This is a genomic window from Allobosea sp. GW821-FHT12C12 (assembly GCF_058807355.1).
This window is the reverse complement of the sequence record NZ_JBXAQP010000003.1, coordinates 169,337-279,849: the sequence shown is the minus strand read 5'-3', so window position 1 is coordinate 279,849 and position 110,513 is coordinate 169,337. Positions and strand designations below refer to the sequence as shown.

Here is a 110,513-nt window from a genome sequence, read left to right as displayed (position 1 = left end):
CGGCCTGCGCCCGGTCGCGCCGACGCGCTGGCTGAGCGAGGGGGACACGGTCTCGGTCGGCAATGTGGTTTTCGACGTGCGCCACGTGCCCGGCCACAGCCCCGGCCATGTCACCTTCTTCCAGAAGGATGTGCGTTTCCTGCTGGCGGGCGACACCGTCTTCGCCGGCTCCGTCGGCCGAACCGACCTGCCCGGCGGCGACCACGCCCTGCTGATCTCAGGCATCAAGACCAAGCTCCTGCCGCTCGGCGACGACGTCCAGTTCCTGCCGGGTCATGGCCCTGCGAGCACGTTGGGCGCGGAACGCGTAGGCAACCCGTTCCTGCAGGATTGAGCTCGAGAAACGAAAAGACCCGCAGCGGATGTCCGCTACGGGCCTCGGAATGAACCAACGGCCATGTCCTGAACGGGTGCGCGTACATCCGGCGTCAAACGTTCGGCCCATGGCCGTCTTCAACGGCGCCGGAGGACCTTGAACCGTCCTCGACATCGCCGTGATCCTCATATGGACATGGCGTGTGTCCGTTTCAAGGCCGTTCCTCAGCTATCGAGCACGCCGTGCAGGAAATCGCTCTTGCCGATCTGGATGCCGTTCTCGCGCAGGATCGCGTAGGCGGTCGCGGCGTGGAAATAGAAGTTCGGAACGGCGAAGAGGGTGAGGTATTTTTCGCCCTTCATCGTCACGGTGGCGGACGGGCCACGCGGGAAGGTGACGTCCTTGGCGAGGCCCGCGTCGAGCGCGGCATCGTCCGCGCCTTCGACGAAGCCCAGCGTCCTGGCAATGCGCGCCTTCAGTTCCTCGAAGCTCTTCTCCTCGTCCGGCATCTTCGGGTTCTCGGCCCCGGAGATGCGGAAAACCGCATTTTTGGCGAAGTCGCAGGTCAACTGGATCTGGCGCGTGAAGGGCAGCATGTCCGGCGCGATGCGTGCGTTCAGCAGCACTTTGGGGGCGATCTTGCGGGCGGTCGCCTGTTCGAGCGCCTTGTCGAGAATGGCGTCGAGCGCCTTCAGCGTCTGGACGAAGCCTGAAAGCGCGGCGGAGCGGGGGGTGATTGGCATGGGAGCGTTCCTCGGAAACGAAAACGGGTCCGGCCGGGCCCGTCGTGTCGTCGATATAGCAACTCCGGAGCGCTTTGCAGCAGACTCCGCTCAGTCCTTGGCGCGCTCGACATAGGCGCCGGTCTCGGTCATCACGACGATGCGCGTGCCGGGGCCGATATGCGGCGGCACGGCGGTGCGCACGCCGTTGACCAGGATCGCCGGCTTGTAGGAGGACGAGGCCGTCTGGCCCTTGGTCACCGGCTCGGTCTCGGCGACCTCGACCGTGACGCGCTGCGGCAGTTCGATCGCGACCGCCTTGTCCTCGAACACCGAGAGCGTGACCTTCATGCCCTCCTGCAGGTAGGGCGCCATGTCGCCGACCACGTCGCCATCGACATTGATCTGGTCGAACGTCTCGGGGTTCATGAAGACGTATTGCTCGCCGTCCTGGTAGAGATAGGTGAAGTCGCGATCCTCGACATAGGCGCGCTCGACCTGTTCGGTCGTCTTGTAGCGCTGCGTCATCTTGGTGCCGTCGGAGATGCGGCGCATGTCGATCTGCGTCGTCGGCGTGCCCTTGCCGGGGAAGAAGCTCTCGGCCGAGAGCACCGAGCAGAGATGCCCGTCGAGCTCGAGCACATTGCCCTTGCGGACGGATGAGGCGATGACCTTGACCACGTTGAGACGTCCCTGGCTTATGCGCGGCATGCGCGCGAGAATTCGTTGCCGCGCAACTACTCCATCGCGACCGAAAACGGAAGCCGCCGCGCCGAGGCGTCGAGAGCCGGCGCTTGACTTTAATGGCGTGTAGATACAATTAAAGCGCGAGGCTCGATTTCGATCCTGCCAAGAACGAGCGGAACATCCGCGAGCGCGGCTTGTCGTTCGATCGTGTCTATCAGTTCGATTTCGACACGGCGCTGATCCAGCCGGATTTTCGCTTCGACTATCCGGAGCCACGGTTCATCGCGACAGGGTTCATCGGTGATCGCCTGCATGTCGTCTGTTACACGCCTGCCGGTGATGCAATCAGAGTGATCAGCTTTCGCAAGGCGAACGATAGGGAGGCGAGGAAGTATGTCTTGGAGCGCGAAGGATCGTGAGGCGGCTCTGACCTTGCCGCCGCTGACCGATGAGGACGGCGAGGTTCGCGAACTGACCGACGCCGATTTCGCGCTGATGCGACCGGCGCACGAGGTTTTGCCGAAGGCGTTCATGGACGCCATGCGCGAGCATCGCCGCCGCCAGGGCGAGCGCGGGGCGCAGAAGGCGCCGACCAAGAAGCTGGTCTCGCTCAGGCTCGATCAGGAGGTGCTGGAGCGGGCCAAGGCCGGTGGGCCGGGCTGGCAGACGCGGATCAACGATATCCTGCGCGACGCGCTGCTGAAGCGGACGGGCTGACCGGCCGATCATGTCCGATCCCGATCCGCCCTTCTGGCGGCCCGACATCCATGCCGACCGACGCCCGGCGCTGCTGGCGCGCGGGCGGATCAAGGCGGCGCTGCGGCGCTGGTTCGAGGCGCGCGATTTCATCGAGGTCGAGGCGGCGATCCTGCAGGTCTCGCCCGGCAACGAGACGCATCTGCACGGCTTCGCGACGACGCTGATCGACGATGCCGGCGCGGGCCATCCCTACTATCTGCACACCTCGCCGGAATTTGCCGCCAAGAAGCTGCTCGCGGCGGGCGAGACGAAAATCTTCGACTTCGCCCGCGTCTTCCGCAATCGCGAGCGCACGGCGCTTCACCATCCCGAATTCACGATGCTGGAGTGGTATCGGGCCGGCGAGACCTACGACGTGCTGATGGCCGACTGCGCGGCGCTGCTGGCGGAGGCCGCCCGGGCCGCGGGCGCGACGACTTTGCGCTGGCGCGAGGTGGAGGCCGATCCCTTCGCCGCGCCGGAGCGGATGACCGTGCAGGACGCCTTCCTGCGCCATGCCGGCATCGACCTGTTGCGGACGGTCACCGCCGATCACGACGTCGACCGGGGCGGGCTCGCCGCCGATGCGGCCGAGGCCGGCATCCGCGTCGCTGCCGACGACACATGGTCGGACATCTTCAGCCGCATCCTGTCGGAGCGGGTCGAGCCGCATCTCGGCCGGGGCCGCGCCACCATCCTGTGCGAGTATCCGATTTCGGAGGCGGCGCTGGCCCGACCCGAGCCGGGCGATCCGCGCGTCGCCGAGCGCTTCGAGCTCTATGCCTGCGGCGTCGAGCTCGCCAACGCCTTCGGCGAGTTGACCGATCCGGCCGAGCAGAGGCGGCGCTTCGAGGCCGACATGGACGAAAAGCAGCGCATCCATGGCGAGCGCTATCCGATCGACGAGGATTTCCTCGCCGCGCTGGCGCGGATGCCGCAGGCGTCGGGCATCGCGCTCGGCTTCGACCGGCTGGCGATGCTCTGCACCCATGCGCGCGCGATCGAGGACGTGCTCTGGACGCCGGTCGCGCAACCGGGCAGGGGAGGGCGATGACGATCCATCGGCCTCTTTCCGACTCGCCGCTCCGCGGCATCGACGCGCTGATCGCGCGGGGCCTCGTCGCGCCCGCTCGGCGCGCTGCCTTGCAGGAGGTCGCGTCGCGCTATGCCGTCTCGGTGACGCCGGCCATGGCCGCGCTGATCGACGCCGGCGACGCCGCCGACCCGATCGCGCGGCAGTTCGTGCCCGACGCCGCCGAACTGGTGACGCTGCCGCAGGAGCTCGCCGACCCGATCGGCGACGACGTCCATTCCCCGGTCGCGGGCGTGGTCCATCGCTATCCCGACCGCGCGCTGCTCAAGCTCGTCCATGCCTGCCCGGTCTATTGCCGCTTCTGCTTCCGACGCGAGATGGTCGGGCCCGGCGGCGATGCCCTGACGGGCGAGACGCTGGACGCCGCGCTGGCCTATCTCGCCGCGCGGCCCGCGATCTGGGAGGTCGTCATGACCGGCGGCGACCCGCTGATCCTGTCGGGCCGCCGCATCCGCGAGGTCGCGCGCCGGCTGGCGGCGATCCCGCACATCAGGGTGGCGCGCTGGCACACGCGCGTTCCCATGGTCCAGCCCGAACGCGTCACCGCCGATTATGCCCGCGCCCTGCGCGTGCCCGGCAAGGCGAGCTATGTCGCGATCCACGCCAACCATCCGCGCGAGTTCACGGCTGAGGCCTGCGCCGCGCTGGCCCGGCTGGCCGACGCCGGCCATGTCCTGATCAGCCAGAGCGTGCTGCTCAAGGGCGTCAACGCCGATGTCGGGACGCTGGGCGCGCTGATGCGCGCCTTCGTCGAGAACCGCGTCAAGCCCTATTACCTGCACCATCCCGACCTCGCGCCGGGCACCTCGCATTTTCGGCTCTCGCTGGCGGAGGGTCAGGCCCTCGTCAAGCGCCTGCGCGGCCATCTTTCGGGACTGTGCCAGCCGACCTATATCCTCGACATCCCCGGCGGGGCGGGAAAGGCGCCGGTCGCGGCCTCGTCGCTCGGATGCGGGCCGGCGGAAGGCGCAGGAGCCACCGTCGAGGACCGGCACGGCGTTCGGCACGCCTACCCGCCCGCCTGAGCAGCCATCATCACGAAGGAGCGATCATGCAGGACAAGATGCCAATCGCGATCGTCTCCGACATCGTCTGCCCCTGGTGCTTCATCGGCAAGGCGCGCCTGGAGACGGCGCTTTCCCAGCACGGCCTGACCGACAAGGTCGCCATCACCTGGCTGCCCTATGAACTCAACCCCGACATGCCGGCCGAGGGTATGGACCGGACGCAATATCTCGACGCCAAGTTCGGTCCCGGCAAGCGCAGGGAGATCGAGATCAGGCTCTCGGAGGCCGCGCTGGAAAGCGGCGTCACCTTCAACTGGGCCAAGGTGACGAAGAGCGTCAACACGCGCATGGCGCATATGCTGGTCGCGGCGGCGTCGACCGTGCAGCGCGGCGGCGATATGAAGGCCGCGCTGTTCAAGGCCTATTTCCAGGAGGGCCGCGACATCGGCGATCTGGAGACGCTGGTCGCGATCGCCGTCGAGCAGGGTTTCGACGAGCAGGCGGCGCGCGACGAGCTGAGCAACGACGAGTTGCGCGAGACCGTGATCGGGCTGGAGGCGCATGCGCGGCAGGTCGGCGTCACCGGCGTGCCCTTCTTCGTCGTCGACGGCAAGCTCGCGGTCTCCGGTGCGCAGACGGCCGATGTCTGGGCTCAGGTCTTCGCGCAGGTGATGCGGGACGCGGCCTAGGCGCTTGCATCCTCGCTCGAATCATGGCCCATCCCGCGAGCGGCGGAGGGCCAGATGACGACCAACGACATCCGCGACCGGCTGATCGTGGCGCTCGACGTGCCGACGATCTGGGATGCCTACCGGCTCATTGGCCAGCTCGGCGACGAGGCGAGCTTCTACAAGATCGGCTATCGCCTCGCCTTCGCCGGCGGCCTCGATCTCGCCCGCCAACTCATCGGCGAAGGCAAGAAGGTCTTCCTCGACCTGAAGCTGCACGACATCGGCAATACGGTGACGGAGGGCGTCGACTCGCTGACCAGCCTCGGCGTCACCTTCCTCACCGTGCACGCCTACCCGCAGACCATGCGCGGCGCGGTCGAGGGACGCGGCGACGCTCCCCTCAGGCTGCTCGCGGTGACGGCGCTGACCTCCTATGACGACGGCGACCTGCGCGATGCGGGTTATGCCATGGCCGTGCGCGACCTCGTGCGCCTGCGCGCCGAGCAGGCCCGCGCCACCGGCATCGACGGCATCGTCTGCTCGGCCGCCGAGGCCGAGATCGTCCGCGACGCGATCGGCGCCGACATGCTGATCGTGACGCCGGGCATCCGCCCCACTGGGGGCGCCGCCGGCGACCAGAAGCGCACGCTGACGCCGGGCGAGGCGATCGCCGCGGGCGTCGACCATCTCGTCGTCGGGCGTCCCATCATCCGCGCGGCCGATCCGCGCGGGGCCACGGCCGCGATCATGGACGAGATCGCGGCGGCCTCCTAAGCTCCCGTTCCCGAATCCGAGAGACGGACTAGCGATCATGCCCAAGGGATATGTCGTGGCGCGCGCCAAGGTCACCAACGCCACGCAATGGGCGGCCTATGCCGCCAAGGCCGGCGAGGCGATGAAGATCTATGGCGGCACGCCGATCGTGCGCGGCGGCCAGATGACGGTCGCCGAAGGCGAGGGCCGGGCCCGCAACATCGTCATCGAGTTCGCCGACTTCGCCTCGGCCAGGGCCTATGTCAACTCGCCGGAATATGCCGAGGCGCGCAAGCTGCGCGAGGGCGCGGGCGAGATCGATATCGTCGCTGTCGAGGGGGTCTGACCATGGCGAAGGGCTATTGGATCGCCAGGCTCGATGTCCAGAACCAGGCCGAATACGACGCCTATCGCGCGCTGAACGCGGTCGCCTTCGCCAAATATGGCGGGCGCTTCGTCGTGCGCGGCGGCGAGTACAAGCTCGCGCGCGGCGAGAGCCGCAAGCACAACGTCGTCATCGAGTTCAAGGACGTCGAGACGGCGCGCGCCTGCTATGATTCGCCGGAATACCAGGCGGCGGTGAAGCACCTCGCCAATGTCGGTCCGGTCGATCTCGTCATCATCGCCGGCCATGACGGCCCGCAGCCGGGCGAATAGGTTGCGCGACCTCGATCGCGACACGCTGACCGCCATCGGCGTGATCAGCGGCACCTCGATGGACGGCGTCGACGTCTCGCTCGTCACCAGCGACGGGCGCGACGCGGTCTCGTTCGGGGCCGGCGCGTCCTATTCCTATCGACCTGAAACGAAAGCGGCTTTGCAGGCGCTGATCGCCGAGGCCGGGCGCGCCCTGACCGAGCCGCTCACGGAGCTGGAGGCGGTCGTCACCGCCGACCATCTCGCGGCGATCCAGAGCTTCCTCGCGGAGCAGGACCTCGATCCGGCCGGGATCGACCTCGTCGGCCTGCATGGCCAGACGGTCTATCACCGGCCCGACCTCCGCTTCACCCGACAGCTCATCGACGGGCCGGCGGTGGCGAATGCGCTCGGCATTCCGACCGTCGACCGCTTCCGCCATGCCGATGTCGCGGCCGGCGGCGAGGGCGCGCCCTTCGCGCCGCTCTATCATCGCGCGCTGGCGCAAGGCCTGGCCCAGCCGGTGATGGTGCTGAACCTCGGCGGCGTCGGCAATGTGACGTATATCGACGGCGAGAGCGTGATCGCCTTCGACACCGGTCCCGCCAGCGCGATCCTCGACGATTTCGTGCTGCGCCGGCGCGGCCTTGGCTTTGACGCGGACGGCGCGCTCGCCGCCAGCGGCCGCGCCCATGACGATCTCGTCGCCGGCTTCATGGACAATCCCTATTTCGACCGTCCGGCGCCGAAATCGCTCGACCGGAACGATTTCCATCGCCGGGCGCAGGTCGTCGAGCCGCTCTCGGACGCGGACGGCGCGGCGACGCTCGCGGCCTTCACCATCGAGAGCCTGGTCGCGGCCTTGCGCCATGTCCCGCTCGCGCCGTCGCGCTGGCTCGTCGGCGGCGGCGGCCGGCTGAACCGGCACTTCATGGCAGGGCTGGCGCAGCGCCTCGGCGTTCCCGTCGAACCGGTCGAGGCGGTCGGCTGGGACGGCGACGCGCTGGAGGCCCAGACCTTCGCCTATCTCGCGATCCGCTCGGTGAAAGGGCTGCCGCTCAGCCTGCCGTCGACGACGGGCGTGCCACAGGCTATGATGGGTGGGCGGTTGAACAGACCCATCGAGCGCCATCTCCAGGATGAGGGCTGAATGGTTGACGAGGCCTACCCCCGAAACGCCCCGCCGCCATCGACATCCAGCACCGTGCCGCTGACATAGCCGCAGGCCGGCGAGGCCAGGAAGGCGGCGGCGCTGGCGATCTCGTCGGGCTCGATCAGCCGGTCGAGCGGCAGGTTGGTCAGCATCTCCTCCCAGCGCGCTTCGTCGCCGAGTGCGGCGGCCGCGCGCTTCCTGCTCAGCGCGACGATGCGGTCGGTGCGGGTCTGCGACGGGTTGATGCCCATCACGCGCACGCCCCAGTCGACCGACTTTCCGCCGACGGCGTGAGTGAACGCCATCAGCGCGGCGTTGCCCGTGCCGCCGCAGACATAGTCGTAGCGCGGGCTGCGCCCGGCCCCGCCGATGATGTTGACGACGATGCCGGCCCGCCGCTCCTTCATCCGCGCGAGATAGAGCTTGGTCAGGTGGACATAGCCCATCACCTTGAGCGCCCAGGCGGCCTCCCAGGTCTCCATCGAGAGGTCGAGCAGGCCGCCGCCGGGGATCGCGCCGGCATTGTTCACCAGGATGTCGATGTCGGGATAGGCGGCCGCCACCCGCTCCCGTTCGGCCGCTTGCGAGAGGTCGGCGGCGCAGGTCGCGACGCGATTGGCCTCGCCGAGCCCGTCCGCGGTGGCCGAAAGCCGCTCGGCATCGCGCGCGACGAGCACGACCGAGCAGCCCTCTGCGAGGAAGACGCGGGCGCAGGCCTCGCCGATGCCCTTCGAGCCGCCGGTGATCAGGACGCGGCGGCCGGCGAGTTTCAGGTCCATCTCATGTCCTCGACGGTTCGGCGGCGGCATACCAGTCGCAGATCTGGCTGCCGGTGACGAAGGCGACTTCGTCCGAAGCCTGCAGCAGTTCGACCATCTCGACCAATTCGTGGAAGCGGTGCGGCGCCGAGATCAGGTGCGGGTGCAGGCCGACCGCGAGCACGCGCGGGTTCCCGGTCGCCTCTTCCTCGAACAGCCGCAGCGTATGGGCGAGGCGCTTGGCCATCTCGCCGGTGGCGTGCTTCTCGACGGCATAGACGATCGAGTCGTTGATCTCGAGATTGTAGGGCATCGCCACGAGCGGGCCGTGCGTCGTCGCCATCCAGCTCGGCAGATCGTCGACGCACCAGTCGCAGAGATAGTCGATGCCGTTCCCGCGCAGCAGCTCCGGCGTCTCGACGGTCTCGCGCAGTCCGGGCGAAAGCCAGCCGCGCGGCCGCTTGCCGGTGAAGCGCTCGATACGGTCGAGCGCGCCCTGTATCAGCGCCTCCTCGCCGCCCTCGGCATGGTTCATCGCCTTCTGATGGATGCCGTGCCCGATGAACTCCCAGCCGGCCTCCAGCATCGCATGGGCCGCGGCAGGATAGGCCTCGATCACGCCGGCGTTGAAGCTGGTCGAGGCCGGCAGCTTGCGGTCGGCGAACAGCTTCAGGATGCGCGGCAGCCCGGCGCGCATGCCGTAATCGGCCCAGGAGAAATTCGGCACGTCCGGCACCGTCTCGCGGCCATGCGGCGGCGTGATGATCGTGCGCGGCATCGGCTGGTCGAACTGCCAGTGCTCCACGTTGACGACGAGGTGGACGAGGATGCGCCTGCCGTTCAGCGGCGGCAGGACTGGACGCTGCGACGACAGCCGGTAGGGAATGCGGGGGTTGGCCATATCCTCAATGCGCTCCGGCGCGCATCTCGGCCATGATCATGGCCTTGAAGCGGGTGAAGTCCGGGCTGGTCAGGTCGTCGAGCGAGCGCGGGCGCGGCAGCGTGATCGGGATGTCGCGGGTGATGCGGCCGGGCCTGGCCGTCATCACGCAGACCCGGTCGGCGAGCAGGATCGCCTCGTCGATGTCGTGGGTGACGAAGAGCACGGTGGTCTTCAGCCGCTGCCAGACCTCCAGCAGCAATTGCTGCATCGAGAGCCGCGTCTGCGCGTCGAGCGCGCCGAACGGCTCGTCCATCAGCAGCGCGCGCGGCTCCATCACCAGCACGCGGGCGATGCCGACGCGCTGGCGCATGCCGCCCGAGAGCTGCACCGGCAGCGCCTCGTGGAATGTCTCCAGCCCGACGATCTGCAGGATCTCGCGCGCCCTGGCCTCGTATTCCGCCTTCGGAGCGCCCTGCACCTTGGGGCCGAAGACGACGTTCTCCCAGACGCTGAGCCAGGGCAGCAGCGCCGCCTCCTGGAAGACGACGCCCCGGTCGGGGCCGGGTCTGCTGATGGGGGCGCCGTCGAAGGTCAGGACGCCCTCGCTCAGCGGCTCGAAGCCGGCGAGCAGGTTGAGCAGGGTCGACTTGCCGCAGCCGGAGGGGCCGAGCAGCGCGACGAATTCGCCCTCGCCGATCCGGAAGTCGACATTGTCGAGCGCGCGTACGCCGCCCGGACCGCCATAGGTTTTCGAGACCGCGTCGAAGGTGATCGTGCCCATCGTGTTCCTCGTCATGGCGAGCGCGGCGAAGCAATCCGGAGGTTGGCGCGAAGCCTCCGGATTGCTTCGTCGGCTTCGCCTCCTCGCAATGACGGAATTGCGCCCGTCATGCGTTGAAGCTCTGGAGGCGGCGCCATTTCAGCACCCACAGCTCCAGCCGGACGATCAGCCAGTCCGACAGGAAGCCGACGAGGCCGATCGAGACCATGTCGGCGATGACGATGTCCATGCGCCCGACATAATAGGCGTCCCACAGGACGTAGCCGAGGCCGGACTTCACCGCGACCATCTCGGAGACGATCACGGCCGTCCAGCCGATGCCGAGCCCGATGCGAAGCCCGGTGAAGATCGAGGGCAGGGCGGCCGGCAGCACGATGCGGCGCAGGATGTCGAGGCGGCCCGCGCCCATCATCTGCGCGGCCCTGATCCAGTTCTTCTCGACGTCGCGGGCGCCCTGCGTGGTGTTGATCACGATCGGGTAGAACGCGCCGATGGTGATCAGGAAGACCGCGCCGAAATCGGCGATGCCGAAGATCGCGATCGAGATCGGCAGCCAGGCCGTGATAGGCACCGGCCTGAGCCACTGGATCGTCGGGTCGACCATGGCCTGCGCCAGCTTCGACCAGCCGATCAGGATGCCGAGCGGCACGCCGATGACGATGGCGAGCGCGAAGCCCTTGGCGACGCGCACGCCTGAGAACAGCACGCTTTCCGCCCAGGTGCCGACATAGGGCGACAGGCTCATCCCCGTCGGCGTGCCGAAGGCCCAGATCTTCCACGCCGCCCAGACCCGGTCCGGCGTCGGCAGCGCCCCGCCGGCCAGCGAGCCGTCCTTGCCGGCGAGCTGCCAGAGGATGACGGCGGTGAGCGGAAGCAGGATCGCGGCGGCGTATGAGCGCAGACGCGCGCCGAGGTGGCGCGCGGTGTCGCCGGCGGGCGCGGCCGCGGCGGAGGGTCTGGCTTCGGCCGTGGTGACGGTCATGGGTTCTTCCAGGCTATTGGGCCGATCCTAGCCACGATGTGGGGTGGGAGGGCTCAGCTCTTCGCCGCCGTCTCGAGGAAGCTCGCATCCCAGTACTGCTCGATCTCGCCCGACACGTCCTTCGGAATGACGCCCAACTCGTTGAAGGCCTTGGCCTGCGCCTTGATCTGCGCCGGAGTGATGACCGGGCCGAGATTGATCACTTTGGCGATCTCGGCCGAGACGGTCTCGTCGAGCCCGGTCAGCTTGGCGATGGCCGTCCCGAAGGCGACGCGCGAGCCCTCGAGCTCCTTCATCTTCCTGACATAGGCGGTGACGACGCGCTGCACCGCCTCGCGCTTGCCAGTGGCAGCGGCCTTGGAGGCGGCGAGCATGCCGAGTTCCGCGCCGACCGACTTCGAGGTCGAGTAGTCGAGGTTCTTGGCGAAGCTGCCATAGCCCTTCATCACCGGGATCGATTCGAACGGCTCCCAGGTCACGATCGCGTCGACCTCGCCCTTTTCCAGCGCCTGGTTGAAGTTGGCGCCGCCGCCCTGGATGTTGATGGCGCTGAACGAGTTGTAGGGGATGCCCTTCTCGATCAGCGTCGCGGCGAACTGGAACCAGACCGCCGAGCCCGGCGCGATCGCGATCTTCTTGCCCTTGATGTCGTTCCACGACTCGAAGGTCTTGCCCTTGCCGGCGATGACGTATTTCGGCGAGGAGCCGACGCCCATGATGCCGACCATCCCGGTCGAGCCGTTGGCGAGCGCGATGGCGAGATCGGCCGGACCGACCGAGGCGACGTCGAGCGAGCCGGCGAGCAGCGCCGTGCGGGCATCGGCATAACGGGCGAACTCGACCAGCTTGATCTCGACGCCCTGCTTCTTCAGATCCTCCTCGATCAGCGTGATCGGAGCGAGATGGCCGACCTTCTGGTAGCCGACGGTGAGCTGCACGGGCGGGGTGAGCGGGGCCTGCGCGAAAGCGGGAGCCGCCGTCTCGATGGTGAAGGCAGCGAGTCCCGAAGAGACGAGGCCCGCGCAAAAAGTCCGACGCTTCATATCCAGTCCTCCACGATGGCGGGATGAGCCCCGCGAGATCGATGCCTGTTCCCGTCTCGGGCTACTCGCCGGTGAAGGCGGGCTCCCGCTTGTCCCGGAAGGCTCTCTGGCCCTCCTTGTAGTCCGAGCTCGAGAAGCAGGCGGCGACCGCCGCATCCGCCCGAGCCGTGTTCCGCGTCGCTTCCGGCTGGGCGAGCGCGACCAGCGCCTGCTTGACCGCGCGCAGCGTCAGCGGCGCGTTGGTCGCGATGCTGCGCAGATAATCGGCCGCCTCCCGCTCGAAATCGTCCTGGCCGCGGAGCATGTTGACCACGCCGATGCGCAGCGCTTCCGGCGCATCGACGATGCGGGCGCTGAACAGGAGGTCGGCCGTCGCGCCGAAGCCGAGCCGCTGCACCAGCGCGGCGACGCCGTCATAGGCGTAGCCGAGCCCGAGCCGCGCGGCCGGCACGCGGAAGCGTGCGTCGGCGCGCGCCAGCCTGATGTCGCAGGCCATGGCGAGGCCGACGCCGCCGCCGAAGCAGATGCCGCGAATGACCGCGATGCTCGGCTTGGAGGCCTGGGCGAGCGCGGCGCAGCCGCTGAGATAGGCCTCGTCATAGGCGCGCGTCGCGGCCTCGCCGTCGCGGATCTCGCCGAACTGCGAGATGTCGGCCCCGGCGCAGAAGGCCCGGCCGCCTTCTCCCGTCACGACGATGGCGCGCACGTCGCGGTCGGCCTCGGCGCGCGCGACATGGCCGGCAAGGCTCGCCCACATCCCGTAGGTCATCGCGTTCATCTTCTCCGGCTGGTCCACGACCAGCCGGGCGATGCCGTTCTCCGCCTCGTATCGAACCTGCGCCATCGTCCGCCTCAGATCACGTTAAGCGCCCGCAGGCGCGCGATGTCGGCGGCAGAATAGCCGGTTTCCTCCAGGATGGCGTCGGAATGGGCGCCCTTCTCGGGCAAGGACGAGACCAGCGCGGCAGGCGTCCGCGACAGCGTCACCGGCTGGCCGACGAGGCTGACGCTGCCGCGCGCGGGATGGGACACGTCCTGCGCGATGGCGAGATGCCGCACCTGGGGATCGGCGAAGACCTCATCCATGCGGTAGATCGGCCCGGCCGGCACGCCATGCGCCTCCAGCAAGGCGAGCCATTCGGCCGAGGCGGCGGAGGCGAAAACCTGTGCGAGCAGGCCCATCAGCGCCGGCCGGTGGCGCAGGCGCTCGTCCTGCGTCGCGTAGTCTGGATTGGCCGCGAGATCCGGCCGGCCGAGCGCCTCGCAGAGCTTGAGCCACTGGCCCTGCCCGCCCACGCCGATATTGATGTAGCCGTCCGAGGTCGCGAGAACGCCCATCGGCGTCGAATAGGGGTGGTCGTTGCCGGCCTGCTCCGGCGCGACGCCGTCGACCAGCCAGCGCGCCGCCTGGAAATCGCAGAGCGCGATCTGCGCCTCCAGCAGCGAGGTGTGGACCCACTGTCCCTCGCCGGAGCGCTCGCGCTCGGCCAGCGCCACCAGGATGCCGGTCGCGGCATACAGGCCCGCCGTCGAATCGGCGACCGCCGCGCCGGCGCGCACCGGCCCCTGGCCGGGCAGGCCGGTGACGCTCATCAGCCCGCCCATCCCTTGCGCGATCTGGTCGAAGCCGGCGCGGTCGCGATAGGGGCCGTCCTGGCCGAAACCCGAGACCGAGGCGAGGATGATGCGCGGATTGGCCTCGCGCAGGTCGTCATAGGCGATGCCAAGCCGATCCTTCACGTCGGGACGAAAATTCTCGACGACGACATCGGCGCTCTCGACCAGCCGCATGAAGACGCACAGCCCCTGCGGCGTCTTCAGGTTCAGCGTCAGCGAGCGCTTGTTGCGGTGCAGGTTGAGCATGTCGTAGCCGTCGCGCGCGCCCGACATGCCCTCGTTCGGATCGACGCCGTCCGGCGGCTCGATCTTGATCACGTCCGCGCCGAAATCGGCCAGCACGCGGCAGCAGGTCGGCCCGGCGCGCACGCGCGTCAGATCGAGCACGCGCAGATGCGAGAGCGCGGCGGAGGGGGCTTTCGCGCTGCCTCGGGCGTTCATGGGCCCGTCTCCACTAGGCCGCCGAGCGCCGTCGGCGTGAGCGCTTGCCAATCGCTGTCGCGCTGGATGTCCGCTGCCAACGCCAGAAGCGAGAGGTCGCTTCCGGGCGTGCCGACCAATTGCGCGGCAACCGGGATGCCGTTCTCGTCGAAGCCGCGGGGCAGGGCGACGGCGGCCAGGCCGAGGCCGTTGACGAAGCGCGTATAGGCCGAGAGCGCGTAGAGGGTGCGCGCCGAGAAATCCGGCGAGCCGGGCTCGCAGGCCGCGACTTCGGGCGTGACGATCGGCATGACCGGGAGAAGGATCGCATCATGCTGGCGGAACAGGCTGAGCGCGCCTGCGACCGCCTTGAGCCGGGCGCGGGCCTCGTCGGCCCGCTCGGCCGGGATGGAGAGGCCCTTGCGCAGGCGCGCGGCGAGCGTCGGCTCGAGCGTTCCGGTCGCGAGCCGCCAGCCATGTTCGGCCGCGCTCTCGGCCTGCAGCAGGTCGAGCACCGGACCGTCGCAAGCCTTGAGCAGGGGCGCGAGCGGCTCGGGTTCGAGACGGCGGCCGCTGGCCTCGAGCCGCGTGGCAAGTCCATCGAGAACCCGAGAGATGGCCGGGTCGGACTGCGCGATCAGGTCGGTAGCGACGGCGATCGTCGCGATGCGGCGCGGCTTCGCCTGCGCGCAGAAGACCATGGCGACGCGCTCCAGCGTGACCGCATCCCGCGCCAGAAAGCCGAGCACGTCGAGCGAGGGCGCCAGCGCCATCGCGCCGCCGAGCGGGACGAGGCCCGGCGTCGGCTTCCAGGCCGTGACTCCGCAGCATTGCGCCGGGATGCGCAGCGAGCCGGCGGTATCCGAGCCGATGGCGAAATCCGCGAGCCCGGCCGAGATCGCGACGGCCGAGCCCGAGGACGAGCCGCCGCAGATGCGCTCCGGCTTCCACGGGTTGAGCGGCCGGCCGCGCGCCGCGTTCGATCCCGAGGGCTCGAAGGCGAGCGGGGTCATCTCGGCATAGCCGCGCCGCGCCGCGCCGGCTTCGTCGAGCGCGACCAGCACGGCGGCGTCTCGCATCGGCGCATCGGCAAGGGCGCCGGTCAGGCCATAGCCCGGCTTGCGTCCCGCGACGTCGAGCAGATCTTTCGCGACATAGCTCAGCCCGGCCAGCGCTCCGTCGCCGCCCGGCGCATTGCAGCGCTCGACGAGGCAGCGCAACGCCGCGGCGCGGTCGCCGGGCGCGAGGCTCGACTCCTGGACGGCGCGGGCTGGCATTGCGAGCATGGCGGTGCGGACCTCCTGAAAGCGAGACTGTGACAGTTCCCGTCTTTTAGGAATGAGAAATGCAGCAAGTCTGATTTCCCGGTTTGCGAAATCAGCCAGGATCGGCGGCGCTTGCCTGCAGCGCCGCCAGCAGCCGGGCCGTCGGCGGGTCGAGCGCCTCGACGTGAGGCACGCAGATGTCGATGTCGCGCCGGGCCCAGTCCTCGTCGAGCCCGATCAGGCGCAGGCCGAGCGCCTCGGCCAGGGGTCGCAGCGCGGCTTCCGGCAGGATGCCGATGCCGAGCCCCTGCCGCACCATCTGGCACATCACCTCGAAGGAACGGACCTGCACGCGCACGCGCAGCACCGAGCCCCGCTCGCGCGCCTTCTCGGCGACGACGCGGTGGACGGCGGTGCCGGCGTCGAGCGCGACGAACTCCTCGTCGAGGATGTCCTGGAAGCGCACCCCGTCGCGGCCGAAGAGCCGGTGCTCCGGGAAGACCGCCAGGGCCAGCCGGTCCTCGGCATAGGGTATGGTGACGAGGCCGGGCGTCGCCAGCCCGCGCACGATCACGCCGAGATCGGCCTGGCCGCGCGCCAGCGCCTCCAGCGTCTCCGACGAGGGCCGCTCCTCGAGATCGACCTTGATCCGCGGATTGTCGCGCATGAAGGCGGCGAGGTCCTGCGCCAGCCGCTGAACCAGCGCCGATGAAGAGGCGCAGACGCGAACGCGGCCGCGCACGCCGAGCCGGTGCTCGCCCATATGCGAGACGAGCTGGTCTGCAAGCCGCAGCACGGATTGGGCGTAGCGCAGGGTCGTGACGCCGGCATGGGTCGGCTCGACGCCATGGGGCAGGCGCTTCATCAGCGGCTGGCCGACCTCCTCCTCCAGGAGCCGCAGCCGCCGGCTCGCCGCCGAGATCGCGATGTTCATGCGCTGCGCCGCCTGGCTGAGGCTGCGCAATTCGCAGAGCGCGACGAAGAGCCGGAGCGACTGGAGATCGTGATGCAGCAAGGGCAGGCTCCCCGCGGGGCCGCCCCGCTCACTCCCCGGAAATCAGCCCGGGAAGCGCCAGCGCGTCAACCGCCTCGCCTCCGGGCAGATTGACGGTGATGGGGCGGCCGGCCGCATCCTCGAAGCGCAGCTCGGGCCAGCGCGGCGGCCGCGTGCCGGCGAGCGTGACGTCGAGGGTGACGACCCCGTCGCGCTTCTCGGCGGATATCGAGAGCAGGCAGGGCGGGGTCAACGGCGTCTCCAGCACGCTCGCGCCGTCGTCGTCATAGAGGTCGAGCGTGGCGCTCTCGCCCTCGGCCAGCGCGATCCGCAGCGTCAGCGGGCCGGTCGCGGTCGACGGCGCGGGGCCGAGCGGCAGGATCGAGCCGCCGCGCAGGAAGGCCGGGCAGCGGCCGGGCGGGGCATCGATGGCGATGGTCGCGCCGCCCGGATGATGCGCGCCGGTCCAGAGATCGCGCCAGCCTTCCGCGCAGGCCGGCAGCCAGACGCCGCGCGTCGTCGCAGCCCTGTCGAGCACGGGCGCGATCAGCAGCCGCTCGCCGAGCAGGAAGCAGTCTTCCTCGGCATAGCTCTCCGCCTGCTCGGGGAAATCGAGGAACAGCGGCCGCAGGATCGGCTCATGGTCGCGATGCGAGCGCCAGAGCAGGTCGTAGATCAGCGGCGTCAGCCGCTCGCGGAAGGCGAGGCAGTCCCTGATCCGCGGCAGCAGCTCGGGATACATCCAGGGCTCGTTGGCGCTGCCGTCGTCGTTCCAGGAATGGATCGTGAAGCGCGGCCAGAAGATGCCCTGCTCGATCCAGCGCAGCAACAGCTCGGGTTCGGGTTTCGGCCCGGCGAAGCCGCCGATGTCGTGGCCGAAATTGGCCAGCCCCGAGAGCGAGAAACCATGACCCATGCGCAGGTTCCAGCGCAGCGTCGCCCAGTCGGTGCGGTTGTCGCCGCTCCAGGTCTGGACATAGCGCTGCATGCCCGGCCCGCCCGAGCGCGAGATCAGATAGGGCCGCTTGGCCGGCGCCGCCGCCGTCTGCGCGATCCCGGAGGCGCGCATCATCAGATTGGTCTGCACCGGCCTGAGCGTCGCGATCGTCGCTCCCTGGCCGGCGAGGTCGCAGCCCGCCGCCTCGTCCCAGATCTCGAACTCGTTGTTGTCGTTCCAGGTCGAGTTGATGCCGAAGTCGATCAGCTGTTCCCGCACCTGCGTCGACCACCATGCGCTCGCCCTTAGGTTGGTGAAGTCGAGATAGGCCGCCGGCCCGCCCCAGAATTGCGTGATGTGCGGCTTGGAAGGATCTTCGCTGTCGCGCACGAAGCCGCGAAAGGCCTCGACCTCGGCGAAGCGCGGATGCGCCGTCAGCAGCGCCGGCTTGATGTTGGCGACGAGCTCGACGCCGGCCTGCCCGAAGCGGGCGGTGACGGCCTTCGGGTCGGGAAAGCGGTCGCGGTTCCAGGTGAAGACGCAGCGCTTGTCGCCGACCAGCGTATAGCCCGACGACATCTGGAAGGAGCCGCAGGGGATGCCGTGCTCCTTCAGCAGGTCGAGAAAGCCGACGAGCCTGTCCGAGGCGTCGGGCGCGTCGGTGTAGGACATGGTCGAGCCCGAATAGGGGATCGTCCAGCGCGGCGGGAAGGCGGCCCGTCCCGTCAGCGCGGTGAAGCGCTTCACGACGTCGTCGAGCCTTGGCCCCAGCACGACATGGAGGTCGAGATCGCCGTCGCAGGCCTCGAAGCTCCGGAACAGGTCGTGATAGGCGTCGAGCTCCTGGCCGAGATCGAAGGCTCCGCGCGCGAGATTGTCGTAGAACAGCCCGACCGCCTGCCCGCCGCGATCGGGCCTCACCGTCACCGACCAGGGGATGTGCTTGTAGAGCGGGTCGGAGCGGCCGGCGTCGTAGCCGAGCGGGTCCGTCGCGCCCATGGCGAGCCGGCGGCCGTGCTTGTCGGCGTCGCCGGATTTGTCGCCGAAGCCGTAGAAACGCTCGTTTTCGTCGCGGACGAGATAGTGCCGGAAGCGGTTCGAGCGTTTGTCGAAGGCGTAGGCGTGGCTCGGCCGGTCGGTCAGCACGGACTCGAAGGGCGCGGCGGGAGCTGGCCGCGCTTGCCAGTCGAGCATCAGCGGCGCGCGGCGGATGACGATGCGCAGCCACGCTGTCTCGACGGTGATCGTGTCCGCATCCTCCGACACGGTGAAGGCCTCGCCGGGAAAGCCGGAGACGTCGAGCCGGTCGCGCCCGTCGATCGGGTCGGGCTCGCCGGCCCAGGCGATCTCGGGCGAAAGCGACCAGGTCCGGGGCATGGCGAGCCCGCCCGGCCGCGTGATCAGCAGCCGGGCGAGATGACTGTCGAGCAGATAGACGGTGGCGCGGTAGCCGCCCTCCAGCGCGAGATCGACATGACGTGTCCCGGTTCCGGCGAGCCTCGCCCCGGTCAGCGGATGCATGCAACGAGCCTTACTTGATGAAGCCGAACAGGGTCGGCAGCCAGAGCGAGAGCGCCGGGATGTAGGTCACGAGCAGCAGCGCGCCCGTGCTCCACAGGAACATCGGGATCAGCGGCCGCGTCACCTGCTCGATCGAGACCCTGGCGATGGCGCAGCCGATGAAGAGCGCGCTGCCCGTCGGCGGCGAGATGATGCCGAGGCACATGTTGAACACCAGGATCACGCCGAAATGCACCGGATCGACCCCGAGCTGCACCAGAACGGGGAGGAAGATCGGCGTGAAGATCAGGATGCCGGGCGTCAGGTCGAGGAAGGTGCCCATCAGCAGCAGCACGATGTTCACCAGCATCAGCGCGACATATTTGTTGTCGGAGATCGCCGTGATCCATGCGCCGATCAGTTGCGGAATCTCGGCCAGCGACATGACATAGGCCATGGCGAGCGAGGTGCCGATCATCAGCGAGACGACGGCGGTGGCCTCGATGGTGTCGAGGAGGATCTTGTAAAGGTCGCCGAATTTCAGCTCGCGGTAGAAGCCGGCCAGCACCAGCGAATAGACCACCGCGATGGCCGACCCCTCGGTCGCGGTGAAGGCGCCGGCGACGATGCCGCCGATCACCAGCACGATCAGGATGATGCTCGGCACGGCGCTGAGGATGAACCTGATCTTCTCGGCTATCGCCAGTGGCGGCATGCGGGCATAGCCGCGCTTCTTGGCCATGAACCAGACCGGGATCATCACCGCCACGCCCATCAGGATGCCGGGGATGTAGCCGGCCAGGAACAGGGCCGCGATCGAGGTGCCGCCCGAGACCAGCGAATAGACGATGAAGGCGCCGGACGGCGGGATCAGCAGGCCGGTCGGGCAGGACGAGATGTTGACCGCCGCCGAGAAGGCCGGGTCGTAGCCCTCCTTGTCCTGCAGGGGCTGCATCGTGCCGCCGATGGCGGACGCCGCCGCGACGGCCGAGCCGGAGACGGTGCCGAACAGCATGTTGGCGAGGATGGTGATCTGCGCGAGCGCGCCCGGCATCCAGCCGACGAACACCTTGGCGCAGTCGATCAGCCGGCGCGCGATGCCGCCCCGGTTCATGATCGAGCCCGCCATGAAGAAGAACGGGATCGCCAGCAGCGCGAACGAGTCGAGCCCCGTCGCGATGCGCTGCGCCGTGACGGCCAGCGCCGGCAGCGGCGGCATGATCGTCAGCAGCGCGGCGATGGCGGCGAGGCCGGTGGCGTGGCTGACCGGCACGCCGATCGCCATCAGCGCGATGAAGGCGAGCGACAGGACCCAGGTGGGGGAGAGTTCCATGATCGGTCCTGTCGCCTTATTCGAGCGTGATTTCCTTGGCCGCGATCTCCTGCCCGGTGGCGATTTCGAGCGTCACCAGCACGGCGTAGATCGCGGTCAGAAGGCCCGACAGCGGGATGATGGCGTAGACATAGGCGACCGGGATCAGCATCGCCGGCGAGACCTGCCCGAGCCGCAGGTTGCGCTCGACCAGGAGCCAGCCGCCGACGCCGAGGATCAGGATCGCGAAGACGATCACGAGCCCGGCGATGAAGATGTCGATGCCGCGTCGCGTCCGGCCGGAGCTGTATTCGATCAGCCCGGTGATCGCGATGTGACCGCGCTTGCCCAGCACATAGGCCGCGCCGAGCAGGCTGACCCAGATGAACAGGAAGCGAGAGAGCTCGTCGGTGAAGGAGGTCGACGAATTCAGGAAATAGCGGCCGACGACCTGCCAGACCACGCAAGCCAGCATGACCACGGTCATCGGGACGGCGAGCGTGAGGACGAGGATGTCGAGGCTGCGGTGGATGCGGCGGAGCATGTGACGACCCGACGAGAAAGGGTGCGGAATGTTTCCTTCTCCCGCGGGGGGAGAAGGGGAGGTCGCGCCCATCGCCCTACTGCACGGCCTGGATCCTGTCGGCCAGCGCGGCCACGGCCGGCACGGCCTTGAGGTCGTCGTACATCGGCTGCACGGCCTTGCGGAACGCGGCCTTGTCGGCGTCGACGAAGGTCACGCCCATCTTCACCGCGTCGCCCTCGGCTTTGTCGAGCTCCTTCTGCCAGTTCTCGTTATGCGCCTTGGAGGAATCGATCGCGGCCTGCCGCACCAGCTCCTGCTCGGGGGCCTTCAGCCGGCCGAAGGTCACGCCCGAGGCCAGCACCACGTCGGGAACCCGCGTGTGCTCGTTGCGGGAATAGAACTTCATCACCTCGCCGTGCTTGGCGAGCGTCAGCGCCGTGACGTTGTTCTCCGCGCCATCGACGACGCCGGCCTGCAGCGCCGAATAGAGTTCGCCCCAGGCGAGCGGGGTCGCGGCCGCGCCGAGCAGATTGACCATGCGGGTGGTGATCGGGCCGGGCTGGACGCGGATCTTCAGGCCCTTGAGGTCGTCGGGCGTCCTGATCGGTTTCCTGGCGTAGAAGCTGCGGGTTCCGTTGTCCTGATATGAGAGCCCGAGCAGCGACTTGGCCTTGCCGGCATCGAGGATCTCCCGGCCGATCGGCCCGTCGACGACCTTGAAGAAATGCTCCTTGTCGCGGAACAGGAAGGGCGTGTCGAAGACGCCGAAGGCCGGCTCGAAGGCCGCCAGCGGCGAGGCGTTGGCATGGGCGAAGTCGAGCGCGCCGGCCTGGAGCTGCTCCAGCAATTCGCGCTGCTGGCCGAGCTGGCCCGATGGGAAGACCTTGATCTCGATCTCGCCCCTGGAGCGCTCCGAGACGAGCCTGGCGAAGAGTTCGAGCGAGACGTCGACGGGATGGCCCTTGGCGAGGCCATGGCCGAGCCGCATCGTCGTCTTGGCCTGCGCGAAGGGAGCAGGCGCCAGCCCGGCGGCGGCGGTCATCCCGGCGATCAGGGTGGTGCGTCGTGTGATGCTCATCTTGGTGTCCTCCGCGTTGTTGGCTGTTTGTCTTTTCTTGTCATCCCGGCCGGCGTTTTCGCCTTGTGGCCGCTCGCTCAGGCTCCGGCGGGCTTCTGTTCCTGCGCCAGTTCGGCATAGCGACGCGACAGGGTGGCGAAGGCCTTCTTGCGCGTCGTCTTGTCGGCCGCGATCAGGCCCTTGAGATTCCAGCCGCGCTGATAGGCGGTCTGCCGCCGCTCCGTGCGAAAGTCGTAGAGAATCCAGGGGCAGAAGCCGCGCACATAAGGCGCGCTCTCGACCAGATCGAGCTGACGCTCGTAGAGGTCGGACTGGTGGCTCTCGCCGAAAAGCTCGCCCGGCCGCCCCTCGCGCCCGGCGACGGCGTCGGCCCCGGTCTCGGTGATCACCAGCGGCTTGTCGAGATCGGAATTGGCGAAAAGGCGCTTCAGCCCGTCGAGCGAGGGCTCGTACCAGCCGAAATACTCGTTCAACCCGATGATGTCGAGCGCGTCGGAGAGCCGGTCCTCGATGCGGAAATGCTCGCGGTTGATCAGGCAGGCGGCCGAGACCAGCCGGGTCGGATCCATCTCGCGGCAGGAGGCGGCGAGCCCGCGCATGAAGGCCAGCCTTGCGTCGGTGTCGGCGTTCTCGTTGCCGACGCCCCAGATCACGATGCTGGCGTGGTTGCGGTCGCGCCGGATCATCTCGCGCAGTTGGTTGTCGGCATCGGTGAAGGTGTCGGGGTTGGAAAAGTCGATCGCCCAGTAGACCGGCACCTCTTCCCAGAGCAGCAGCCCCACCTCGTCGGCGATCCGCGCCGCCAGTTCGTGATGCGGATAATGCGACAGCCGCAGGAAATTGGCGTTCAGCGCCTTGGCGTCGGCGAAGCGGCGGCGGATGTCGGCCTCGGTCGAGACCTTGCCGAGCTCGCGGTCGTCCTCGTGCACGCAGATGCCGCGCAAAAAAATGTCCTCGCCGTTGAGCAGGATGCGCTGGCCCTCGACCCTGATCTCGCGGAAGCCGATTTTCTCGCTGAGCAGGTCCTCGCCGAAGCCGATGCTGACCGGATAGAGCCTCGGGCCGGCCGGGCTCCAGAGTTCCGGCGCGGCCTCGAATTCCAGCCGGCCGACGCCGCTGGAGATCGGCACGGCGATCTCGCCCGCCAGCCCCTCGATGACGAGCCGCGCCGTGCCGCTGGCGCTCTCCGACAGCGTGACATCGACGGCGATGCGCTGGCCCTGCGAGCCCGGCACGAGCGCCACGCCGAAATCGCGGATGAAGATCGCAGGCACGCGCACCAGCCCGACCTCGCGATAGATCCCGCCATAGTTGAACCAGTCGGTATGGTTCATCGGCACGCGCTCGGGCCGGCGGCGGTTGTCGACATTGATCCGCAGCCGGTTCGCGCCAGCGGTCAGATGCCCGGTCAGTTCGACGAAGAACGGCGTCGAACCGCCGCGATGGCTGCCGAGGAAGACGCCGTTGAGGAAGACGCGCGCCTCGTAATTGGCCGCGCCGACGCGCAGGAAGACGCGCTCGCCGGCCTTGCCCGGCGCGAAATCGAGCTGGCGCGTATACCAGGCGCCGCCCTCGAAATAGGTCCATTCCGGGCGCGCCACGTTCCAGCAGGACGGAACGGCCGCGGTCTGCCAGGCCCCATCGTCATGGTCGCGCGGCGTCGTCCAGCCGCCGATCGGATCGGGCTCGTCCTCGAACCAGCGCTGGCGCAGCCCCTCGTCATGCAGGTCGAGGACGAAGTTCCAGTCGCCGTCGAGCGATTCGACCGGCCGGCCCGCGACGCTCAGCATCTCGCGCCAGCCGACGCGGCGCTCCGAGAAGGGGGCGGCATAGGCTTCGTCATGGAGATGATGGAACGGGTCGTGTCCCGGCTGGAGCGCGTGCTCGCCGAGCCCTTTCGCAGGGCCGTTCTCGACCTTGGCGTCCATCCCGGCAACGAGTCTTCTTGTGGAGGAAAACGATTTCCCTTATGCTAGACAAGCGCCGCGCTTCTGGCAACCATGTCCTTGCATCGGGCCGTGATGATATGGGTCGGGCGGAAGGGGCGTCGCGCCGTTGAACGAGCATGATCGATCCAAAGCCGCCGCGGCGGCGCGCCCGGTCTCGATCGCGGCGGTGGCGCGACGCGCCGGCGTCTCGATCGCGACCGTCTCGCGGGTGATGAACGGCGTCGAGAACAAGGCGACATCCGAGACCGCCGCCCGCGTCAACGCCGCCGTCGCGGCCCTAGGCTACCGGCCCCAGAGCGTAGGGCGCGCCTTGCGACAGCGCGAGAGCCGCATCGTCGGCGTGCTCGCCGCCAATCTCGGCAACCCTGCCATGGCGGCCGCCGCCGCCTCGATCGAGCTCGCCCTGCGCGACGCCGGCTTCGTCATGGCGCTCTGCGACACGCATGAGGACCCTGCGATCCAGGACGAATATCTCGCCGAGATGGAGGCGCAGCTCGCGCGCGGCATCGTGCTGCTGGTCGCGGTGCCGTCGCCGAAACTCGACCTGTTGCGCGCCGCCGGCCGCCCGCTCGTCTTCGTCAACCGGCGCGATCCCGGCGACGAAATCTCGCCCTTCGTCGGCATCGACGACCATGCCGCCGGTTTCGCCGTCGCGCGGCACTGGCTGGCCCGGCCGGAGCCTGGTCCGTTCGGCCTGCTGCACGCCTCGCTCTCCTTCAGCGCCGGCCAGCGCCGTGCGGCGGGCTTCGTCGCCGGGCTGGTCGCGGGCGGCGTGCCGGAAGACGACATCCTGCGCGCCAGCGGGGCGGGCAAGAGCCATCTCGCCATCGGTCACGAAGGCATGGGCACGCTGCTCGCCGCGCCCGTGCTCGCGCGCCGCATCCTCTGTCTCAGCGACCTGATCGCCTATGGAGCCTATCGCCGCCTGACCGAGGCGGGCCTGAGCGTGCCGGGCGACGTCGCGCTGTTCGGCTTCGACGACAATCCGCTCAACGCCTGGATCGCGCCCTGGCTCAGCGCGGTCAAAATCCCCTATGACGGCTTCGGCCCGGTGGTGGTGCGAACGCTTGCCACGCTGCTCGAGACGGGCGAGGCGAAGGCCGCCTTCCTGCCTCATGAACTCGTCATTCGCAGCCAGTCGAAGCAGCCGTAGACGGGAAACGCCATGCCGGTCGCGACCGAGGCCCACAGCATCGCCTCCGGGCGGCTCACCGCCAGCATCAAGCCGGCAGGCGCCGAACCGATCAGCCTCAAGGGCGCGGATGGGGTCGAACTGCTCTGGCAGGGCGGGCCGCAATGGCCGCGCCATGCGCCGCTGCTGTTTCCGATCGTCGGGCGGCTGACCGACGACACATTGCGGCATCAGGGCCGCGACCACCGCATGACACAGCATGGCTTCGCCCGCGACAGCCTGTTCGGCTGGGTGGCGCGCGACGAGAGCAGCGCGCATCTGCGGCTCGGCGACAGCGAGGCGACTCGCGCGTTTTATCCCTTCGCCTTCACGCTCGACCAAATCTACGCGGTTGAGCACGCGACGCTCTCGGTGACGACGATCGTCTCCAATCCGGGCGAGGCGGTGCTGCCCTTTGCGGTCGGCGCGCATCCGGCCTTCGTCTGGCCGCTGGCCGAGGATGTGCCGCGGAGCGCCCACCGTCTGGAATTTTCCGATGAGGAGGCCGGCGAGGCGCGGACCCTGACCGGCGGCCTGCTCGACGGCGGCGTGACGCTCCCGCTCGACGGCAAGCGTCTGCCGCTCTCTCCAGGCCTTTTCGCCGCCGACGCGCTGGTGCTGCCGCGGGTGAGGAGCGGGTCCGTCCGCTTCGTCGCTGAAGGCGAGGACGGTCGGCCCGTCCGCGCGCTGACGGTCGCCTGGGAAGGCTATCGCGATCTCGGCCTCTGGTCGAAGCCGGATGGCGCGCCCTTCCTCTGCATCGAGCCGTGGTTCGGCACGGCGAGCCCGCTCGGCTGGCAAGGCGACTTCGTCGACAAGCCGGGACTGATGCATCTCGCCCCCGGCGAGAGCCGCCGTTTCGTCTGGAGCGTCACGGTCGAGGTCTAGTTCGCCACACTTGCGCCGCGCCCGCGACGCTCATGGGCCGGCCAGCGCGCGTCGCGCCGCATCGCCGAGCAAGGCCGCCGCGGCGCCCTGGATCTCCCTGTCATGGCTTGCGCGGACGGTCGCGAGCGGCGGGATGGAAAAGCCCGCCATCGCGCCTTCCTGCCGGAACAGCGCATCGAAACGGGCGAAGAGGGCCGCGTTGGCGACCAGCGGCCCGCTGACCAGGATGCGGCTCGGGAAAAGCAGGCGGCAGGCATTGGCGAGCGCCCGCGCCAGGATGCCCGCCGCCGCCTCGACCTCGGCCAGGGCGAGCAGGTCGCGGCGCGGCAGGGCTTCCGCCAGCCCGTCCTCGTCCTCGTCGAGCTCCGGCCAGCGCCGGCGCAGGACCGGCAGCAGCGACCAGAGCGCGGCCCCGGTCTCCAGGCAGGCGGTGTTGCCGCAGCCGCAACGCCGCCCGTCCAGCACCGAGAAGCGCCAATGGCCGATCTCGCCGAAGGGTCCGCCCGCCGGCGAGAGCGGCTCGCCGTCGACCGCATGCGCCAGGCCGATGCCCCAGCCCCAATGCAGCAGCAGCGTGCCGCCGGCAAAGCGCTCCGGCTCCCGCGCGACGCGGGCGCCGAGCTCGGCGTCGAGATTGCGGCAGATCCGGACCGGACCGGCGACGGGCTCGAGCACGGCCGCGATGTCGAGATCGCGCATGCCGGGCCAGCGCGACGCCATAAGCCAGCGTTTCCGCCGCAGGTCGATCAGGCCCGACAGCGAGACGGCGGTGCCGGCATGGCTCATCCCGTGCGGCATCGCGGCCAGAAGGGCCGCCGCGAGCCCGCGCATCGCCCCGGCCATCGCCGCATTGTCGGCGTCGCGCGGGACCGGCCGCCTGCGCCGCGCGATGACGTCGCCGTTGAGATCGACCAGCGCGCCCGCGAGCGACTGGCTCGCGACATGGATCACCGAGCCGCCGATGGCGCGGGCGTTGGCGATCAGCACGCCGGCAGGCCGGCCGCGCCCGGCTCCCGCGCCGGTCGTCTCGGCCAGCAGCCCGCGCGCAACCAGATCGGCGACCGCGCGCGAGACCGTGGAGGAGCGCAGGCCCGACAGCCGCCCGATATCGGGCCGCGACTGAGCAAGGCCTCCGGCCACGAGCCGGTAGACGCGCGCCCGGTCGCGCCCGGGCGCGGTCATGCGCGCCGACTCGTCGATCAGGGCGTCGCACGCATAATTCGGAACAATGTCGTTCAAAATCGAGATTGCCTTTCCGGGCGATCTTTTTAAACTGGGATCAGGTGTTTTCAAACATTTTATCGCACGAACGGTTCAAAATTGACATGGTCGATCTCCGCATCGTTCCCGACAAGGATACGCTCGGCGCGAAAGCCGCCGCCCGCGGCGCGAGCGCGATCCGCGAGGCGATCGCGCGCTTCGGCGAGGCGACCATCGTCGTCGCGACCGGGGCCAGCCAGTTCGAGATGCTGAAAGCGCTCACGGCGGCGAAGGACATCGACTGGGCCAGGGTCACGGCCTTCCATCTCGACGAATATGTCGGCCTCGGGACCGACCATCCGGCGAGCTTCCGGCGCTATCTCGAGGAACGCTTCGTCGGCCCGCTCGGCGGCGCGGTCCGCTTCATGCCGGTCGATGGGCTGGCCGAGCCCGAAGGCGAGGCGAAGCGCCTGAACGGGCTGATCGCCGGGCGCCGGATCGATCTCTGCTTCGCCGGCATCGGCGAGAACTGCCATCTCGCCTTCAACGATCCGCCGGCCGATTTCGAGACGCAAGAGCCTTACATCGTCGTGACGCTGGACGACGCCTGCCGCCGGCAGCAGTTCGGCGAGGGCTGGTTCCCGAGCCTCGAGGCGGTGCCGGAGCGCGCCATCTCGATGAGCGTGCGCCAGATCATGATAAGCGCGCTGATCGTGCTGTCGGTCTCGGATACGCGCAAGGCCGAAGCCGCGCGAGATGCGTTCGAGGGCCCGGTGACCCCGCTTCGCCCGGCCTCGATCCTGCAGCGCCACGCCGATACGGTGGCCTTCGTCGATCCCGCCGCCGCCTCGCTTCTCGGCAAGGGCTGAGGGCGCGCCATGATCTCCGCCGGCCTCGTCGATCTCCAGGCCAACGGCTTCGCCGGCGTCGATTTCAACTCCGGGAGGCTCACCGCCGACGAACTCGACCATGCGCTGGAGGCTATGCTCGCCACCGGAGTCACGACCTGCCTGCCGACGATCATCACCGCGCATCCGGGCGAGCTGGAGAGCCGGTTCCGCGCGCTCGACGCGGCCGTCGCCGGGAGCCGTCTCGGCCCGGCGATGTGTCCGGGCTACCATCTCGAAGGACCGTTCCTCAATCCGGCGACGGGCTATGCCGGCTGCCACCCGCCCGCCGCGATGACTGCCGCCGACCCCGCGCTCGTCGCCCGGCTTCGGGACGGCATCGCCCGGCCGATCCTGATGGTCACGCTCGCGCCGGAGGTCGACGGCGCGCTCGATCTGATCGGGACGCTGACGCGCCAGGGCGTGATCGTCGCGCTCGGTCACACCGCGGCCGATTTCAGCCAGATCGCGGCCGCGGTCGATGCCGGCGCCCGGCTCTCGACCCATCTCGGCAACGGCATGACGCAGACCGCGCACAAGCTGGAGAACCCGATCTTCGCCCAGCTCGCCGAGGACCGCTTGCAGGCGTCCTTCATCGCGGACGGCATCCATATCCATCCGAAGTCGCTGCAATCGCTGCTGCGGGCCAAGGGGATCGAGCGCTCGATCCTGGTGACGGACGCGGTCGCGGGAGCCGCCGCGCGGCCCGGCCGCTACGGTTTCGCCGGCATGGCGATCGAGCGCGGGCCCGAGGGCTCGGTCAGGCTGGCGGGCGGGACGGCGCTGGCGGGCTCGGCCTTGTGCCTCGACCAGGCCGTGCGCAATCTCGCGGCCTGGACGCTCGCGACGCCGGAACAGGCGATCGCGATGGCCTCGACGCATCCGCTCGCCTTGCTCGCGCCGGCCTTGGCCGCCCACGGCCTGCCGATGCCCGACGGCGAGGTGTGCTGGCGCGACGGCCTCGCGATCGAGCGGGTGCGCATCGGAGCCGTCGAACGCCGCTACGCGCTGGCAGGCGCAACCGCATGGCCGGACGCAAAACCAGAAGGGGAGATACGATCATGACCACCAAGACCAAGGGACTGGACCGCCGCGCCGTCATCGGCGGCCTGGGCGCGCTCGCCGCCGGCGGGCCGGCCGCGCTGGCCGCGTCGCCGCCGCTGCCGAGCGCGCCGGTGACCATCAGCATCATCGATGTCGGCGGCGCGCTCGCCCTGATGCAGAAGGCCTTCGAGGACTACCGCACGGCCAATCCGAAGCTCGTCTCGCGCATCGCCTTCGTGAAGGCCCCGGCGCCCGAGCTCGCCGGCAAGATCAAGGCGCAGCAGGATGCCGGCCGCGCCGATCTCGATCTCGTCCTGACCGGCAGCGACGGTCTGGCGGCCGGACTCGAACAGAGGCTCTGGCTCAGGATCCTGCCCGACTTCGCCGACAAGTTCCCCGACATCGAGGCGAATTACGAGCCGGCCGCGCTCGCGCTTCACAAGGTCCAGGGCGACGGCTTCGGCGTCGTGGTGAACTACTATCCGTCCGGCCCGCTGCTCGAATATGCGCCCGAGCGCGTCAGGCAGGCGCCGACCACCGCCGAGGAACTGCTCGCCTGGGCCAAGGCCAACCCCAACCGCTTCATGTATGCGCGCCCGACCAATTCCGGGCCGGGCCGCACCTTCATGATGGGCCTGCCCTACATCCTCGGCGACAAGGATCCGCAGGATCCGGTCGCCGGCTGGGACAAGACCTGGGCCTATCTGCAGGAACTCGGGCAGTCGATCGAGTACTACCCCGCCGGCACCGGCGCCACGATGAAGGAGTTCGGCGAGGGCTCGCGCGACATCATCGTCTCGACCACGGGCTGGGACATCAACCCGCGCGCGCTCGGCATCGTGCCGAAGGAAGCGAGGATTCAGACGCTGAAGGGCTTCCACTGGGTCTCGGACGCCTTCTTCATGTGCGTGCCAAGGGGCGTGCCGAACGACAGGCTCGCCGTCGTGCTCGACATGATGGCGCATGTGCTGACGCCGAAGATGCAGGCCTATGCCTATGACGAGGGCTATCTCTATCCCGGTCCAGCGGTCAGGAACGTGCCGCTGACGCTGGCGCCCGAGGCGAGCCAGAAGGTCATCGCCGAGTTCGGCCGCGCGGAATATGCCGACCTCATCGCCAACAACCCGATCGAACTGCCGCTGAAGCCCGACAGGATGGTCGTCGCCTTCCGCAAATGGGACGAACTGGTCGGCGCCAAGCGCGCGCGCTGACCGGGGTCCACATGAAAAGCCCCGCGAGGCGCTGTCTCGCGGGGCTCGTCCGTCTCGGACGATGCGCGGGGTTCAGGCCGCGCGCTTGTTGATGTTGCCGGTCGCGAGCGAGGACAGCTTCTTGTCGGTCGCGCCCTCCTCGTCGAGGTTTTGCTGCAGCAGCGCGGCGCAGTCTTGACGCCCGAGCTGCTTCGCCCAGGCGACGAGTGTGCCGTAGCGCGTGATCTCGTAATGCTCCACGGCCTGCGCCGCCGCGATCAGCGCCGCGTCCAGCACCTGCTTGTCGGCGATGTCGCCGGCGATCTCCTCGGCCTCGGCGATGATGCCGTCGATGGCCGGGCAGGTGACGCCCTTCTCCTCGACGCCATGCTGCCTGAAGACCTGCTTCAGCCGGCCGATCTGGCCTTCGGTCTCGCGCAGATGCGTCTCGAAGCCCGCCCTGAGCTCGGGGCTCGAAGCCTTGTCGATCATCTTCGGCAAGGCCTTCAGGATCTGGTGCTCGGCGTAATAGATGTCGCGCAGCGTGTGGACGAAGAGGTCGTCCATCGTGGCGATGTCCTTGGAAAACCAACCCATTTCATTTCTCCTTTGCTCGCCGCCGCTGTCGCGGCGCGTTCTTCTGGAGCCCGGCTGGGCATGCCGGGTGAACGGTTCGGGCCGCGACCTGTTCCGAAAAAACTTGAAAACCTCCCCTGCGGCGGTCCGCCTCAGGCGAGCGGCCAGCCTTTCGCCGCCGACACCGCGCGCATAACGCCGCGCAGCTCCGCCAGCCCCTTCATCCGGCCGATGATCGGGTAGCCCGGATGCGTCGGCTTGCCGATGTCGTCGAGCAGTTCGTGGCCGTGGTCCGGCCGCATCGGGATGCGCCAGTTCGCGACGCCCCCGAGCCTGCGGCGCTCCTGCTCCTCCAGCAGCGCCGAGACCAGCGCGACCATGTCGGTGTCGCCGTCGAGATGGTCGGCCTCCATGAAGGAGCCGTCGGCGTCCTTGGCGACGTTGCGCAGATGGGCGAAGTGGATGCGGTCGGCGAAGCGCCTCGCGATCGCCGGCACGTCGTTCGTCGGCCCGGCCCCGAGCGAGCCCGAGCACAGCGTCAGCCCGTTGGCCGTGCTGCCGACCGCCCCGAGCACGAAGGCGATGTCGGCTTCGTTGGAGACGATGCGCGGCAGGCCCATCAGCGGCCGCGGCGGGTCGTCGGGATGGATCGCGAAGCGCATGCCGAGCTCGTCGGCGAGCGGGATGATCTCGCGCAGGAAGCGGGCGAGGTTCTCGCGCAGGATGTCCGGCGTGACGCCGCGATAGCGGTCGAGCATCCGGCGCAGGCCCGGGATGTCGTAGCGGTCGTAGGCGCCGGGCAGGCCGGCCATGATGTTGGTCAGGAGCCGCGCCTTGTCGGAGTCCGACGCCGACTTCGCCCAGGCCTTGGCCGCGAGGAGCACGTCTTCCGGGAACTCGGCCTCCGCGCCCGGCCGCTCCAGCATGTAGCAGTCGAAGGCGGCGAACTCGACGATGCCGAAGCGCAGCGCCCGGCCGCCGCCCGGCGTCGGCCAGGCCAGCTCGGTGCGGGTCCAGTCCAGCACCGGCATGAAGTTGTAGCAGATCGTCGTGACGCCGCAGGCGGCGAGGTTGCGCATCGAGGTCCGGTAATTGTCGAACAGCGCGCTCTGGTCGCCCTCGTTCAGCTTGATCCGCTCATGGATCGGCAGACTCTCGACCACGCTCCAGCGCAGGCCGAGCGTGCCATCTGCCGCGATCAGCGCCTTGCGCTCCTCGATGGCCGCGACGCTCCAGACCTCGCCATAGGGGATCTCGTGCAGGGAGGTGACGATGCCGCGCGCTCCCGTCTGCCGGATCTGCGGAAGCCGGACGGCGTCGTTGGGCCCGAACCAGCGCCAGGTCTCTTCCATGCGAGCGTGTCCTTTTCTTCCGTGCTTCCGCCCGGATCTCGCCGATCCGCGCCGGTTTCAGCCCTGCCCCGCGAGCTTGGTCTTGTCGAAGGCGTCGACATGGGCCTGCGCGATCTTCTCGATCGCGTCGAACACCGTGCGCAGATGCGCCCGCATCGCCTGCTCGGCCCTGCCGGCGTCGCCGCGCCCGACGCAGGTCGCGATCGTCTCGTGCTCGGCCAGGATCATCTCCGACCAGGACGGCGTCTCCAGCGACAGGCAGCGCACCCGGTCGAGCTGCGCCTTGACCGATTCGATCAGGCTCCAGACCGACGGATGGCCGGCGAGCCGCGACAACTCGGCGTGGAACGTCTCGTCGAGGCGGAAAAAGGCCTTGCGGTCGCCGTTCCGGATCGCCTCGGCCTGCTCGGCGACGAGCGCATCGAGACTGCGGCGGCCATCGTCGTCGACCCGCTCGGCGGCGAGAACGACCGTGCGGCACTCCAGCGTCTCGCGCACGAACTGGCTGTCATAGACGGCGGCGAGATCGATCGGCGCGACGAAGGTGCCGACCTGCGGAACCACCACCAGAAGCCCGTCCTCGACCAGGCGCTTGAACGCCTCGCGCACCGGCGTACGGCTGACGCCGAACTGCAGCGCCATCCGCGCCTCCGACATGGCCGCGCCCGGGAGCAGCGCCGCGCCCAGAATATCGGCCCGCAACCCCCGGTAGATCTGTTCGGTGCCTTGCCGCGTCGCCAAAAAGGTCATTGCGCTCCCGCCGTCTGGTATACTAGCATACCAATGCCGATCGCAGCGTCAATCGCTCGTCGTCGGCGCCGCATCGGAGGCGGGCCTGACGGCCGATCCCGATGAAGGACAAAAGAGCGGGAACACCGGGAGACGACGAATGGTGCAGCACGCAGCCGGCGCGGGGCCGATCCGCCCGAGGTCGATCGGCCAATGAGCATTCATGCCGCCAATTTCCGCGAGCTGAAGCTCGACCGGCTCAGCCGCGATTTCGGAACGCACAACGCGCTGAAGGACGTTTCGCTGACGATCCGCAAGGGCGAGTTCATCGCGCTGCTGGGTCCCTCCGGCTGCGGCAAGTCGACGACGCTCAACCTGATCGCGGGGCTGCTGCCGGCGACCGGCGGCGGCATCTGGCTCGACGAGAAGCGCATCGATCCGCTGCGGCCGGAAGAGCGCGGCTTCGGCATGGTCTTCCAGAACTACGCGCTGTTCCCGCATATGAGCGTGCGCCGGAACATCGGCTTCGGCCTGAAGATGCGCGGCCTGCCCAAGGCGCAGATCGACAAGCGCGTCGACGAGGCGGTGGCTCTGGTCAGGCTGCAGAGCCAGGTCGAGAAGCTGCCGGGTCAGCTTTCCGGCGGCCAGCAGCAGCGCGTCGCGATCGCCCGCGCCATCGTGGTCGAGCCGCCGCTCGTCCTGATGGACGAGCCACTCTCGAACCTCGACGCCAAGCTGAGGCTGGAGATGCGGGCCGAGATCCGGCGCATCCACAACACCCTCGGCGCGACCACGATCTATGTGACGCACGACCAGGAGGAGGCGCTCTCGCTCGCCGACCGCATCGTCGTGCTGCGCGACGGCGAGATGCGCCAGGTCGGCACGCCGGAGGAGCTGTTCTCGCGGCCGGACCATCTCGACGTCGCCGAGTTCATGGGTTTCCGCAACGTCGTCGCCGGGCGGGTCGCGGCGGCGGACGGCGCCGCGGCGCAGGTCGCCGTCGGCTCGGCCACGATCAAGGGCCGCAGTCGCGGTGCGGTTGCGGCCGGAAGCGCCGGCCATGTCGCGATCCGGCCCGAGGACCTGCACCCCGTCGCGGAAGGCCAGCCCGGACTGAAGGCGACGATCATCTCGACCGAGTTCCGCGGCCGCGAATTCGTCGGCTTCGCGCGCATGGAGGACGGGACCGACCTCTCCTTCCTCGCCCATGACAAGCTCGATCCCGGCGCGGCCGTCACGCTCGGCGCGGCGCCCGACCGCGTCCTCGTCTTCGGAGGCGCGGCATGAGCCTCGCCTGTGACGAGATCCCGCTGAAGCAGCGGCTGGCGGCGCGCGGGCTCGACGGGCTGACGCTGCTCGTCCTGCCCGCCGTCTTCTTCCTGCTGGCGCTGTTCATCTACCCGTTCCTGTACGGGCTGGTGCTGTCGTTCAATCCCAGGGCCGGCGGCGCGCTGGCGAACTACGGCAAGTTCTTCTCCGACTCCTTCCTCTACGGCACGATCGCGACGACGCTCTGGCTCGCCCTGCCGGTGACGCTGCTGACGCTGGTCTTCGCCGTGCCGATCGCCTTCCGCGTGCGGCTCCTGCGCCGCCAGCGCCTGCTGACGACGCTTCTGGTGATTCCGATCACGCTCGGCACCGTGCTGGTGGCGCAGGGGCTGCTCGCCTATCTCGGCCCGCAGGGCTGGTTCAACCGCACCCTGATGACGCTCGGCCTGATCTCGACGCCGATCAAGCTCCTGCACAACTACTGGGGCGTGATGCTCTCGCTGGTCATCACCGGCTTCCCATTCACCTTCCTTTTGACCCTGTCCTATCTTTCCGGCATCGACCCCGCGCTGGAGAAGGCGGCTGCGACCTTGGGCGCGGGACCGTGGGAGCGCTTCAAGACCATCCTGTTCCCGCTGCTGCTGCCGGGCCTCGCGATCACCTTCTGCCTGTCCTTCGTGCAGGCCTTCTCGGTCTTTCCCTCGGCGGTGCTGCTCGGCGCGCCGGCGGGGCCGACGCGGGTGATCTCGATCGCGGCCTATCAGGCGGCCTTCGAGGAATACGACTACTCGATGGCCTCGGCGGTGGCGATGATCATGGGCATGGTCCAGCTCTCGATCGTCGTCGCGGTGCTGAGCCTGCGCGGCCTGCTCTATCGGGGCCCCGCCGGCGGCGGGAAGGGTTGAGCCGATGGTCGCGGATACGAGGCTCTCGACGAAGCTCTGGGCCGCCGCCAACTGGGCCCTGATCGGCTTCTTCCTGCTCAACCTGCTGGCGATGATCGCGACCGTGATCACCAGTTCCTTCGCCACGCGCTGGCTCGGGACCTGGTTCCCGGCCGGCTGGACGACGCGCTGGTACACCGCCGCCTGGTCGGAGTTCCAGCTCTCCGACGTGCTGACCGTGACCTTCCAGATCGTCTTGCTGGTGGTGGCGCTGTCGGGGCTGATCGGCGTGCCGGCGGCCTATGCGCTGGCGCGGCGCGACTTCCCCGGCAAGAAGCTGGTCATGCTGCTCTTCCTGCTGCCGCTGCTGGTGCCGCCGATCACCTTCGGCATCCCGCTGGCGACGGTGCTCTACAAGCTCGGCCTCGCCGGGCAGATGTCGGGCGTCGTGCTCGCCAACCTCGTGCCGACGGTGCCCTTCGTCATTCTGGTGATGATCCCCTTCATCGAGCAGATCGACACCAAGATCGAGGCGGCGGCGCGCGTCTTCGGCGCCAACACCTTCAAGCTCTTCGTCCATGTGCTGCTGCCGCTGCTGATGCCCGGCATCCTGGCGGCGCTGCTGCTCGTGCTGGTGCGCACCATCGCGATGTTCGAGCTGACCTTCCTCACCGCCGGACCGACCAGCCAGACGCTGGTCGTGGCGCTCTACTATGCGGTCTTCGCGGCGGGCGTGCGCGCCGTGCAGTCGATCGACGCGATGGCGGTGATCTACATGGCGACGACGCTGATCTGGCTCGTGATCGCGCTGCGCTTCGTCAACCCGACGCAGATCGTCGGCGGCGGAGGGCGGCGCTGACAGGAAGACCCGCGGCGGCGCGAGGCCGGCGCGACAACATCTTGGCCCCGGCGTCGCGCGTTCGAGGGCGGCGGAAGGAGGGTCGAACCCAGGGAGAGACCGATGACCGATACGCACGGATCGAAGCCCAGCCGCCGCGGCGTGATCGCGGGCGCGGCCAGCCTCGCCGCGCTCTCCGCGACGGGCGCGCGGGCGCAGGCCGCCCCCGTCGCGCTCAACATCATCGACGTCGCCGGCAACCTCCAGCTGACGCAGGTCTCGATCGAAAAATTCGCCAGGGACAATCCGAAGCTGATCTCGCGGCTGAATTTCTCGCGCGCGCCGTCGCCGGAGCTGCCGGCCAAGCTCAAGGCGCAGCAGCAGGCGGGCCGGGTCGACATCGACCTCGTGCTGACCGGCCCCGGCGCGATGTCGGACGGCATCCAGCAGGGCCTCTGGGTCGATGTCTGGAAGAGCCATGCCGCCAGCCTGCCCAGGGCCGAGGAGGTCTATCACGAGCAGGCGCTGATGATGCAGAAGAACTTCGGCCAGAACGAGGGCGTCGCGGTTGCCTATTCGCCGTCCGGCCCGCTGTTCGAATACGCGGCCGACCGGCTGAAAACCGTGCCCAGGACGGCCGAGGAGTTCCTCGCCTACGTCAGGCAGAACCCCAAGCGCTTCACCTATGCCCGCCCGGTCAATTCCGGCCCCGGCTGGACCTTCCTGCAGGGGCTCCCCTACATCCTCGGCGACAGCGATCCCACCGATCCCATGAACGGCTGGGACAAGAGCTGGGCCTATCTCAAGGAACTCGGCGCCGGCGTCGACTACTATCCGGGCGGCACCGCCGCGACGATGAAGGAACTCGGCGAGGGCACGCGCGACGTCATCGTCTCGACCTTCGGCTGGGACATCAATCCGCGCGCGCTCGGCATCGTGCCGAAGGAGGCCGAGGTCTTCGTGCTCGCCAACACGCACTGGATCCCGGATACGCAGTTCATGTGCGTGCCCAAGGGCGCCGACGCGGCCAAGATGCCGGCGCTGCTGGCGCTGATGTCGCACATGCTCAAGCCCGAGGCGCAGGCCGCGACCTACGACAAGGGCTATTTCTATCCCGGCCCCGCCATCAAGGGCGTGACGCTCGCCATGGCGCCGCAGGAAAGCCGCGACGTGCTGAAAGAGTTCGGCCGGCCGGGCTATGACGAGCTCATCGCCAGGACGCCGACCCGTCCGCCGCTGACGCCCGAGCGCCTCGTCGCCGCCTTCCGGCGCTGGGACCAGGAGATCGGCGTCGGACATGGCGCGCCGAAATAGGCCAGGGGAGGCAGCATGCGCTTCGCGGCGATAGGGCTGGACCACCGCCACATCTTCCACATGGTGGGCGGCTTGATCGAGGCCGGCGCGGTCTGCGTCGGCTACGATCCGGCGACCAGCGACGAACGCGTGCTCTCAGGCTTTCGCGAGCGTTTTCCCGCGCTCGTTCCGGGCGGACGCGAGGCGCTGCTCGACGATCCGTCGATCGACCTGATCGTCTGCGCCGCAATACCCTGCGACCGCGCGGCCATCGCCATCCGCGCCATGAAGGCCGGCAAGGACGTCATGGTCGACAAGCCGGGCGTGACCGGCTTCGACCAGCTCAAGGCCGTCGAGGCGGCCGTGGCGGAAACCGGCCGGATTTTCTCGGTCTGCTTTTCCGAGCGTTTCGTCGTGCCGGCCACCATCGTCGCGGGCAAGATGATCGAAGACGGCGCGATCGGCCGCGTCATCCAGACCGTGGGCCTGGGCCCGCACCGGCTCAACCGGGCGATCCGGCCGGGCTGGTTCTTCGAGACGGCGACCTATGGCGGCATCCTCACCGACATCGCCTCGCACCAGATCGACCAGTTCCTGCACTTCACCGGCTCGGGCGAAGCCGAGATCGTGGCGTCTTCGGTCGGCCATTTCGGCGCCGACGACCTGCCGGATTTCGAGGATTTCGGCGAGATCCTGCTGCGCAGCGACCGGGCCGGCGGCTATGTCCGCTGCGACTGGTTCACCGCCGACGGCCTGCCGAGCTGGGGCGACGGCAGGCTGACGCTGCTCGGCACGGAGGGCACGATCGAGCTGCGCAAATATGTCGACATCGCCGGCCGGCCCGGCACCGACCATGTCTTCCTCGTCGACAAGACCGGCGCCCGCCACATCGACGCCTCGGGCGAGCCGCTGACTTACTTTCGCAACCTGATCGCCGACGTCGCCTCGCGCGGCGAGAGCGCGATGCGCCAGTCCCACGTCTTCACCGTCTGCCGGCTGGCGCTGGAGGCGCAGGCCCGCGCGATGCGGTTATCGACCAGACCCGCCCGGAGCGCCGCCGCATGACCCGCCGCATCGGCATCGCCGTGATCGGGCTCGGGCCGGCCTCGCTGCCGCACGCCAGGAGCCTGCTCGACCTGAAGGAACGCGCCGAGGTCCGCCACGCCGTCAGCCGCACGCCCGAGCGCGCTGCCGCCTTCGCCCGCGATTTCCCCTTCCCGATCACGACCGATCTCGACGCCGTGCTGGCCGACCCGTCGGTCGAGGCCGCGATCGTGCTGACGCCGCCGTCGAGCCATCTCGAGGTCTCGCGGCGCTGCCTGGAATGCGGCAAGCACGTGCTTGTCGAGAAGCCGCTGGAGCTGACCAGCGCGCGCGGGACGGAACTGGTTGCCGCCGCGCGCAAGGCCCGGAAAGTGTTCGGCGTCGTGCTGCAGCATCGCTTCCGCCCGGCGAGCCTGAGGCTCAAGGCCGCGCTCGACGGCGGCGAACTCGGCACGATCGAGGCCGCCTTCCTGCAGGTGCCGTGGTGGCGTCCGCAGGCCTATTACGACGAGCCCGGCCGGGGCACGCTCCAGCGCGACGGCGGCGGCGTGCTGCTGACGCAGGCGATCCACTCGCTCGACCTGTTCCGTTCGCTCGTCGGCGTCTCGAAGGTCGTCGCGGCGCAGGCGCGCACGACGGGACTTCACCGCATGGAGACCGAGGACTATGTCGCGGCCCTGCTGGAGACGGGCGCCGGCGCGCCGGCGACGCTGGTGACCACGACGGCGGCCTATCCCGGCCATCCCGAGCGCATCGAGATCACCGGCGCCAAGGGCTTCGCGGCGCTGGTCGGCGGCCGGCTGGAGCTGTCCTTCCTCGACGGCCGCGAGGAGGTCGTCGAGGCCGAGGGTTCGACCGGCAGCGGCGCCAACATCATGGATTTCCCGCACGACGCCCACCGGGCCGTGATCACGGACTTCCTCGACGCGATCGAGCAGGGCCGCGATCCGGCGGTGACGGGCGAGGAGGCGCTGGCCTCGCAGCGCTTGGTGGACGACATCCTCGCGGCCGCGGGCTGGCTGGGCGCGAAGGGAGCTGCGTCATGAGCGTGGTCTGTCCCTCACCCGGCTCGCACCGACCGCTTGACACGCACGACCTCGGCCAGCGCCAGCAGCAGATGGTAGAGCACGCGCACCGGCACGGCCGCGACGACCGGCGCGCCGGTCTCGTCGATGCGGTTGCGCCAAAGGCCCGTCTCGCGATCGACGAAGCGCTCGAACATCAGCGCCAGATGCGGATCGAGCTTCGCCGCCGCCCCGGTGTCGCCCTCGAACTCGATCCGCGCCGTCAGCGCCTTGAGATGTTCGGTCTGCGGCCAGAGCAACGCAGCGCCGTCGAGAACCGCGCCGTCCGGACCAACCTCGTTGACGATCGGATGCGCCTGTCCGGGGCCGTGATGCCGCTCGGCGAAGACGTAGAGCGTCCGCGCCGCCGCCCGGCCGCTCGATCCGCCGTTCAGGCGATCATGGTGATGCAGCAGCCAGGTCCATTCGTAATGATGGCCGGGCTCGCGAACCTGTCCCGCCCGGCCGGCGGCGGGCTGCCAATCGGCGGTGAAGAACTCCCCGATCGAGCCAGTCGCCCGGTCCAGCATGCGCTCCCGCATCAGCCCGACCAGCATCCCGGCGCGGTCGAGCCAGCGCGTTCCGCCACCGCTCTCGGCCAGAGCATGGCAGGCTTCGAGCAGGTGCATATGCGGGTTCTGCCGGCGCGGCAGCGTGCCGAGCGTGTCCTCGGCGAAGCCGCCGGCCGGATGCGCCAGCGCGGTCTCGATGAAGCCCATGACTTCTCCGGCCCGTTCCAGCCAGACCGTTTCGCCGCTGGCGCGCGCGAACCAGCCGCAGGCGAAGAGCACGAAGGCGAGGTCGTAGAAATCCGACTTCGCGTCGACCGGCTCGCCGGCCAGCGTGCAGCGGTGACTGAAAAGTCCGTCCGATCGCCGGCAGCCGTTCCAGAGAAAATCCATGCCGCGCCGAGCCGTATCGAGCGCGCCCGGCACGCCGAGCAGATGGGCGTGGCTGAAGACATAGGCCAGCCGCGCCGTGACCAGCGTGCTGCGCGTGCCGTCGTCCAGAGCCTTGCCGTCCGGAGCGACCATCTCGACATAGCCCGGTCGGCCCGGCGCATGGGCCCGCGCCAGCCAGCCCGGCAGCAGCGTTCCGGTCAGCCAGTCTTCGATGGCGTCGGCCTCGTATCCGCGCATCGCGCGCTCCTCGCATCCAGCCCCATTCCGCAGCCCCTTCCGGGGCGGCGGTCGTCGACGGCAGGTCATACCTGACGGCCTAGAAGCAGCGAACGAAAAAGGGAGAGCAAACATGTCTGACACACCAAAACCCGGAACCTCGCGCCGCCAGTTCGTCGAGGGCGGCGTCGCGACCGTCGCCGCCATGCAGGTCGGCGGCGCCTTCGCGCAGGGCCTCGCATTGCCGAAATCGCCGGTCGCGCTGAGCATCATCGATGTCGGCGGCGCGCTCGCGCTTCTGCAGAAGCCGCTGGAGAACTATCGCGACGCCAAGAAGAACCTGGTCTCGCGCATGACCTTCACCAAGGCGCCGGCGCCCGAACTGCCTGGCAAGATCAAGGCGATGCAGGAGGCCAAGCGCGTCGACATCGACCTCGTCATCGGCGGGCTCGACGCGCTCTCGGCCGGCATCGAGCAGAACCTCTGGGAGCCGCTGCTGCCGGCCCATGCCGCCTCGCTGCCCGACCCCACGCAGATCCTGCTCAAGCCCGCGCTCGACATGCACAATCTCGGCGGCGGCCAGGGCATGTGCGTGGTCTACTACCCCTCCGGCCCGCTGCTCGAATACATGCCGGCCAAGGTCAAGACGCCGCCGACCTCGACGGAAGAACTGCTCGCCTGGACCAAACAGAACCCCAACCGCTTCCTCTATGCGCGGCCGGCCAATTCAGGGCCGGGCCGCACCTTCATCATGGGTCTGCCCTATCTGCTCAAGGACAAGGATCCCAAGGATCCGGCCAATGGCTGGGAGAAGACCTGGGCCTATCTCAAGGAGCTCGGCCAGAACATCGAATACTATCCGACCGGCACCGGCGCGACGATGAAGGAGCTCGGCGACGGCTCGCGCGACATGATCGTCTCGACCACGGGCTGGGACATCAACCCGCGCGTGCTCGGCATCGTGCCGAAGGAAGCGAGGATCCAGACGCTGAAAGGCTTCCACTGGGTCTCGGACGCGCAGTACATGTTCGTGCCCAAGGGCGTCGCGCCCGAGAAGCTCGCGGTCATCCTCGACCTGATCAGCTATACCCTGACCCCGGCGCAGCAGGCCTTCACCTATGACGAGGGTTATTTCTATCCGGGTCCGGCGGTGAAGGACGTGCCGCTGTCGATGGCCCCGCCCGAGAGCCAGAAGGCGATCGCCGAGTTCGGCCGGCCGGAATATGCCGACCTGATCGCCAACAACCCGATCGAGACGCCGCTGACGCCCGACAAGATGGTGCTGGCCTTCCGGCGCTGGGACGAGGAAGTCGGCGCCAAGCGCAAGTAGCGATCAGGCAGGCGAGGCGGCGCGACCGCGCCGCCTCGCCGTCAGTGCGCGGCGTGAACGCCGTCCATATGAGCAAGCCCGGATTGCTCCCGCTTTCCGGGCAAAAAGGCGCCGGGACCGAGCGTGCAGGATAGGGCAGACCGCGGTCCGTGCGTTTGAGGCAGTCGCATTTGGGCCTTATTCCTGAACGCGACGGTTCCTTCACGGGACCGACAGAGAACGCAGCGCGGATGGTTCGCCATCCCATGCCGCGGCTGCCCCAGCAGCTGTAAACGGCGAGCCTTGTCGCCACACGCCACTGGGACCTCGGCCCTGAGAAAGGCGGCGACAAGGCGCTGACCCGCGAGCCAAGGAGACCTGCCGTCGGTCGTGGTCACACGCGAGCCCGTCGGACGGGGTGTTTCGATCGCCGGTTCAACTGGTTGCCATTTGAAAGAGGGCGAGCGGGAGATCGCGCCCGCGGTGACGTGCCACGACGTTCATCGCCCGAGGTCTCGATCGTGATCCCCGTTCCGAACGCCGATCCGCCGACCTGCGAAGGAAGAGACCAGAAGCGTCGTCGCGGTCGAGCTCCCCAGAACCATGGCCACGCCGCCGCCGCCGCCGAAGGCGGCGCAGCGGTTGCGCGCTGCGGCGCCTGCCCGAGCTGGGAGCCGAAGGCGCGCATCGCGCCGGTGCGCAGCAGCCTGACCGCCGGATCGGCAGCGACGCCGCCGGCGAGTGGATCAGGATGTTGGTTGCGCTCTCGCCCGTGACCATTTTCGCGCGGTCCTCCTCGTCCGCGGATCGAAGCGGCCATCGAGCCTGGCGTTGTCAGCGCTCAGGGGAGTTTCTGGTTCTCGAAGAAACCGTCCAGCGGGATCTGGGTCGTCTTCTCGAAATCCTCCATCGCGTCCAGCAGACGCTGGCGGTAGTTGAGCAGCGCCAGCAAGAGCTGCGCGGCGTCCCGGGACAACCCGTAGCGCGCCCAGCTCTGCGATGTCCGCCGCGACAGCCCGATGTGGTCGCCGAAGGCCTCGACATTGGCGAAGTCGAGGCCCTGCACGACCTCCAGCAATTCCTCCGCCGACATACGCCGCTTCACGATGTGGGAATGGATCCGTTCCAGCATGAGGCGGATATCGGACGGCCGGAACTGCAGGGAGTTGCGCGCGAACTGCTCGAAATTATTGGCCATGGCGTGTCCCCCGTTCGGCTCCCGCTGTCATAGGCTTCACGAGCCCGCCTTGCTCGACGCCGCCAGCCAGCAGGGCCTCGGCGGCGCCTTCATCGGTGATCAGGACCTTCGCCGCACTCGCCCGCAAGGCGGCGCGGATCGCACGTTCCTTATGGGCGCCGCCGGCCGCGATCGCGACGAGGCCGATACCTCTGAGATCGGCCGGGCCCACCGCCATGATACGCCGGTTGACCGGGTGATCCACCAGCTCGCCGTCGGCATCGATGAAATGGCAGACGAGATCGCCGACGGCGCCTGCCTTCTTCAACCCGGCGAGATCCGATTGCGGCAGCAGGCCCTCGCGGAACAGCGTCGAATCCGGGATTACGTCGCCGACGCTGACCAGCGCGACATCCGCCGACCGCGCCCTGTCGAGCAGGTCGCGCAAGGTCGGCTCGCGCCAGAGCGCATCGCGGATCTCGGCATTCGAGACGAACACCGGCGCGGTCAATTGGAAGCAGTCGGCGCCGAACATGTCGGCGACGCGGCGCGCCACCGCCGAGGGATTGATGCTGCGCGAATGGGTGAGCCCGCCGAGCAGCGAGACCACCGACATCGCCTCGACCTGGCGCGGCTGCATGCCTCTCAGCGCCAGATGCAGCGTCTGCCCCCAGCCGACGGCCAGCGACATGTTGTCGGTCAGCCTGTCGGAGAGCCAGAGTCCCGCGGCATAGCCGACGAGCGCCGACACGCTGGCGACATCCCGAGCGGCCGGCACCACCACAGCCTCCCTGAGGCCGAAAGCGGTGACGAGGCCGCGCTCCAGACCGGCCTGCCGCGCCGAGCGCGCATCGATCCTGATCTTGACCAGCCCGTCGGAGCGGGCCGCCGCCAGCATCCGGATCACCTTGATCCGGCTCAAGCCCAGCGCCTCGGCGATCTGCTCCTGGGTCAGGCCCTCGACGTAATAGAGCCAGGCGGCGCGGACCTTGGCCTCCGCCACCGGCATCTCGCCCTGACTTCTCCCTGCTCCGAACGCGTCTTCCACTGGCGTTTCCTGCCGCGCCGCCACGGCGCCCGCTACACCATCACCGCATCGCGCGGTGGAAGGCAACCAATTTGAACTTCTGTGCGCTTGACAGAACGAATGACTTGTTCTTTTGTTTCCATTAAAGAACATATGTCCTAGGGAGAGATATCGACGATGGCCGCGATCCAGCCGCAGCCGCCTCTGGGCGCGCCCGCCGCCGGCCTGTCACTGGCCGAGGCCCTCGATTTCCGGCAAAGGGCCGGCAAGCCCGTCCGTGTCGGCCTGATCGGCGCCGGCCAGATGGGCACCGACATCGTCGTCCAGATTTCCCAAATGGCCGGCATGGAGATCGCCGCCGTCGCCGATCTCGCGCCGGATCGCGTTGCCGAGGCCGCCGCGCTCGCGGGGCGCAAGGGCGACGTCGACAATGTCGCCGACGATGCCGGGCTGGATGCCGCCCGTCGCAAGGGTCGCATCGCCGCCACGACCTCGCTCGACCTGATCTGCCGCTCGGCCCATGTCGACGTCATCATCGACGCCACCGGCAACCCCGAGGCCGGATCGCGCGTCGCGCTGACCGTGATCGCCGCGCGCAAGCATATCGTGATGATGAATGTCGAGGCCGACATCACGATCGGCTCCTATCTCGCGGTGGAGGCGGCCAAGGCCGGGGTCGTCTACACGCTCGGCGCCGGCGACGAGCCCGCCGCCACGATGGAATTGATCAATTTCGTCCGCGCGATGGGCTATCCGGTCGTCGCCGCCGGCAAGGGCAAGAACAACCCCTTCCGCATTGATGCGGCGCCGTCGGATTATGTCGCGGAAGCCACCCGCCGGAACATGAACCCGCGCATGCTGGTCGAGTTCGTCGACGGCTCGAAGACGATGGTCGAGATGGTCGCCATCGCCAATGCCTGCGGCTTCATTCCCGACATCCCCGGCATGCACGGCCCCGCCGCGCCGAAGGACGACTTGCAGAACTATTTCTGCCCGAAGGAGGAAGGCGGCCTGCTCTCGCAAAAGGGCGTGGTCGATTTCTCGGTGGCCAAGGGCGTCGCGCCCGGCGTCTTCGCGATCGCGGAGATGCGCCATCCCCGCGTCCGTGAGCGGATGAGCGACCTGCACCTCGGCCCCGGCCCCTATTATTCCTTCTTCCGGCCCTATCACCTGACGAGCCTGGAAGTGCCGCTCTCGGCCGCCGCCGCCGTCATCTTCAACCAGAGCCATATGCGCCCGCTGCCGGTGCCGACCTCCGAGGTCGGCTGCCTCGCCAAGCGCGATCTCGCCGCCGGCGAGACGCTCGATGCCATCGGCGAATACGGCTATCGCGGCTTCGCCCTTTCCCGCACCGATGCCCAGGCCCGCAAGGCCCTGCCGATCGGCCTCGCCCAGGGTGCGACCATGACGCGGCCCGTCCGCAAGGGCGAGCTGATCACCCTGGCCGACGCCGTCCCCGACGAGCGGCTGAAGATCGTCGAGGTGCGCCGCGCCCAGGACGCGATGGTCGCCGCGCTGACCTCCGGAGACGCCGCATGAGCGCGCGCAAGACGGACGAAGCCGCGGGCGCCGGCCTGAAGCCCAACCAGCGGCCGGAGCTCGCCGCGCTCGACGACGAGACGGTCGCACGGGCGTTGACCCGGATGCATCTGATCCGCAAGTTCGAGGAGGCGGCCGAGGCGAGCTACATGCGCGGGCTGATCCACGGCACGATGCATCTCTCGATCGGCCAGGAGGCGAGCGCCGTGGGGGCGACGCTGCCGCTGGAAGCCCACGACTACATCCTCTCGACCCATCGCGGCCATGGCCATTGCATCGCGCGCGGCGCCGAGCCGAAGCTGATGTTCGCCGAGTTCTTCGGCAAGGAGGCCGGCTACTGCAGGGGCCGCGGCGGCTCGATGCACATCGCCGATGTCGACGGCGGCAATCTCGGCGCCAACGGCATCGTCGGCGGCGGCCTGCCGATCGCGGTCGGCGTCGGCATGAGCGTCAAGGCGCAGAAGAACGGCCGCGTCTGCATGGTCTTCTTCGGCGACGGCGCCTCCAATGAGGGCTCCTTCCACGAGGCGCTGAACATGGCCTCGATCTGGAAGCTGCCGGTCGTCTTCGTCTGCGAGAACAACAAGTACGGCATGTCGATGGACATCGGCCGCGCCATGGCCGTGCCGAACGTCGCCGACCGGGCGGGCGCCTACGGCATGCCGGGCCACTGCCTCGACGGCAACGACCTCGCCGGCGTCGCGGCCGTCGCGAAGATGGCGATCGCGCGTGCCCGCTCCGGCGAAGGCCCCTCGCTGATCGAATGCAAGACCTATCGCTGGCGTGGCCATTCCAAGAGCGACCGCAATCTCTACCGCTCCAAGGAGGAGATCGAGGAATGGCGCAATCAGGACCCGATCCGGCGGCTCGAGGACGAGCTCAAGGCGCATGACCGCTTCGATGCGGCCACGCTGATGAAGCTGGAGGAGGACGCCCAACGCGACATCGACGCCGCCGTCGAATTCGCCCGCGCCTGCCCGGACCCCGATCCGAGAGACCTGACCCGTGACGTCTATGCCATCTGACACGCTCGAAGCCGCGACCGAGATGCGCGAGCTGTCCTATGCCGAGGCGGTGCGCGAGGCGCTCGGCCAGGCGATGGAGGCCGACGAGCGCGTCTTCCTGTTCGGCGAGGATGTCGGCGTCTATGGCGGCGCCTTCGGCGTCTCGGGCGACCTCGTCCACCGCTTCGGCAAGGACCGGGTGATCGACACCCCGATCAGCGAGCTCGGCATCGCGGGCGCAGCGGTCGGCGCGGCGATCACCGGCATGCGGCCGGTGCTGGAAATCCAGTTCTCGGATTTCGTCACGCTCGCGATGGAGCAGCTCGTCAACCAGGCCGCCAAGATCCGCTTCATGTTCGGCGGCAAGGCGAGCGTGCCGATGGTCGTGCGCCTGCCCGGCGGCTCGGGCACCGGCGCCGCCGCCCAGCACAGCCAGAGCCTCGAAGCCTGGTTCGCCCATGTCCCGGGCCTCAAGGTGCTGCAGCCGAGCACGCCGCACGACGCCAAGGGCATGCTGCTCGCGGCGATCGACGACCCCAATCCGGTGCTGATCTTCGAGCACAAGCTGCTCTACAAGACCAAGGGCCATGTCCCGGCCGAGGCCTATCGCGTCCCGATCGGCAAGGCCGCGATCCGCCGCGAGGGAACGGACCTCACCATCGTCGGCTCCTCGATCATGGCGCGCAAGGCGGAGGCCGCGGCCGAACGCCTCGCCGCGGACGGCATCTCGGCCGAGGTCATCGACCTGCGCTCGATCCGCCCGATCGACTTCGCCACCATCGCCGAGAGCGTGCGCAAGACGCACCGCCTCATGGTCGTCTACGAGGGCGTCAAGATCATGGGCATCGGCGCCGAGATCTCGGCGATGATCGCCGAGAGCGAGGTCTTCGATTTCCTCGACGCGCCGATCATCCGGCTCGGCGGCGCCGATGCGCCGATCCCCTACAATCCGGTGCTGGAGAAGGCGGCCGTCCCGCAGGAGGACGACATCGTCGCCGCCGCCGCCAATCTCGTCCGCCGCGGGGAAGCCTGATGCCGGTCGAGGTCATCCTTCCCAAGGTCGACATGGACATGGAGACGGGCACGATCGAGGCCTGGCACGTCAGGGAGGGCGACCTCGTCCGCCAGGGCGACACCATCTTCGAGATCGGCACCAACAAGGCCGTCATGGAGGTCGAGGCCCCCGCCAGCGGCGCGATCCGCAACATCAAGGCCGAGACCGGCGTGCCGATCTCGGTCGGAACACCCGTTGCGTGGATTTATCTCGACGGCGAGGCTGCCGCCATACCGTCCGAGCCGGCAGCCGCCGCCGCTTCCGTGGCGGCTGCCGCGCCTCTTTCAAAAGCGGATGCGCCGGCCGCCCCGGTGATCGCGGCATCGCCCACCTCGTCGGGCCTGCGCGCGACCCCGCTCGCCCGCCGCATCGCCCGCCAGAACGCCCTCGACCTCAAGGCCGTGACCGGCGCCGGACCGCGCGGGCGCATCGGCGAAGCGGATGTCAGGCGCCATCTGGAGCAGCGCCTGCACTGTGCGGCGGCGCAGCAGGCGCATCCGTCACCGCCCGCGCCCATGAATGCTGCCGAAGGACGCCTGCGGCCCTTCTCCGCCATCCGCCGCATCGTCGCGAACCGGCTCTCCGAGAGCATGCGCACCGCCCCGCATTTCTATCTGACATCCGAGATCGAGATGAGCGCCGCGCGCGACCTGCTCGACCGCCTCGCCAGGCGTCACGAGCGCATCGGCGCTCCCAGGCCCAGCCTGACTGTGCTGATCGCCCGCTTCGCCGCCCGCATCCTGCGCGACCACCCGGTCATCAACGCCTCCGCCGAGGGCGAGGCGACGCGCTTCCACGAACGCATCGATATCGGCATCGCCATGGAGCGCGACGGCGACCTCGTCGTGCCGGTGCTGCGCGACGCCGGCGCCATGGACATGCCGGCCATGACCCGTGAGTTCGCCCGATTGCGCGATGGCATGGCCAGGCGCACGCTGACCCCGGCGGAACTCGGCGGCGGCACCTTCACCATCTCCAATCTCGGCATGTACGGCGTCGATTCGTTCACCGCGATCATCAACCCGCCGCAAGGCGCGATTCTCGCGGTCGGCCGGACGATCGACAAACCAGTCGGCCGCGACGGCCAGGTCGTTCTCCGGCCGATGGCGAATTTCACCCTGTCCTCGGACCACAGGATCGTGGACGGCGTCGCGGCGGCCCGCTTCATGGCGGATCTGCGTGAGGCGCTCGAAAACCCGGAGGTGCTTCTGTGATCGAAAATCATGCGCCTCCGGGCAGCGCGGCAAGTTGCAGGCTATAGACAACCAAAATGCGAGATCGACCGCCGCAACCGGCGCAAAGGTCGACGGCGAACAACGGAGGAGACGAAGACATGATCCAGACCAAGCGCAAATTCATGATGGCTGCCGCCCTTGGCGCATTGCTCATCGCGGGCCCGGCCTTTTCGCAGACGCCATCGGGCAAGCTCGTGCTCTACACCTCGCAGCCCGAAAAGGACGCCGCCCAGACCATCGCCGCCTTCAGGAAGGCCTATCCGGACATCCAGGTCGACATCTTCCGCTCCGGCACGACCGAGGTGATGGGGAAGCTCGCGGCCGAGATCTCGGCCGGCCAGCCCGGCGCAGACGTGCTGCTGATCGCCGATGCCGCGAGCATGGAGATCCTGAAGGGCCAGAAACAGCTTCTGGCCTATCCCGAAGCCAAGACCGATGGCCTGCAGCCCGGCTCGTTCGACGCCGACAAGACCTATTTCGGCTCGAAGCTGATCACCACCGGGATCGCCTACAACACCGGCGCCAAGGAAAGGCCGACCTCCTGGAGCGATCTCGACAAGCCTGCTTACAGGGGCCAGATCTCGATGCCGAGCCCGCTCTATTCCGGCGCGGCGGCGATCATGCTCTCGACCATGACGGCGCGTCCCGATCTCGGCTGGAAGCTGTTCGAGGGTCTGAAGGCCAATGAAGCCGTCGCCGTGCGCGGAAATGGCGCCGTCCTGAAATCCGTCGCCACCGGCGAGAAGGCCTATGGCGTCCTTGTCGACTTCATGGCCTACAACGCCAAGAAACAGGGTTCGCCGATCGAGTTCGTCTTCCCGAAGGAGGGCGCGCCGGCCGTGACCGAGCCGGTCGCCATCGTGAAGACCACCAAGAACGAGGCGGCCGCCAAGGCCTTCGTCGACTTCATCCTCTCCGATGACGGCCAGAAGCTCGCGCTCGCCATGGGCTATATCCCCGCCAAGCCCGGCATCGGCTCGCCCGCCTGGCTGCCGGAAGGCACGAAGATCAACGTCATGGCCTCCGACATCGCGGCCGTGGTCAAGGCGACCGAGGCCGACAAGGCTCGCTTCGCCACGATGTTCGGCAACTGAGGCGAGGGCGGGGTGCGCATGTCCCTCGCCGACCCCGCGACGCTGCGCACGCGCGTCGAGGAGACGGGCCTCCTCTGGGGGCTCGTCGGTCTCGTCACGCTGCTCTCGCTGTTGCCGATCGGGCGCCTGGTCATCGAGGGGCTGGCTCCCGGCGGCCAGCTCTCGGCGACGGCGGTCGGCAAGGCGCTCGCCAGCCAGGCGACCTGGACGGCGACAGCCAACAGCCTGGTCACGGCGATCGCCGGCACGGTGCTGGCCGTGCTGATCGGCGCCACGGTCGCGCTGCTGGCGACGCTGACCGACATCCGCGCCCGCAACGCCTTCACCTTCTGCTTCGTCCTGCCGCTGATGATCGCGCCGCAGGTCACGGCTCTCGCCTGGCTGCAGCTCTTCGGGCCATCGAGCACGCTGCTCAAGCTGATCGGCATGGCGCCGCCGCTCGGCAGCCGCAATCCGCTCTATTCGCGCGAGGGCATCATCTTGCTGCTCGGCCTGCAATACGCGCCGCTGGTCTTCCTGACCCTGCGCGCCGGCCTGCGCGCCCTGCCCAAGGAGCTGATCGAGGCGGGCCTCTCCGCCGGCGCCAGTCCGATGACCGTGCTGCGCACCGTCGTATTGCCCCTGATGACGCCGCCGCTCGTCGCCGGCATCGCGCTCTGCTTCGTCTCCAGCCTCGGCAATTTCGGTATTCCCGCCTTCCTCGGCATTCCCGGCGGCTTCCTGGTGCTGCCGACGCTGATCTATCAGCGGCTCGCCGGCCTCGGCCCCGGCGTTCTGTCCGAGGTCGCCATCCTGTCGCTGCTGATCGGCGTCATCGCGATGGCCGGCATCCTGCTGCAGGATTTCATGATGCGCCGGCGCGATTTCCGTATCACCACCACCTCGAGCGCCATCCGCCCGTTCGAGCTCGGTCGCTGGCGGATGCCGGTGGAGATCCTGCTTTGGACCTTCGCCGTCTTCGTGCTGGCGCTGCCTTTCCTCGGCCTGATCTCGACCTCGCTGATCCCGGCCTTCGGCGTTCCGCTCAACGCGGCGACGGCGACATTCGGCAACTATGCCTATGTGCTGTTCGAGCACGCCGGCTCCAAGCGCGCCTTCGTCAACAGCTTCATGATGTCGGCGGGCGCCGCGGTCCTGATCGTGCTGATCTGCGTCCCGCTCGGCTATTTCATCGTCTGGAAGAAATCGCGGCTTCTGCGCCTGCTCAACCTCGCGGCGGAGCTGCCCTACGCCATGCCGGGCGTCGTGCTCGCCATCGCGGCGATCCTGCTCTTCCTCAAGCCGCTGCCATTGTTCGGCGTCTCGCTCTACAACACCGTCTGGATCATCGTCTTCGCCTATCTCGCGCGCTTCCTCGTGCTCGGCCTGCGTCCGGTCATCGGCGGCTATCTCCAGATCGACCGCACGTTGGAGGAGGCCGCCCAGATCGCGGGCGCCGGCCTGCCGCGCCGTCTCGTCACGATCATCTTTCCGCTGGTCGCCCCGGCCGCCGTCGCGGGCGCGCTGCTGGTCTTCCTCACCGCCTTCAACGAGTTGACGGTCTCGGCCCTGCTCTGGTCGTCAGGCGCGGAGACGCTCGGCGTCGTCGTCTTCTCGTTCGAGCAGGGCGGCGATTCGACCTATGCCTCGGCCCTCGCGGCCATCACCGTCGTCGTCACCGTCGGCCTGATGGCCTCGACCATCCTCTTCGCGAAGAGATTGCCACAGGGAGTCCTGCCGTGGCGCGACTGACCATCGATCGGGCGCGAAAGCGCTTCGGCTCCTTTCTTGCTCTCGACGACGTCGCGATCGACGTCGAAGACGGCGAATTCCTCGCCGTGCTCGGCCCTTCCGGCTGCGGCAAGACCACGCTGCTGCGCCAGATCGCCGGCTTCGACAAGCTCGACGGAGGCCAGATCCGCATCGGCGACCGCGTCGTCTCCTCGGCCGAGACCCATATCCCGCCGGAGCACCGCAAGGTGGGCATCGTCTTCCAGTCATATGCGCTTTGGCCGCACATGACGGTGGCGGAGAACGTCGCCTACGGGCTCACGGTCGCCGGCGTGCGCGATCCGGAACGGGCCCGGCGCGTGGGCGCGGCGCTCGATCTCGTCGGCCTGAAGGGCTTTTCCGAGCGCCGGCCCGGCCTGCTCTCCGGCGGCCAGCGCCAGCGCGTCGCGCTCGCTCGCTGCCTCGTCACCGAGCCTTCGCTGGTGCTGCTCGACGAGCCGCTCGCCAATCTCGACGTCCATCTGCGCGCCTCGATGGAGGAGGAGTTCTCGCGCTTCCACGAGCGCACCGGCACCACCATGATCTACATCACCCACGACCAGGCCGAGGCCATGGCGCTGGCCGATCGCATCGCCGTGATGGATCGCGGCCGGCTGCTCCAGCTCGCCACGCCCTCGCTGCTCTATCGCGAGCCCGCCGACACCACGGTCGCCGGCTTCATCGGCGAAGGCATGGTGCTGCCGGCCACGATCCTGTCCGCGCCGCAGGCAGGGCGCTGCAAGGTCGGCGTACTCGGCCTGGAGGCGATCGTGCGCTGCCGGCCGGATCAGCCGGTGACCAATCAGGCGAAGCTCTGCCTGCGCGCCCGAGACATCGGAATCATCGCGAATGGGCAGGATGGCCTCGCGGCCATGGTTGAACGCCTGTCCTATCAGGGCGGCTTTTTCCGCATCGAGGCTCGCTCCGTCGCCAATCGGGACCTCGTCCTGCGCCTCGACGCGGCCGAGCCTGCCCCCGCCCAGGCTGGCGAAGCGATCAGCATCGGCATTAGCGACGGTTGGATCATCCCGGAGAGCGTCTCCGTGGGCAAGGCCGCATGAGACTGAAGGTCCATGGCGGAATCGGCGAAAAGGGCCGGACCTGCGTCGGCATCGAGCATGACGGGACGCGGCTCCTTCTCGATGTCGGCGTCGATACCAGCGCGCACGGGGCCGCCTACTATCCGGCGATAACGCGGTCCGAGCTCGAGCGCGTCGAAGCGATCATCGTGACCCACGCCCATGAGGACCACGTCGCGGCGCTCGGCTGGTGCGTCGCCAACGGCTTTTCCGGCCGCATCATGATGACCGCCGAATCCGCTGCCGAGACGGACGCGACTCTCGCCGCCTACGCGAAGCCGAAGGAGCGGGCGCTCGCGCGAAATGCTTCCGTCGAGACGATAACGCCCGGCGCCGATTTCGCCATCGGCCCGATCACGATCCGCACCGGCCGCAGCGGCCATGTCGTCGGCGGCGTCTGGTGCCATCTGAATGCAGGCGGCCGAAGCCTCGGCTATTGCGGCGATGTCGTGCCCGATAGCCCTGTCTTCGCCATGGACGCGCTCCCGCCTTGCGACCTGCTGCTGGTCGATGCCTCCTACGGCCCCGACCTCATCCCCGCCGCGGAGCGTGGCGCCGCCATCAAACGCTGGCTCGCGGCCCACCCGCAAGGCGCCGTCCTGCCGACACCGCTCTCCGGCCGCTCCGTCGAGTTGATCGGGCTGATCGACACGCCGATCGCGATCCATTTCGGGATGCGCGAAGCGCTGGCCCAGCAGATCGCCGCCTCGACCTGGCTGAAGCCCGGCGCAGCCGACACGCTGTCGGCTCGCTTCGCGGAAGCGCTGCTTTGGGAGGAAGGACAGGCGCTGCCGCCAGCGGCCCTGCTCGTCGATGACGGCATGGGCCTCGCCGGCCCCTCCAGGGCCGCGCTCGCGCAGGCCCGCCGCGAACGTCGCCCTGTCCTGCTGACCGGCGGCATTCCAAAGGGCAGCCCGGCTGATCTCATGCTGGCCGCAGGCGAGGCCGAGTGGCTGCGCTTTCCGACCCATCCGACCTTGTTGGAGAATATCGGGCTGGCGGCGGCGAGCGGCGCCGGTCGCGTCCTCGCGCATTCCTGCGATGCCGTGACCGCTGCCTCAATGGCCAACGATATCCCCGGACTGGTTGCCGGCCTGAAACCCGGCGACGCCATCGAGATCTGATCATGCGCATCCTCATCGCCAACGACGACGGCATCCACGCGCCCGGCATCGCCCTGCTGCGCAAAGCCGCCGCCCGCGTCGCCTCCGATATCTGGGTCGTCGCGCCCGAGCGGAAATGGACGGCAGCGAGCCATCACCTCTCCTTCGACAGGGAATTGACGCTCAGCCGGCGCGAGAAACAGGTCTATGCGCTGAACGGCACGCCGGCTGATTGCGTCGTCGCGGCCATGACCGTGATCTTCCGCGATGGCCGCACGCCGGACCTCGTGCTCTCCGGCGTCAATGACGGGCGCAATGCCGCCGAGGATGCCGCCTATTCCGGCACGCTCTCGATCGCCCGCGAGGCGAGCTTCTGGAACCTTCCCGCCATCGGCTTCTCCCGAACAAAGGGCGGGACCTCGGAAGAACGGGACGTCGCGGCGCTTTCCGCGCTCATCGAGAACCTGTGGCGCGCGCGCGCGCGATGGAGCCGCGAAGGTACGTTCCTGAGCGTCAACTTGCCGAAGGAACTGCCGGCGGAAGCCGGCCTCGCCAGCATCGGCCGCGACAAGATTGCGGGTGCGGCTGATGTCGTCTCGGAGGACAACGAGAAGATCGTCTGGCGCATCCGGCGTGGCCGCCCCCACGACAGCCGGCCGGGCGACGAGAACAGCCTGATCGATTCGGGCCGCATCGCCATCGTCCGTCATTGCTGGAGCGACGGCGCGCCGCTCGATGCCCGTGTTGTCGACGAACTGAACAATGCGTTGAAACGGCACGAAGGCTGAGCTTCCGCTCGGCCCCGGGATCGTCGATGAGGACCAGGCATCGCTTCGTCGCTGAAAACCGGAACTCTTCCCAGCCGGAGGCTTGACGCCCGCTGGCGACTTTTCGCGGCGGCGGCTTCTCCGCGCGAATGCCAAGGCGGCCATCCGGCGCGGGCGAGCCGGCTCGCTCTCCAGGCGCGCTGCCGTTTGCGACGTTGCGACAGAGCTATTTCCATGTCCCGATCGACACGAAACGCAGCCGCGAGCAGGCTCCACTCGCCGATCGTCGTGGCGAGCGGGGAGATCGCGCAACTGGCGGACGCCTGCAAGACGGCCAAGGGAGGCTCTCGCGACCTGTCGGGACGACCGTCCTGACAGAAGCGTGGAGAGGATCCTTGGTGACGAGGCCGGCCCAGACCTCCTTCTTCCCGACGACGGGAAGCAGGACCCGGGGGACGCGCTTGCGAAGGTCGTAGACGCCGGAATTTCCACGCTTCTGCCGGCGGGACATCGAAAGCACCATGTGTAGCGCCTCCGTCTGGCAGGGCAGAAGTCGCCAAACCCTTGAACTCAAGGGGCCTCCAGGTGTTTCGAGGAGATGGGCTGGTGCTGCGAGAGAGGATTGAACTCTCGACCTCTCCATTACCAATGGAGTGCTCTACCACTGAGCTACCGCAGCAGGACCGTCCGGCAGATGGCGCTGGCGTCGCGCGGGGCGATGCGGGCGCCGGCCGCGTTCCGAAGCGGCGTCCTGATGCCACAAGCCCCGTGCGGACGCAACCTGTTACCCGCGGTGTTGCCGCGCGGCCCTGTCCGAACTCTCGACCGCTCCATCGCCAATCGAGCGGTCTGGTTCCGCCCGCGCCTCTCAATCCGGCAGCAGCAGGCGCTCGTCGATGCGGAAGAGCCTTCCGTCGCCGAGGATGTGGGCGCTCAGGCCCTCGCTGAAGAGCGGGCGGAAGGCGCGGTCGCGCAGGTTCAGCCCGCCGGCATAGGCGCCCATCGCCGGCATCACGCAGCGCCTGGCCGAGAGCGCGAAGCAGCGTCGGCGCAGCGCCCGGCCGCGCATCCTGACCTTGGCGGCCGGATGGAGATGGCCGGCGATCTCGTAGCCACGCGCCGCTGGATCGGGCTCGTGGCGCAGCGCGACGCCGGCGATCTCCATCGCGTCGGCTGCATCCCCGCCGAGCGACGGGGCGATCTCGGGATCGTGGTTGCCGGTGATCCAGAGCCAGTCGCGGCCGCTCTGCAGGGCGCGCAAGGTCTCGCGGCAGGTGAAATCGAGCCGCGCCTGTCCGCCGCGATCGTGAAAGCTGTCGCCGAGCGCGATCACGCGGGCCGGCCGGTGGCGCAGGATCGCCGCCGCCAGGACGGCCAGCGTCGCCGCCGAATCATAGGGCGGCAGGAAGACGCCGCGCGCCGCATAGGCCGAGCCCTTCTCAAGATGCAGGTCGGCGACGATCAGCGTGCGCTCGTCGGGCAGCCAGAGCGCGCCCGAGAGGTCGGGCACGAGCGCGAGCCGGCCGAGCATGAAAGCGGCCTGCGTCCCCGTCGTGCCTCGCGCCAGTGCCGTCACGCCATCGCCTCTTCCACCAGCATCGCCTCGGCCTCGGCCAGGATCTCGTCGGCGGCCTCGCCATAGACCGCCTCGCGGCCGATCTCCAGCATCACCGAGACGCCGAGCGGCGAAACCCGCTCCAGCGGCTGATGGCTGATTCGCCCGCTGATTCGTGTCAGCATCTGGCCCAGCCGCCGGATGTCGAGCAAGCCCGTCGCGGCGTCCTGGCGTGCGGCCTTGAGCAGCACATGGTCCGGTTCGTGCCGGCGCAGCACGTCGTAGACCAGGTCGGTCGACATGGTCATCTGCCGCCGGTTCTTCTCCTGCCCGGGGAAATTGCGCTCGGTCAGCCCGGCGATGATGGCGCAGTAGCGGAAGGTGCGCTTCATCAGCGCCGATTCCGCCAGCCACGCCTCGAGGTCGTCGCCGAGCATGTCCTGCGCGAAGAGATCGTCGAGGCTCAAGGCGCCCCGCGCGATCGCGGCCGACATGTCGCCGAGCGTCCAGCAGGCGATGCCGTAATCGTTGCAGACGAAGCCGAGCGGGCGCATCCGGGCCCGCTCCAGCCGCCGCGTCAGCAGCATGCCGAGCGTCTGGTGGGCGAGGCGGCCCTCGAAGGGGTAGGCGACGAGGTAGAAGCGCCCGCCGCGCGGAAAGGTCTCGACCAGCAACTCGCCGGGCTTCGGCAGACGCGATTTCAGGCGCTGGGCATGGAGCCAGGACGAGACCTCGTCGGGCAGCGTCTTCCACTCGTCAGGGTTCGCCAGCATGGCGCGGACGCGGGCGGCGAGGAATGTCGAGAGCGGGAACTTGCCCCCGGCATAGGAGGGGATCTTCGGGTCGGTGCCCGGCGTGGCGCGCGAGCAGATCGCCTCAACCCCGCTGATGCCCTCGAAGCGCAGCACCTCGCCGGCGAAGATGAAGGTGTCGCCGGGCGTCATCGTCTCGCCGAAATACTCCTCGATCTCGCCGAGCACGCGCCCGCCCGTCATCGCCCGCGAGGGCTGGCCGGGCTTGCCGCCGCGCGTCCGGCCGAGGCGGACCTTCAGCATGGTCGATTCGACGATGGTGCCGACATTCATGCGGTACTGCTGGATGACGCGGGCGTTGCTGGCGCGCCAGAGCCCGGCCTTGTCCTGCCGCAGCTTGGCGAAGCGCTCATAGCCGCGCAGCGCATAGCCGCCGGTCGCGACGAAGCTCACGACCGCGTCGAAATCGGCGCGCTCCAGCCCGGAATAGGGCGAGGCGGTGCGGACCTCCTCGTAGAGCGCCTCGGTCTCGAAGCCGTCCGAGCAGGCGACGCCGAGGACATGCTGGGCCAGCACGTCGAGCCCGCCGAGCCGGGGCTCCGGCGTATCCTGCGCCGCCTCGATCACGGCCTCCAGCGCGGCGCGGCACTCCAGCAGCTCGAAGCGGTTGGACGGCACCAGCAGCGCCTGCGAGGGCTCGTCCATGCGGTGATTGGAGCGTCCGATCCGCTGCATCAGCCGGCTTGCGCCCTTGGGCGCGCCGATATTGACGACGAGATCGACATCGCCCCAGTCGATGCCGAGATCGAGCGTCGCGGTGCAGACGACGGCTTTCAGTCTGCCCGCCGCCATCGCCGCCTCGACCTTGCGGCGCTGGCCGGCATCGAGCGAGCCGTGATGCAGCGCGATCGCCAGGTTGTCCTCGTTGATCGCCCACAGCGCCTGGAAGGCGAACTCGGCCTGCATCCGCGTGTTGACGAAGACGAGCGTCAGCTTGTGGTCCTGGATCGCCTTGTAGATGTCGGCCATGGCGTGGCCGGTGGTGTGGCCGGCCAGAGGCAGGTGACGCTTGCTGTCGAGGATGCCGATCCGGGCCTTCGCCCCGCCCGCGACGGTGACGAGACCGGCCGGCGTCTCCGCCCCGCCGAGGAAGCGCTGCAGGTCGGCGGGTTCGCGCACCGTCGCCGACAGTCCGACCGCGCTGACCTGTGGGGCGAGCGTGCGCAGCCGCGCGAGACCGAGCGATAGCAGGTCGCCGCGCTTGGAGGTGACGAGAGCGTGCAGCTCGTCCAGCACGATCCGCCGCAGTGAGGCGAAGAACGGTTTCGCGTCGCGATGCGAGACCAGCAGCGCGAGCTGCTCCGGCGTCGTCAGCAGGATGTCGGGCGGGCGCGCCATCTGGCGGGCGCGCTTGGCGGCCGAGGTGTCGCCGGTGCGGGTCTCGACCTTGATGGGCAGTCCCATCTCGGCGATCGGCATCTCCAGATTGCGGGCGATGTCGACGGCGAGCGCCTTCAGCGGCGAGACGTAGAGCGTGTGCAGGCCCGCGCGCCCGGCTCCGGGCGCCGCCTGCCGCACGGTCAGCTCGACCAGCGAGGGCAGGAAGCCTGCCAGCGTCTTGCCCGCTCCGGTCGGCGCGACCAGCAGCGTCGAGCGCCCGGCCCGGGCCTCCTCCAGCAGCGCGAGCTGGTGCGGCCGCGCGCTCCAGCCGCGGCTGGCGAACCAGTCGGAGAAGGCGGCGGGGAGGGTCGAGGGACGGGCGGAGGAGGGGTTCATCTCCGCAAGAGATAGGACTGCCGCCGCTCCGGGGAAATGCCCGGCCGCGCGATGCCTCAACCCGGCCGGCGCCAGGCCTCGACCGCCGAAATCGCCACGATCGGCAGGAAGAACGCCCAGGAGCGGTGTGCGCCGCGCGAGGCGACGAGCGCCGTCATGCCGCCGATCGCGAACACGACCGCCACCGGCCAGAGGAAAACCGGCGCCATCTGCCGTCGCGGCCCGTGCCCGAAAGCGTCGACCGCTTCGTCGCGAATGCGTTCTGGTCCGCGATCAGGGCCGATGGGCTATCCGGCTAGGACCGGCTTGCGACAACGATCAGCCCAGGCACGGCCACCCCGCGGTCCTCGCGCGTGCTGGCTTTCTCGATCAGCATCGGCCGCAACCCGGCCGCCGCCAGCCGTTCGCGCAGCCAGCCCTCGGCATGGGCGAAGCGGCGGTCGGCTCCCACCACGACGCCTTCGCCTTCATGGCTCTGCACCGTGAAGGCCAGCAAACCGCCCGGCTTCAGCACGCGCCGGCTCTGGGCGAAGGCCGGCCCGAGCTCGCCGAGATAGACGAAGACATCGGCCGCGATCACGAGGTCGGCCGATGCGTCGGGCCGGCTGGAGAGGAAGCTCGTCAGGCCCGCCACGGCGAGCTTGTCGTAGAGCGGCCGGTCGTCGGGGCCGCGCTTGGCCCGCGCCCGCTCGATCATGCGCGGCGACAGATCGCAGCCGGCGAGGAAGCCGGTCTCCGGCCTGATCGCCTCGCCCATCAGCCCGGTGCCGCAGCCGAGATCATGCACGGTCTCGAACCGTCTCCCTCCCCCCGCTTGCGGTGGGGAGGGCCGGGGTGGGGAGGAGAGGCCAGGCCGGCACGCTGATGCCGCCGTCGAACCTCTTCCTGAACGCCCCCCCATACCCAGCCCTTCCCCACCGCAAGCGGGGGGAAGGGGACGCGCACGCCGCAGCGCGTCCATCAAAAGCGCCGGCGCGTTGTAGTGCAGCGCCTCGACCAGATGGCTGTCGAAGCGGTCGGCGTAACCGTCGAACAGCACGCCCGAGAAAGTCTCCGAGGTCGCCTGCTCGGCCGGCAGCGCGCCGATGCGGGCGAGGTCGAGACGCGCCCCGAAATGGTCGTTCGGGTCGAGCGTCAGGCATTGCCGCCAGGCGGTCGCGGCCTCCTCGTTGTGGCCGAGCGCCTCCCGCGCCTGCCCGTAGAGATGCCAGGCGGCGGTGAAGCCGTAGGCCTCGGCCAGCGTCTGGTCGAGGATCTCGACGCAGGCCGCCGCGTCGCCATCCTTCAGCGCCGCTTGCGCCCAGGCATGGCGCCGATCGAGATTCACGTCCCCCGAACTGGCGGAATGCGTGCTGCTGCCCTTTCCTGTCATGCCGGCCGGTCTATCTGAGATGGATGACAGTGACCAGACACGGGGTGGGCAAGGCCGGGGGCGGCAAGGTTGCGAGCGCCAGGGCCTTCCGCCCTTCGGAACTGCTGACCCCGACGCCGGCCGGACTCTATTGCCCGCCGGCCGATATCCATATCGACCCGGTGCGGCCCGTGCCGCGCGCGCTGATCACCCACGGCCATTCCGACCATGCCCGCGCCGGCCATGGCGCGGTGCTGGCGACGCGCGAGACGCTGGCGATCATGGCGTTGCGCTATGGCGAGGGTTTCACCGGCGAGCGGCAGGAGGCCGTGCCGGGCGAGACGACGCGGATCGGCGAGGTCGATTTCAGCTTCGTGCCGGCCGGCCACGTCCTCGGTTCGGCCCAGATCGTGGTCGAGGCGCGCGGCCTGCGCATCGTCGTCTCGGGCGACTACAAGCGCGAGCGCGACCCGACCTGCGCCGGCTTCGACATCGTGCCCTGCGACATCTTCATCACCGAGGCGACCTTCGGCCTGCCGGTGTTCCGCCATCCGCCGGCCCATGCCGAGGTCGCCAAGCTGCTCGAATCGGTCAGGCTCTTTCCGGAGCGCACGCATATCGTCGGGGCCTATTCGCTCGGCAAGGCGCAGCGCGTCATGGCCCTGATCCGCGAGGCCGGCTACGAGCGGTCGATCCATGTCCATGGCGCGATGGAGAAGCTGACCGACTTCTACCTCTCGGAGGGCGCGAAGCTCGGCGAGATCAGGAAGGTCGTCGCGGCCGAGCGGAAGAGCCTCGGCGGCGAGATCGTGATCTGCCCGCCGAGCGCGATCCAGGATCTGTGGGCGCGCAAGTTCCCAGATCCCGTCACGAGCTTCGCCTCGGGCTGGATGCGGGTCAGGGCCCGCGCCCGTCAGAAGGGCGTCGAGCTGCCGCTGATCATTTCCGACCATGCCGACTGGGACGATCTCCAGGCGACGATCCGCGAGACTGGCGCCGGCGAGATCTGGGTCACCCATGGCGAGGCCGAGGCGCTGGTGCACTGGTGCGGCGCGATCGGCCTCAAGGCCAGGCCGCTGCACCTCGTCGGCTATGGCGACGAGGGCGAGGCGGAGCCTGCCGGGGAGGGCGTCGATGCCGTCGCGGTCTGAGCCGATGTCAGCGGGTCTGCGCGATGGTGGCGCGCGAGGGCGCGGTCATGCCGACGAGCGACAGCGCCATGTCGCGGGCGAGGCAGTCATAGCCGGCATCGCTCATGTGGAAGCTGTCGCCGGCCAGCGCGGCCTTGAAAGCCTCCGCGTCGCTGCGATGCCATTCGCGCATGGTGTCGTAGCGGCTGAACACCGGCACGGACTCCGCCCGCGCGATCTCGGCGATCGCCTCGACATAGTCGCGGTAGCGCTCGGGCTCGCGGATGCCGGGGAAATATTGAGGGTCGAGGATGGCGAGGCCCGGGCCCGCCTGCTTCACGCTGGCGATGCCGTCCGCGATCAGGGCGCGGAAGGCGGCGATATCGCGGCCCTGGACGGCGTCGTTGGTGCCGACCTGCCAGATCACGAGGTCGTAGCGCCGCGCGGTCAGCGCCTGCTTCAGGCGGATCAGCGTCTGCGGCGCGGTCTCGCCGCCGATGCCGGCATTGACGATCTCGACCGACGATCTGGACCAGCTCTTCGCGAGCAGAGCCTGCAGCCGCGCCGGATAGGTCTTGTCCCTGGCGCTCGCGCCGACGCCTTCGGTCGAGGACGAGCCGATCGCGAGGATCGTGAGCGGGCGGCCCTGGGCGAGCGGCGCCGCCAGCGTGGACAGAGCGAGATTGGAATTGACGATCGGCGTCTCGCGGCAGGCGAAACCGGCTGCCTGGACGGCTCCCGTGAACATCAGCGCTGCCAAGGAAACTGCGAAGAGATTCAAGACCGTGAACCGCAAGGCAGCGCGCATCGGGATCGTTCTCCTGGAGACGGTTCAGCGGTTAATGTTTTCTTCATGAACGGCAACTGAACGATGCGGTGCAGCATAAGAAAAAAGACTGACCAGTCCGTGCAGCCGCGCGGGGCCGCGTCGTGAACCGCTTCGCATGGTTGCTGGATCGTCTCGCCTACGAGCCGCGCCGCAACGCCAAGCTCGCGCTGATCGCGGATTATCTGCGCACGACGCCCGATCCCGATCGCGGGCTGGCGCTGGCGGCGATGACCGGCGGGCTCGTCTTCCGCAACGCCAAGGCCGGGCTGATCCGGGCGCTGATCGCCGAGCGCGCCGACCCGGTGCTGTTCGCGCTGTCCTACGACTATGTCGGCGACCTGTCGGAGACGGTCGCGCTGATGTGGCCTGCGCGGCACGGGGCCAACGACGTTCCCCATCTGCCCGATGTCGTCGACGGCCTGCGCTCGGTCGGCAAGACCGAACTGCCGCGCCTCGTCGCGTCCTGGCTCGACGCGCTCGACGAGACCGGGCGCTGGGCGCTGCTCAAGCTGATCACGGGCTCGCTCCGCATCGGCGTCTCGGCCCGCCTCGCCAAGACGGCCGCCGCCAGCCTGGGCGGCATCCCGGCCGACGAGGTCGAGCAGGTCTGGCACGGGCTGGAGCCGCCCTATGCCGAACTCTTCGCCTGGCTTGAGGGCAGGGGACCGCGGTCGGAGGCGACCGACCCCGCGCCGTTCCGCCCCGTCATGCTCTCGCACCCGCTCGAGGACGGCGATTTCGACAAGCTCGCGCCGGCCGATTTCAGCGCCGAATGGAAATGGGACGGCATCCGCGTCCAGGCGGTCAGCGGCACGCGCGCCGACGGCACGCGCCTGACCCGGCTCTATTCCCGCACGGGCGAGGACATCGCCGGGGCCTTTCCGGACCTCGTCGAGGCGCTGACGCTGGACGGGGCGCTCGACGGCGAATTGCTGGTGATGCGCGATGCGGCCGTGCAGAGCTTCAACACGCTGCAGCAGCGGCTGAACCGCAAGACGGTGACGCCGAAGATGGTCAGTGAGTTTCCGGCCCATATCCGGGTCTACGACCTGCTGGTCGACGGCGATGAGGACATCCGCCACCTGCCGCTGACCGCGCGCCGGAAGCGGCTGGAAAATTTTCTGTCGCGCCTCGCCAGCATCCGTTTCGACCTGTCGCCGGAAATCCCCTTCGCCTCATGGGAGGATCTCGCCGCGGCGCGCGCCGACCCCGTCTCGGCCGGAGCCGGCGGCGACGCCGAGGCCGTCGAGGGCTGCATGGTCAAGCGCCGCGACTCGCCCTATCTGCCCGGCCGGCCGAAGGGCCACTGGTGGAAGTGGAAGCGCGAGGCCAGGCTCGTCGACTGCGTGCTGATGTATGCCCAGCGCGGCCACGGCAAGCGCTCCTCCTTCTATTCCGACTACACCTTCGGCGTGTGGAGGGTGGGGGAGGAGGGCGCGGACGAACTCGTCCCTGTCGGAAAGGCCTATTTCGGCTTCACCGACGAGGAGCTGATCGAGCTCGACCGCTATGTCCGCAAGCATACGCTCAACCGCTTCGGCCCCGTGCGCGAGGTGACGCATAACGCGCGCAGCGGACTTGTCCTAGAGGTCGCCTTCGAGGGTTTGCAGCGCTCGACGAGGCACAAATCCGGGCTCGCCATGCGCTTCCCCCGCATCAGCCGCATCCGCTGGGACAAGCCGCCGGCCGAGGCCGACCGCATCGAGGCGCTGGAACAGCTCCTGCCGGCGGCGGGTTGAGGCAGTGGCGTTCGCTGATCCCAATCAAACCCTCATCCTGAGGAGCGCCCGCGGGGCGCGTCCCGAAGGATGCTCCAGACGTCTCCGGAGCGAACCGGATCATCCTGCGAGACGCCGCTGACGCGGCTCCTCGGGATGAGGGCTGAGAATCCATCGGATAGAAAGATACCGCCCATGATTCCGCTCCGCTTCGTCTTCCTCGCCGCGGCCCTGATCCTCGCCGCGGCGATCGTCTGGGCCACGGCCACCGCCTCCTTCGGCGCGAGCTTCGCCAAGATCGGCAACGACCCCTGGGGCGTGGTGACGCTGATCGACCTCTACGCCGCCTTCCTCGTCTCCGGCTTCCTGATCTGGCGTTTCGAGACCTCCAGGCCGCTCGCGCTGGCGCTGATCGTCCTGACGCTGGGGCTCGGCAGTCTCGTGCCGCTGCTCTGGCTCGCCTTCCGGGCCGGTCCGGTTCTCATCGCCGCGCGGCGTTGACATTGCCGTGACGCCGGAACCCGCTCGCGGTCGATCACGTTCCCTCTCCGACACCTGAAGCCGGCACGCCGGACATTCATCAGCATTCGGAGATGAGACATGCCCTTCATCAAGGCCGGAGACGGCACGCAGGTTTTCTACCGCGAGGCCGGGGCAGGCGCTCCGGTCGTTCTCATCCATGGCTGGCCGCTCAACGGCGACATGTGGGAATATCAGGCGCCGGCGCTGGTCGCGGCCGGCAATCGCGTCATCACCTATGACCGCCGCGGCTTCGGCCAGTCCGACCAACCCTGGACCGGCTACGACTACGACACCTTCGCCGACGATCTCGCCGCGCTGCTCGACGGGCTCGACCTCAACGGCGTCACGCTGGTCGGTTTCTCGATGGGCGGCGGCGAGATCGCCCGCTATGTCGGTCGTCACGGCACGGCGCGGATCGCGAAGACCGTACTCGTCGGCGCGATCACGCCCTTCCTGCTCAAGACCCCCGATCACGAGAACGGCGCGCCGCAGTCGGTCTTCGACGAGATGGTCGAGGGCCTGATCGCCGACCGGCCGCATTTCCTCGCAGGATTCGCGAAAACCTTCTTCGGCGTCAGCCTGCTCAACCAGGCCGTCTCGGCCGAGATGCTCGACTGGGCCCAGGTCCATGCGCTGAAGGCCTCGCCCAAGGGCACGATCGACTGCGTGCGCGCCTTCTCAGAGACCGATTTCCGCGCCGACCTGCCGAAATTCGACAAGCCGACGCTGATCATCCATGGCGACGACGACCAGACCGTGCCGATCGACATCTCGGCCCGCGAGGCGGTCAAGCTGATCCCCGGCGCGACTCTGAAGGAATATGAGGGCGCGCCGCACGGGCTCTTCATCACCCACAAGGACCTGCTCAACGCCGATCTCGTCGCCTTCATCGGCGGTCGGGGCTGAATGCAGCGAGGCGGGAGATTGCCCGCCTCGGACTTTATGTTGCATTGCAATATTCGTCGTTTGCGAGCAGATGGCTCTTGGTGCTTGGGCTGCCGGCCTGGGCGGCGCGCCTGAATGCGCGGCGCTTGAGGTCATGATGCCGTCTGGGGCAGGATGAGCGCGGACGGACGGGGATCCTTGCGATGAGTCGGCAGCCTGTGACGCGGATCGTGATCGCCGACGACCATCCCCTGTTCCGGGGCGCGCTCCGGCAGGCGCTCTCCGGGGCGTTGCCCGGCGCCGATGTCAGCGAGGTCGGTTCGCTCGAGGCGCTGACCGAGGCGCTGGGTTCCGGCGCGGACGCCGATCTCGTTTTGCTCGACCTGACCATGCCGGGGGTGCAGGGCTTTTCCGGCCTGCTCTTCCTGCGCGCGGACCATCCCGAGGTGCCGGTCATCGTCGTCTCCGCCAATGACGACCCGGCCGTGATCAGGCGCTGCATCGAGTTCGGCGCGCTCGGCTTCCTGCCCAAGACGGCCGATGTCGCGCAGATGGGCGAGGCCATCCGCGCCGTGCTCGACGGCGGCGTCTGGACGCCGCCCGGGGTCGATCTGTCGAGCCCGGTCGACGCCGAGGTCGCCGACATGGTGCGCCGGCTCGCGACCCTGACCCCGCAGCAGGTCCGGGTTCTGATGATGCTGTCTGAAGGACTGCTCAACAAGCAGATCGCCTATGAGCTCGGCGTCTCCGAGGCGACCGTGAAGGCCCATGTCTCGGCGATCCTGACCAAGCTCAACGTCGACAGCCGGACGCAGGCCGTGATCGCGGCCGCCAAGATCGCCGGCACCGCCTGGTCGGGCGTCGGCGCGTCCGCGACGGTTTGAGACTTCGTTCAGCCTGTATTCAAGGCGAATGAGCTTGCCTGAGCGCAGGACGGCCAATAAGCCTCGCCGTCATCCCGGACAAGCGGCGCAGCCGCGCCGATCCGGGATGACGGATGTTTGCTGCATGATGGAGACGGGGTCGCTGACATGGCCAATGGCAACATCGAACGCTTTCTGGGCGGCTCGCCGCTCGGCGTGCTCGTCCGGCTGCTTTTCATTTCGCTGCTCGTCGGCGCGGCGATGGCGTTTCTCGGCCTGTCGCCGCAGGCGCTCTATCGGGCGGCCGTCCGCTTCCTGCGTTCGCTCGGCGATCTCGGCTTCGGGGCTGTGCACGAGGTCGGGCAATGGCTCGTCGCCGGCGCGCTGATCGTGATTCCGCTCTGGCTGCTGTCGCGGCTGTTCGCGGCGCGCCGCTGAGGTTCAACCCCGGCCGTCGGCGAAATCCTTCGCGTCGCGGCCGGTGAGCGCCGACACCCGCGTCAGCCCGGCCCGGCGCGCCTCGCCGGCGAGCCCGGCCTTGATCTTTTTCACCAGCCCCGGCCCCTCGAACACCATCGCGGTATAGAACTGCACGAGATCGGCGCCGGCCCGGATCCGGTCGGACGCCGCCGCGGCCGAATCGATGCCGCCGACGCCGATCAGCGGGAACTGCCGCTCCACCCGCAAAAACGTCTGCGCCAGGATGCGGGTGGCGCCGGCCCGGAGCGGACGGCCCGACAGGCCGCCGGTTTCGGCCTTCGCCGCGCCGCGCAGGCCTGGCGGACGCGCCACCGTCGTATTGGCGACGACCATGCCGTCGATCCCGCGCCGGCGGGCGACCGAGACGACGCCGTCGAGCTCGGGCTCGCTCAGGTCGGGCGCGATCTTGAGCAGCATGGCGGTGCGACGGCCGGCGGCCTGCGCCGCCTCGTCGCGGGCCTCCAGCGCCCGCGCGATCAGATCGTCCAGCGCCGCCTCGCCTTGCAGGTCGCGCAGGCCGGGCGTGTTCGGCGACGAGACGTTGATCGTCAGGAAATCGGCGACGGGCGCGAGTTTGCCCGTCAGCACGGCGTAATCGGCCGAACGGTCGGCGGACTCCTTGTTGGCCCCGAGATTGACGCCGACGAGCCCGCCGCGCGCGCGCCGTTTCGCGAGCCGGCCGGCGACGACCTCCATGCCCTCGCTGTTGAGGCCGTAGCGGTTGATCACCGCCCCGTCCTCGGTCAGCCGGAAGACGCGGGGGCGCGGGTTGCCCGGCTGCGGCAGCGGCGTCACGCCGCCGACCTCGACGAAGCCGAAACCCAGGGACAGCGCGCCGTCGATCGCCTCGGCATGCTTGTCGAACCCGGCCGCGAGCCCGACCGGGTTGGGAAAGCTCAGGCCGAAGGCCTGCGTCGCCAGCACGGGGTCGTCGGAGCCCGGCCGCAACGGCGGCGCGGCGGCGAGCGCAACGACCGCCAGGCGGTGCGCGGTCTCCGCGTCGAGCTTGTGGATCAGCGGGCGGGCCAGGCTGAACAGGCCGTCGATCACGCGACATCCTCCGGGATCAGGTGCAGTCCGTCCGCGCTTTGAGCCAGAGGCGCGATCCAGCGCGCCGTCCTGGGGTCGAGCGGGCCGTAAAGATGGGGAAACAGCGCCCCGCCGCGCGACGGCTCGTAGCGCAGGGCTTCGCCGAGACGGGCATCGTCGACCGCGATCAGCAGCAGGCCGTGCTGGCCGGCGAAATGCTTCGCCGCCGTCTCGCGCACCTGTTCGCCCGCCGAGAAATGGATGAACCCGTCCGAAAGGTCGATCGCCGCTCCCTCGAACGCGCCGGCGCGTTCGGCCTCGCGCCAGAGCGTCTCGTGGCAGATCTTGTAGATGAGCGGCACGGAGGATGGCCTCGGCTGTTTCGGATCACCGCGGACATAGCGGTTGCCGCCGCGCGAGGGCAAACCTTATCGCGATTTCCCCAAGAAACAGATTGAAGTCTCATAAGATAGGGGATATTTCCTATCTCAATCCCCGCCTTCCGGCAACATCAGGAACGAGGCCTCCGCGGTGCTGTCCCACGACCAGATCTGGAGCGCCATCGACGCGCTCGCCCAGCGCTATGGCTTCACCGCCTCGGGGCTCGCCCGCAAGGCCGGGCTCGACGCCACCACCTTCAACCGCTCCAAGCGGATCGGGCCGGACGGGCGCGAGCGCTGGCCCTCGACCGAATCGATCGCCAAGGTCCTGCAGGCGACGGGCGCGTCGCTCGACGAATTCATGGCGGTGGTGATGCGGCGCGGCTTCGCGCCGCTGCGGACGATCCCGCTGATCGGCTTCGCCCAGGCGGGTTCGGGCGGCTTCTTCGACGATGGCGGCTTTCCGGCCGGCACGGGGTGGGAGGAGGTCGCCTTTCCCGGCGTCGCCGACGAGAAGGCCTATGCGCTGGAGATCGCCGGCGATTCGATGCTGCCGCTCTATCGCGACGGCGACACCATCATCGTCTCGCCGACCGCGACCGTCAGGCGCGGCGACCGTGTCGTCGTCAAGACGGTCGAGGGCGAGGTGCTGGCCAAGCAGCTCCGGCGTCAGACGGCCAAGACGGTCGAGCTCTCCTCGCTCAATCCGGAGCATGCCGAGCGGGTGCTGAACCTCAGCGAGATCGCCTTCATGGCGCGGGTGATCTGGGCGAGCCAGTAGTCCGTCATCGCGAGGAGTCGAAGCCGGCGAAGCAATCCAGGAGGCGTAGAGCAAGACGCTGGATTGCTTCGCCGCGCCCGCAATGACGAACAACGTCAATTCCCGTTCTGCCGCCCCGCCGGCAGCGTGACCTTGAACACCGCGCCGACGGGCGAGGGCTCCAGCGCGATCATGCCGCCATGCAGCCTGACCAGTTCGGCCGCGATCGCCAGTCCCAGCCCCGTGCCGCCGGGATTGACCGAGCCGCGAAACGCCTGGAACAGGTTCTCGCGGGCACGCGCCGGCACGCCCGGGCCGTTGTCGGCGACCCGCAGCGCGATCTCGCGTTCGCCGCGCTCGGCCCTGACCACCAGCATGGCCTGCCTGCCGCCGTCGGTTCCGGCCTGCGTCAGCGCCTGCACCGAATTGCGCATCAGGTTGAGCAGAACGCGCGCCATCTGGTCGGGGTCGCAGGGCACGCTCAGCCCGACCGGAACTTCGTTGGCGAAGCCGACCTGCGGATTCTCGGCCAGGCCGAGCATCTCCGCCTGCTCGGCGACGAGCTGGCGCAGCGCCACCTCGCGCAGCACGGGCGCGGCTTCGGCCGCGCGGCCATAGGCCAGCGTCGCCTGGCAGAAATCGATGGCGCGCCCGAGCGTCGCGATCAGCCGGGGCGCGAAACGCTTGATCTTGGCGTCGCGGGTGTCGACCAGCCGGTCGGACATCAATTGCGCCGCCGCCAGCATGTTGCGCAGGTCGTGGTTGATCTTGCTGACGGCGAGCCCGAGCTCGGCGAGGTGCTTCTTGGTGCGCAATTCGTCGGCGAGCGTCATCTGCATGCGCGCCAGCGCCCGCTCCGCCTCGCCGATCTCGTCGGCGCGCTCGGTCGGCTCGATGATCCGGCGCGGGTTCTCCGGGTCGGCCTCGAACTCCATGACATTGGCGGCGAGCTGGCGGATCGGCACGACGATCATCCAGTTCAGCGCGAGATAGACCGCGACCGCCGTCAGCCCGGAGATCAGCAGCGAGAGCAGGAGGATGTTGACCGAGAAGCTCAGCATGGCCCGGCGCAACGGCGCCTCGTCGATCACGAGCTCGACGAAATCGGCCGCGCCCATCGCATGGCCGAGCACGCGAATCGGCTTGCCGTGCGGCGGGGTGGCGAGAACCTCCACGGCCCCCCGGATCGCGCTCATCCAGCCGAGATCTCGCAGATCGACCGTGCGCGCGACCTCGGGCGGCATCGGATCGGAGCTGAGCAGCCGGCGCGCGCCGCCGACGCGCGCCGCGATCGCGCGCGCGCCGACGCCGGCGAGCAACTGCGTCTCGCTGCCCTCGGGCAGGCCGTCCGGCGCCCCCTCCAGCACCATCACCGCGACCTGAGCCGCCGCCAGCCGGTCGTTGAGCCAGTTGCGCCGGAAGTTCGCGACCGAGGGCAGGTAGATCAGCACCTCCGCCAGCATCACGAACAGCACGGTCAGCACCAGGAGCTTGGCCGAGAGGCCGAGCCGGGTCAGGCCCCGCGGCACGCTGACGGAAATCTGGCGCTGTGGGGGCGAGGAGTTCAGCATCAAGCGTGAAGCCTATCCGAAACGGCGCAGAAAGCCGATCAGCTTGCGGATGCCCGGTTTCGCGGCGAGCGGCGCGTAGAACGAGACGGCGGCGCGCTTGGAGACCTCGGAAAAAGTCGGATAGGGGAAGACCAGCCCGGCCATGTCCTTGACGCCCAGCCCCTTCCGCACCGCCAGGCTCCAGGGCACGATCATGTCGCCCGCCCGTGCGCCGACGATGGTGACGCCGAGGATGCGGCCTCGTCTGTCGGTGAGGAGCTTGACGAAGCCCTCGGTCTCGCGCTCGGCCTGGGCGCGGTCGTTCTCGGCATAGGGCCAGCGCAGCACGCGGATCTCGCCGGCGGCGTTGCGCGCCTCCTCTTCCGACAGCCCGACGCCGGCGAGTTCGGGATGGCAATAGGTCACGCGCGGGATCGCGGCGGTCGAGACCCTGACCGGCAGCCGGAACAGCGCGCTGCGCAGCACGAGCCCGGCATGGTGGTTCGCGACATGGGTGAACTGCAGCGCGCCGGCCTGTCCGCTGGCGCAGTCGCCGATCGCGTAGATCCGCCGGTTGGCGGTGCGCAGGCCCCTGTCGACGATCACGCCCTGGGCGTCGCTGGCGACGCCGGCGAGCTCGAGGTCGAGCGCCTCGATGTTGGGTTTGCGCCCGGCGGCGACGAGCAGATGCGTGCCGTCGATCGGCTCCTCCGCCGCCTCGCCGTCGCCTTTCAGGACGAGGCGGACGCCGCCCTTGACCGTCTCCGCCCGCAGGACACTGGCCCGTTCTCTCAGCGTCACGCCCTCGCGCAGCAGCCTGCGCCGCACGATCGCCGCCGCCTCGGGGTCCTCACGCGACAGCAGCGTCCGCGCCTCGACGATGGTGACCGCGCTGCCGAGCCGCGCCATCGCCTGCGCCAGCTCGACGCCGATCGGCCCGCCGCCGAGCACGATCAGGCGCGCCGGCGGCTTCGTCAGCCCGAACACGCTCTCATTGGTCAGGAAGGGCAGATCCGCCAGCCCCGGGATCGGTGGCGCTGACGGCCGCGAGCCGGTGGCGACGACGAAGCGCCGCGCCCTGATCGTTTGCTCGCCGACGATCGCGGCGCCGCGGTTGGCAAAGCGCGCCTCGCCCTTGATCACGGTGACTCCGAGCGCGCCGAACCGCTCGACCGAATCATTGGCCGCGATCGCCGCGATGACGCGATGCACATGGTCATGGACCTGCGCGTAGTTCACCTGCGGCTCGCCGACGCCGATGCCGAAGCGTCCGGCCTCGCGGACGGCCTGGGCGCGCGCGCCGGCCGCGATCAGCGCCTTGGACGGCACGCAGCCGACATTGAGGCAATCGCCGCCCATCCGGTCGCGCTCGACCAGCACGACCGAGACGCCGAACGCCGCGGCGGCGGCGGCGACCGACAGCCCGCCGGAGCCCGCCCCGATGACGCAGATATCGGGCGTCAGGAGTTGAGACGCCGTCGCCGCCCTGGTCTCGCTCACGCCGCGCCTCCCCGCTCGCCCGTCCGCGCCTTGCCGATGCGTCGCCAGGCCACCGGAATCAAGGTCACGAGGCCCAGAAGCGCGAAAGCGATCACAAGTTCCGGCGTCAGGATCGCCTTGAGGTCGAGGCCGCCGCCGCAGCCGCCGCGCCCGGCCGCCTGGCAGGCGGCGCGCGCGTCCTGTTGGGCCGCGATCACCGAATCGAGCCCCGCTCCGGCGACCGCGAAGGCGAGCGTGCCGGGGATGATGCCGACGAGCGTGGTCCAGGCGAAGACCGGCAGCGAGACCCCGCCCAGCGCCGCCGCCAGATTGACCAGCCAGAACGGAAAGACCGGCACCAGCCGCAGAAACAGGAGGTATGATATGGCGTCCGACCTGAAGCCGTCGAGAATGCGCGCCAGCGCCGGCCCGGCCTTGCGCTGCAGCGTCTCGCCGAAAGCCGAGCGCGCCACCAGGAACACGATGACCGCGCCGATGCTGGCCGAGACCACCGTGACCGCGGTGCCGGGCAGGCCGCCGAACAGGAAGCCGCCGAGCAGCGTCAGCAGCGCCGCGCCCGGAAACGACAGCGCGACCGTGAAGACATAGACTCCGGCGAAGGCGAGCAGCGCGAGCAGCCGGTTGGCCGCGACGGCCTGCTGAAACTGGGCGCGATGCTGCAGGATGGAATCGAGGCTGAGATAGCGGTGCAGCCCGGCCGCATACGCCCCCGTCATGGCCAGCGCCAGGAGGCCGAGCGGCAGATAGCGCCGCCAGGCCGGCCGGTCCGGACCCTGCCGCTGATCCTTGCGTTCCGCCGGCACGACCGCGCCCGTCGACGTCGCTGGCTCGGTCATGCGCCCATCCATTTCCAATCCGGGTTAGCCGGATGGTCAGTTAAGCGCAAGCCGGAGCGAACGCATCGCATCGTCACCGCAAAGTGAGGCTGCGTGAGACGGCGAGCAATACGGGCGGGGAGTCCTCAGGCGACCCGACGGCCCCTGTCGGGCGTGGGACCGGCGATCGGCTCGGGGCGGCCGAACAGATAACCCTGCGCCCGCTGCGCGCCGAGCAACTGCACCGCGATGCGCTGCTGTTCGGTTTCGATGCCCTCGACGACCACGGTCATCGAGAGCCGGCGGGCGAGCTGGCAGACCGCCTCGATGATCGCTTTGGAGGCCTCGTTGGCGGTGACGTTGCGCGTGAAGCTCTGGTCGATCTTCACATGGGCGAAGGGATAGGTGGAGAGATAGGCCAGCGAGGAATAGCCGGTGCCGAAATCGTCCAGCGCGAAACGCACTCCGAAGCCGCATAACTCGTCGATCACGGCAAGCGTCGTCTTGTTGTCCTCGATCAGGAGCGACTCGGTGACCTCGAGCGTCAATCGGTCCGAGGTCAGCCGCGAGCTCAGCAGCGCCTGCTTGACCGTCTCGACGATGCGCCGCGGTTCGCGGAACTGCAGCGGCGAGATGTTGACCGAAACGCCGACCGAGCCCGGCCAGCGCGCGGCGTCCCTGCAGGCCTGCTGGATCGCCCAGTCGCCCATCGCCGCGATCAGGCCCGACTGCTCGGCGATCGGGATGAAGACGCCGGGCGGCACCATGCCCCGCGTCGGGTGGCGCCAGCGCATCAGCGCCTCGCGCGAGACGATTTCCTGCGTCTTCAGGTCGACGATCGGCTGATAGTACAGCTCCAGCGCGCCAGCATCGCAGGCCGCCCGCAGATCGACCTCGAGCTCGTGCCGGTCGAGCATCTCCTCGGCCATGGTCGGGTTGAAGAACATCAGCGTGTTGCGGCCGGCGGCCTTCGCCTTGTAGAGCGCGGTGTCGGCATGGCGCAGCAGGTCGGCCGGGTCGCCGCCGTCATGCGGGGCCATCGCGATGCCGATGCTCGCGGTGATGTAGACGCTCTTGGTGTCGAGCAGGAAGACCTTCGACATCGCGTCGATCATGCGCTGCGCGATGGTGGTGACGACGGCGTGGTCGGCCGAGGGCAGGATCAGCAGGAACTCGTCGCCGCCGAAGCGGGAGAGATGGTCGCCGGTGCGGATCGCGGCGCGCAGCCGGCTCGCCGTCTCGGTCAGCACGCGGTCGCCGATGTCGTGTCCCAGGCTGTCGTTGACCTGCTTGAAGCCGTCGAGATCGAGATAGAGCAGGGCGAAATGCTCGGCCGTCCGTTCCATCCGGGCGAAGGCCTGCGCCAGCTGGGTGTTGAACTCGAAGCGGTTGGCGAGCCCGGTCAGTTCGTCGAACCGCGCCATCTGCTCGATGCGCGCCTCGGTCGCCTTCCGATCGGTCGCGTCCTCGGTCAGCATCAGCACGCCGCCCTCGGCCGCCGGAGCGATGCTGATGACCAGGATGCGCCCGCTGCGGGTCTGCAATTCGCGGGTCAGGGTCGTCTGCCTCTCCTGCACCACCGCGAGCGCCGAGCGGATGTCGCGGACCTGGTCGCCGCCGACGACCTGACGCTCGACCAGGAAACGCGCGATCGCCGCCAGCGGCGTGCCTGGCAGGGCCAGCGTATCCGGTATGCCGTAAAGCACCTGATGGGGGGCATTGCTGACCGCGAGCTTGAGATCCCGGTCGAACATCGCCAGGCCATGGATCATCGTGTTCAGCGCCGCATCGAGCGTCAGGTTCTGCGAATGCAGCGCCGAGGCCAGTTCCTTGGACTGCTTGGTCGCGTCGCTCAGCGCCAGCAGGTTCCGGTGCAGCGAATTGGTGATGGCGATGTTGGCGATCACATAGAGGAACGCGAAATAGCCGATATACTGATAGTAGACGTTGTGCGCCTGGATCAGGCCGAAGGCCATCGGCAGGCAGAAGGTCAGCAACTGCACCGCGACGAATTTCGGACGTCCGGCATTGCGCGAGACATAGCCCGAGGCCAGCGCGATCGTCGACGCCACAGAGGTGATATGCGCGGCCGGATCGTCGGTCTGCGTCAGCGCGATGTAGCAGCTGTAGCCGAGCACGGCGCTGAACACGGTCGCGCCGAAGAAATACTCGCGATCCCAGCGCCTCGTCTCGGCGAAGCTGTCTTCGGAATGGTCGCGCCGACGATAGTTGACGACCGTGATCAACCTGAGCACGACGACCAGGCCGACCAGGACGGTCAGCGTCATGAACACGCTCATGCCGGTCGACAGCCAGCACAGATAGGGCGTCAGGATGCCGGCGATGCCGCCGGGCACGATCGAGGCGGGCGAGGAGAACAGCGAAGAAACCAGCAGACGATAGCCCGGCAGATCGAACCCGTCCGCCGGATTGGTCGTCCTTCCCGTGAGAACACGCCCGAGAGCGCCTGCCATCCGCTCTTGCCCTTCAGTCGGCAATGTCGGTCGAGCGCATCACGCGCCGGAAATCTCGCCGTTCAAAGGGTTTAAGCCAAGAGAGGTAAACGTTTCGTATTTTGGCCTCGCTTCCGATCCCGATCAGTGCGGGCCGGCGGCGCCTGCTATCGCCGGCCGCTGATAGACCCGCGCCAGCATCCGGTCCTGCGTCGCAGCGATCCTCTGCAGCTTCGAGATGGCGGCCGGGTTGAGCCGCAGCATGCAGTCGGTCCAGATCTCGCCCAGGCCCTCGAGCTCGCCGCGCAGATCGCCGGCGCGCCGGTTGAAGGCCGAGAACAGCGCCGTCTTCGCGGCATGCATCGGCAGCGAATCGCCGGCGTATTTGCGGATCCAGTTCTCGCCCGTGCCGGCCGGCACCACGGCCTCGAGCCCGCCCATGGCCATGAATTCGGCCGCGCTCATCTCCTCGCCCGAGAGCAGCATCTGCTCGGCGGCGCGCGGACCCATCCGGCGCGACAGGATCGCGACCGCCGTGATCGGGAAATGGTTGAACTTGATCTCGGGGTAGACGAACGAGGCCTGCTCCTCGGCGATCATGACATTGCAGGAGCGCGGCGCGTCGATGCCGCCGCCGATCGCCTTGGCGTGGATCGTCGCCAGCGTGATGACGGCGCCGTTCAGGCCGCCGGCGTTCAGCACCGCGCCCTCGATCGAGAGCCTGGCGTATTCGGTCAGCGCCGCCCGGTCGTTCTTGGCGAGGCAGTCGAGATAGAAGTCGAGGTCGCCGCCCAGCGTGAAGAAGGGTCCCGTGCCGCGAAAGGCGAGGAAGCGCACCGGCGAGCGGTGATACTGCTCGGGTTGGCCCCACAGCGCGATGATGGCGCGCTGGATCTTGCCCAGGCTGTCGAGCAATTGCAGCGTGAAGACCGGCTTCAGCTCCGGCTTGATCGTGACCCAGAGCGTCTTGATCCCGGCCTCGTAGGCGAGCTGCACCTCGGGCAGGAAGCCGGCCTTGCCACGCACGGCGTCGATGACTTCGCAGCATTCGAGTTGCGTCGCGGGGATTGTCTCGGTGAACGGGGCAAATGACTGAAGCATGCCGCTGATCCCTCTTTCGCAACGCAACACGACGCCGGATCAGGGTAGGCGAAGTTAACGAACTGTAAACGAAAACCCCATGAAATGGTTAATTTCATTAAGATTTGTCTGCTAACGATCGGGCCGTGAAAGGACGCGGGCAAAACCGTCGCGGCGAGATCGCGGCCGATGGCGCCCCAAGACGATGCACGCATAAGTCGTGCCATGGTCTCGGGTTTGCGCCCGATGCGTTGGAATCGGGGTTTACCCCGCTGCCGGCGGCCCCGGCGCCGCTGTCGGCCGGAGGCGCCGAGCCAATCTGGCGCAGGGCCTGTGCGGCTCTGGCACGCGGGCGGATCGCGGGCAACGTCGGCCGGCCGCTTGTCGAATACGCCGCGCGAGGCTATCGGTTGCGCCCCGAATACGCCGTGTTCAGGGCGTTGAACCCATCGTGCCGAGTTGATTTGCGTGACCCGCCAGCCATCCGCCGACGACGAGAAGCGGGCGCGCCTTGCCGCCGCCCTGCGCGAGAACCTGAAGCGCCGCAAGGCGCAGGGTCGCGCCCGCCGTCAGGATGAGGCGCAAGCGCAGCAGCCGGAGCGCCCCGCCCAGGCCGACCCTCCCCGGTCCTGACACTTCAAGTATCACACGTCCCGGCGGTTCGCGCCGCGGCGTCCAGCAGGACTGACGATGGACAAGATCCGCATCACCGGAGGCAGGCCCCTCACCGGCACGATCCCGATCTCGGGCGCCAAGAACGCCGCCTTGCCGCTGATGATCGCGAGCCTGCTGACCGACGAGACGCTGACGCTCGTCAACGTGCCGCGCCTCTCGGACGTCACCGCGCTCTCGCGCATCCTGTCCAATCACGGCGTCGACCGCGCGATCGCCGGCAAGCGCATCGGCCAGTCGGCCGAGGCCGGGCAGACCATCGCGCTGACCGCCCGCCAGATCGTCGACACCTGCGCGCCCTACGAACTGGTCTCGACCATGCGGGCGAGCTTCTGGGTGATCGCGCCGATCCTCGCCCGGATGGGCGAGGCCAAGGTCTCGCTGCCCGGCGGCTGCGCCATCGGCACGCGGCCCGTCGACCTGCTGCTGATGGCGCTGGAGAAGCTCGGGGCCGAGATCGTCATCGAGAACGGCTATGCGCTGGCGCGCGCGCCCAAGGGTCTCAAAGGGGCGGAGATCGTCTTCCCGAAGGTCACGGTCGGCGGCACGCATACGGCGCTGATGGCGGCCGTGCTCGCCGATGGCGCGACCGTCATCGACAACGCCGCGCGCGAGCCCGAGGTCGTCGATCTCGCCGCCTGCCTGTCGAAGATGGGCGCGAAGATCGAGGGCGCGGGTTCGAGCCGCATCGTCGTCACCGGCGTCTCGCGGCTGGGCGGCGCGCATCACGCCGTCCTGCCGGACCGGATCGAGACCGGCACCTACGCCATGGCGGTGGCCATGACCGGCGGCGACGTCGTGCTGGAGGGCGCCCGGTCCGACCTGCTGCAATCGGCGCTCGACGCCATCGTCAAGGCCGGCGCCGAGGTGAGCTCGACCAATGAGGGCATCCGCGTGCGCCGCAACGGCCACGGCCTGAATGCGGTCGACATCGACACCGACCCGTTCCCCGGCTTCCCGACCGATCTGCAGGCGCAGTTCATGGCGCTGATGACGCGGGCCAAGGGCACGTCGCGCATCCGCGAGACGATCTTCGAGAACCGCTTCATGCATGTGCAGGAGCTCGCCCGGCTCGGCGCCAGGATCAGGCTCGACGGCGACGTCGCCCATGTCGACGGCGTCGCCAAGCTCACCGGCGCGCCGGTGATGGCGACGGATCTGCGCGCCTCGGTCTCGCTGGTCATCGGCGGGCTCGCGGCCGAGGGCGACACCACGATCAACCGCGTCTACCATCTCGACCGCGGTTTCGAGGCGCTCGAGGCCAAGCTCACGCGCTGCGGCGCGCAGGTCGAGCGCATCAGCGGTTGACGCCAAGCTGCGGCATCCCCAGAACACCGGTATGTCCCAGGATGCCGCAGACCCGTTGAAGCTGATCGCGCTCGATGGCGACGACCTGTCGATCATCTCCGCCCATCTCCAGGACGCCGTCCTGAAGATCGGCGATATCGCCTGGCGTCCCGCCGAGCGCCGCTTCGCTCTCGCCTTGCGCCGTTTCGACTGGGAGGGGGCGGCAACGGGCGCGCGCCGCCGCCGGCTGACCGTGCTGCATTTCGAGCGGGTGACGGGCGCGCGCAGTTCCGGCATCGATGCGGCCGCGCCCGACATTGTGCTCAACCTGCTGGCGATCACCTTCGCCGAGCGCGACGCGCCGGCCGGCGACCTGACCCTGCACTTTTCCGACGGCGCGGCGATCCGGCTCGACGTCGAATGCGTCGAGGGCCAGATGAAGGATCTCGGCCCGGTCTGGGAAGCGGTGGCGATCCCGGGCCATCCCGACGACGCCTGACCGACACTCCGCTTCATCAGGAACTTCCGATGCCGATCAGGCTCGACGACAGGGATGCGCGTTTCGAGGCCGATTTCGCCGCGCTGCTTTCGGCCAAGCGCGAGGTCTCCGAGGAGGTCGACCGCGTCGCCGCCGACATCCTCGCCGCCGTGCGGGCGCAGGGCGACAAGGCGGTCATCGACTACACGCAGCGTTTCGACGCGCTGGCGCTGGCGCCGGAGACCCTGCGGGTGTCGCGGGCCGAGATCGACGCGGCCCTTGCCGCCTGCTCGCCTGAACTGCTCGCCGCGCTGGAGACGGCGCGCGCGCGGATCGAGGCCTATCATTTGCGCCAGAAGCCGGCCGATAGCTGGGAGCGCGATGCGCTCGGCGTCGAGAGCGGCTGGCGCTGGAGCGCGATCGAGGCGGTCGGGCTCTATGTGCCCGGCGGCACGGCGAGCTATCCGTCCTCGGTGCTGATGAACGCGATTCCCGCAAAAGTCGCGGGCGTGCCGCGCGTCGTCATGGTCGCGCCGACGCCGCGCGGCGAGACCAATCCGCTGGTGCTGGCGGCGGCGCATCTTGCCGGCGTCGACGAGGTCTACCGCGTCGGCGGCGCGCAGGCCGTGGCGGCGCTCGCCTATGGCACGGCCTCGATCGCGCCCGTCGCCAAGATCGTCGGCCCCGGCAACGCCTGGGTCGCCGCCGCCAAGCGCCGCGTCTTCGGCCAGGTCGGCATCGACATGATCGCCGGTCCCTCCGAGGTGCTGGTGATCGCCGACGGCACGGCCAATCCCGACTGGATCGCGGCCGATCTGCTGGCGCAGGCCGAGCACGACGTCTCGGCCCAGTCGATCCTGATGACGGACGACGCCGCGCTCGCCGCCGAGGTCGAGAAGGCGATGCTCTCCCAGCTCAAGACGCTGCCGCGCGCCGGGATCGCCGGGAAAAGCTGGGCCGATTTCGGCGCGATCCTGCTCGTCGCCGATCTGGAAGCCGCCATGCCGCTGGTCGACCGGCTCGCGCCCGAGCATCTCGAGATCATGACGGCCGAACCCGAGCGTCTCGCCGGCATGATCCGCAACGCCGGCGCGATCTTCCTCGGCGGCCATACGCCCGAAGCGATCGGCGACTATGTCGGCGGTCCCAACCACGTCCTGCCGACGGCGCGCTCCGCCCGCTTTTCCTCGGGGCTCGGCGTCGGCGATTTCATGAAGCGGACCTCGCTGCTGAAGTGCGGCCCTGAAGGCCTGCGCGCGCTCAGCGGCGCGACCGCCCTGCTCGCCGAGGCCGAGGGCTTGCAGGCGCATGGCCGTTCCGTGACGATCAGGCTCAATCTCTAGTCGCTGAGCAGATTCGCGCCGGAGACGGGAGGCCCGATGTCCGACGATCCGAAAAAGCCCGGGCGACGACGCCTCGCCGCCGTGACGCTCGACGAGGCTTCGCTCGGCCGCGGCACGCCCGACCAGGAGCATGAGCGCGCGATCGCGATCTACGACCTGATCGAGCGCAACCATTTCGCGCTGCCCGGTCATGAGGGCGGGCCCTATCACGCCCATCTCGGGCTGGTCGAACGCCGGCTCGTCTTCGAGATCAGGCTTGCCGACGGCGCGCCCGTCATCAGCCACCATCTCTCGCTGACGCCGTTCAAGCGCATCATCAAGGACTACGAGATGGTCTGCGAGAGCTACTACGCCGCAATCCGCACGGCGACGCCCTCGCAGATCGAGGCGATCGACATGGGCCGCCGCGGCCTGCACGACGAGGCCGCCGGCATCCTGGTCGAGCGGCTGGCGAGCAAGGTCGAGGTCGACCACGACACGGCGCGACGGCTCTTCACCCTGATCTATGCCCTGCACTGGAAGGGCTGAGGCGCTTGGAGCCGCCGCCCTCCCGCAAGGTCCAGAGCGTGCTCTTCATGTGCGCGCAGAACGCCGTGCGCTCGCCGATGGCGGAGGCGATGGCGAAGCACTTCTTCGGCAAGTCGGTCTATGTCCAGTCGGCCGGAGCCCGCAGGGGCGAGCCGGACGGCTTCGTGCTGGCGGTGCTCGACGAGATCGGCATCGACGCCCACAAGCACAAGCCGAAATCGATCGAGGAGCTGGAGGAGTGGGAGGGGCTGAACTTCGACCTGATCGTCTCGCTCTCGCCCGAAGCCCACCACAAGGCGCTCGACCTGACGCGGACCGTCGCGGCCGAGGTCGAATACTGGCCGACCATGGATCCGACGGTGCTGCAGGGTTCGCGCGAGCAGATGCTCGACGCCTATCGCGACGTCCGCGACGGGCTGATGAAGCGGATCAAGGACCGGCTGAAGAGCTAGCGCACAAGAACCGCGCCGCCGCAGCGCACCCCGGTGACCCAGCTTTCGGCCTGGCCGAGGCCCAGACCCAGCGTGCCGAGCACGGCGTTCAGCACCTGGTCGAGCTGCGTTCCGGCGCCGGCGATGACGGCTTTGACCGCCAGGTCCAGCCCCGGCGCGCCCAGCCCCAGCCCGAGCGCCTGCACGCGGATGTCGAGATCGCCGACCAGCCGCGCGAGCAGCGTTGCCGTGAAGTTCTGGGTCGAGGTCGTCTTCTTGTCGCCGCGCAGGATCTCGGAATAGCCGAAGCTCAGCGAGGTCGGCGCCGAATTGGTCATGGTCGCATGCGCCCGGCCGCTCACCGAGGCGATGCCGGCAAGGTTGAGCAGGGTCGCGGCCGGCGGATTGGGCGGACTGCGGAAATTGCCGAACTCCGCCATCGAGACCTGCCCGATCCAGGCGTCGATCAGCGCCGGCGTGACGTTGAGCGTGACGCGCGAGGTCGTGACATCGCCGCCGTTGCACTGGATCGCCGGGAGCTTCGCGGTGGCCGCCGCGAGCTCCAGATAGAGCGGCAGCCGGACCAGCGCGGCCTGGCCCGTGCCGACGAGCTCGACGCTCAGCAGCAGCCTGGTCTGCGCGGTGTGCGCGCTCGCGCCCGTGCGGCCGACGCTGACGAGACTGGCGCCGACCGGCCGCTCTCCGATGCCGAGCTTGAGCTGGACCGAGGCGATGCCGGGGACCGACAGCGCCAGCGCGACATCGATCTGGCGCTGGCCGTTGGCGATCTGCGCGACCGCCGAGACGAGATCGAGCGCCGTCAGCGAGGCCGCGATCGGGTTCGGCTCCGAAACCATCCTTTCGCCGAAGCTGCCGAAGGAGGCGAGCGCGCGCAGGTCGACCGGCCGGCTCGAGCCGGAACTGACTGAAGCGAGCCGCGACAATGCGCTCGTCGCGGCGGCGGAGCCGGTCGCATGGTCGCGCGACGCATCCTGCATCGCCGCCAGCACGTCTGGCAGTTTGACATTGGCCCGCAGCACGTCGTCGAATGTCGCGGCGGAGAGGTTGGCGCGCGTCGCCAGCCGCTTCGAGAAGTCGAACAGGTCGATCCGCGTCCGCGCCAGCGCTTCGTAGTCCATCACCGAGAGCGACAGGCTGCCGCCGAGCAACGCCCCGAGCAGGCCGTTGAGCACGCCGCCCTCGAGCTTCGCCAGCCGCGAGCCGACGGCGAAGGCCGCCTGCATGTCCTGCACCGCGATGGCGCTCGAGCCGATCGGCACCTCGCCGCTGCCGTGGCTCGCGAGAGTCGGCGCGGGCGTGCCCGGCGGCAAGGTCGTCCGGCTGGACGAGGCCGACAGGACGCGGCCGAGCAGCATCGGCGTGACCGCCTTCATCTGCACCCTGACGGCGTTGGCCGTCGTCGCGGGCCCCGGAACGAAGCGCTGCTCGACGGCCAGGCCGGCATCGGCCGTGTAGACGCCATGCTGCACGATCTCGACCGAGGCGGCGGCAAAGCCGTTGCGCGCCGCGGTCGCTTCCGCCGCGGCCCGGGCCCGTGGCAGGTCGCCGGCCGCCGCGAGCGCGGCAAGGTCGTTGGCAGTCTGCTGCCGGCGCTTCTCGTAAAAGAAGCTGCCGACATCGACCGCCATGGCGCCGAAGCCGAACAGCACGAAGATCGCGGCGGCGAAGAGCACGACGACGCCGCCGCGCCGGTCCGCCCCGAAAGCGGTCAGGCGGGGGCGCAGCGCGGAGGCCATTCGGGAGAGGCCGGACGCAACCATATCAGTAGCCTCCACGCTGGATCACGGCGCGCCTCTCAACCAGGGGTGGTGGCAGCGAGACGAGCGAACTCAGGCTGCTGAGCAGCGAATCCGACATGTCGTAGACGACCGCGACCTCGAAGGTCTGCTGCGGCGGCGGGCTCTGGCTGGTCGTGACCCTGATCTTCGCAGGGTCGATGAAGGCGTAGCCCGACGCGTTCGCTGTAACGAAGTCGCGCGCGATCCGGGCTCTTTCGCCGTCATTCAGCCCGGAAACCGAGGCGCGGGCCGCCTCCGAGGCGATCTGCTGGATGCCGTGATAGATTCCGAGGACATAGCCGTAACCGATGATGCCGAAGGTCATCAGCAGCAGGACCGGCGCGACGAAGGCGAACTCGACCGCGCTGGTTCCGGTTCGGTCCGACAGCAGTTGGGAGACGCGACGCAACATGGACGGCTCCTGGGCTACACACGTAAAAGTTGTATTCCTCGCGACTTAATGGAATCCTAATCCGATGCAGGGCTGCCGCGGCCGATCGCGGCTCGAGCTAAACTTTATCTTGACTGGATGGCGGAGTCGGATGCTCCCGATCCCGTCTTCGCCGCCGCGATATGGCCCTGCCGCCGGTCGCCGCCGCCTTCCGCGACAGGGTCGCGGCGGCCTAAGTCTTCGGTTCCAGCCAGGACCGGCCGGGGCCGACCGCGCCGATGCCGAGCCATTCGCCCAGCGTCGCGGCGATGTCGGCGAAACTCTCGCGCCGGCCGATCGGACCTGAAGCGACGCCCAGCCCGAAGGCCAGGATCGGGACGTGCTCGCGGGTATGGTCGGTGCCCGGCCAGGTCGGGTCGTTGCCATGGTCGGCGGTGATCACCGCCATGTCGCCCGGCCGCAGCGCTGCTTCCAGCCTCGGCAGCACGGCGTCGAACGCCTCCAGCGCCGCGGCGTAGCCCGGCACGTCGCGGCGATGGCCGAACTCGGTGTCGAAATCGACCAGATTGACGAAACAGAACCCGCCCTCGGGCAGGCGCTCCAGCGCCTCCAGCGCCGCCTCGAACATGGCGGCATTGCCGAAGCGCTTGATCTCCTCGCCGGTGGCGCGGTGGGCGAAGATGTCGCCGATCTTGCCGACCGTGACCACCGCGCGGCCCTGTGCCTTCAGGCGGTCGAGTATGGTCTCGTCAGGCGGCGGGATCGAAAAGTCCTTGCGGTTGCCGGTGCGGGTGAAGCCGCTCGCCGCATCCCCGACGAAAGGCCGCGCGATGACGCGGCCGATCCTGAGCGGATCGACCAGCATGCGCACCTTGCGGCAAAGATCGTAAAGCCGCTCCAGCCCGAAATGCTCCTCATGGGCCGCGATCTGCAGCACGGAATCGACCGAGGTGTAGCAGATCGGTTTCCCGGTCGTGATGTGCTCCTGCGCCAGTTCGTCGATGATGCCGACGCCGGACGCGTGCTTGTTGCCGAGGATGCCGGACAAGCCGCCCTCGCGGACGATCGCCGCGATCAGCTCCGGTGGAAACGAATTCTCCAGCGCGGTGAAATAGCCCCACTGAAACGGCACCGGGCAGCCCGCGATCTCCCAATGGCCCGACGGGGTGTCCTTGCCCTGGCTGATCTCGACGCCGTAGCCGTACTGGCCGGTAGGGGCAGCCGGCTTCTCCACGCCAGCGAGCGGCTTGCCGGTCGAGGCCCCGCAGACATGGGCGAGGCCGAGCCGCGCGAGATTGGGCAGGGTCAACGGCCCGCTGCGCAATCCGTTCCGGTCGGCGCGCGCCTCCGCGCAGGCCTGTGCGATATGGCCGAGCGTGTCGGCGCCGGCGTCGCCGTAGGCGGCCGCGTCCGCCGCGCCGCCGCAGCCGACGGAATCGAGCACGATCAGGATGGCGCGCGCCATGCGCTACTCCCGGACGGCTGCGACGCCGACCGGCTCGAGATTGAGCGCGGCGGCGAGCAGCGCCTGCGTATAGGCCTCGCGGGGCCTGGCAAAGATATCCTCGGCCGGTCCTTCCTCGACGACCTTGCCGTTCTGCATCACCACGACCCGGTGCGACAGCGCCCGCACCACCTTGAGGTCGTGGCTGATGAAGAGATAGCCGAGCCTGCGCTTGGCCTGCAGGTCGCGCAGCAGTTCGACGATCTGCGCCTGCACCGACATGTCGAGCGCCGAGGTCGGCTCGTCCAGCACGATGAAGCGGGGATTGAGCGCCATGGCGCGCGCGATGGCGATGCGCTGGCGCTGGCCGCCGGAGAATTCGTGCGGATAGCGGTCCATCGCGGCGGGGTCGAGCCCGACATCGGCAAGCGCGCCGGCGACGATCTCGCGACGCTGGGCATAGGTGAGCCCGCTCTGCTGCACGGTCAGCCCCTCGGCCACGATCTCGGCGACCGACATGCGCGGCGAGAGCGAGCCGTAAGGGTCCTGGAAGACGACCTGCAGGTCTTTGCGTTTCGGTCGGACGGCGGAACTGGTCAGCCCGTCGATCCTGTCGCCGAGAAAGACGATCGGCCCCTCCGACGAGATCAGCCTGAGAATGGCGAGGCCGAGCGTCGTCTTGCCAGAGCCGGATTCGCCGACGACGCCGAGCGTCTCGCCCTCGCGGACCTTGATCGAGATGCCGTCGACCGCCTTCACATGGCCAGTCGTGCGTCGCAGGAAGCCGGTCCTGATCGGGAACCAGATCTTCATCGGCCCGGCGTCGAGCAGCGTCGCGGCATCCACCGCGACGGGCGCGGGACGGCCCTTCGGCTCGGCCGCCAGCAGGCGCTTGGTATAGTCGTGCCGGGGATTGCCGAAAATGTCCGCGACCGGCCCCTGCTCGACGATCTTGCCCTTCAGCATGACGCAGACCCGGTCGGCTATGCGCCGCACGATGCCGAGGTCATGGGTGATGAACAGCATCGCCATGCCGAGCCGGCCCTGCAATTCCTTCAGCAGCGCCAGGATCTGCGCCTGCACGGTGACGTCGAGCGCGGTGGTCGGCTCGTCGGCGATCAGCAGGTCGGGCTCGTTGGCGAGCGCCATCGCGATCATCACGCGCTGGCGCTGGCCGCCTGAAAGTTGATGTGGATAGGCGTCGAGCCGGCTTTCGGCGTCGCGGATGCCGACCAGCGCCAGAAGTTCGAGCGTGCGGGCGCGCGCCTTGTCGCCGCGCAGGCCCTTGTGCAGTTCGAGGATTTCGCCGATCTGACGCGCGATCGTATGCAGCGGGTTGAGCGATGTCATCGGCTCCTGGAACACCATGGTGATGTCGTTGCCGCGCACCTTGCGCATCGCGTCTTCGTCGGCCGCGATCAAATCCTGGCCGTCGAACAGCACCTGGCCGGACGGGTGATGCGCGGAAGGGTAGTTCAGCAGCTTCAGGATCGACAGCGCCGTCACCGACTTGCCCGAGCCCGACTCGCCGACGATCGCCAGCGTCTCGCCCTTGGCGAGATCGAACGAGACGCGGTCGACGGCGAGCGTCTCGCGCCCGCCCTGGCGGAAGGCGACGGAGAGGTCCTGGACGGAGAGGAGCGGTGAGGGGGTCAAGCAGAGGATCCCAACATGGCTGCAACTGAATCGGGGCCGAACCGCACAACCGTGAGTCCCAGTGTCTTCGGAATGCGTCTGTCGTCGGAAACCAGAAAGTCGCAGCCTGCCTGCAACGCCGTGGCGCAGTGAATGGCGTCCTGCAGATTGAAGCCCGCTCGCCCGATCCTGATCTCGGCCGAATCGACCAGAACATCTCGCGTCACGGGCAGAATCGTGAGGTTGGGACCGTCTGCCAGCATGACGTGATAGGCGTCTGCGAGTTCGGTTTCGCCCGCGCTCAACGGCCCGGGCAGGACCTCGGCTAATGTCAGTTCGCTGCTGACCCCCTGGATCGCACCGGCCTCTATCGCCTCCAGGATCGCAAAAGCGTAAAGAGCCTCCGGGCCTCTGCTCTCATAGGCGAGAATAAAAACATTCGCATCGATATAGACGCGCGGCAACGTTCCGGCCGTGGTCTCGCTCATTCGTCACGCAAAGCGGCAATGTGCGCGTTGACTTCGTCAATCGATGCAAAACGTGGTCGCGCCAGATGGCGGAAACGGGTGAAATGGCCATCGGTCTTCAGTGCCGGTTTCAGGCAAGCCGCTCTGGCCTCATCGTCTTCCGGCGCATGCGCTTCGACGAGAGCCGTGGCTGAAACCCCCTCGATCGCGTGCGAGGCTGCCGACGCGATCAAACGCTTCCAATAGACAGGCGGAATCGAGCGCCGGACACGCCATTTGGCAATGGTCTGATACGAAACGTCTAAATCTCGTGCCAATTCAGCACGGGAAGGCCAAAGATCGATGATTTCAGCAGCTGAACTCATATGATGCATATACGATCTGTCCAATCGCCCTGCAACCCTCACGCAAACGTCTTCCGCGGGTCGAACGCGTCCCGGACCGCCTCGCCGATGAAGATCAGCAGGCTCAGCATCAGGGCGATAACCACGAAGCCCGAGATCCCGAGCCAGGGTGCCTGCAGGTTGGCCTTGCCCTGCGCCAGCAATTCGCCGAGCGAGGGCGAGCCGGGCGGCAGGCCGAATCCGAGGAAGTCGAGCGAGGTCAGGGTCGTGATCGAGCCGTTCAGGATGAAGGGCAGGAAGGTCAGCGTCGCCACCATCGCGTTGGGCAGCAGATGCTTGACCATGATGGCGCGGTTGGAGAGGCCGAGCGCGCGCGCCGCCCGGACATACTCGAAATTGCGCGCCCGCAGGAACTCGGCCCTGACCACGCCGACAAGCGCGACCCAGGAGAACAGCAGCAGGATGCCGAGCAGCACGAAGAAGCTCGGCGTGATGATCGCCGCGACGATGATCAGCAGGTAGAGCGCCGGGATCGAGGTCCAGATCTCGATGACGCGCTGGAAGATCAGGTCGGTCCAGCCGCCGAAATAGCCCTGGATCGCGCCGGCGGCGATGCCGATCACCGAGGAGATGCCGCACAGGATCAGCCCGAACAGGATCGAGATGCGGAAGCCGTAGATCAGCCGCGCCACCACGTCGCGGCCCTGGTCGTCGGTGCCGAGCCAGTTCCATTCGAGGTCGCGGCAGCCGCTGCCGCCGAGGCGTTCGGCGACGGTCCTGCACTGCTCGTCCCTGAGCAGCCAGGTCGGCGGGGCAGGCGCAGGCACCGGCAGATCGAGGTTGTGCGTGCGATAGCCGTAGCGGATCGGCGGCCAGACCGCGTAGCCGTTCGCCGCGATCTCCCTGGCGATGACCGGGTCGCGATAATCGGTGGTGGCGAGAAACCCGCCGAACTTCTCCTCCGGATAGTTCATCGCGACGGGGAACAGGAACTCGCCCTTGTAGCGGACCAGCAGCGGCCGGTCGTTGGCCAGGAACTCGGCGAAGAGCGAGAGCGAAAACAGCGTCAGGAAGATCCAGAGCGACCACCAGCCGCGCTTGTTGGCCTTGAAATTGTTCAGCCTGCGCCGGTTGATCGGTGAGAGCCTGAGCCAGCCCCGCGTCGCCTCGGCAGGCGCGAGGGGAAGGTCGCTGCGAGGGCTCAGTGGCGGCGCGTCGAGAAGAGCATCCGTCATTCCCGTCAGGTCTCCCGCGTCTCGAAATCGATGCGGGGATCGACCCAGGTATAGGTCAGGTCGGTGATGAGATGCACGACGAGGCCGATCAGGGAGAAGATGTAGAGATTGGCGAAGACGACGGGATAGTCGCGGTTGACGATCGCCTCGAACGACAGGAGGCCGAGCCCGTCGAGCGAGAAGATCGTCTCGATCAGCAGCGAGCCGGCGAAGAGCGCATGCACGAAGGCGCCGGGGAAGCCCGCGATCACGATCAGCATGGCGTTGCGGAAGACATGGCCGTAGAGCACGCCGCGTTCGGACAACCCCTTCATCCGCGCGGTCAGCACATACTGCTTCCTGATCTCGTCGAGGAAGGAGTTCTTGGTCAGGAGCGTCGAGGTCGCGAAGGCGCCCAGCGCCATCGCGCTCACCGGCAGGGCGATATGCCAGAGATAGTCGACGATCTTCCCGAAGAAGCTGAGCTGCGCGAAATTGTCCGAGTAGAGCCCGCGCAGCGGAAAGATCTGCCAGAACGAGCCTCCGGCGAAGAGCACGATCAGGAGGATCGCGAACAGGAAGCCCGGGATGGCGTAGCCGACGATGACGACGGCGCTGGTCCAGGTGTCGAAGCGCGAGCCGTCCTTGACCGCCTTGCGGATGCCGAGCGGGATCGAGATCGCGTAGGACAGCAGCGTCATCCACAGGCCGAGCGAGATCGAGACCGGCAGCTTCTCCTTGATCAGCTGCAGCACCGGCGCGTCGCGGAAATAGGAGCGGCCGAAATCGAAGCGGATATAGTCGGTTAGCATCTTCCAGAAGCGCTCATGCGCCGGCTTGTCGAAGCCGAACTGCTTTTCCAGCTCCTTGATGAAAGCCGGGTCGAGCCCCTGCGCGCCGCGATACGAGGAGCTTGCGTCGCCGCCGGCCTGCAGCCCGTCGCCGCCCTGGCCGCCGCCGACGCGGTCCGCCGCCCCGCTGTTGGGGTTCTGCAACTGCGAGATGATCCGCTCGACCGGCCCGCCCGGCGCGAACTGCACGATGACGAAGGAGATCAGCAGGATGCCGAACAGCGTCGGCGCCATCAGCGCTATGCGGCGTGCGATGTAGCTCAGCATGCGAAGGCGGATTTCGGTGGCAAGAGTCGCAGAAATCTTACGCGGTCAAGGAGATGCCGCTCATCGACGTAGATCATCGCTCGGCCTCCGCCATTGCGATCATTGCTGGCAAGCGGGTGAGCAATTCGGGCATCGCCGTCCGCGCCGTTTCCCAGGAAATGCCGAGATTGATTTCAAAATAGCCATGCGCGGCGCGATTGCGCATCCCCTTCATGCTTGCCCAGGAGACCTCAGGGTATCGCTCAAGAAAATCGGCATGCCCTTTCATTAACTTGCTCGTCGCCTCTCCAATTATCATCAGATTGAAGATGACAGCCTCTTGAGTACGCTCACCTTCACGAAAATCTGATTCCTCCATACCTTCGATGTAGCAAGCGATCTTGCTCGCTGCCTCTGCTAAATGACGCAGATAGTCGGCCCGATTTTGAGGTCGACTCATATAGGCTGCGCCTCGGCCACCACCCGATCACGGAAATGCGCTGGCAAATCTTCGGGGGTCAGAACCTCGACGCTGACGCCCAGCAACTCCTCCAGGGCGACCTGCAGCCCGCCGATATCGAGCAAGGCGGCGCCTGGCAAGGCATCGATCAGGATATCCAGATCGCTGTCCTGATGATCCGTGCCATGCAAAACCGAGCCGAAGACACGCGGGTTGACGAGCCGAAAGCCACGCAGCGCTGCGCGGACGGCTTCGCGATTCTGAGCCAGGGCGATCGACGGTTTCATGGCAGAGCCTCAGTCGTTCCACATCTAGTTAACAACCGGACCGGCGAACGGCTATCCCCGCCCGATCCGCTTGGCCTTCTCGGCGTCGAACCACCAGGTCGAGGGCGCGCCCGAGCCGAATTTCGGCTTGGTCCGCGGCCGGTCGAACATGTCCCAATAGGCCAGCCATTCGCTGGCGTTCCACCACATCGGGATCCAGTAGCGCCCGGCCCGGAGCAGCCGGTCGAGGCATTTCGCCGCGACCACGACCTCGGCGTAGGAGTCGGCCTGGCCGATCCTTTCGATCATCGCGTCGACCGCCGGGCTCGCGACGCCGCCGACATTGCGCGAGCCGCGGGTCCTGGCGGCTTCCGAGCCGTAGACGATGCGCAATGAGTCGCTCGGAATGGCGCTGCCGCCGAGCGCGCGGCTGATGATGTCGAAATCGAACTCGTCGAGCCGGCGCTGGTATTGCGCCCCGTCGACGATGCGCGAGGTCGCGTTGATGCCGAGCCGCTTCAGATTGGCCTGGAAGGGCTGGGTGTGCGGCTGCAGCGCCGGCTGCGAGTCGAGGAACTCGATCTCGAAGGGCTGGCCGTTGGGCAGCTTCAGAACGCTGCCGTCGCGCTTGCAGCCGGCGGCGCGCAGCATCTCGTCGGCGCGGCGCAGCAGGGCGCGGTCGCTGCCCGATCCGTCCGAGACCGGCGGCAGGAATGGTTCGCCGAAGACCTCCTCGGGAACCTGGCCCCGGAACGGCTCGAGCAGGGCCAGTTCCTCGGGCGAGGGCTTGCCGACGGCCTTGGAGTCGGAGTTCTCGAAATAGGATGTCATCCGCGAGAAGGACGAGAACATGATGTTCTTGTTCGTCCAGTCGAAATCGAAGGCGAGGCCGAGCGCCTCGCGGATGCGCGGATCGGCGAACTTCTCGCGGCGCAGATTGTAGATCCAGCCCTGCGAGCCGACGGGGTCGGTCTTGGGCAGGGCCTCCTTCCTGACCTTGCCCTCGTTGATCGCCGGAAAATCGTAGCCCGTCGCCCAGATGCGCGAGGTGAATTCCTCCTGGAAGGTGATCACGCCGCTCTTGAACGCCTCGAAGGCGACCTGCCGGTCGCGGAAATACTCCCAGCGCACGCGGTCGAAATTGTTGCTGCCGATGTTCACCGGCAGATCCCCGCCCCAGTAGCCCGGAAAGCGCTCGAACTCGATGAAGCGACCCTGCTCCAGCCGCGCCACCTTGTAGGCGCCCGAGCCGAGCGGAGCCTCCAGCGTCGACGCCTCGAAATTGCGCGTCGACCAGTATTTTTCCGAGAAGACGGGCAGGCCGGCGACGACGAGATGCAGATCGCGGCTGCGCTTGGGCGAGAGCTGCACGACGAGGATGTCGTCGCCCTCGGCCCTGGCGGAGACCATCTCGTTCAGGATCAGCCGGAACGAGGGGTGGCCCCTGGTTTTGAGCAGGGTGAAGGTGAAGGCGGCGTCGCCGGCGGTGACGCGCGTGCCGTCGTGGAATTTCGCCTCGGGCCGCATCCGGAAGCGATAGCCGAGCTTGTCGGCCGAGACCGCGACGCTCTGCGCCAGCAGGCCGTAGAGCGAGCCCGGCTCGTCGGCCGAGCCCGCCATCAGGCTGTCGAAGCAGGCATCCATTCCGGCCGCGCCGTTGCCCTGCAAAACGAAGGTGTTGAGCGTGTCGAAGGTGTCGAAGCTCTGGTTGCCGCCGGCGCGCTTGATCTGGATGGTCAGCGTGCCGCCCTTGGGCGCCTTCGGGTTCACATAGGCGAAATGCGGGAAGTCCGCGGGAAGCGCCAGCTCGCCGAAGGTCGAGAGGCCGTGGCTCTCGGCTTCCTGCGCGAAGACGGGCCCGACGAGGCCGGGCAGCGCCGTGCCCGCCGCGAGCGCGCCCACGCCCTCGATCAGCCTGCGGCGCGTGAAGCGGATCGCCATGGTGCGCGGTCTCCCTGTTCGATTCGCCAGGCCCATTATGTCGCCCGCGCGGGGCGACGCCAGCCTCGCGCGATTGACGCTATCGTGAGGGCGAGAGCATGGCGGCGGCCCGGAGCGGAAGGCAAGAAAAAGCCGGGCGCGGCGGCCCGGCTCATCGTCGTTCCCGCGGCGCCGGATCGCCGCGGCGGCCATGCCCGCGGGTTATTTCGGCCGCGGCCTTACTTGGGCAAAGGCTTGGGCGCGTCGGCGAGACTGTTGAGATAGGCCACCACATCGGCGCGGGTGTCGGGCTTGCCGAGGCCGGCGAAGGCCATCGAGGTGCCGGGCATATAGGCCTTCGGGCTCTTCAGGAAACCGTCGAGCTGGTCGGCCTCCCATTTCTCGCCCGACTTTCCCTTCATCGCGGCGGAATAGCCGAAGCCGTCGACCGAGCCCTTGGGGCGGCCATAGACGTTGTAGAGCTGCGGGCCGACCTTGTTGGCGCCGCCCTTCTCGAAGGTGTGGCAGGCCTTGCAGGCCCCGACGGCGGAGGCGCCCTTGGCGACGTCGGCCTTGGCGAGGCGGGCCACGATCGGCTCGTCGGCGGCGGCCGCCGCGGGGCCGGCCGCGGCGGCCGGCTCGTCGCTCGGCAGCTCGTAGCCCGGAATGGCGGGCTTCTTCGGCGCGAAGACGATGCCGGAGATCATGTTGAGGCCCACCGCCACCAGCAATGTGGAGAGAACCGCACCAGCGATCTTGTTGGTTTCGATATCCATCGCATCCGAACCCTGAGATACCCCTCGCGCGGCCGCGCGGGAGGCAGGTAAAGCGCCCCGGCCGGAGCCCCTGGACACCGGCATATACCAAGGTTGCTTAACCGCTTTGCGCGCTGCAATGCAACTCGTATAAGCACGCTCCCGTTTGAGACCTTTTGACGCCTCTCCGCCCGTCTTCGCCGCCGAGCCCTGTCCTGGAAGATGTCCGATCCGCTGATCCTGATTCCCGCGCGCATGACCGCGACGCGCCTGCCCGGCAAGCCGCTCGCGGACATCCATGGCGAGGCGATGATCGTGCATGTCTGGCGGCGCGCGATCGAGGCCGGCATCGGCCCCGTCGCGGTCGCGACCGACGAGCCGATGATCGTCAAGGCGATCGAGGCCGTCGGCGGGCGCGCCGTGCTCACCCGCGACGATCATCCCTCCGGCTCCGACCGGATCAAGGAGGCCGCCGACCTGATCGATCCCGAGGGCCGCCACGACGTCGTCGTCAACGTCCAGGGCGACCTGCCGACGATCGATCCGCGCGTCATCGCGGCCTCGGTCGGCCCGCTCTCGGACCGCGCGGTCGATATCGTCACATTGGCCGCGATCATCACCCGCGAGGAAGAGAAGACCGAGCCGAGCGTGGTCAAGGCGATCGGCAGCGAGATTTCGCCAGGCCGCATGCGCGCGCTCTATTTCACCCGCGCGACGGCTCCTTCGGGCGACGGTCCGCTTTTCCATCATATCGGGCTTTACGCCTATCGCCGCCGCGCGCTCGACCGTTTCGTGGCGCTGCCGCCGTCGCCGCTGGAGAGGCGCGAGCGGCTGGAGCAACTGCGCGCCGTCGAGGACGGCATGCGCATCGACATCATCGTCGTCGACGACGTGCCGCTCGGCGTCGACACGCCCCACGACCTGGAGCGCGCCCGCGCGATCCTGACATCCCGCGCCGGAGCTTAGAGTTTCGTCCATGTCCGATGCCAAGAGTTCCGTTGTCGTGTCCTATCAGGGCGAGCCCGGCGCCTTCTCCTCGCAGGCCGCGCTCGCGGTCTTCCCCGATTGCGAATTGCTGCCCTGCGCCACCTTCGAGGACGCGCTCGCCGCCGTCAGCGACGGCACGGCCCGCTACGGCATGATCCCGATCGACAACTCGATCGCCGGCCGCGTCGCCGACATCCACCACCTGCTGCCGCGCTCGGGGCTGCACATCGTCGGCGAGCATTTCCTGCCGATCCGCTTCCATCTGATGGCGCTGAAGGGCGCGACGCTGGCGACGCTGAAGACGGTGCAGAGCCACATCCACGCGCTCGGCCAGTGCCGCAAGATCATCCGCAAGCTCGGTCTCAAGGCCGAGGTCGCGGCCGACACGGCGGGCTCGGCCCGGCAGGTCTCGCAGTCGGGCGACCTGACGCGCGGCGCGATCGCCCCCCATATCGCGGCCGAGGTCTACGGGCTCGACATCCTGATGGAGGACATCGAGGACGAGAAGCACAACACCACGCGCTTCGTGATCCTGTCGAAATATCCGGAATTCGTTCGCGCCGGCACGGCCAGGACCGTCACCACGCTGATCTTCCAGGTCCGCAACATCCCGGCAGCCCTGTTCAAGGCGATGGGCGGCTTCGCCACCAACGGCGTCAACATGACCAAGCTCGAGAGCTACATGGTCGACGGCCATTTTTCGGCGACGATGTTCTACGCCGATGTCGAGGGCCATCCCGACGACCCGGCGCTCAGGCGCGCGCTCGACGAACTCGCCTTCTTCTCCAAGGAGATGAAGATCCTCGGCGTCTACCCGGCGCATGCCTTTCGCGACACGTTCGCGGAGGCGGGGGAGTAGGCGCGGCTAAACCGCCTCCTCCCCATCCACCGCCCAGGCCTTCAGCAGCGTATTGGCGATCGCCAGGTGCTGGGGCGCTGTGAAGCCTTCGGGATGCGTCCCTTCCAGCATCCGCAGCGCCTCGGCGCGCGAGAACCAGCGCCCTGCCTCCAGTTCCGTCGCGTCGAGCACGATATCGTCGTTCAGCGCCTCGCTGAGGCAGCCGATCATCAGCGAGCCGGGAAACGGCCAGGGCTGCGAGGCGATGTAGCGCACCGCGCCGGTGCGCAGGCCGGCTTCCTCCCAGGTTTCGCGCCTGACCGCGTCCTCGAAGGTCTCGCCCGGCTCGACGAAGCCGGCGATGCAGGAATACATGCCGGGCGCGAAGCGCGACTGGCGCGCCAGCAGGCAGTTCTCGCCCCGCACCGCAAGCATGATCACGACCGGGTCGGTGCGCGGGAAGTGCTGCGCGCCGCAGGCGGTGCATTCCCGCTTCCAGCCGGCGGAGCCGGGCAGGGAGGGGCCGCCGCATCGCGCGCAGAAGCGGTGCCGGGCATGCCAGTCGAGCAGCGCCTTGCCCTCGCCGAGCGGGCCGAGCTCGTCCTTGGGCACCAGTTTCCCGAGCGCGACCGAGCGCAGGTCGGTGAGCAACAACTCCGGCCGTTCGCGCAGCGTCTCGACGAGACCCCTGTCGATCAGCCGGGCGAAGCGCGGCGCCCCTCCCGGCGCGAGACCGAGGAAGGCCTCGTCCAGTCCGGCGCCGAGCAGTTGCGCCTCGGCCGGGCTGAACCAGACGGTCTGCGTCTTCTCGTCGAGCCGTTTCAGAACCGGCGTTTCGCCAGCCGACACCGCCAGCCGCGTATCCGAGCGGCGGCGCAGCGCCTCGACGGCGTCGGGCTTGTCGCGGAGATCGGCGCGGCGGTCGAGCGTGCTGGTGGCGAAGCCGGTCTGGGCGGAGCGTTCGCGGCGAAGGGAGGCGTCGTTCATGCTCCTGTCCTAGCGCCTCTCCGACGAGCCCGGCAAGCGCGGCTCACGCCGTGTCGCGGCCGCGCAGCAGGTGGATGATCGCGGAGAAATCCGCGCCGCCTTCGCCCCAGGCGTTGTGGATGCCGTAGAGCTGGGCCGCGGCCGCGCCGAGCGGCGTCGCGGCGCCGGCCGCCTGCGCCGCCTCCTGCGCGAGCTTGAGATCCTTCAGCATCAGCGCCGAGGCGAAGCCGGCCTTGTAGTCGTTGTTGGCGGGCGAGGTCGGCACCGGGCCCGGCACCGGGCAATAGGTCGTCAGCGACCAGCACTGGCCCGAAGAGGTCGAGGCGACGTCGAACAGCGCCTGATGCGACAGGCCGAGCTTTTCGGCCAGCACGAAGGCCTCCGAGACGCCGATCATCGAAATGCCCAGGATCATGTTGTTGCAGATCTTGGCGGCCTGGCCGTTGCCGGCCGCACCCGCATGCACGATGCGCCGGCCCATCCTGGCAAGCACCGGCTCGCCCAGCGCGAAGGCCTCCTCCGTGCCGCCGACCATGAAGGTCAGCGTCGCGCCCCTGGCCCCGCCGACGCCGCCGGAGACCGGCGCGTCGAGCGAGAGGCAGCCGCGCTCGGCCGCCAGCGCATGCGCCTTGCGGGCGCTTTCGACGTCGATGGTCGAGGAATCGATCAGCAGCGCGCCTCGTTTCATCGAAGGCAGGACGTCGCCCCAGACCGAGAGCACATGCTTGCCGGCCGGCAGCATGGTGACGACGATCTCGGCGTCGGCCACGGCCCCGACCGCCGAGGCGGCGATGCCCACGCCGAGCTCGGCGGCGGCGTCCCTGGACGCCTGCGACAGGTCGAAGGCGCGGACCTCATGCCCGGCCTTGACGAGATTGCCGGCCATGGGCCCGCCCATGTTTCCGAGCCCGATGAAGGCGATGGTGGTCATGATGTCCTCCAGCTATTCCGTTTGACGGAATGGGTATGATGGATATTCTTTAGATCGTGATCAGGTCGTTTGCGGACAGGGACACGGAGCGCCTGTTCCATGACGGTTCGGTTCGGCGTTTCGTCGCGATCGAGCGTGTCGCTCGGCGCAAGCTGTTGTTGCTGAATGCCGCGCGCAAACTCGACGATCTGCGAACACCGCCCGGCAACCGGCTGGAAGCGCTGAAGCGGGATCGGGCCGGCCAGCATTCGATCCGTATCAACGACCAGTGGCGCATCTGTTTTCCGCTGGATCGAAGGCGGACCGCATGATGTCGAAATCGTCGATCATCATCGAAGATATGGGTCTGGCATTCGAACCGACGAGCAGGATGAAGAACGATGGCGAAGGCGCGGATTGATACGGATGGAGACGAGCCCCTGCTGGCTCCGATCCCGCCCGGCGAAATCCTGCTGGAGGAGTTCATGAAGCCGCTCGGCGTCAGCCAGAACCGGCTGGCGCGCGACATCGATGCGCCCGTCAGCCGCATCGCCGGCATCGTCAAGGGCGAAAGGGCGATCACGGCCGATACGGCGTTGCGGCTGGCGCGCTTCTTCGGCACCGGCGCCGAGATGTGGCTGAACCTGCAGGCCGATTACGATCTGCGTGTCGCGCGGCGCGCGAAGGGTGGCGAGATCGAAAAGCGGGTGCGGCGGCTGGCGGCATAAGGTTCAGCTCCCCTTCGCCCGCCCGACCAGCCCGCGCGCCACGATCATCCGCATCACTTCGTTCGTGCCTTCCAGGATCTGGTGGACGCGCAGGTCGCGGACGATCTTCTCGATGCCGTAATCGGCGAGATAGCCGTAGCCGCCATGGATCTGCAGCGCCTGGTTGGCGACCGCGAAGCCGGTGTCGGTCGCGACCCGCTTGGCCATGGCGCAGAGCTTGGTCGCATCCGGCGTCTTGGCGTCGAGCGCCGCCGCCGCGCGCCAGAGCAGCGAGCGCGCCGCCTCCAGCTCGGTCGCCATGTCGGCGAGCTTGAACTGCAGCGCCTGGAAATCGGCGAGCGCCGCGCCGAAGGCCTTGCGCTCCTTCGCATAGGCCAGCGCCCGGTCGAGGGCTTCCTGCGCGCCGCCAAGCGAGCAGGCGCCGATGTTGAGCCGGCCGCCGTCGAGGCCGGCCATCGCGATCTTGAAGCCGATGCCCTCCGGTCCGAGCCGGTTGGCGACGGGAACGCGGCAGTTCTCGAAGATCACGGCGGCGGTCGGCTGGGCGTTCCAGCCCATCTTCTTCTCGTTCGCCCCGAAGGAAAGGCCGGGCGCGCCCTTCTCGACGACGAGGGCGGAGATGCCGGACGGACCGGCCTCGCCGGTGCGCGCCATCACGACATAGATGTCGGCGACGCCCGCGCCCGAGATGAACTGCTTCTGGCCGTCGATGACGTAGTGGTCGCCGTCGCGCACGGCCTTCGTCTTCAGCGCCGCCGCGTCCGAGCCCGCGCCCGGCTCCGTCAGGCAATAGCTCGCCAGACGCTCCATCGTGCAGAGCTTCGGCAGGAAGGCCTTCCGCTGCTCGTCCGAGCCGTAGCGGTCGATCATCCAGGCGCACATGTTGTGGATCGAGATATAGGCCGCCACCGCCGGGCAGCCGGTCGAGAGCGCCTCGAAGATCAGCGCCGCGTCGAGCCGCGTCAGCCCCGAACCGCCGACATCCTCCTGGATATAGATCCCGCCCATGCCGAGCGCGGCGGCGGCGCGCATCTCCGCCACCGGAAAGTGCTTCTCGTCGTCCCAGCGGGTGGCGCTTGGCGCGAGCGTGTCGCTCGCGAAGCCGAGAGCCAGCTCCTGAATCGCGAGCTGGTCCTCGGTGAGGGCGAAGGCGGTCATGGCGCGGGCCGCCAGTCTGCAAGATGAACGATGTTGGCGCGATAATTCGAGCTGTCGACCTTGCGGATGAATTTTTCGTCCGTCGTGACCATTCGTGCGTTTTCGCGCACGGCCAACGCCAGGTAGAAGCAATCATAAGCGGAATGGTCGAGCTCCATCGCATACGTCATCGCGCGATGACGCAGCAAGATCGACGGCTCGAGATGAGCGAACCAGCGTGGCAAAAATTCGAGGCCATCGAGCGCGCGCTGGACGCGGTCCGAGCGCGCGCGAATATTGCCGAGCAACACGTTCGTGACCTCAACGATGACGAAGTCGGGCGCGATGAGCGGTCTGCCTTTGTGCAACAGCAGCTCCGCTTTATCCGACAGCGGCATTTCGATGGTCCATCGCACTGCGACGCCGGCATCGATGACATGGGTCATGAGCGATCGAAGGCCATTTCGAGGTCTTCGAACTCGTCGTCTCGGCCCCAACGTATGGCTGCTCGAACATCGGCGTCTTCTTTGGCGAAGGCTGTTCTCAGGCGACGCGATACCGCAACCAGTTCGTCGGACGTTAGTGGCGCCGCGCTTTTGAGCAGCGTCCTGAGTTCCTGCTCCAGCGAGCGGCCATTCATCTCGGCCCTGGCCTTAAGCGAGGCCATCGTCTCATCGTCGATATTGCGGATCAAAACTTGAGCCATGGCCAACCTCCTTGATATCGAAAATGATATCAAGTCCGAGGGCGCTCCTCAACCCATCGTCGGGATCACGAAGCTCGCGCCGTCCTTGATGCCACTCGGCCAGCGCGCCGTCACCGTCTTGGTCCTGGTGTAGAAGCGGATCGAATCCGGGCCGTGCTGGTTGAGGTCGCCGAAGACCGAGCGCTTCCAGCCGCCGAAGGTGTAATAGGCCAGCGGCACCGGGATCGGCACGTTGATGCCGACCATGCCGACCTGGACCTTGGAGGCGAAGTCGCGCGCCGCGTCGCCGTCGCGGGTGAAGATCGCGGTGCCGTTGCCGTATTCGTGGTCGTTGGTCAGCTTCAGCGCCTCGTCATAGCTCTCGGCGCGCAGCACGGAGAGGACGGGCCCGAAGATCTCCTCCTTGTAGATGCGCATGTCCCTGGTGACGTTGTCGAACAGGCAGCCGCCGACATAGAAGCCGTTCTCGTAGCCCTGCATCCTGAAGTCGCGCCCGTCGACGACGAGCGACGCGCCCTCCTCGATGCCGAGATCGACATAGGACTTGATCTTCTCCATCGCCGCCTTGGTGACGACCGGGCCGTAATCGGCCGAGGCGTCGGTCGAGGGGCCGATCTTCAGGCTCTCGACACGGGGGATGAGGCGCTTGACCAGTTCGTCGGCGGTCGCCTTGCCGACCGGCACCGCCACCGAGATCGCCATGCAGCGCTCGCCGGCCGAGCCGTAGCCCGCGCCGATCAGCGCGTCGACCGCCTGGTCCATGTCGGCGTCGGGCATGATGACCATGTGATTCTTGGCGCCGCCGAAGCACTGCACGCGCTTTCCGGCCGCGCAGCCGCGCGCATAGATGTATTCCGCGATCGCGGTCGAGCCGACGAAGCCGATCGCCTTGATGTCGGGATCGTCGAGGATGGCGTCGACCGCGACCTTGTCGCCGTTGACGACGTTGAGCACGCCCGGAGGGCCGCCAGCCTCGATGAAGAGCTCGGCCAGCCGCATCGGCACGCCGGGGTCGCGCTCCGAGGGCTTCAGGATGAAGGCGTTGCCGCAGGCGATTGCGGGGCCGAGCTTCCAGAGCGGGATCATCGCCGGGAAGTTGAACGGCGTGATGCCGGCGCAGACGCCGAGCGGCTGGCGCAGCGAATAGATGTCGATGCCGGGTCCGGCGCCGTCGGTGAACTCGCCCTTCATCAGGTTCGGCGCGCCGAGCGAGAACTCGACCACCTCGACGCCGCGCTGGATGTCGCCCCTGGCGTCGGGAATGGTCTTGCCGTGCTCGCGGGCGAGCAGTTCGGCGAGTTCGTCGTTGTTCTGCGCGATCAGGTCGAGGAACTTCATCAGCACGCGGGCCCGGCGCTGCGGATTGACCGCCGCCCATTTCGGCTGCGCCTCGGCCGCGTTCTCGACGGCGGCGCGCAGCTCGGCGGCCGAGGCGAGCGCGACCTTGCCGATCACCGAGCCGTCCATCGGCTGATGGATGTCGGCGGTGCGGCCGGATGTGCCGGCGACATGCTTGCCGCCGATGAAATGCCCGACCTGACGCATCGCGCCCTCCCTACGAATGTGGTGTCCGATGATTGCGACAGCCCTACCATTCTCGTTTGCGCACGGCTATAGCGGCCATGGTCTGGATGTCGTGCGGAAAAGCGAATATCGGGAGAGCGCCTTGGAGAGGTTCGACTGGGACGATCTGCGCTTTTTTCTGGCCGTGGCCCGCTCGGGCCGGTTGACGGCGGCGGCGCGACGGCTCGGAGCCGACCACGCCACCGTGTCGCGCCGCATCACCTCGCTGGAGGAGGCGCTCAAGGCCAAGCTCTTCGAGCGCAGGCCCCAGGGCTACACGCTGACCGCCCATGGCGAGCGCCTGCTGGCCAAGGCGGAAAGCATGGAAACCGAGGCGCTGGCGATCCAGAGCGATATCGGCGGCGCCGACATGGCGCTCGCCGGCACGGTTCGGATCGGCGCGCCGGACGGCTTCGGCGCCACATTCCTCGCGCCGCGCCTCGCCCGGCTGGCGCAAGCCTATCCGGGGCTCGAGCTCCAGCTCATCGCCATGCCGCGGCTGCTCTCGCTGTCGAAGCGCGAGGCCGATGTCGCGATCACGCTCGCCCCGCCCAAGGAGGGCAAGGTCGTGGCGCGCAAACTCTCCGACTACCGGCTCGGACTCTATGCCGCGCGAAGCTATCTCGACGCGATGCCGAAGCTGGAGAAGCCCGAGGACCTCTTCGCCCACCGCATCGTCGGCTATATCGACGACCTGATCTTCACGCCCGAGCTCGACTATCTCGACGAGGTCGCCAAGGGCCTGCGCGCCCAGATCCAGAGTTCGAGCGTGCTGGCGCAGATGAACGCCGTCGTCGCCGGGGCCGGCATCGGCGTGATCCACCATTTCATGGCCGAGGCCGAGCCCCGCCTCGTCCCGGTGCTGCCCAAGACGGTCTCGATCACGCGCTCGTTCTGGCTGCTGGTGCATGCCGACCTGAAGGACGTCGCGCGCGTCCGCGCCATCGTCGACTTCATCGTGCGGGAGGCGAAGGCGAGCCGGGCGCTGCTGATGGGCGAGGCCTGAGAGGTCAGGCGCGGCTGCCGCCGGCGCGGTCCGGCTCCGTCTCGATGCTGACGCGGTTGCGGCCGCTGCGCTTGGCGGCGTAGAGCGCGCGGTCGGCCGCGATCAGCGCATCGTCGAAGCTGCCGTCCGCGCCGATCTCCGCGACGCCGATCGACACGGTCAGGGCGTCGCGATGCGCGCCGAGCTCGAGGGTCTCGTGGGAAACGTCGAGCCTGATGTGGTCGCTCTGCCGCATCGCCGCCTTCGCATCGAGCCCCGGAAACAGGATGGCGAATTCCTCGCCGCCGATGCGGGCGAGGAGATGGCCGCCGCCCTCGACGGACTGCGCCAGGCAGCGCGCCACGCTCCTCAGCGCCTGGTCGCCGAAATCATGTCCGTGATCGTCGTTGAGGCGCTTGAAATCGTCGATGTCGACGATCGCGACGGCGCTGCTGCGCTGTTTCGAGCGCGCCTTGTCGATCAGCGCGGCCGCCTGGTTGAAGAAATGCCGGCGGTTGTAGAGCCCGGTCAGCGCGTCGCGCGAGGCCAGGTTATGCAGTTGCGCGATCTGCGCCAGCGTCTCGACATGGTTCGCGATCCGGCATTGCAACTCTTCGGGAATGAACGGCATCGAGATGAAATCGTTGGCGCCGGCCTTGAGGAAGCCGACCGACACCATGCGGTCGTTCGAGGACGACACGCCGATCACGCGCAGCCGGTCGGACGGGAACTGCCGGCGGATGCGGCGGGTCAGCTCGTAGCCGTCCATCTTCGGCATGTTGTAGTCGCTGATGACCAGCCGGATGTCCTGGTGTTTTTCCAGCAGCGACAGCGCCTCGGGGCCGGAACCCGCCTCGATGACGTCGTATTGCTGGATCTTCAGCATCCGCGCGAGCAGCTTGCGGGTGGCGGCGACGTCGTCGACCACGAGGATGCGGGTCTGGCGGTTGGCGAGCGCCCGTTCGACCGTGCCCATCAGGATGTCGAGGGCGAATTCGCTGTCCTTCGGGACATAGTCGATGACGTCGCGCTCCATGATGCGGTTGCGCGTCTCGATGTCGAAACTTGCGGTGTGGACGATCGTCGGGATGCCGCGCTGGACCGCGAAGTCGATCGCTTCGCCATACGGCGCATCCGGCAGGTTCAGGTCGACGATGGCCAGCGTAAAGGCGGTGCGGTCGTCGGTGACCGCCTCGTGCAATTCGTTGAGAGAACGGCAGGCGACGAGCGGCAGGCCGATGGTGTCCTTCAGGCGGCGGCACAGCGCCGTCGAATAGGTCCGGGAGTCCTCGACCACCAGAATGGTCAGGTCGCCTTGCGCCGGACCGGAGCGGTGATCGGCCTTACGATAGCCCATTGAACAGCCCGATCCTCGATCGGCCGCGCCGATCCCGCCGTAGAGTTCGAAGCGCGCCAAGATGACGTAAAGGCGTGCTGCATCGCAGCGGAGTCTCCCGCCGCAATCTTAATTTCGGCTTAACTATGCAGCCGGTCGCGAGGCGGCAGAGAAAATCCTGTCGCCGGGGCAGGCGTCAGATGCGCCAGGGCAGGATGTCGCCGGGCAGCTTTCTGCCGATCAGGTCGAGCCCGAGCATCACGACGAGGATGATGGCGCTGGCGCTGATCGCCACCGCCGCGGCCTCGCCGGCGAGGCCCGCCTCCTTCAGCGAGAACAGCACGACGCCGAGCGTCTCCGTGCCGGACGACCAGAGCAGCGCCGAGACGGTGAGTTCGTTGAAGGCGATCAGGAAGACCATCAGCGCCGACACCATGGCGGCCGGCGCCAGGATCGGCGCAACGATGTGACGCAGCATCTGCCAGAGCGTGACGCCGTCGAGGCGCGCCGCCTCCTCGTGATGCGCCTCGATCTGCGCCATCGCCGCGACGGGGGCCTTCAGGGCGAGCGGCAGGAAGCGCGCGAGATAGGCGAACAGGATGATGAAGGGCGTGGCGTAGAGGCTCACCCCCAGCACGGGCAGCGGCTTGAGGAAGAGCAGGATGCAGGCGATCGCCAGCACCACGCCGGGCAGGGCATAGGGCAGTTCGATGATCAGCTCGACCCAGCGCCGGAACCGGCCCATGCGCCGCTCCAGCCCATAGGCGAAGGCGATCGAGAGCATTGACAGGATCACGGCCGCGGCGCCGGCGAACAGGAGGGAGTTGCGGAAGGCGCGGATTGTGACCTGCTGGCGCAGCAGCACCTCGGCGAACTTGTCGAGCGTCAGGCTCCGCCAGCTCAGCGCGACGCCGAGCGCCGGCGTCAGCGCCTCGCCGAGCAGCGCCAGCAGCGGCAGGCCGAGCTTGAGCGCGAGCAGCGCCCAGAGCGCCGCCGTCAGGGCCGGGCGAGCCCTGCCGAGCTGCCAGAACGGCTGCATCGGCCGCTCGATCTCGACCTTGCCGCCGGCCCGGCGCGTCGCGAGCACGCTCGCCAGGATGCCGAGCCCGGCGACCAGCGCGACCAGCAGCGAGAGCGCGGCCGCGTCCGACAGCCCGGCGGGTCCGAAGCTCGACAGGCGGCGGTAGATCAGCGTCGGCAAGGTGAGATAGTTCACCGGCAGGCCGAGCAGCGCCGGGATCCCGAAATTGCCGATGCCGGCGACGAAGGCGATCAGCGCGGCGGCGATGATCTGCGGCCGCAGCACGGGCAGGAGAATGCGTCCGACGATCGTCGCCGGACCCGCGCCTTCGAGCTGCGCCGCCTCGATCAGCGAATGCGGCACGCTGCGCAGGCCGGTCCAGAGCGTGATCGCGACCAGCGGCGCATGGTGCAGCGCCATCACCAGGACGATGCCGCCGCGCCCGAGCAGCGGGTTTTGCGTGCCGGGCCCGGGCGCGAGGCCGAGCAGCCCCAGGATCGCCGAATGCGGCGCGAACAGGCTCAGGAACGCCAGCGCCGCGACCTGCGGCGCGATCATCATCGAAAACACGAAGGCGAAGGCCAGCGGCCGCTTGCCCCTGACATCGGTGACGCCGAGCGCCAGCGCGACGAAGCCGCCGACGATCAATGCGCCGAGAGCGGAAAAACCGGCGGTCTCCAGGGTGCGCAGCGTCGCGTTGACGGCGGCGCGGCTGCCGATCTCGGCCAGCGCGGCGTCCGGCGCGAAACGCCAGCCCGGCGCGAAGGCGGCCGCCGCCAGCCGGAGAAAGGGCAGTCCGCCGAGCAGGAGCGCGGCCAGCGTCAGAAGCGCCGGCAGGCCGAGGCCCGCCGGCAACCGGATCGTCGGCCCGGGCAGGCTGAAACCGCTGCTCCGGCCTGCCGGCGAAGGCGCGACGATGCTCACTGCGGCGCTTCCGCCCGTCGGGCCTACTCGAAGATCGCGCTGAAGCGCTTGCGCGCCGCGGCCTCGTCGGCCAGCGCCTTGGCGGCGTCGAACGGCATCAGCCTGATCTGCGCGCGGGAGGGATAGCCGGCGGGCAGCGCCACGTCGGGATGGGCCGCGACATAGCCCTGCTTCAGCGCCAGCGCCTGGCCCTCGGCCGAGAGCAGGAAGTCGATGAAGGCTTTCGCGGCCTCCGGGTTCTTGCTCGCCTTCAGGATCGCCACGGGCTCGCTGACCGCCGAGACGCCTTCGCTCGGGAAGACGAACTCGACCGGCGCGCCCTTGGCCTTCTCGCGGATCGGCATGAAATCGACGATCATGCCGTAGAGCTTCTCGCCGGTGGCGACCTGGCGGAGAATGTCGCCATTGCCGCCGGCGGCGAGCGCGCCATTGCTCTTGAGCGCCTCGTAATAGCTCCAGCCGCCGGGCAGCGCGCCGGTCAGCGTCATGGCGTGGATCAGCGCCGCGCCCGAGGTCAGCGGGCTCGGCATGGCGAGCAGGTTCTTGACCTCGGGCCTGGCGAGATCGGCCCAGCTCGCCGGCTTCAGCGCCGCCTTGGTGTTGTAGACGATGCCGGTGGTGATCAGCTTGGTCGCGAACCACATCTTGGCGGGATCGTGGATGCCGGCCGGATAGGCCGAGACGTCCGCCTTGTCATGCGCCAGCAGGCGGCCTTCCGTCTTGAGGCCCTCCATCGTCACCGAATCGGCGATCAGCAGCACGTCGGCCTGCGGGCTTCCGGCCTCGAACTCGGCCCGCAGCTTGGCCATCACGCGGGGCGTGCCGTCGCGCACGAAGCTGACATCGACCTTGGGATGCTTCGCCTTGAAGGCGTCGATCGTCTGCTGCGCGTCGGTGTTGGGCTGGCTGGTGTAGAGCACGAGCTTGCCCTCTACCGCCCGCGCGGAGACGGCGAAGCCGGCGATCGAAACCGACAGCGTCAGCGCGGCCACGCTGCCGGCGATCAAGGTTTTGCAAGGCATCGTCGTTCTCCTGCCCCTGAGGCGGTCCATCTCTGCCGGCGGCGGTAGACCTTGCATATGACATTTCAGTGAAGGCCGCCCCTATCATGCCCGCATGACAGCGCCGCTGTCGCGAAGCGCGCCGTGGCGGCCGTGCCGGATCGGTTCGGGATGCCCGAATTTCCTGCATATGGCCGGCTTGTTTGTGGCCGGCGTTTTCGATTAGTGTGACTACAAGGCGTGATAAAACGCCGGATTTAAACGTTTTAAATGGGAGGAACATCGATGAAATCCATGCGCTATCTCGTGACCGGCGCTGCCTTCGCCGCGATCGCGGCCGGCTGGTCCGGCGCTGCCGTCGCCCAGGAGACGGTCCAGGTCTGGTTCACCAAGGGCTTCTACAAGGGCGAGGACGACGCGCTGCTCGCCGTCGTCGACAAGTTCCAGAAGGCGACCGGCGTCAAGGTCGATCTCTCGCTCTACGCGACCGAGGATTGCGTGACGAAGTCGGTCGGCGCCGTCCAGGCCGGAACGCCGCCCGATGTCGGCTTCTGCACCACCTACGACTTCCGCACCACCGGCCAGTGGGCCTTCGAGGGCAAGCTCGAGGACGTCAGCGACGCGATCGAGCCGATCAAGGACCAGATCCAGCCGCAGGCGCTGGCGACCACCCTGCTGATGAACGACAAGACCAAGAAGAAGGCCTACTACGCCTTCCCGGTCCAGCAGCAGATGATGCACATCACCTACTGGAAGGACATGCTGGAAGAGGCCGGCTTCAAGGAAAGCGACATCCCGAAGGGCTGGGACGGCTATTGGGACTTCTGGTGCGACAAGGTCCAGTCCAGCCTGCGCGCCAAGGGCAAGCGCATCTACGCCGTCGGCCATCCGATGGGCGTCGCCGCCTCCGACACCTTCTACTCCTTCCTGACCTTCGCCAACGCCTTCGGCGCCAAGGTCGTCGACGACGAGGGCAAGATCGTGCTCGACCAGCCGGCCAACAAGGCCGCGATGGTCAAGGCGGTGAAGGACTACTCCAACATCGCCCAGCGCGGCTGCACGCCGCCCTCCTCGGTCAACTGGCTCGACCCCGACAACAATGTCGCCTTCCACAACCGCACCACGGTGCTGACCCACAACGCCACGATCTCGATCGCGGCCAAGCATCTCGACGACATGAACAATCAGGCGCTGACCCAGGAGCAGCGCGACCAGGCCAAGAAGAACTACTACGACAACATCCGCACCGCCGAGTTCCCGAACAAGCCGGACGGCTCGCCGATGACCAACCTCGCGGCGGTCAAGACGGCGGTGGTCTTCGCCGACGGCAAGAACAAGAAGCGCGGCAAGGAGTTCATGGCCTTCATGATGAAGGACGAGAACCTGCGTCCCTTCGTCGAGGGCTCGGTCGGCCGCTGGTTCCCGACTACGATCGAGGCGGCCAAGGCGCCGTTCTGGACGGGCGACGATCCGCATCGCAAGGTCGTCTACAAGCAGTACACGGACGGCACGGCGCCGTTCCAGTTCGTCTACAACTACAAGTTCACGGCGGTGAACGCCGAGAACGTCTGGGCCAAGGCGGTCAACCGGGTCGTCTCGGACAAGATCACGCCCGAGGCCGCGGTCGACGAGATGATCGCCCGCATCAAGCAGATCGCCGGCTGACGCCGACGCTCGACCGGATAGACCATGAAGGCGCTCCTGCGGCCGGAAGAGCCGCGGGGCGCCGACCTGTCTGACGAGGCAGGCGAGAAGGGAGTGAGCCATGACAGCGACCACGATGGCCGCGCCGATCGCCGCGCGGGCCGGTAACGCGACATCGGGCCATGCCCGCGACCGTGCGCTCTGGGGCGCGATCATGCTGGCGCCCTATGTTCTCGTCTTCGCCGTGATGGTGGCCTATCCGGTCGCCTACGGCCTCTGGATCGGCCTGAACTGGAATTCCTACCGCGCGCTCTTCGCCGACCCGATCTTCATCCGCACGGTGATCAACACGATCGTCTTCCTGTTCATCGCGGTGAACCTGAAGTTCATCATCGCGCTCTGGCTCTCCGGCTTCTTCGTGGCGCAGCGCGCCTGGGTGCGGATCGTGCTGGTGATCTTCATCCTGCCCTGGGCCGTGCCGTCGATCCCGACCATCCTGTCCTTCCGGGTCATGCTCAACCCCGAGAACGGCATGATCAACCAGCAGCTCTTCCAGTGGTTCGGCATCGTCGAGGGGCCGGGCTGGCTGACCGATCCGACGCTCGCCTTCGCCTGCTCGATCATGGTCCATATCTGGAAATCGCTGCCGTTCTGGACGCTGATCCTCGTCACCGGCCGGCTCGCCATCGCGGCCGATCTCTACGAGGCGGCAAGCGTCGACGGAGCCAGCAAATGGCAGCAGTTCAAGTTCATCACCTGGCCCTCGCTGGCGACGCTCTACGTCACCTCGACCATGCTCTCGATGATCTGGACGCTGGGCGACTTCAACAGCGTCTATCTGCTCACCGGCGGCGGGCCGGGCGACCTCAACCATGTGCTGGCGACGCTCGGCATCCGCTACATGCGCAACAACAATCTCGATCTCGGCATCGCCTCGATCATCGTCGCCATGCCGCTGATCCTGCCGATGGTCTATGTCATGGTGAAGCGCCTCTCTAAGGGAGCCGAGGCATGAAGAAGGTTCTCGACGAGGGCAAGCTCATCCTCATCGCCATCCCCGTCCTGCTCTGGACGCTGATGCCGATCTACCACCTCTTCGTGCTGTCGATCTCGAACCAGGAATCGATGCTGGCCGGCACGCTCTGGCCGGCCAAGCCGACGCTGCAGAACTTCCAGATCGTCTTCAACCAGCAGCACTACTACCTGTCGAATTTCTGGCGGCAGATGTTCAACAGCTTCTTCGTCGCGGTCACCACCGGGCTGCTGACGCTGTTCGTCGCGACCTTCGCCGCCTTCGCGATCTCGCGGCTGCGGGTCGCCGGCGGGCGCACCATCATGAACCTGGCGCTGGCGACCTATCTGATCCCGGCCGCCTTCCTCGCCATCCCGATGTACAAGGCGATGGGCTCCTACGGGCTGCTCAACACGCAGACGGCGCTGATCCTCGCCATGGTCGCGCTCGCCTCGCCCTATGCGATCTGGGTGCTGAAGCAGGCCTCCGACAAGCTGCCCAGGGAGCTCGACGAGGCGGCGATCATGGACGGAGCGACCTCGCTGCAGCTCTTCCGGCTGGTCTATCTGCCGCTGATGAAGCCCTCGATGGTGGTCATCGGCATCTACGCGCTGCTGCTCGCCTGGAACGAGTATCTCTACGCCTTCCTGCTGCTTTCCTCGGAGCGCGCGGTGCCGCTCGCGGTGGGGCTGGGCCTCTTCCTCTCCGCCGACGACGCGCCCTGGAACCTGCTGATGGCGGCGGGCCTGCTCTACGCCATCCCGCCGGCGGTGATCTATTACGGCTTCCGCAAGAACATGGTCGGCGGGCTGACGGCCGGCGCGGTGAAGAGCTGACTCGCGGGCGCGAACCCGGAACCCACGACCGGGCGAGAACCTTGCGATCGCGTCGATGCCGCGTTCACCCGGTCGTGGTTTCCGGGCTCGGCCCTTCAGGCCGCCCCGGAATGACGAGGGGCGCATGCCGGACATGCTGCATCCCCCTCGCCATGCGGCCGAACCAGCGTCACATTGCGGGCGTTAGATCGCCATGCGTCCTGTCGGACGCAAAGTGACGATCTATCTCCTTGTTTAAGCATCGGATTTTTCCGAAAGGCGGATTCCACTTTTCGGTCCGATGCTCTAGCCTCAGGCCAAAGATTGCCAGGAACCCGATATGACCGCTTCAAAACTCGACCAGCTCCGCGAGATGACGACCGTCGTCGCCGACACCGGCGACATCGAGGCGGTGCGCCGGCTCAAGCCCGTCGACTGCACCACCAACCCGACGCTGATCCTGAAGGCCGTCGAGACGCCGGCCTATGCCCATCTCGTCGACGAGGCGATCGCCTGGGGCAAGAAGGAGGGCGGCTCGGGGGAGCCCGCGGTCCATGCCGTCTGCGACCGGCTCGCCGTGACCTTCGGCGCGGAGCTGACCAGGATCGTGCCCGGCCGCGTCTCGACCGAGGTCGACGCCGACCTCTCCTTCGACACGCAGGCGACGATCGACAAGGCGCGCGCCATCATCGCGGCCTATGCGGCGCGCGGCATCGGGAAGGATCGCGTCCTGATCAAGATCGCCTCGACCTGGGAGGGCATACAGGGGGCCAAGGTGCTGCAGGCCGAGGGCATCGACTGCAACCTGACCCTGCTCTTCGCGCTGCCCCAGGCCGTCGCCTGCGCCGATGCGAAGGCCTTCCTGATCTCGCCCTTCGTCGGCCGCATCCTCGACTGGCACGTCAAGGCCGGCGGCGGGCCCTACACGTCGGAGACCGATCCCGGCGTCGTCTCGGTCAAGAGCATCTACGCCTACTACAAGGCGCTCGGCATCAAGACCGTCGTGATGGGCGCGTCCTTCCGCAACGCCGGCGAGATCGAGGCGCTTGCGGGCTGCGACAGGCTGACGATCGGACCGGGCCTGCTCGACGAGCTGGCGGCCGCGACCGGCGACCTGCCGCGCAGGCTCTCGCCGGCCGTCTCGCCGCAATCTGTGTCGGAGGCCTTCACCAAGCCGATCGTGCTCGACGAAAAAGCCTTCCGCTTCGCCATGAACGAGGACGCCATGGCGAGCGACAAGCTGGCGGAGGGCATCCGCGGCTTCGTCAAGGATCTGCGCGGGCTGCGCAAGCTCGTGGCGGCGCGGCTGGCCTGAGCTCGCGCGAAGCAAGACGCGACTATTGCGTCTTGGCCGTCGTCTCCGTGGCGGCGACGATCGCGGAAGCCGGCGTGTCGTAGCGGAAGAAGCTGCGCCCGCCGGCCGCCGCCTGCTGCAATTGCTGTTGCCAGGCTCCC

The 110,513-nt window shown here is 68.4% G+C and carries 109 protein-coding genes, 1 tRNA gene, 2 pseudogenes and 1 riboswitch (2 of these 113 running past the window's edge); of the genes and pseudogenes, 53 read left to right on the top strand and 59 right to left on the bottom strand.

All coding sequences use genetic code 11. The features are described from left to right. On the top strand, window positions 1-334 hold the 3' portion of the coding sequence (locus AC1RRW_RS06130; RefSeq protein WP_492899708.1) for an MBL fold metallo-hydrolase. Its footprint begins 323 nt before the window's first position; the window shows 334 of its 657 coding nt (coding positions 324-657); the start codon falls outside the window, past its left edge; the stop codon is at window positions 332-334. A 206-nt stretch (window positions 335-540) separates the two neighbouring features. On the opposite strand, the gene AC1RRW_RS06125 is transcribed toward AC1RRW_RS06130, so the two are convergent. Together AC1RRW_RS06125 and efp are read right to left on the bottom strand one after the other, a co-directional pair. After that, entirely contained in the window at window positions 541-1,059 is a 519-nt protein-coding gene (locus AC1RRW_RS06125) for a DUF1993 domain-containing protein (protein WP_492899707.1), read from the bottom strand. Between the two features lie 90 nt (window positions 1,060-1,149). Further along, a complete protein-coding gene (efp, locus tag AC1RRW_RS06120) occupies window positions 1,150-1,749 on the bottom strand; it encodes an elongation factor P (protein WP_492899705.1) in 600 nt (199 codons plus the stop codon). Between the two features lie 140 nt (window positions 1,750-1,889). On the opposite strand from efp, the pseudogene AC1RRW_RS06115 reads away from it, so the two are divergent. The 9 genes and pseudogenes from AC1RRW_RS06115 to AC1RRW_RS06075 all read left to right on the top strand — a co-directional run. After that, window positions 1,890-2,144, top strand: a pseudogene (locus AC1RRW_RS06115) (BrnT family toxin); the annotation flags it as partial. After that, window positions 2,119-2,442 carry a BrnA antitoxin family protein gene (locus tag AC1RRW_RS06110; RefSeq protein WP_492899704.1) on the top strand — a complete coding sequence of 108 codons (324 nt, stop codon included), beginning with the start codon at window positions 2,119-2,121 and terminating at the stop codon, window positions 2,440-2,442. The pseudogene AC1RRW_RS06115 and the gene AC1RRW_RS06110, both read left to right, overlap by 26 nt. A gap of 10 nt (window positions 2,443-2,452) precedes the next feature. Further along, window positions 2,453-3,517, top strand: a complete 1,065-nt coding sequence (epmA, locus tag AC1RRW_RS06105; protein ID WP_492899703.1) for an EF-P lysine aminoacylase EpmA — start codon at window positions 2,453-2,455, stop codon at window positions 3,515-3,517. Further along, a complete protein-coding gene (locus tag AC1RRW_RS06100) occupies window positions 3,514-4,581 on the top strand; it encodes a lysine-2,3-aminomutase-like protein (protein ID WP_492899702.1) in 1,068 nt (355 codons plus the stop codon). The genes epmA and AC1RRW_RS06100 overlap by 4 nt, the downstream gene beginning before the upstream one ends. 26 nt (window positions 4,582-4,607) lie before the next feature. Next, window positions 4,608-5,252 carry a DsbA family oxidoreductase gene (locus AC1RRW_RS06095; RefSeq protein WP_492899701.1) on the top strand — a complete coding sequence of 215 codons (645 nt, stop codon included), beginning with the start codon at window positions 4,608-4,610 and terminating at the stop codon, window positions 5,250-5,252. A gap of 54 nt (window positions 5,253-5,306) precedes the next feature. Further along, entirely contained in the window at window positions 5,307-6,008 is a 702-nt protein-coding gene (gene pyrF, locus AC1RRW_RS06090) for an orotidine-5'-phosphate decarboxylase (protein ID WP_492899700.1), read from the top strand. Window positions 6,009-6,045: 37 nt separating this feature from the next. After that, complete coding sequence (locus AC1RRW_RS06085) at window positions 6,046-6,333, top strand: DUF1330 domain-containing protein (RefSeq protein WP_492899698.1); 288 nt, start codon at window positions 6,046-6,048, stop codon at window positions 6,331-6,333. 2 nt (window positions 6,334-6,335) lie between these two features. Further along, window positions 6,336-6,644 (top strand): DUF1330 domain-containing protein, encoded by a 309-nt coding sequence (locus AC1RRW_RS06080; protein WP_492899697.1) that lies wholly within the window; start codon window positions 6,336-6,338, stop codon window positions 6,642-6,644. Window position 6,645: 1 nt separating this feature from the next. Then, window positions 6,646-7,773 carry an anhydro-N-acetylmuramic acid kinase gene (locus AC1RRW_RS06075; RefSeq protein ID WP_492899696.1) on the top strand — a complete coding sequence of 376 codons (1,128 nt, stop codon included), beginning with the start codon at window positions 6,646-6,648 and terminating at the stop codon, window positions 7,771-7,773. A gap of 14 nt (window positions 7,774-7,787) precedes the next feature. Here the strand turns inward: AC1RRW_RS06075 and AC1RRW_RS06070 are convergent, their stop codons facing one another. The 14 genes from AC1RRW_RS06070 to AC1RRW_RS06005 form a co-directional block, all read right to left on the bottom strand. Further along, window positions 7,788-8,555, bottom strand: coding sequence for a short-chain dehydrogenase/reductase (locus AC1RRW_RS06070; protein ID WP_492899695.1), 768 nt, complete (start codon window positions 8,553-8,555; stop codon window positions 7,788-7,790). A gap of 1 nt (window position 8,556) precedes the next feature. Continuing rightward, a complete protein-coding gene (locus AC1RRW_RS06065; protein WP_492899693.1) occupies window positions 8,557-9,435 on the bottom strand; it encodes a polysaccharide deacetylase family protein in 879 nt (292 codons plus the stop codon). A gap of 4 nt (window positions 9,436-9,439) precedes the next feature. Then, window positions 9,440-10,213 (bottom strand): ABC transporter ATP-binding protein, encoded by a 774-nt coding sequence (locus tag AC1RRW_RS06060; RefSeq protein WP_492899691.1) that lies wholly within the window; start codon window positions 10,211-10,213, stop codon window positions 9,440-9,442. A 91-nt stretch (window positions 10,214-10,304) separates the two neighbouring features. Further along, the gene (locus AC1RRW_RS06055) at window positions 10,305-11,180 is read right to left on the bottom strand and encodes an ABC transporter permease (protein ID WP_492899690.1); all 876 of its coding nucleotides are present in this window, start codon (window positions 11,178-11,180) and stop codon (window positions 10,305-10,307) included. Between the two features lie 53 nt (window positions 11,181-11,233). After that, window positions 11,234-12,223 (bottom strand): ABC transporter substrate-binding protein, encoded by a 990-nt coding sequence (locus AC1RRW_RS06050; RefSeq protein ID WP_492899689.1) that lies wholly within the window; start codon window positions 12,221-12,223, stop codon window positions 11,234-11,236. Window positions 12,224-12,284: 61 nt separating this feature from the next. Next, on the bottom strand, window positions 12,285-13,067 hold the full coding sequence (locus AC1RRW_RS06045; RefSeq protein ID WP_492899688.1) for an enoyl-CoA hydratase: 783 nt from the start codon (window positions 13,065-13,067) through the stop codon (window positions 12,285-12,287). Between the two features lie 8 nt (window positions 13,068-13,075). Then, a complete protein-coding gene (locus tag AC1RRW_RS06040) occupies window positions 13,076-14,281 on the bottom strand; it encodes a CaiB/BaiF CoA transferase family protein (protein ID WP_492899687.1) in 1,206 nt (401 codons plus the stop codon). After that, window positions 14,278-15,546, bottom strand: coding sequence for an amidase (locus AC1RRW_RS06035; RefSeq protein ID WP_492899685.1), 1,269 nt, complete (start codon window positions 15,544-15,546; stop codon window positions 14,278-14,280). The genes AC1RRW_RS06040 and AC1RRW_RS06035 overlap by 4 nt, the downstream gene beginning before the upstream one ends. Window positions 15,547-15,637: 91 nt before the next feature. Next, entirely contained in the window at window positions 15,638-16,540 is a 903-nt protein-coding gene (locus AC1RRW_RS06030) for a LysR family transcriptional regulator (RefSeq protein WP_492899684.1), read from the bottom strand. Window positions 16,541-16,568: 28 nt separating this feature from the next. Further along, the gene (locus AC1RRW_RS06025; protein WP_492899683.1) at window positions 16,569-18,977 is read right to left on the bottom strand and encodes a glycoside hydrolase family 31 protein; all 2,409 of its coding nucleotides are present in this window, start codon (window positions 18,975-18,977) and stop codon (window positions 16,569-16,571) included. 10 nt (window positions 18,978-18,987) lie between these two features. Continuing rightward, the gene (locus AC1RRW_RS06020; RefSeq protein WP_492899681.1) at window positions 18,988-20,289 is read right to left on the bottom strand and encodes a TRAP transporter large permease; all 1,302 of its coding nucleotides are present in this window, start codon (window positions 20,287-20,289) and stop codon (window positions 18,988-18,990) included. A gap of 16 nt (window positions 20,290-20,305) precedes the next feature. Beyond that, complete coding sequence (locus AC1RRW_RS06015) at window positions 20,306-20,812, bottom strand: TRAP transporter small permease (protein ID WP_492899680.1); 507 nt, start codon at window positions 20,810-20,812, stop codon at window positions 20,306-20,308. 76 nt (window positions 20,813-20,888) lie between these two features. Further along, window positions 20,889-21,872 (bottom strand): TRAP transporter substrate-binding protein, encoded by a 984-nt coding sequence (locus AC1RRW_RS06010; RefSeq protein ID WP_492899679.1) that lies wholly within the window; start codon window positions 21,870-21,872, stop codon window positions 20,889-20,891. 77 nt (window positions 21,873-21,949) lie between these two features. Then, window positions 21,950-23,800, bottom strand: a complete 1,851-nt coding sequence (locus tag AC1RRW_RS06005) for a glycoside hydrolase family 2 protein (protein WP_492899677.1) — start codon at window positions 23,798-23,800, stop codon at window positions 21,950-21,952. 127 nt (window positions 23,801-23,927) lie between these two features. Between AC1RRW_RS06005 and AC1RRW_RS06000 the strand changes: the two genes are divergently transcribed. Continuing rightward, on the top strand, window positions 23,928-24,974 hold the full coding sequence (locus AC1RRW_RS06000; RefSeq protein WP_492899676.1) for a LacI family DNA-binding transcriptional regulator: 1,047 nt from the start codon (window positions 23,928-23,930) through the stop codon (window positions 24,972-24,974). 12 nt (window positions 24,975-24,986) lie between these two features. After that, window positions 24,987-25,880, top strand: a complete 894-nt coding sequence (locus AC1RRW_RS05995; protein ID WP_492899675.1) for an aldose 1-epimerase family protein — start codon at window positions 24,987-24,989, stop codon at window positions 25,878-25,880. Window positions 25,881-25,910: 30 nt separating this feature from the next. Here AC1RRW_RS05995 and AC1RRW_RS05990 read toward each other — a convergent pair whose 3' ends face one another. Continuing rightward, a complete protein-coding gene (locus AC1RRW_RS05990) occupies window positions 25,911-27,062 on the bottom strand; it encodes an ROK family transcriptional regulator (protein WP_492899673.1) in 1,152 nt (383 codons plus the stop codon). A 143-nt stretch (window positions 27,063-27,205) separates the two neighbouring features. Here AC1RRW_RS05990 and AC1RRW_RS05985 point away from each other — a divergent pair, with 143 nt between their 5' ends. Genes AC1RRW_RS05985 through AC1RRW_RS05975 form a run of 3 tightly spaced genes read left to right on the top strand, consistent with a single transcriptional unit; the run spans window position 27,206 to window position 30,222 of the window. Next, entirely contained in the window at window positions 27,206-27,949 is a 744-nt protein-coding gene (locus AC1RRW_RS05985; protein ID WP_492899672.1) for a glucosamine-6-phosphate deaminase, read from the top strand. Window positions 27,950-27,958: 9 nt separating this feature from the next. Then, entirely contained in the window at window positions 27,959-29,032 is a 1,074-nt protein-coding gene (locus AC1RRW_RS05980; protein ID WP_492899670.1) for an N-acetylglucosamine-6-phosphate deacetylase, read from the top strand. Next, window positions 29,029-30,222, top strand: a complete 1,194-nt coding sequence (locus AC1RRW_RS05975) for an extracellular solute-binding protein (protein WP_492899669.1) — start codon at window positions 29,029-29,031, stop codon at window positions 30,220-30,222. The genes AC1RRW_RS05980 and AC1RRW_RS05975 overlap by 4 nt, the downstream gene beginning before the upstream one ends. 72 nt (window positions 30,223-30,294) lie before the next feature. Here the strand turns inward: AC1RRW_RS05975 and AC1RRW_RS05970 are convergent, their stop codons facing one another. The 3 genes from AC1RRW_RS05970 to AC1RRW_RS05960 all read right to left on the bottom strand — a co-directional run bounded on the left by AC1RRW_RS05970 (window position 30,295) and on the right by AC1RRW_RS05960 (window position 32,879). Beyond that, the gene (locus AC1RRW_RS05970) at window positions 30,295-30,798 is read right to left on the bottom strand and encodes a YciE/YciF ferroxidase family protein (RefSeq protein WP_492899668.1); all 504 of its coding nucleotides are present in this window, start codon (window positions 30,796-30,798) and stop codon (window positions 30,295-30,297) included. A gap of 131 nt (window positions 30,799-30,929) precedes the next feature. Continuing rightward, window positions 30,930-32,129 (bottom strand): mannonate dehydratase, encoded by a 1,200-nt coding sequence (gene uxuA, locus AC1RRW_RS05965; protein WP_492899667.1) that lies wholly within the window; start codon window positions 32,127-32,129, stop codon window positions 30,930-30,932. 57 nt (window positions 32,130-32,186) lie between these two features. After that, window positions 32,187-32,879, bottom strand: a complete 693-nt coding sequence (locus AC1RRW_RS05960) for a GntR family transcriptional regulator (protein ID WP_492899666.1) — start codon at window positions 32,877-32,879, stop codon at window positions 32,187-32,189. 192 nt (window positions 32,880-33,071) lie between these two features. Here AC1RRW_RS05960 and AC1RRW_RS05955 point away from each other — a divergent pair, with 192 nt between their 5' ends. The 6 genes from AC1RRW_RS05955 (at window position 33,072) to AC1RRW_RS05930 (ending at window position 39,232) form a co-directional block, all read left to right on the top strand. Further along, complete coding sequence (locus AC1RRW_RS05955; protein ID WP_492899665.1) at window positions 33,072-34,145, top strand: ABC transporter ATP-binding protein; 1,074 nt, start codon at window positions 33,072-33,074, stop codon at window positions 34,143-34,145. After that, a complete protein-coding gene (locus tag AC1RRW_RS05950) occupies window positions 34,142-35,032 on the top strand; it encodes an ABC transporter permease (RefSeq protein WP_492899663.1) in 891 nt (296 codons plus the stop codon). Before AC1RRW_RS05955 ends, AC1RRW_RS05950 begins: the two co-directional genes overlap by 4 nt. Window positions 35,033-35,036: 4 nt before the next feature. Beyond that, complete coding sequence (locus AC1RRW_RS05945) at window positions 35,037-35,870, top strand: ABC transporter permease (protein ID WP_492899662.1); 834 nt, start codon at window positions 35,037-35,039, stop codon at window positions 35,868-35,870. A gap of 102 nt (window positions 35,871-35,972) precedes the next feature. After that, window positions 35,973-37,163 (top strand): extracellular solute-binding protein, encoded by a 1,191-nt coding sequence (locus AC1RRW_RS05940; RefSeq protein WP_492899661.1) that lies wholly within the window; start codon window positions 35,973-35,975, stop codon window positions 37,161-37,163. 15 nt (window positions 37,164-37,178) lie between these two features. After that, window positions 37,179-38,207: a Gfo/Idh/MocA family protein gene (locus tag AC1RRW_RS05935; protein ID WP_492899659.1), complete on the top strand. Its 1,029-nt coding sequence runs from the start codon at window positions 37,179-37,181 to the stop codon at window positions 38,205-38,207. Beyond that, entirely contained in the window at window positions 38,204-39,232 is a 1,029-nt protein-coding gene (locus AC1RRW_RS05930) for a Gfo/Idh/MocA family protein (RefSeq protein ID WP_492899658.1), read from the top strand. The genes AC1RRW_RS05935 and AC1RRW_RS05930 overlap by 4 nt, the downstream gene beginning before the upstream one ends. A gap of 14 nt (window positions 39,233-39,246) precedes the next feature. Here AC1RRW_RS05930 and AC1RRW_RS05925 read toward each other — a convergent pair whose 3' ends face one another. Continuing rightward, window positions 39,247-40,389: an AGE family epimerase/isomerase gene (locus AC1RRW_RS05925; RefSeq protein ID WP_492899657.1), complete on the bottom strand. Its 1,143-nt coding sequence runs from the start codon at window positions 40,387-40,389 to the stop codon at window positions 39,247-39,249. Window positions 40,390-40,501: 112 nt separating this feature from the next. Between AC1RRW_RS05925 and AC1RRW_RS05920 the strand changes: the two genes are divergently transcribed. Continuing rightward, window positions 40,502-41,698: an extracellular solute-binding protein gene (locus tag AC1RRW_RS05920; RefSeq protein ID WP_492899655.1), complete on the top strand. Its 1,197-nt coding sequence runs from the start codon at window positions 40,502-40,504 to the stop codon at window positions 41,696-41,698. Between the two features lie 176 nt (window positions 41,699-41,874). Further along, window positions 41,875-42,077: riboswitch (cobalamin riboswitch) on the top strand. 441 nt (window positions 42,078-42,518) lie between these two features. Here AC1RRW_RS05920 and AC1RRW_RS05915 read toward each other — a convergent pair. Together AC1RRW_RS05915 and AC1RRW_RS05910 are read right to left on the bottom strand one after the other, a co-directional pair. Further along, complete coding sequence (locus AC1RRW_RS05915; protein ID WP_492899654.1) at window positions 42,519-42,875, bottom strand: hypothetical protein; 357 nt, start codon at window positions 42,873-42,875, stop codon at window positions 42,519-42,521. Next, the gene (locus AC1RRW_RS05910) at window positions 42,865-43,902 is read right to left on the bottom strand and encodes a sugar-binding transcriptional regulator (protein ID WP_492899652.1); all 1,038 of its coding nucleotides are present in this window, start codon (window positions 43,900-43,902) and stop codon (window positions 42,865-42,867) included. The genes AC1RRW_RS05915 and AC1RRW_RS05910 overlap by 11 nt, the downstream gene beginning before the upstream one ends. 156 nt (window positions 43,903-44,058) lie before the next feature. Between AC1RRW_RS05910 and AC1RRW_RS05905 the strand changes: the two genes are divergently transcribed. The 9 genes from AC1RRW_RS05905 to surE all read left to right on the top strand — a co-directional run bounded on the left by AC1RRW_RS05905 (window position 44,059) and on the right by surE (window position 54,526). Continuing rightward, window positions 44,059-45,420, top strand: coding sequence for an NAD(P)H-dependent oxidoreductase (locus tag AC1RRW_RS05905; protein ID WP_492899651.1), 1,362 nt, complete (start codon window positions 44,059-44,061; stop codon window positions 45,418-45,420). After that, complete coding sequence (locus AC1RRW_RS05900) at window positions 45,417-46,445, top strand: thiamine pyrophosphate-dependent dehydrogenase E1 component subunit alpha (RefSeq protein WP_492899650.1); 1,029 nt, start codon at window positions 45,417-45,419, stop codon at window positions 46,443-46,445. The genes AC1RRW_RS05905 and AC1RRW_RS05900 overlap by 4 nt, the downstream gene beginning before the upstream one ends. Next, the gene (locus tag AC1RRW_RS05895) at window positions 46,435-47,457 is read left to right on the top strand and encodes an alpha-ketoacid dehydrogenase subunit beta (protein WP_492899648.1); all 1,023 of its coding nucleotides are present in this window, start codon (window positions 46,435-46,437) and stop codon (window positions 47,455-47,457) included. The genes AC1RRW_RS05900 and AC1RRW_RS05895 overlap by 11 nt, the downstream gene beginning before the upstream one ends. Continuing rightward, window positions 47,457-48,692: a dihydrolipoamide acetyltransferase family protein gene (locus AC1RRW_RS05890; RefSeq protein ID WP_492899646.1), complete on the top strand. Its 1,236-nt coding sequence runs from the start codon at window positions 47,457-47,459 to the stop codon at window positions 48,690-48,692. Before AC1RRW_RS05895 ends, AC1RRW_RS05890 begins: the two co-directional genes overlap by 1 nt. A gap of 119 nt (window positions 48,693-48,811) precedes the next feature. Next, window positions 48,812-49,807 (top strand): ABC transporter substrate-binding protein, encoded by a 996-nt coding sequence (locus AC1RRW_RS05885; RefSeq protein ID WP_492899644.1) that lies wholly within the window; start codon window positions 48,812-48,814, stop codon window positions 49,805-49,807. A gap of 18 nt (window positions 49,808-49,825) precedes the next feature. Beyond that, entirely contained in the window at window positions 49,826-51,538 is a 1,713-nt protein-coding gene (locus AC1RRW_RS05880; protein ID WP_492899643.1) for an ABC transporter permease, read from the top strand. Beyond that, window positions 51,526-52,617, top strand: a complete 1,092-nt coding sequence (locus AC1RRW_RS05875) for an ABC transporter ATP-binding protein (protein ID WP_492899642.1) — start codon at window positions 51,526-51,528, stop codon at window positions 52,615-52,617. The genes AC1RRW_RS05880 and AC1RRW_RS05875 overlap by 13 nt, the downstream gene beginning before the upstream one ends. Continuing rightward, window positions 52,614-53,759 carry an MBL fold metallo-hydrolase gene (locus tag AC1RRW_RS05870; protein WP_492899640.1) on the top strand — a complete coding sequence of 382 codons (1,146 nt, stop codon included), beginning with the start codon at window positions 52,614-52,616 and terminating at the stop codon, window positions 53,757-53,759. Before AC1RRW_RS05875 ends, AC1RRW_RS05870 begins: the two co-directional genes overlap by 4 nt. 2 nt (window positions 53,760-53,761) lie before the next feature. Further along, entirely contained in the window at window positions 53,762-54,526 is a 765-nt protein-coding gene (gene surE, locus AC1RRW_RS05865) for a 5'/3'-nucleotidase SurE (RefSeq protein ID WP_492899639.1), read from the top strand. Window positions 54,527-54,731: 205 nt separating this feature from the next. On the opposite strand, the gene AC1RRW_RS05860 is transcribed toward surE, so the two are convergent. The 6 genes from AC1RRW_RS05860 to AC1RRW_RS05835 all read right to left on the bottom strand — a co-directional run bounded on the left by AC1RRW_RS05860 (window position 54,732) and on the right by AC1RRW_RS05835 (window position 59,960). Beyond that, window positions 54,732-55,016 (bottom strand): DUF6538 domain-containing protein, encoded by a 285-nt coding sequence (locus AC1RRW_RS05860; protein ID WP_492899845.1) that lies wholly within the window; start codon window positions 55,014-55,016, stop codon window positions 54,732-54,734. A gap of 93 nt (window positions 55,017-55,109) precedes the next feature. After that, window positions 55,110-55,184, bottom strand: a tRNA-Thr gene (locus AC1RRW_RS05855). 189 nt (window positions 55,185-55,373) lie between these two features. Then, window positions 55,374-56,036, bottom strand: a complete 663-nt coding sequence (pdeM, locus tag AC1RRW_RS05850; protein WP_492899844.1) for a ligase-associated DNA damage response endonuclease PdeM — start codon at window positions 56,034-56,036, stop codon at window positions 55,374-55,376. Window positions 56,037-56,077: 41 nt separating this feature from the next. Then, window positions 56,078-58,588: a ligase-associated DNA damage response DEXH box helicase gene (locus AC1RRW_RS05845; RefSeq protein WP_492899637.1), complete on the bottom strand. Its 2,511-nt coding sequence runs from the start codon at window positions 58,586-58,588 to the stop codon at window positions 56,078-56,080. A gap of 56 nt (window positions 58,589-58,644) precedes the next feature. Next, window positions 58,645-58,797 carry a hypothetical protein gene (locus tag AC1RRW_RS05840; RefSeq protein WP_492899635.1) on the bottom strand — a complete coding sequence of 51 codons (153 nt, stop codon included), beginning with the start codon at window positions 58,795-58,797 and terminating at the stop codon, window positions 58,645-58,647. A gap of 86 nt (window positions 58,798-58,883) precedes the next feature. Further along, the gene (locus AC1RRW_RS05835; protein WP_492899633.1) at window positions 58,884-59,960 is read right to left on the bottom strand and encodes a class I SAM-dependent DNA methyltransferase; all 1,077 of its coding nucleotides are present in this window, start codon (window positions 59,958-59,960) and stop codon (window positions 58,884-58,886) included. A 29-nt stretch (window positions 59,961-59,989) separates the two neighbouring features. Between AC1RRW_RS05835 and AC1RRW_RS05830 the strand changes: the two genes are divergently transcribed. Beyond that, window positions 59,990-61,090, top strand: coding sequence for a ligase-associated DNA damage response exonuclease (locus tag AC1RRW_RS05830; RefSeq protein ID WP_492899632.1), 1,101 nt, complete (start codon window positions 59,990-59,992; stop codon window positions 61,088-61,090). Between the two features lie 7 nt (window positions 61,091-61,097). Here AC1RRW_RS05830 and AC1RRW_RS05825 read toward each other — a convergent pair whose 3' ends face one another. Continuing rightward, window positions 61,098-61,817, bottom strand: coding sequence for an SGNH/GDSL hydrolase family protein (locus AC1RRW_RS05825; protein WP_492899630.1), 720 nt, complete (start codon window positions 61,815-61,817; stop codon window positions 61,098-61,100). A 182-nt stretch (window positions 61,818-61,999) separates the two neighbouring features. Here AC1RRW_RS05825 and AC1RRW_RS05820 point away from each other — a divergent pair, with 182 nt between their 5' ends. The 5 genes from AC1RRW_RS05820 to AC1RRW_RS05800 all read left to right on the top strand — a co-directional run bounded on the left by AC1RRW_RS05820 (window position 62,000) and on the right by AC1RRW_RS05800 (window position 66,324). After that, window positions 62,000-63,637 (top strand): cisplatin damage response ATP-dependent DNA ligase, encoded by a 1,638-nt coding sequence (locus AC1RRW_RS05820; protein ID WP_492899628.1) that lies wholly within the window; start codon window positions 62,000-62,002, stop codon window positions 63,635-63,637. Between the two features lie 174 nt (window positions 63,638-63,811). Continuing rightward, complete coding sequence (locus AC1RRW_RS05815; RefSeq protein ID WP_492899626.1) at window positions 63,812-64,117, top strand: hypothetical protein; 306 nt, start codon at window positions 63,812-63,814, stop codon at window positions 64,115-64,117. A 99-nt stretch (window positions 64,118-64,216) separates the two neighbouring features. Then, the gene (locus AC1RRW_RS05810) at window positions 64,217-65,044 is read left to right on the top strand and encodes an alpha/beta fold hydrolase (protein WP_492899624.1); all 828 of its coding nucleotides are present in this window, start codon (window positions 64,217-64,219) and stop codon (window positions 65,042-65,044) included. A gap of 182 nt (window positions 65,045-65,226) precedes the next feature. Continuing rightward, the gene (locus tag AC1RRW_RS05805; protein ID WP_492899622.1) at window positions 65,227-65,907 is read left to right on the top strand and encodes a response regulator transcription factor; all 681 of its coding nucleotides are present in this window, start codon (window positions 65,227-65,229) and stop codon (window positions 65,905-65,907) included. Window positions 65,908-66,054: 147 nt separating this feature from the next. Next, a complete protein-coding gene (locus tag AC1RRW_RS05800; protein WP_492899620.1) occupies window positions 66,055-66,324 on the top strand; it encodes a DUF6460 domain-containing protein in 270 nt (89 codons plus the stop codon). Window positions 66,325-66,327: 3 nt separating this feature from the next. Here AC1RRW_RS05800 and AC1RRW_RS05795 read toward each other — a convergent pair whose 3' ends face one another. Next, window positions 66,328-67,416, bottom strand: a complete 1,089-nt coding sequence (locus AC1RRW_RS05795; RefSeq protein ID WP_492899618.1) for a quinone-dependent dihydroorotate dehydrogenase — start codon at window positions 67,414-67,416, stop codon at window positions 66,328-66,330. Continuing rightward, window positions 67,413-67,757: a DUF952 domain-containing protein gene (locus AC1RRW_RS05790; RefSeq protein WP_492899617.1), complete on the bottom strand. Its 345-nt coding sequence runs from the start codon at window positions 67,755-67,757 to the stop codon at window positions 67,413-67,415. The genes AC1RRW_RS05795 and AC1RRW_RS05790 overlap by 4 nt, the downstream gene beginning before the upstream one ends. A 169-nt stretch (window positions 67,758-67,926) precedes the next feature. Between AC1RRW_RS05790 and AC1RRW_RS05785 the strand changes: the two genes are divergently transcribed. Further along, window positions 67,927-68,556 (top strand): S24 family peptidase, encoded by a 630-nt coding sequence (locus tag AC1RRW_RS05785; RefSeq protein WP_492899615.1) that lies wholly within the window; start codon window positions 67,927-67,929, stop codon window positions 68,554-68,556. Between the two features lie 95 nt (window positions 68,557-68,651). Here the strand turns inward: AC1RRW_RS05785 and AC1RRW_RS05780 are convergent, their stop codons facing one another. From AC1RRW_RS05780 to AC1RRW_RS05760, 5 genes are all read right to left on the bottom strand, one after another. Then, the gene (locus tag AC1RRW_RS05780) at window positions 68,652-70,106 is read right to left on the bottom strand and encodes a sensor histidine kinase (RefSeq protein ID WP_492899613.1); all 1,455 of its coding nucleotides are present in this window, start codon (window positions 70,104-70,106) and stop codon (window positions 68,652-68,654) included. Between the two features lie 12 nt (window positions 70,107-70,118). Next, window positions 70,119-71,585 carry a dihydrolipoyl dehydrogenase family protein gene (locus tag AC1RRW_RS05775; RefSeq protein ID WP_492899611.1) on the bottom strand — a complete coding sequence of 489 codons (1,467 nt, stop codon included), beginning with the start codon at window positions 71,583-71,585 and terminating at the stop codon, window positions 70,119-70,121. Then, entirely contained in the window at window positions 71,582-72,421 is an 840-nt protein-coding gene (locus tag AC1RRW_RS05770) for a TVP38/TMEM64 family protein (protein ID WP_492899609.1), read from the bottom strand. The genes AC1RRW_RS05775 and AC1RRW_RS05770 overlap by 4 nt, the downstream gene beginning before the upstream one ends. A 125-nt stretch (window positions 72,422-72,546) precedes the next feature. After that, the gene (locus AC1RRW_RS05765; RefSeq protein ID WP_492899607.1) at window positions 72,547-74,874 is read right to left on the bottom strand and encodes a putative bifunctional diguanylate cyclase/phosphodiesterase; all 2,328 of its coding nucleotides are present in this window, start codon (window positions 74,872-74,874) and stop codon (window positions 72,547-72,549) included. 123 nt (window positions 74,875-74,997) lie between these two features. After that, window positions 74,998-75,954, bottom strand: coding sequence for an enoyl-CoA hydratase-related protein (locus AC1RRW_RS05760; protein WP_492899605.1), 957 nt, complete (start codon window positions 75,952-75,954; stop codon window positions 74,998-75,000). A 447-nt stretch (window positions 75,955-76,401) separates the two neighbouring features. On the opposite strand from AC1RRW_RS05760, the gene AC1RRW_RS05755 reads away from it, so the two are divergent. Genes AC1RRW_RS05755 through AC1RRW_RS05730 form a run of 6 tightly spaced genes read left to right on the top strand, consistent with a single transcriptional unit; the run spans window position 76,402 to window position 80,693 of the window. Further along, entirely contained in the window at window positions 76,402-76,566 is a 165-nt protein-coding gene (locus AC1RRW_RS05755) for a hypothetical protein (protein ID WP_492899603.1), read from the top strand. 57 nt (window positions 76,567-76,623) lie between these two features. Next, window positions 76,624-77,913, top strand: a complete 1,290-nt coding sequence (gene murA, locus AC1RRW_RS05750) for a UDP-N-acetylglucosamine 1-carboxyvinyltransferase (RefSeq protein ID WP_492899602.1) — start codon at window positions 76,624-76,626, stop codon at window positions 77,911-77,913. 31 nt (window positions 77,914-77,944) lie between these two features. Then, on the top strand, window positions 77,945-78,391 hold the full coding sequence (locus AC1RRW_RS05745; RefSeq protein ID WP_492899600.1) for a DUF2948 family protein: 447 nt from the start codon (window positions 77,945-77,947) through the stop codon (window positions 78,389-78,391). Between the two features lie 29 nt (window positions 78,392-78,420). Continuing rightward, window positions 78,421-79,713, top strand: coding sequence for a histidinol dehydrogenase (hisD, locus tag AC1RRW_RS05740; protein WP_492899598.1), 1,293 nt, complete (start codon window positions 78,421-78,423; stop codon window positions 79,711-79,713). A 36-nt stretch (window positions 79,714-79,749) separates the two neighbouring features. Then, window positions 79,750-80,241: a UPF0262 family protein gene (locus AC1RRW_RS05735; RefSeq protein ID WP_492899596.1), complete on the top strand. Its 492-nt coding sequence runs from the start codon at window positions 79,750-79,752 to the stop codon at window positions 80,239-80,241. A 47-nt stretch (window positions 80,242-80,288) separates the two neighbouring features. Next, window positions 80,289-80,693: an arsenate-mycothiol transferase ArsC gene (locus AC1RRW_RS05730; protein WP_492899843.1), complete on the top strand. Its 405-nt coding sequence runs from the start codon at window positions 80,289-80,291 to the stop codon at window positions 80,691-80,693. Here the strand turns inward: AC1RRW_RS05730 and AC1RRW_RS05725 are convergent. The 12 genes from AC1RRW_RS05725 to AC1RRW_RS05670 form a co-directional block, all read right to left on the bottom strand. Then, on the bottom strand, window positions 80,690-82,429 hold the full coding sequence (locus AC1RRW_RS05725) for a pilus assembly protein TadG-related protein (RefSeq protein WP_492899595.1): 1,740 nt from the start codon (window positions 82,427-82,429) through the stop codon (window positions 80,690-80,692). The genes AC1RRW_RS05730 and AC1RRW_RS05725 overlap by 4 nt on opposite strands. A 25-nt stretch (window positions 82,430-82,454) precedes the next feature. Next, entirely contained in the window at window positions 82,455-82,883 is a 429-nt protein-coding gene (locus AC1RRW_RS05720) for a TadE/TadG family type IV pilus assembly protein (protein WP_492899593.1), read from the bottom strand. A gap of 211 nt (window positions 82,884-83,094) precedes the next feature. Beyond that, on the bottom strand, window positions 83,095-84,327 hold the full coding sequence (locus AC1RRW_RS05715) for a phosphopentomutase (protein ID WP_492899592.1): 1,233 nt from the start codon (window positions 84,325-84,327) through the stop codon (window positions 83,095-83,097). Window positions 84,328-84,330: 3 nt separating this feature from the next. Next, complete coding sequence (locus AC1RRW_RS05710) at window positions 84,331-85,962, bottom strand: ABC transporter ATP-binding protein (protein WP_492899591.1); 1,632 nt, start codon at window positions 85,960-85,962, stop codon at window positions 84,331-84,333. Then, window positions 85,959-86,429, bottom strand: a complete 471-nt coding sequence (locus AC1RRW_RS05705; protein ID WP_492899589.1) for a type II toxin-antitoxin system VapC family toxin — start codon at window positions 86,427-86,429, stop codon at window positions 85,959-85,961. Before AC1RRW_RS05705 ends, AC1RRW_RS05710 begins: the two co-directional genes overlap by 4 nt. Continuing rightward, on the bottom strand, window positions 86,426-86,782 hold the full coding sequence (locus AC1RRW_RS05700) for a hypothetical protein (RefSeq protein WP_492899587.1): 357 nt from the start codon (window positions 86,780-86,782) through the stop codon (window positions 86,426-86,428). The genes AC1RRW_RS05705 and AC1RRW_RS05700 overlap by 4 nt, the downstream gene beginning before the upstream one ends. Before the next feature lie 29 nt (window positions 86,783-86,811). Beyond that, entirely contained in the window at window positions 86,812-87,987 is a 1,176-nt protein-coding gene (locus tag AC1RRW_RS05695; RefSeq protein ID WP_492899586.1) for an ABC transporter permease, read from the bottom strand. 5 nt (window positions 87,988-87,992) lie between these two features. Beyond that, window positions 87,993-89,084, bottom strand: coding sequence for a microcin C ABC transporter permease YejB (locus tag AC1RRW_RS05690; RefSeq protein WP_492899584.1), 1,092 nt, complete (start codon window positions 89,082-89,084; stop codon window positions 87,993-87,995). Window positions 89,085-89,157: 73 nt separating this feature from the next. Then, window positions 89,158-89,523, bottom strand: coding sequence for a HepT-like ribonuclease domain-containing protein (locus AC1RRW_RS05685; RefSeq protein WP_492899582.1), 366 nt, complete (start codon window positions 89,521-89,523; stop codon window positions 89,158-89,160). Beyond that, window positions 89,520-89,810: a nucleotidyltransferase family protein gene (locus AC1RRW_RS05680; RefSeq protein WP_492899580.1), complete on the bottom strand. Its 291-nt coding sequence runs from the start codon at window positions 89,808-89,810 to the stop codon at window positions 89,520-89,522. Before AC1RRW_RS05680 ends, AC1RRW_RS05685 begins: the two co-directional genes overlap by 4 nt. Window positions 89,811-89,861: 51 nt before the next feature. Next, the gene (locus AC1RRW_RS05675) at window positions 89,862-91,730 is read right to left on the bottom strand and encodes an extracellular solute-binding protein (protein WP_492899579.1); all 1,869 of its coding nucleotides are present in this window, start codon (window positions 91,728-91,730) and stop codon (window positions 89,862-89,864) included. 218 nt (window positions 91,731-91,948) lie between these two features. Then, the gene (locus AC1RRW_RS05670; protein ID WP_492899577.1) at window positions 91,949-92,485 is read right to left on the bottom strand and encodes a c-type cytochrome; all 537 of its coding nucleotides are present in this window, start codon (window positions 92,483-92,485) and stop codon (window positions 91,949-91,951) included. A gap of 201 nt (window positions 92,486-92,686) precedes the next feature. On the opposite strand from AC1RRW_RS05670, the gene AC1RRW_RS05665 reads away from it, so the two are divergent. Together AC1RRW_RS05665 and AC1RRW_RS05660 are read left to right on the top strand one after the other, a co-directional pair. Next, window positions 92,687-93,430: a 3-deoxy-manno-octulosonate cytidylyltransferase gene (locus tag AC1RRW_RS05665; protein WP_492899575.1), complete on the top strand. Its 744-nt coding sequence runs from the start codon at window positions 92,687-92,689 to the stop codon at window positions 93,428-93,430. Between the two features lie 10 nt (window positions 93,431-93,440). Beyond that, window positions 93,441-94,310, top strand: coding sequence for a prephenate dehydratase (locus tag AC1RRW_RS05660; protein ID WP_492899574.1), 870 nt, complete (start codon window positions 93,441-93,443; stop codon window positions 94,308-94,310). A gap of 6 nt (window positions 94,311-94,316) precedes the next feature. On the opposite strand, the gene nudC is transcribed toward AC1RRW_RS05660, so the two are convergent. Next, the gene (gene nudC / locus AC1RRW_RS05655) at window positions 94,317-95,276 is read right to left on the bottom strand and encodes an NAD(+) diphosphatase (RefSeq protein WP_492899573.1); all 960 of its coding nucleotides are present in this window, start codon (window positions 95,274-95,276) and stop codon (window positions 94,317-94,319) included. A gap of 43 nt (window positions 95,277-95,319) precedes the next feature. Continuing rightward, complete coding sequence (gene mmsB, locus AC1RRW_RS05650; RefSeq protein ID WP_492899571.1) at window positions 95,320-96,207, bottom strand: 3-hydroxyisobutyrate dehydrogenase; 888 nt, start codon at window positions 96,205-96,207, stop codon at window positions 95,320-95,322. A 56-nt stretch (window positions 96,208-96,263) separates the two neighbouring features. On the opposite strand from mmsB, the pseudogene AC1RRW_RS05645 reads away from it, so the two are divergent. Both AC1RRW_RS05645 and AC1RRW_RS05640 read left to right on the top strand, forming a co-directional pair. Next, window positions 96,264-96,540 (top strand): annotated as a pseudogene (locus AC1RRW_RS05645) (type II toxin-antitoxin system RelE/ParE family toxin); the annotation flags it as partial. 47 nt (window positions 96,541-96,587) lie between these two features. Next, the gene (locus AC1RRW_RS05640; protein ID WP_492899570.1) at window positions 96,588-96,914 is read left to right on the top strand and encodes a HigA family addiction module antitoxin; all 327 of its coding nucleotides are present in this window, start codon (window positions 96,588-96,590) and stop codon (window positions 96,912-96,914) included. A gap of 3 nt (window positions 96,915-96,917) precedes the next feature. Here AC1RRW_RS05640 and AC1RRW_RS05635 read toward each other — a convergent pair whose 3' ends face one another. Genes AC1RRW_RS05635 through AC1RRW_RS05620 form a run of 4 tightly spaced genes read right to left on the bottom strand, consistent with a single transcriptional unit; the run spans window position 96,918 to window position 100,302 of the window. Further along, the gene (locus AC1RRW_RS05635) at window positions 96,918-98,072 is read right to left on the bottom strand and encodes an isobutyryl-CoA dehydrogenase (RefSeq protein WP_492899568.1); all 1,155 of its coding nucleotides are present in this window, start codon (window positions 98,070-98,072) and stop codon (window positions 96,918-96,920) included. Next, window positions 98,069-98,497, bottom strand: a complete 429-nt coding sequence (locus tag AC1RRW_RS05630) for a type II toxin-antitoxin system VapC family toxin (RefSeq protein ID WP_492899567.1) — start codon at window positions 98,495-98,497, stop codon at window positions 98,069-98,071. Before AC1RRW_RS05630 ends, AC1RRW_RS05635 begins: the two co-directional genes overlap by 4 nt. Continuing rightward, window positions 98,494-98,757: a FitA-like ribbon-helix-helix domain-containing protein gene (locus AC1RRW_RS05625; protein ID WP_492899566.1), complete on the bottom strand. Its 264-nt coding sequence runs from the start codon at window positions 98,755-98,757 to the stop codon at window positions 98,494-98,496. The genes AC1RRW_RS05630 and AC1RRW_RS05625 overlap by 4 nt, the downstream gene beginning before the upstream one ends. A 48-nt stretch (window positions 98,758-98,805) precedes the next feature. Further along, entirely contained in the window at window positions 98,806-100,302 is a 1,497-nt protein-coding gene (locus AC1RRW_RS05620; RefSeq protein WP_492899564.1) for a CoA-acylating methylmalonate-semialdehyde dehydrogenase, read from the bottom strand. Between the two features lie 121 nt (window positions 100,303-100,423). On the opposite strand from AC1RRW_RS05620, the gene AC1RRW_RS05615 reads away from it, so the two are divergent. After that, on the top strand, window positions 100,424-101,326 hold the full coding sequence (locus AC1RRW_RS05615) for a LysR family transcriptional regulator (RefSeq protein ID WP_492899563.1): 903 nt from the start codon (window positions 100,424-100,426) through the stop codon (window positions 101,324-101,326). Between the two features lie 4 nt (window positions 101,327-101,330). On the opposite strand, the gene AC1RRW_RS05610 is transcribed toward AC1RRW_RS05615, so the two are convergent. The 3 genes from AC1RRW_RS05610 to AC1RRW_RS05600 all read right to left on the bottom strand — a co-directional run bounded on the left by AC1RRW_RS05610 (window position 101,331) and on the right by AC1RRW_RS05600 (window position 105,608). Continuing rightward, window positions 101,331-102,662: a GGDEF domain-containing response regulator gene (locus AC1RRW_RS05610; RefSeq protein ID WP_492899562.1), complete on the bottom strand. Its 1,332-nt coding sequence runs from the start codon at window positions 102,660-102,662 to the stop codon at window positions 101,331-101,333. Window positions 102,663-102,837: 175 nt separating this feature from the next. Further along, window positions 102,838-104,586 (bottom strand): ABC transporter permease, encoded by a 1,749-nt coding sequence (locus AC1RRW_RS05605; RefSeq protein WP_492899561.1) that lies wholly within the window; start codon window positions 104,584-104,586, stop codon window positions 102,838-102,840. 23 nt (window positions 104,587-104,609) lie between these two features. Then, window positions 104,610-105,608 (bottom strand): ABC transporter substrate-binding protein, encoded by a 999-nt coding sequence (locus tag AC1RRW_RS05600; protein ID WP_492899560.1) that lies wholly within the window; start codon window positions 105,606-105,608, stop codon window positions 104,610-104,612. A 273-nt stretch (window positions 105,609-105,881) separates the two neighbouring features. On the opposite strand from AC1RRW_RS05600, the gene AC1RRW_RS05595 reads away from it, so the two are divergent. From AC1RRW_RS05595 to tal, 4 genes are all read left to right on the top strand, one after another. After that, window positions 105,882-107,252: an ABC transporter substrate-binding protein gene (locus tag AC1RRW_RS05595; RefSeq protein WP_492899842.1), complete on the top strand. Its 1,371-nt coding sequence runs from the start codon at window positions 105,882-105,884 to the stop codon at window positions 107,250-107,252. 100 nt (window positions 107,253-107,352) lie between these two features. Continuing rightward, window positions 107,353-108,246: a carbohydrate ABC transporter permease gene (locus AC1RRW_RS05590; protein ID WP_492899559.1), complete on the top strand. Its 894-nt coding sequence runs from the start codon at window positions 107,353-107,355 to the stop codon at window positions 108,244-108,246. After that, on the top strand, window positions 108,243-109,079 hold the full coding sequence (locus AC1RRW_RS05585) for a carbohydrate ABC transporter permease (RefSeq protein WP_492899558.1): 837 nt from the start codon (window positions 108,243-108,245) through the stop codon (window positions 109,077-109,079). Before AC1RRW_RS05590 ends, AC1RRW_RS05585 begins: the two co-directional genes overlap by 4 nt. Window positions 109,080-109,398: 319 nt before the next feature. After that, window positions 109,399-110,373: a transaldolase gene (gene tal, locus AC1RRW_RS05580; RefSeq protein ID WP_492899557.1), complete on the top strand. Its 975-nt coding sequence runs from the start codon at window positions 109,399-109,401 to the stop codon at window positions 110,371-110,373. Window positions 110,374-110,395: 22 nt separating this feature from the next. Here the strand turns inward: tal and AC1RRW_RS05575 are convergent, their stop codons facing one another. After that, a protein-coding gene (locus AC1RRW_RS05575; protein WP_492899555.1) for a hypothetical protein crosses the window boundary here: on the bottom strand, window positions 110,396-110,513 show its final stretch. The gene runs 380 nt beyond the window's last position; 118 of the gene's 498 nt are visible here — the last part of the coding sequence; the start codon falls outside the window, past its right edge; it ends in the stop codon at window positions 110,396-110,398.

Bases quoted from the DNA above. Each gene is read 5' to 3' on its own strand.
- AC1RRW_RS05715 (WP_492899592.1), bottom strand. From the start codon at position 84,327: ATGGCGCGCGCCATCCTGATCGTGCTCGATTCCGTCGGCTGCGGCGGC.
- AC1RRW_RS05730 (WP_492899843.1), top strand. From the start codon at position 80,289: ATGTGCGCGCAGAACGCCGTGCGCTCGCCGATGGCGGAGGCGATGGCG.
- AC1RRW_RS05630 (WP_492899567.1), bottom strand. From the start codon at position 98,497: ATGACCCATGTCATCGATGCCGGCGTCGCAGTGCGATGGACCATCGAA.
- AC1RRW_RS06080 (WP_492899697.1), top strand. From the start codon at position 6,336: ATGGCGAAGGGCTATTGGATCGCCAGGCTCGATGTCCAGAACCAGGCC.
- AC1RRW_RS05765 (WP_492899607.1), bottom strand. From the start codon at position 74,874: ATGGCAGGCGCTCTCGGGCGTGTTCTCACGGGAAGGACGACCAATCCG.
- AC1RRW_RS05995 (WP_492899675.1), top strand. From the start codon at position 24,987: ATGCCGGTCGCGACCGAGGCCCACAGCATCGCCTCCGGGCGGCTCACC.
- AC1RRW_RS05600 (WP_492899560.1), bottom strand. From the start codon at position 105,608: ATGCCTTGCAAAACCTTGATCGCCGGCAGCGTGGCCGCGCTGACGCTG.
- AC1RRW_RS06015 (WP_492899680.1), bottom strand. From the start codon at position 20,812: ATGCTCCGCCGCATCCACCGCAGCCTCGACATCCTCGTCCTCACGCTC.
- AC1RRW_RS05870 (WP_492899640.1), top strand. From the start codon at position 52,614: ATGAGACTGAAGGTCCATGGCGGAATCGGCGAAAAGGGCCGGACCTGC.
- AC1RRW_RS05585 (WP_492899558.1), top strand. From the start codon at position 108,243: ATGAAGAAGGTTCTCGACGAGGGCAAGCTCATCCTCATCGCCATCCCC.
- AC1RRW_RS05685 (WP_492899582.1), bottom strand. From the start codon at position 89,523: ATGAGTCGACCTCAAAATCGGGCCGACTATCTGCGTCATTTAGCAGAG.
- AC1RRW_RS05640 (WP_492899570.1), top strand. From the start codon at position 96,588: ATGGCGAAGGCGCGGATTGATACGGATGGAGACGAGCCCCTGCTGGCT.
- hisD (WP_492899598.1), top strand. From the start codon at position 78,421: ATGCCGATCAGGCTCGACGACAGGGATGCGCGTTTCGAGGCCGATTTC.
- AC1RRW_RS06065 (WP_492899693.1), bottom strand. From the start codon at position 9,435: ATGGCCAACCCCCGCATTCCCTACCGGCTGTCGTCGCAGCGTCCAGTC.
- AC1RRW_RS05690 (WP_492899584.1), bottom strand. From the start codon at position 89,084: ATGCTGAGCTACATCGCACGCCGCATAGCGCTGATGGCGCCGACGCTG.
- AC1RRW_RS05945 (WP_492899662.1), top strand. From the start codon at position 35,037: ATGGTCGCGGATACGAGGCTCTCGACGAAGCTCTGGGCCGCCGCCAAC.
- AC1RRW_RS05720 (WP_492899593.1), bottom strand. From the start codon at position 82,883: ATGTTGCGTCGCGTCTCCCAACTGCTGTCGGACCGAACCGGAACCAGC.
- AC1RRW_RS05860 (WP_492899845.1), bottom strand. From the start codon at position 55,016: ATGTCCCGCCGGCAGAAGCGTGGAAATTCCGGCGTCTACGACCTTCGC.
- AC1RRW_RS05695 (WP_492899586.1), bottom strand. From the start codon at position 87,987: ATGACGGATGCTCTTCTCGACGCGCCGCCACTGAGCCCTCGCAGCGAC.
- AC1RRW_RS05680 (WP_492899580.1), bottom strand. From the start codon at position 89,810: ATGAAACCGTCGATCGCCCTGGCTCAGAATCGCGAAGCCGTCCGCGCA.
- AC1RRW_RS06070 (WP_492899695.1), bottom strand. From the start codon at position 8,555: ATGGACCTGAAACTCGCCGGCCGCCGCGTCCTGATCACCGGCGGCTCG.
- AC1RRW_RS05900 (WP_492899650.1), top strand. From the start codon at position 45,417: ATGAGCGCGCGCAAGACGGACGAAGCCGCGGGCGCCGGCCTGAAGCCC.
- AC1RRW_RS05595 (WP_492899842.1), top strand. From the start codon at position 105,882: ATGCGCTATCTCGTGACCGGCGCTGCCTTCGCCGCGATCGCGGCCGGC.
- AC1RRW_RS06100 (WP_492899702.1), top strand. From the start codon at position 3,514: ATGACGATCCATCGGCCTCTTTCCGACTCGCCGCTCCGCGGCATCGAC.
- murA (WP_492899602.1), top strand. From the start codon at position 76,624: ATGGACAAGATCCGCATCACCGGAGGCAGGCCCCTCACCGGCACGATC.
- AC1RRW_RS05725 (WP_492899595.1), bottom strand. From the start codon at position 82,429: ATGGCCTCCGCGCTGCGCCCCCGCCTGACCGCTTTCGGGGCGGACCGG.
- AC1RRW_RS05780 (WP_492899613.1), bottom strand. From the start codon at position 70,106: ATGCTGAACTCCTCGCCCCCACAGCGCCAGATTTCCGTCAGCGTGCCG.
- AC1RRW_RS05670 (WP_492899577.1), bottom strand. From the start codon at position 92,485: ATGGATATCGAAACCAACAAGATCGCTGGTGCGGTTCTCTCCACATTG.
- AC1RRW_RS05760 (WP_492899605.1), bottom strand. From the start codon at position 75,954: ATGCTTCAGTCATTTGCCCCGTTCACCGAGACAATCCCCGCGACGCAA.
- AC1RRW_RS05890 (WP_492899646.1), top strand. From the start codon at position 47,457: ATGCCGGTCGAGGTCATCCTTCCCAAGGTCGACATGGACATGGAGACG.
- AC1RRW_RS05955 (WP_492899665.1), top strand. From the start codon at position 33,072: ATGAGCATTCATGCCGCCAATTTCCGCGAGCTGAAGCTCGACCGGCTC.
- epmA (WP_492899703.1), top strand. From the start codon at position 2,453: ATGTCCGATCCCGATCCGCCCTTCTGGCGGCCCGACATCCATGCCGAC.
- AC1RRW_RS06110 (WP_492899704.1), top strand. From the start codon at position 2,119: ATGTCTTGGAGCGCGAAGGATCGTGAGGCGGCTCTGACCTTGCCGCCG.
- AC1RRW_RS05840 (WP_492899635.1), bottom strand. From the start codon at position 58,797: ATGGCGCCGGTTTTCCTCTGGCCGGTGGCGGTCGTGTTCGCGATCGGC.
- AC1RRW_RS05845 (WP_492899637.1), bottom strand. From the start codon at position 58,588: ATGAACCCCTCCTCCGCCCGTCCCTCGACCCTCCCCGCCGCCTTCTCC.
- AC1RRW_RS05960 (WP_492899666.1), bottom strand. From the start codon at position 32,879: ATGACCTTTTTGGCGACGCGGCAAGGCACCGAACAGATCTACCGGGGG.
- AC1RRW_RS05990 (WP_492899673.1), bottom strand. From the start codon at position 27,062: ATGACCGCGCCCGGGCGCGACCGGGCGCGCGTCTACCGGCTCGTGGCC.
- AC1RRW_RS05885 (WP_492899644.1), top strand. From the start codon at position 48,812: ATGATCCAGACCAAGCGCAAATTCATGATGGCTGCCGCCCTTGGCGCA.
- AC1RRW_RS05985 (WP_492899672.1), top strand. From the start codon at position 27,206: ATGGTCGATCTCCGCATCGTTCCCGACAAGGATACGCTCGGCGCGAAA.
- AC1RRW_RS06020 (WP_492899681.1), bottom strand. From the start codon at position 20,289: ATGGAACTCTCCCCCACCTGGGTCCTGTCGCTCGCCTTCATCGCGCTG.
- AC1RRW_RS05800 (WP_492899620.1), top strand. From the start codon at position 66,055: ATGGCCAATGGCAACATCGAACGCTTTCTGGGCGGCTCGCCGCTCGGC.
- surE (WP_492899639.1), top strand. From the start codon at position 53,762: ATGCGCATCCTCATCGCCAACGACGACGGCATCCACGCGCCCGGCATC.
- AC1RRW_RS05925 (WP_492899657.1), bottom strand. From the start codon at position 40,389: ATGCGCGGATACGAGGCCGACGCCATCGAAGACTGGCTGACCGGAACG.
- AC1RRW_RS05620 (WP_492899564.1), bottom strand. From the start codon at position 100,302: ATGCGTCAGGTCGGGCATTTCATCGGCGGCAAGCATGTCGCCGGCACA.
- AC1RRW_RS05975 (WP_492899669.1), top strand. From the start codon at position 29,029: ATGACCACCAAGACCAAGGGACTGGACCGCCGCGCCGTCATCGGCGGC.
- AC1RRW_RS06040 (WP_492899687.1), bottom strand. From the start codon at position 14,281: ATGAACGCCCGAGGCAGCGCGAAAGCCCCCTCCGCCGCGCTCTCGCAT.
- AC1RRW_RS06085 (WP_492899698.1), top strand. From the start codon at position 6,046: ATGCCCAAGGGATATGTCGTGGCGCGCGCCAAGGTCACCAACGCCACG.
- AC1RRW_RS05735 (WP_492899596.1), top strand. From the start codon at position 79,750: ATGTCCGACGATCCGAAAAAGCCCGGGCGACGACGCCTCGCCGCCGTG.
- AC1RRW_RS05970 (WP_492899668.1), bottom strand. From the start codon at position 30,798: ATGGGTTGGTTTTCCAAGGACATCGCCACGATGGACGACCTCTTCGTC.
- AC1RRW_RS06045 (WP_492899688.1), bottom strand. From the start codon at position 13,067: ATGGCGCAGGTTCGATACGAGGCGGAGAACGGCATCGCCCGGCTGGTC.
- AC1RRW_RS06125 (WP_492899707.1), bottom strand. From the start codon at position 1,059: ATGCCAATCACCCCCCGCTCCGCCGCGCTTTCAGGCTTCGTCCAGACG.
- AC1RRW_RS05610 (WP_492899562.1), bottom strand. From the start codon at position 102,662: ATGGGCTATCGTAAGGCCGATCACCGCTCCGGTCCGGCGCAAGGCGAC.
- AC1RRW_RS05805 (WP_492899622.1), top strand. From the start codon at position 65,227: ATGAGTCGGCAGCCTGTGACGCGGATCGTGATCGCCGACGACCATCCC.
- AC1RRW_RS06055 (WP_492899690.1), bottom strand. From the start codon at position 11,180: ATGACCGTCACCACGGCCGAAGCCAGACCCTCCGCCGCGGCCGCGCCC.
- pdeM (WP_492899844.1), bottom strand. From the start codon at position 56,036: ATGCTCGGCCGGCTCGCGCTCGTGCCCGACCTCTCGGGCGCGCTCTGG.
- AC1RRW_RS05920 (WP_492899655.1), top strand. From the start codon at position 40,502: ATGTCTGACACACCAAAACCCGGAACCTCGCGCCGCCAGTTCGTCGAG.
- mmsB (WP_492899571.1), bottom strand. From the start codon at position 96,207: ATGACCACCATCGCCTTCATCGGGCTCGGAAACATGGGCGGGCCCATG.
- uxuA (WP_492899667.1), bottom strand. From the start codon at position 32,129: ATGGAAGAGACCTGGCGCTGGTTCGGGCCCAACGACGCCGTCCGGCTT.
- AC1RRW_RS05635 (WP_492899568.1), bottom strand. From the start codon at position 98,072: ATGACCGCCTTCGCCCTCACCGAGGACCAGCTCGCGATTCAGGAGCTG.
- AC1RRW_RS05810 (WP_492899624.1), top strand. From the start codon at position 64,217: ATGCCCTTCATCAAGGCCGGAGACGGCACGCAGGTTTTCTACCGCGAG.
- AC1RRW_RS06035 (WP_492899685.1), bottom strand. From the start codon at position 15,546: ATGCTCGCAATGCCAGCCCGCGCCGTCCAGGAGTCGAGCCTCGCGCCC.
- AC1RRW_RS05935 (WP_492899659.1), top strand. From the start codon at position 37,179: ATGCGCTTCGCGGCGATAGGGCTGGACCACCGCCACATCTTCCACATG.
- AC1RRW_RS05665 (WP_492899575.1), top strand. From the start codon at position 92,687: ATGTCCGATCCGCTGATCCTGATTCCCGCGCGCATGACCGCGACGCGC.
- AC1RRW_RS05915 (WP_492899654.1), bottom strand. From the start codon at position 42,875: ATGGCCAATAATTTCGAGCAGTTCGCGCGCAACTCCCTGCAGTTCCGG.
- AC1RRW_RS05625 (WP_492899566.1), bottom strand. From the start codon at position 98,757: ATGGCTCAAGTTTTGATCCGCAATATCGACGATGAGACGATGGCCTCG.
- AC1RRW_RS06010 (WP_492899679.1), bottom strand. From the start codon at position 21,872: ATGAGCATCACACGACGCACCACCCTGATCGCCGGGATGACCGCCGCC.
- AC1RRW_RS05745 (WP_492899600.1), top strand. From the start codon at position 77,945: ATGTCCCAGGATGCCGCAGACCCGTTGAAGCTGATCGCGCTCGATGGC.
- tal (WP_492899557.1), top strand. From the start codon at position 109,399: ATGACCGCTTCAAAACTCGACCAGCTCCGCGAGATGACGACCGTCGTC.
- nudC (WP_492899573.1), bottom strand. From the start codon at position 95,276: ATGAACGACGCCTCCCTTCGCCGCGAACGCTCCGCCCAGACCGGCTTC.
- AC1RRW_RS05825 (WP_492899630.1), bottom strand. From the start codon at position 61,817: ATGTTCACGGGAGCCGTCCAGGCAGCCGGTTTCGCCTGCCGCGAGACG.
- pyrF (WP_492899700.1), top strand. From the start codon at position 5,307: ATGACGACCAACGACATCCGCGACCGGCTGATCGTGGCGCTCGACGTG.
- AC1RRW_RS05700 (WP_492899587.1), bottom strand. From the start codon at position 86,782: ATGCATCATATGAGTTCAGCTGCTGAAATCATCGATCTTTGGCCTTCC.
- AC1RRW_RS06095 (WP_492899701.1), top strand. From the start codon at position 4,608: ATGCAGGACAAGATGCCAATCGCGATCGTCTCCGACATCGTCTGCCCC.
- AC1RRW_RS06025 (WP_492899683.1), bottom strand. From the start codon at position 18,977: ATGCATCCGCTGACCGGGGCGAGGCTCGCCGGAACCGGGACACGTCAT.
- efp (WP_492899705.1), bottom strand. From the start codon at position 1,749: ATGCCGCGCATAAGCCAGGGACGTCTCAACGTGGTCAAGGTCATCGCC.
- AC1RRW_RS06050 (WP_492899689.1), bottom strand. From the start codon at position 12,223: ATGAAGCGTCGGACTTTTTGCGCGGGCCTCGTCTCTTCGGGACTCGCT.
- AC1RRW_RS05905 (WP_492899651.1), top strand. From the start codon at position 44,059: ATGGCCGCGATCCAGCCGCAGCCGCCTCTGGGCGCGCCCGCCGCCGGC.
- AC1RRW_RS06060 (WP_492899691.1), bottom strand. From the start codon at position 10,213: ATGACGAGGAACACGATGGGCACGATCACCTTCGACGCGGTCTCGAAA.
- AC1RRW_RS05660 (WP_492899574.1), top strand. From the start codon at position 93,441: ATGTCCGATGCCAAGAGTTCCGTTGTCGTGTCCTATCAGGGCGAGCCC.
- AC1RRW_RS05770 (WP_492899609.1), bottom strand. From the start codon at position 72,421: ATGACCGAGCCAGCGACGTCGACGGGCGCGGTCGTGCCGGCGGAACGC.
- AC1RRW_RS05950 (WP_492899663.1), top strand. From the start codon at position 34,142: ATGAGCCTCGCCTGTGACGAGATCCCGCTGAAGCAGCGGCTGGCGGCG.
- AC1RRW_RS05895 (WP_492899648.1), top strand. From the start codon at position 46,435: ATGCCATCTGACACGCTCGAAGCCGCGACCGAGATGCGCGAGCTGTCC.
- AC1RRW_RS05705 (WP_492899589.1), bottom strand. From the start codon at position 86,429: ATGAGCGAGACCACGGCCGGAACGTTGCCGCGCGTCTATATCGATGCG.
- AC1RRW_RS06005 (WP_492899677.1), bottom strand. From the start codon at position 23,800: ATGGACGCCAAGGTCGAGAACGGCCCTGCGAAAGGGCTCGGCGAGCAC.
- AC1RRW_RS05835 (WP_492899633.1), bottom strand. From the start codon at position 59,960: ATGACAGGAAAGGGCAGCAGCACGCATTCCGCCAGTTCGGGGGACGTG.
- AC1RRW_RS05880 (WP_492899643.1), top strand. From the start codon at position 49,826: ATGTCCCTCGCCGACCCCGCGACGCTGCGCACGCGCGTCGAGGAGACG.
- AC1RRW_RS05815 (WP_492899626.1), top strand. From the start codon at position 63,812: ATGATTCCGCTCCGCTTCGTCTTCCTCGCCGCGGCCCTGATCCTCGCC.
- AC1RRW_RS05940 (WP_492899661.1), top strand. From the start codon at position 35,973: ATGACCGATACGCACGGATCGAAGCCCAGCCGCCGCGGCGTGATCGCG.
- AC1RRW_RS05590 (WP_492899559.1), top strand. From the start codon at position 107,353: ATGACAGCGACCACGATGGCCGCGCCGATCGCCGCGCGGGCCGGTAAC.
- AC1RRW_RS05980 (WP_492899670.1), top strand. From the start codon at position 27,959: ATGATCTCCGCCGGCCTCGTCGATCTCCAGGCCAACGGCTTCGCCGGC.
- AC1RRW_RS05675 (WP_492899579.1), bottom strand. From the start codon at position 91,730: ATGGCGATCCGCTTCACGCGCCGCAGGCTGATCGAGGGCGTGGGCGCG.
- AC1RRW_RS05930 (WP_492899658.1), top strand. From the start codon at position 38,204: ATGACCCGCCGCATCGGCATCGCCGTGATCGGGCTCGGGCCGGCCTCG.